The organism is Thalassospira marina (genome assembly GCF_002844375.1).
In the GTDB taxonomy this organism is placed as follows: domain Bacteria; phylum Pseudomonadota; class Alphaproteobacteria; order Rhodospirillales; family Thalassospiraceae; genus Thalassospira; species Thalassospira marina.
Genome location: NZ_CP024199.1, coordinates 3,291,371 through 3,406,036 on the forward strand (window position 1 = coordinate 3,291,371; position 114,666 = coordinate 3,406,036).

Sequence of the window (114,666 nt, forward strand, 5' to 3'; positions counted from 1 at the left end):
AGCGGGGAATCGCGTGGCTTTGCAATACGATGGGCGGCAAATTACCCAGTGCGGCAGCGGCCATATCGGTATCCATCACACCAGCCTGCACCACATTGACGGTGATGTTACGCGCCCCAAGGTCACGCGCGGCACCACGGCTATAGCCCACAATAGCAGCCTTGCTGGCGGCATAATCGGTGGTGCCCGGAAAGGCAATGCGCGTTCCAAGGCCCGAACCCACCGAAATAATACGCCCGCCATCGGGCAATACCCGCGATGCAGCCCGGATATTGGCAATAACCCCCATGGTGTTGATCATCCATTGCCGGTCCATCGCCCCATTGTCGATTTCCGGGTCATCAATGGTTTTACCCTGCCAGGCGACTGCTGCATTATTGACCAGAATATCAAGCTTCCCAAACGTTCCGACAACCTTTTGCACCAGCGGTTCGGCCGCATTTGTATCCCCCTGATCAGCCTGAAATGCCGCAGCACGAACACCATGTTCCTGCACTTTCTTCACGACGTCTTCGGCCTTTTGGGCGGATGCGACATAACTGATCGCAATGTCTGCGCCCTTTTCGGCCAGGGCAAGTGCTGTTGTCGCGCCCAGCCCGCGTGAACCGCCCGTGATCAGGGCGACCTTGCCCGTTAAAGGTTTGCTCATGTCATTCTCCTGTCTTCAGAAATTTGTTTGGTGATGGGGATGATGGGGGTGATCGGCGATGATTGATTCTGATCGAATTTGATCGTTTCTGATCACATGTGATGGTGTGTGGTGTTTTATAATGGCCTGCGAGGCACCGTGCCCTACCAAGGCAGGCGTTCATCGAGGAAAAAGAAACCACCCGTGGGGCCGGTTTCATCAAGCGTGGCGTATTTTATGGCGGTTTGCGCCCCGTCCTGTGCAGTCATATCCGCCTGATCCCCGCCCATGGCGGTTTTCAGCCAGCCAGGGTGAATAGCGTTGATCTTAACGCTGCTGCCCCGCAATTCTTCGGCCAGAAGGATGGTAAAGGCATTTAATGCGGCCTTGGATGTGTCATATCCAAGGGCACGAATCGGATAAACCGGCGAAGTTGGATCAGACAAATGCGCAAGCGACCCACGGATGCTTGATACATTCACCACCCGCCCCGCTTTTGCCCGCTGCAATAACGGCAGCAAGGTCTGGGTTAAAAATAACGGGGCAAAGAAATTCACCTCGAACGTTGCGCGGATATCAGCAGGCAATGCCTCGCTGGGCTGGCGGGTGGCAGGTGTGCCCCCATCGGGGCTATCAAGCAGGATACCGGCATTGTTGATTAAAATATCAAGCACGCCAAATTCATTACTGATCCATGCAAGGGCGTGGCTGCGATCCTGTTCCAGGATTACATCCAGCTTCAGCGCGGATGCCTGATAACCCAAATTTTTCAATGTGTGCACGGCCGCACGTGCGCGTGCCAGATCACGCGCAGCAACAATAACATGCGCGCCCAAAGCCCCCAATTCGCGCGCAATTTCAACGCCAAGCCCCCGTGCACCCCCGGTAACAAGCGCAACCTGCCCGGCAAGCGACACCAAAGGTGCCGCAGTTTGTGTGGTCATATTCCAAATTCCTGAAAATACTGCCGCGGCCTTAACGCAATTTGCGTATTGCGTATTTCAGGCCCAGCCAAGTGCGGGTTTAGGCCGCCATCAATTGCCATTCCGGCGATGGCCGACATCGACCAGATAGTCCATTTTACCAATCGAAAACCCATTGTGACGCAGGATCGCGTAGGCCGTGGTGACATGGAAAAAGAAATTTGGCAGGGCAAATTCCTGCACATAGGAAAGCCCGTCAAACGTTACCCATTTGCGCCGCAAATTCAGCTTGATCACGCGGGTTTCACTGCCCACCAAATCGGCTGGCGAAACCTGGGCCAGGACATCTTCGGTTTTGGCGATCCGGCCAATCAGGTCTTCAAAACTGGCTTCGTCATCAACCATCGACGGCACCGTGCGCCCGGCAAGGCGCATGGCACATGCCTTCGCCGCGTCGCTGGCATGCTGGATCTGGCGGCGAAACGGGTCCATATCGGCATATAAACGGGCTTCCAGAATGGCCTGTTCGTCGGCCTTGCCTGCTTTGACATGGGTGGCTGCAGTGTCGATCAAACCACGCAGGCAGCGAAAGCCCCCCATTATCGGCATGATCGAAAAATCATACATGTTCAGGGTTTTGAGATCGTCGCTCATGCTGATGCTCCGGTTTTTGCACGGGCAAAAAGCTCCAGCCCGCTAAGCGGTGCGCGCAGTTCCATCTGACGACCGGCCGTGGCAAGTGTCCCCAGGGCAACGGCATGAAAACCAATATCATGGATCAGGGTGGATACGGTTTGAAGGGCTGCGTCATCATCGCCAGCGACAAATAACACCCGTTTCAAACCATCTTCGATTGGGGCAAAGGCAGTTGCAAATGGCAGGGTATTGAATGCCTTTACCACGCGCGCACCCGGCGCAAGGCTGGCGATTAATTCACTGCCCGAATTGCCCTTCAGGTCATCAACAGCAAATTCGGGCGCATAACTTAAAAAGATATTGGTGGTATCCACCAGAATACGGTTGCCCCAGTTGATATCCGAATGCAGCACATCGCGAATTTTCGTCCAGGGCACCGCCAGAAAAACCACATCACATGCCAAAACATCGGCGATGGTCGCAGCACGCGGTGCCGGGTCCATATCGGCAAGGCGCGGTTCTAAATCATCCGGGCCTTTGCTGTTGGCAATCAGAACATCGTGTCCCGCTGCAAGATACCGGCTAGCCAGGGTCCGCCCCACATTTGCCGCGCCGATAATACCTAATTTCATTTCATCCTCCCGGCAGGGCACGCCCCGCCCGTTCCTGATGCTGTCTGCCTGCGCCTGTGCCGCGGGCACATCGCACAACCCGTGAAATGCCTGCGGGCGGGTAACAGCATCAAATTCAATACCAATCATTACTATATCGATCAGTATTGTATTAGACACACAAACGTCAAGCCATTTTCAATACCGATCAGTATTGAATTTTACCCAACCTGATTAAGCGCTTGAAATTGCGTTTCTAAATCATAAAACCTGAAATACATCCGCAATGGCGGGCAACACTCAAAGCTGTTCAGTCCCAGACTTTATCCTGCTGCGATGGATAGTTACTGCCTTGCTTGTGCAGTAGTGCCTTCACCCCACCCAAAACCGCCACCCCGCACCAGCGACGGGATATGCGCATTTTGCAATACAGTAACGATTGGTATTCTATCTGGACTTTTCCCATGTCGATTTTCTATACTGCCCGGTAGCAAAACGAGGTACCCATGGGACGACACAGGGAATTTGACCTGGAAAAAACCCTGGATGCGATGATGGTCGTATTCTGGGAGAAAGGTTACGAAGGCACATCATTTGATGACCTGACCCGCGCCACCGGTGTTGCGCGACCCGGTCTTTATGCGGCCTTTGGCAACAAGGAAACCCTGTTTCGCAAGGCATTGGACCGCTACGAGGCAAAGCACCTTGCCTTCATGAAGGACGCGATGAATGAACCGGAAATCACAACCGTCATTCGCCGGATTCTTGAAGAATCGGTCATTGTGCAAACACTGGGCGGGGCCTGCCTGGGCTGCCTTGGAATCAATGGTGCCATGGCCTGTTCGGCCGATGCCGAACCTGTGCGCCAAGAACTGATCCGCCGCCGATCCATTTCCGAAGAGGCCCTGCGCAACCGGCTGGAACGCGCCAAACAGGATGGTGAATTACCACCTCAGGCGGATTGCGCCCTGCTATCGGGTTACATCATGGCGGTTAACCAGGGGCTTGCTGTGCAGGCCAAGGGTGGCACCCCGCGCGAGGACCTTTTGAAAATCGTGCATCATGTTGTTGCATCCTGGCCGGGGCCGGCACTGGCGCAGGCAGACACACGGGCACAAGCATCCTAAGGTTTCCCTGACCGATGCTTAAACGGCCTCGGCAAACGGGCGGTGATGTGATGGCTGGTTGGGGCTGATAACGGCCGACATCATGGTTGCCGAAACCCCATCATAAAAAGCAAGGTTTCCCAGCCCGCAAATCGCACGGCCCACTATGATCGCCCCGCTGGTTGGAATGATCGGGCGCTGGTCATTGTGAAATACCGACAGATACGGCCCCTTGGGAAAATAGGCGAGATCGCCAATCGACAGATCCTTGGTCAGCGGCCCGGAAACAGCCAAAGGGCGCTGTAAAAAGCCAATCGCTTCGCGCTGGCCAAAATCGGTAATGTGCACATCAAACGGCACCAAAGCCAAAAGGTCCCTGGCTGTTGGATTATCCTGCAGGGCAAATTGCACGATATCGTCATCGAAAAGCAGGCTGACCTTCATTACCGTTGCTCCCATGCTGGCTTGCACGCGTATCGATCCTGAACAAAGGCCACGCATGGCGCCCCCCTGTCATCAGACAGGACACATCCTAGGGCACGGCAGGTAACCAACGGGTGACAAGGATGGGGCATTTGCCCGCTTTTTCACCTGCCAAGCCGATTTCAACCGATCGGCCACATTGGCAAATGTTTCGCCCGCGCGCCGGAATTACAGCTTCAGGGTTACGCGCAATCCCCCATCGGGCAGGCGCACATAATCACAGCCCCAATCGCATTTGGCGCAAATTTTTCGCACCAGTTGCAGGCCAATACCTTCTTCTACCGGTTCGGTCGAAATGGCCTGGGGGTGCCCGGCATCAATATTGTTTTCAACAACCATTTCGCGGGAATGCACATGTACCGCAACCCGGCCCTTTGGCGTATGTTCAAACGCATTGCGAATGACATTGGAAACCACAATGCCCACAGCAGCCATATTGGCGATGATCGGTTCGCAGGCATCATTCACGATCAATGATGCCTCAACATTTTTATCCTCGATGATATAGCCAAGCTCGCCCATCTGATTGCGCGTGATATCGGCAAGCAGGAATTCCTGTTTTTCCTCGACATAGCGCTGGTCATTTTCACGGCCCAGCCACAACAGCGTTTCGATCAACTGGCGCATATTGCGATTGGCACGCCGCACCCGATAGGAAATGCGCGCCTGCTGTTCGGTCAGATCGGTTCGATCAAGCAGGTCCAGATGCCCCTGCATAATGGTAACCGGGGTCCGTAATTCGTGGCTGGCCTGGCGAATAAAATCACGTTCACGTGCGACAAAGGCATCAACCCGGCCCACCGCACTGTGCAGTTCACGGGCAACTTCGTTTAGTTCGGCAAAGCGAAACCGCGGTAGCGGATCGGCAAGGTTTTCGGAATTAAGGTTTTTCGCCCATTCCTGCAAATGGGCGGTTGGTTCGCTCATTTTTTTGCCAATGAACCACAGGAAAACACCAAAAACCGCCATGATGCCCAGTGCAAAGGGCACCGACATATGCATAAGCGACCGCAACCGGTTAAAGAAGATGCTGTTTTTGTCCTGCTGGCGATAGGATTGCACAACAAAAAGCCGCTGCCCGTCGCGCATGTCATAGGGAAAAACATGATAGATGCGCAAATCCGGGTCGTGGTTGCCGACCTTTTCGCCGGTATTGATATAAACCATTTTACCCGACACCAGATCATTCTGGTCCAGATACTGGCGCAAATCATCGGGGATGTCGGAAAAGCTGGTATAGCTGCTAATCCCCAACCCGTTGGGCAGGCGAATATCGGGATTGTTCTGGCGCAGGTCATCATATTGTTCGGCGATTAGCTGAAGCTGAAACGACGCATAAAGCGTTTTGCCGTAGATCAGGTAAAAATTCACCCCAACGGTATAGATCAGGACGATCACCACCAGCCCGGCCAGAACATAGTTCCGGATAAATTTGGGAAATGTCGTTTCAGAAGACATACGGGGGAACATTTCAGCTTTCTCGCAGGGCAAGCCCCTGCCCCGGAACCGTCTGGATCAGGGAAGAGGCAAAAGGTTTGTCAATTCGGCAGCGCAATTTGTAGATATTGGATTTAAGGGCATCGGTGTCGGGCGGTTCACCCTGCCAAAGTGCCATTGAAAGCCGGTCGCGCGAAACAACATTGGGGCTGTTATTGGCCAGAACTTCCAGCAAGATCCAGTTGGTTGGCGAAAGGTCGATCACCTGGCCGCTGCGCTGCACCGTGCGATTGGCAAAATCGATTTGCATATCGGCAATGGTAATGCGGCGCACCTCGCCACTACGACGACGCGACAGGACCCTTGTGCGCAAAACCAGTTCTTCCATTTCAAACGGCTTGATCAGGTAATCATCGGCACCGGCGTTAAAACCTTCAATTTTATCCTGCAGGGTATCGCGCGCGGTTAACATCAGAATGGGCGTATCAACACCGCGATCGCGCAATTCCTGGCAGATGCGAATGCCATCAAGATTGGGCAGCATCAAATCAAGCACGATCACGTCATAACGGCCGGAAAGGGCAAATTCCAGCCCGGAATGCCCTTCATAGGCATGGTCGCATTCAATGCCTTCCAGCTCGAAATAATCGCTGACGATACCGGCTATTTCCATATTGTCCTCGATCAGAAGGACCATGATGGCAGGTTGATCTTTCATTCAGCAGCTTCCGACATAAAACCAATCACATCCGGTGTATAAAGCGCACGGTGAACACCTGCCATCATCGACAGGGCAATACTTTCGGGCATATCCCCGCCAATAGGCACCCCTGCCGGGCCATCAATGGCAAAAGGCAGGGCATTTTCACGTATTTGGGCACGTTTTAAAACCGCATCAAAACGGTGCCGCGGCCCCAGCACCGACACATGCGAAACCGCCGGCCCCGCCTGTGCCAGCAAGCACAGGGCTTTGGCATCAAGTTCCATATTGTGTGTCATCAAGATGGCTGCATCCACCCTGGTATTTTTTACATACTCAATCAGCCGGTCATCCAGGCAGGACATAATGGTATCGGCCATGGTGAAATTTTCGGGCCGAGCATTGGCCGGGCGCGGATCCATCAGGGTAATGCGCCATTCCATCGCACTGGCCAGCCTGACCAATGGCTGTGCATCCATACCACCGCCAACGATCAGAATATGTGGTTCGGGCCGTACCGGTGTTACCAGCCAGTTTTCACCGGCAATGGTTTCAAGGCGCGCGGACTGGGTGCTGACGCCTCCATCTTCACGGAAAAAACCGGCACCGCCACCCGATGAAATCTGCTGATAAAAATAACCACGCTGCCGGGTAGCAAGCGCACGGTAAAGTGCACCCAGGCCAAGGTCGTTTTCCAATGTGACAGGCTGCAGCATCACATGCACCGCCCCGCCGCACCCCACACCAAGGCGAAAGGATAAATCATCCTCGTCATTGCCATCATAAACCAGTTGGATGGCTTCACCGGTATGCATCACCTTGCGGGCATTGCGCGCAATGTCGGCCTCAAGGCAGCCGCCACTTAAAATGCCATGGAGCTGCCCGCTATCACTGATCATCATCATGGCACCCGCCTTGCGATAGGCGGACCCTTCTGTGCGAAAAACCGTACCTAAAACCCAGCAGGCACGATCCCCACTGCCCTGCCAGGCGGCCAGCATACGCGAAAGATGGTTGCTCATATCCGTGATCCTTGCCAAAGGCCCCGGTATCGCGCTTTTGGCAGGCGATACCGGGATGCCGGTTTAAACAAAGTCAAACCCCGAACGGGTCATGGGCAATTGCAAAATGCGGGTGCCGGTTTTGGCAAAAATGGCATTTGCCAGCGCCGGGGCAGTTGCGGGCACGCCGGCCTCGCCAACACCGGTTGCCGGGCCGTCCGATCGCATAATCGCAATGTCGATTTTGGGCATTTCGCCGTTTCGGAACGGTTCGTAATCGGGAAAATTTTGCTGTTCGACCACGCCATCCTGCAGGGTGATTTCATTGCGCATGGCAGCCCCCAAGGCAAAACCAGCGCCACCTTCCAGTTGGGCGCGAATGATATCGGGGTTAACCGCCGTGCCACAATCAATGGCAATGTAAAGGCGGTTTACATGAACCGATGTGCCATCCACCGCAATATCGACAATAACGGCAACACAGGTTTGAAAGGCAAAATGGCAGGCAAAACCGCGTTCATCACCAGCCTGCCAGTTGGCCAGTTCGCGAACCCGTTTGATCACACCGGCCATCCGCGCCCCGTTGGGCGATGCCGCATCAATCAGGGCCAGGCGATAATCAATCGGGTCCTGCCCGGCGTCACGCGCCAGCATATCCATCATGCTTTCCATCACATAACAGGTATGGGAATGGCAAACAGACCGCCAATGCGCCACGGGAATGGCGGTGTGAAAATCCGACAGGCCAATGGCAAATGAAGGCAACTGATATAACGAACCCCACACCCCACCGATGGATGACCGGTCAATGCCACGATCCATCCGCCGGTTAAAGGCCGATCCTTTTAACAGTGATTTGGTAGCAATCCGGTGGTTCCAGGCGGTAATAGCCCCGCTATCATCGGTGCCAATCGCCACACGATGGGCCACCATCGGGCGATAATACCCGCCGGTGATATCGTCTTCGCGGCTCCACATCAATTTGACGGGGCGGTTGCGCCCGGCCGCATCAAAGGCATGGGCGGCTTCAACATTATAATCGGACGTGCCCGACGCCCTGCGCCCAAACGACCCGCCCGCATAAAGGGTTTCAACCCGGACTTGTTCATGTTCAAGCCCCAATGCCTTTGCCACCGCCGGATGCGACACCGATGGAAACTGGCAGCCATCATACATCACAACGCCATTTTCGCTGGGCGCAATGGTGCAATTAACGGCTTCTAACGGGGCATGGGCCAGAAAGGGAAAAACAAAATCAGCCTGTAACTGCGTTGCAGAACCCGCGATTTTGGCGCTTGTTTCACCGGCATCAATGTCGGGTGTTACGTCAAATTCGGCTGGCTGGTCCAAAAGCGCAATATGATCGGCCACAAGCTGATCGCTGTCGCGTGTTTCGGCATTGGTAAAATCCCAGCTAACATCAAGCGCATCGCGCGCCTGAAATGCCGCCCAGGTATTTTGGGCCAGCACGATAATGCCGCTTTGATCGGGCAATGGTTTGGCGTCAATGAAGCCGGTTATATCTGTCGCCGTACCTTGGGAAAAACGGGCAACCTTGGCCCCAAATTTTGGCGCACGTCGAATGACGGCAACAATCATATCAGGCAGGTGCAAATCCATGGCAAAGGGGGTGGTGCCATTGGTTTTGCCAATATTATCGCGGCGATGCAGGGTTTCCTTGCCAATCAGGCGGTAATCCTGCGGCGTTTTAAGCGATATGTCGCCTTCTGGTTCCAGGGTGCTGGCAAGGGCGACAAAGTCGCCAAAATGGCCGCTTTTGCCCTGGGCATATAACATGCCGTTTTCAACCGTGATGCTGCGCGGATCAACCATCCATTCGCGGGCAGCGGCCTTCACCAGCAACTGGCGGGCCATGGCACCCGCCTGGCGATATTGCATAAAGGAATTGCGGATCGAACTGGACCCGGCCGTGCCCTGAAATTCCGAATTGGTCTGGGCATAGCGGGTGATATCGGATGGGGCAAATTCGGTAACGATCCGGTCCCAATTGGCATCGAGTTCTTCGGCAATCAGGGTGGTAAGCCCCGTTGTCGTGCCCTGCCCCATTTCAAAATGCTTCAGCACGATGGTCACAACGCCATCGGCATCAATTTTTACAAACGGGTTGAATTCATGACTGTTGATAGCCGCATCACCCTTGGCGGCCAATGCCCCGGTTGCAGTAAAGCCGATACATAAAATGGCCGCACTGCTGCCCACGCCTTTTAAAAAACCACGCCGCGATAAAAGATGGTTCATAATCATGCCTCCAGCTTTTCTGCGGCCAGGCGAATGGCGGCATTGATGCGTAAATAGGTCACGCAACGGCAGGCATTACCGGCCATATAATCGCTGATTTCGTTATCGCTGGGATTGGGCGTTTCGCTTAGCAGACCAATCGCCGACATGATCTGCCCGGACTGACACCAGCCACATTGCACCACATCCTTTTCACGCCAGGCATCCTGCACGGCACTGGCAATTGGGCCGGACAGCCCTTCAATCGTCGTGATTTCCGAAGAACCGACATCTTCGATAAATGTCTGGCAGGAACGAACCGGCACCCCATCAAGGTGAACCGTGCACGCCCCGCAGGAGGCAACACCGCAACCAAATTTGGTGCCGGTCAGTTTCAATTCATCGCGCAGCACCCATAAAAGCGGCGTGCCTGATGCCGCGTCAATGGTGTGGGTCGTTCCATTCAGCTTCAATTCGTATGACATGGCGGTTTTTCGTTTCTGATTGAAGATCAGGCGAAACTACGCCAGCGCGGGTGACCGCCCCGTAACCGCACATGATGGTGTTTGAACTCGCCACAAATATTCCTAATAGGAATAAATATAGTTCCCACTGGCCGCCTAGCTGCACAAACAGCAATGGCACATTTTGATCGCATCACATGAACATATTTTCAGGAGAGACAAAATGTCGCTGCAAGCCAAGCTTGATGCCTTCAAGGCCGATTTTGAAGCCGGCAAACCGCCCTATAATGTACCCTATAGCGTGATTGAAACCATGCACCGCGCCACCGCCGAATTAAAGGCATCGGGGCTGGCCAATACGGCGAAAAAGGCCGGCGATATCGCACCGGAATTTTCGTTGAAAGACCCGGATGGAAATCTGGTTTCATCAAAAGAACTTCTGGCAAAGGGGCCATTGATTATCAGCTTTTATCGCGGTGTCTGGTGCCCCTATTGCAATATGGAATTACAGGCCCTGCAGGAAACTTTGCCTGCCTTTAACCAGGCCGGGGCCAGCCTTGTTGCCATTTCGCCGCAAACACCGGTCAATAGCCGCAAATCGGTCCGCCAGAACAAACTGGATTTCCCCATTCTGTCAGACCCGCATAACGATGTTGCCAATGCCTTTGGCCTGCGTTTTGCAATGCCCGATTATCTGATCGAACTTTATAAAAACCTTAAAAACGACCTGCCGAACTTCAACGGTGATGATAGCTGGACCCTGCCGATGCCTGCCCGCTATGTCATCGCGCAAGATGGCCGCATTGTTTACAGCGAAATCAACCCGGATTACACCCAGCGCCCCGACCCGCAGGAATTACTGCCAGCCCTTCAGGCGATTGGTGCGGCAAACGCATAACAGGGCGTAAACCGGCAAATTTCACATCCCATCCCCGGGCAATTGGCACATGATCCGGGGATGGGGTTATGCTTAATGCTCCGGGCCAGGTGCGATCATCTTGCTACTCGAGCATTCATAATTTCCTCGACAAAACTGGCAAAGATGCGGGCCTTGGTGCTAACGGCGCGCCCGGCAGGGAACACTGCCCACAGGTCGATTGGCGGCAATTGCCAGTCGGGCAACAGGATACGTACATCGCCTGATGCAATTTCAGGCGCAAACATCCAGTCAGTGGCAATCGCAAGCCCGGCATGGGCCATAACGGCAGCACGCACACCTTCTGCCGCACTTAATTTAAGCCGCCCCTGTAACCGGACGGGGACTTCCCGGCCGCCATTTTCAAACACCCAAAACCGACCGCGATCCTGCTGTGAATAAATAACGGCGTCACGGGCCTCAAGATCGGCCGGGGTTTGTGGCGCACCATGATGTGCCAGATAATCCGGCGTTGCCAAAACCACTTGCCGGCCAGAGGCAATACGCCGTGCTGTCAGCGCGGAATCTTCAAGGATGCCCATGCGCAGACCAACATCAATGCCTTCCTGCACCACATCGATATGCCGGTCATCCAGAATCACGTCCATTTCAATGTCGGGATGGCGCGCCAAAAATGCCGGAAGATGCGGCACCAGATGCAAGCGCGCAAAGGTCACAGCCGCGCAAATGCGCAGCCTGCCCGAAAGCCCCTTTCCCGCACCGCGCGCGGCAATATCCGCCTCGTCGGCCTCGGCAATCGAACGATGCGCACGGTCATAAAACCGAATCCCGGCCTCGGTCGCGGCAAGCCCGCGGGTGGAACGCGCCAAAAGCTTCACCCCCAACCGGTTTTCAAGCTGGGCAATGGTTTTGGAAACAGCGGGTTGCCCTACATTAAGCCGTCGCGCCGCCGCCGAAAACGAACCGGCATCAACCACCAGCACAAATGTTTCCATCGCCGCCAAACGGTCCATGTCTTACTTCCCAGCTTTTGTAAAAAGGGCGATCAGGATAAACCTGTTTATTCTTCGTGGGAATAAAATCAGCATATTTTTTAGGCGGCCATCACCCTGCAAAAGGCAAAGTCCAAACACCCCCTTTACGCCAAAGAACCATGTTGCAGGCAAAAAGATCGATGCTGTTGGACATTTTCGTAACCGTCAGGCGTCGAACGCCGGACACGGGATGCCGCGTGCCCCCTGCCTGCATCACTGGCTAATCTCCCCTCTTTCTTGTTGCAAATAATTATTAATAACCTTATGGCTATCTGCCTTGCTGTGATGTGGCTGGTATATCCGGCAAGAAGGCCCCGGGTTTCGGGCGGGTGTAAGGCGGGTTTCAGGCAGGAACAGATATGAGTTTTTCCCTTATTGAAGAACTGCATCGCAAAGAGGAAGGACGGCTTCGTCGTTTTTTCATGCGCCGCCTGCGCAATGATGCGGACGCCCAGGATGCCACCCAGGAAACATTTGCCCGCCTGTTGGGCGTAGCCCCCAAAACACAGATCGAAAACCCGCAAGCTTACCTGTTCCAGATTGCGAAAACCGTTGCCGCCCGCAACATCACCCTGACGCAGGCCGAGCGCAGCGTTTTTGAAACCGTGCCCGATATTGAAAATATCGCCGAAGACCAGCCCACACCGGACCGGATCGTTACTGCCCGCCAGTATCTGACCATCATGGCCCGCGCGATCGAGGGGCTGCCATCGCGCTGCCAGGAAGTGTTTATTTTAAGCCGGTTGCACGGCCTGCCCAATGGCGAGATTGCCCGGCAGCTTGGCATCAGCCGCAATATGGTTGAAAAACACATTATGCGCGCCCTGATCACATGTCGCGATGTACGCGCCCGCCTGAATGGCGATCCTTCCACGATTAGCACACCGGGAGCAGAAAAATGAGCATTCAGGCCCAAACGATGCCCCGCGATCATGACAAACTGAGCAAGGAAGCCGCCCGCTGGGCTGCGCGCCTGCAATCATCGGACGCAACAGCGGCAGATAAAGCCGCGTTTCGTGAATGGCGCGACAAAAACCCGGCCCATGAAGCAGCCTATAACGAATTTGCCAGCCTGTGGGGGGATCTGGGCGGGGTTCGGTTGCCGGAAAACCGTCTGCAACAGATCCGACGGGGACGAACCCTGAAACGGACCGGTATTGGCGGGTCATTATTGGCGTGCCTAGTTGCCTTTGGTTTGTACCAGAACGGATATTATGACCGTTACCGTGCTGATTATTATACAAAAACTGGCGAAATTGCCCATATCACCCTAAGCGATGGCAGCAAAATTGCCCTTAACAGCGACAGCGCCATTCGTGTGCGTTATGCGCCGGATCATCGTGATATTGATCTGTTGCGCGGTGAAGCCTTTTTCACTGTGGCACATAATGCCGACCGGCCCTTTACCGTGCACGAAAATAACCTATCGGCACGTGCGGTTGGCACGCGCTACGGCGTTAGCACGGCCCACGGCGATATGCCCGCCGATGTGCAGGTCGAAGAAGGTATTGTCGAAGTTACCAGTGCCAGCGACCATCAGTTGCTAACCGCAGGTCAGGCCGCCGAACTGGACCGGGATGGCATGTTAAACATTGAAAAAACCGACATTGGTAATGAAACTGCCTGGCGGGATGGCAAACTTGTTTTCTCGCAAAAGCCGTTGCGTGATGTGCTGGCATCGCTTGAGCAATACCGCACCGGGCGGATCATTTTGCTTGATGATGATATCGGCAATTTGCAGCTAAGCGGCATTTTCGACATTGCCGATACAGACCAGGCCCTGCGCAGTATCGCGCAACGCCTGCCAATCACTTTTAGCTATGCCACACCGCTTCTGGTTATCGCCCATAAAAAATAATTTCAAAATCGACGTCAGGAGATCGCGAATTCCCCGCTCTTAGATAACAGGCGAGTTGCGAATGCGAATGCGCCGCATTTAAAAATAAATCCGTGGGGAATATCATGTATCGCTTCAATGTGGGCAATCCGGCCAGGTCCGGTCTGGTGGCAATTGTTCTGGCTGGGGTTTCCACCCTGGCACTGACAACCGCGCTGGCAACACAGCCGGCAGCAGCCCAAACCACTGCACCGCAATCGGTTAACATCACCATTCCGGAAGGGCCGCTTGAAACGGCACTGCTAAGCCTGGGGCGGCAGGCAGGCCTGCATATCCTGTATCCCAGTGCGCTAACGGCAGGAAAGCAGGCAAAGGGCCTGTCCGGCACCATGACTGTGCAAAACGCCCTGTCACAATTGCTGGCGGGAAGTGGCCTTGCATTCAGCATTGGTGATGATGGGTCCGTCACCATATTTGACCCGGCAGAAAATGCACAAAATGGTGAAACCGTTTTGGACCCGATCACCATTACCGCCAGCCGCAATGCCCTGCAAAACCCCGGTTTTGTCCCTGCCACCAGCAGCACCGGCATGAAGGGCAACGCATCGATCCTTGAAATTCCACAATCGCTAAGCGTCGTCACCCGCGAGGAACTTGACCAGCGCGGGGTGAACAATTTTAACGAGGCCGTTGCCTATTCACCGGGTATTCACGCCATTGACTATCCCGGTGGGCAAGGCATGCCACGCCTGTTCATGCGCGGTTTTCGCAGCCAGAGCCAGCGCGCCTATTACCGCGATGGTTTGCGCAACGGCTTTAACCCCTATGACAGCGATGTTGAACCCTATGCGCTTGAACAGTTTGATGTCCTGAAGGGGCCATCATCGGTTTTGTATGGCGATGCGATGCCGGGCGGCCTGGTCAATACCCGCACCAAACGCCCGACCGAAGACCCGCTTCACCAGGTTCAGGTCCAGTATGGCAGCTATGACCGCAAACAGACGGCGGTTGATTTCAGCGGCCCGGTCACCAGTGACGACAGCCTGCTTTATCGCTTTACCGGCCTTTACCGCAACAGCGACACCCAGATCAATTATGCCCCCGATGATGCGCTTTATCTGGCACCGTCCTTTACCTGGCAGCCCGATGACGACACCAGCCTGACCCTGATGATGAACTATCACAAGGTCACCAAGGGCGGTTCGGAACAAAGCTTGCCGGTTGTCAATTCGGTCTATTCCAACGGCACCAAAATCCCCGATGATTTCTTTATCGGCGCACCGGGGCTTAGCGAATGGGAATCAGAAAGCGCGTCATTCGGGTATGAATTTAACCAGGCCCTGTCATCCGACTGGGATTTCCAGCAGAACCTGCGTTACACCTATACCGACCTTGATTACATCACCGCCTTTGATGCCAATAATGCCGCGGTAAATGCCGATAACACCATTTCGGTCATGCTGCAAAAACGGCCACGCGTTTCGCATTCGGTAATGCTTGATAACAATGTATCAACCGATTTTGAAACCGGCGCGCTCAAGCACGACATGCTGATGGGCCTGAATTACGGTTATTACCGCTTCCGCGAAACCCGCGCGAACAGCAATATCAACCGTATCAACATTTATAATCCGAATTACGATGTTGGTTACACCTTCAACGGCCCGCATTCCAACGACCTTGACACCATCAACCAGGTCGGCCTTTATGCACAGGACCAGATCGGCCTTGATAACTGGTTGCTGACCCTGGGCGGACGGCAGGACTGGGTACAAACCAAAACCAACGATTATTATTCACGCACCATCGCTGCCGGTCTGCTGGCGGACCGCCACAGCACCCGCAACGATGCCGAATTCAGCGGCCGTGCCGGCCTGTCCTATCTGTTTGAAAATGGCATTTCGCCCTATGTCAGCTATTCAACATCGTTTGAACCCAATCTGGGCACCCTTGCCAGCGGCAGCCCCGCCGAACCGACAACAGGCGAACAATATGAAGTCGGCATCAAATACGAACCGACATCCTGGAACGCCCTGTTCACGGCATCGCTCTATCAGCTGACCGAACAGAATGTGACATCCACCAACCCGTCAAACACGGCAACGGTTTTGCAAACCGGCGAAGTCCGTTCGCGCGGGCTGGAGCTGGAGGCAAAAACCGCCATCACCCCGCAGCTTAACCTGGCGGCCAGCTATACTTACACCAATGCCGAAGTCACCAAGGATGCCAACAATCAGAACGGCGTTAACCGTACCGGCCTCAAAGCCGATGGCGTGCCGACCCATTCGGCATCGGCCTGGCTGAATTATGAATTCGATAATGATCTAAAGGGGCTCAGCACCGGTGCAGGTGTACGTTATGTGGGCACCTCCTATCTGGTCTGGAACCAGACCAATGGCAGCCAGATGAACATTCCCGCCTATACGCTGGTGGATGCGGCTGTGTCGTATGATTTCTCGGCACTCAGTTCCGATTACGCCGGTATTTCCCTGCAAATCAGCGGCACAAACCTGCTTGATAAAGAATATTATTCACCGGGTTTCTATTCCAATTCGGTGCTGGCAGGAACACGGCGCACGGTGATGGCAACGCTGACCTATAACTGGTAAGCACGATGACCCTGCCGGTTTTCAAAGCCCCGCCCCTTAACCGCCGCACATTTTTAACCGGTATTGCCAGCCTTGCGCTGGCAATACCGGCACGTGCCTATGCCCAACCCATGCCCAAACGCGTTCTGGCACTTGATTGGGCAAGTGCGGCCAATATCCTGGCACTGGGCATAACACCCCTTGCCATGCCTGAAATCAACCGCTACCGCCAGCTTATGGTCGAACCGGCTATCCCTGCCAGCGTTGCTGAACTTGGCCTGCGGTCCGAACCAAACCTGGAGCGCATCGCCAGCCTTGCCCCCGATATTCTGGTGATAAACCCGCAACTAGCCGCACTGAAATCACGCCTGGAAAAAGTGGGCGAGGTTGTCTTTTTTGAACCCCATCTGCTTGATCGCGCCAACCCGCATCCTGACCATATCGCGCATGGCAAAGAACAGCTTGCCCAACTGGCATCCCAAATTGGCGCAACGCCCCAATGCCGCGATTATATTGCAAATTTCGACCGTGACCTTGCGGCGGGGAAAGCAAAAATCACGCAATATGATGGCCGGCCGCTTTATATTATCAGCATTGTTGATGCCAACCGGGCGCTGGTTTTCGGGCAAAACAGCCTTTTCCAAAATGTTCTGGATCATTGGAACATCCAAAATGCCTGGCACGAACGAACATCAATTTTCGGCCATACCACCATCACCCTTGACCAGCTAACCGCCAACCCGGACGCACGCATCATCAATATTGGTGCGCAGGCCCGCATGGCAATCGCGATCAAATTTGGCATTCCGGTATTTACCAGCCTGCCTGCCGTTCGGGCCGGTCGAATACGGCTGTTACCCGATACGCTGTTTTACGGTGGCCTTCCCTGTGCCCATCGTTTTGCCCGGCTGCTGGCCGATGCCCTGACCCTGCAAGATACCCCATCATGACATTTAACCGAATTTCCCTTTCTGCCGGTACGCTGCTGGTGGGGCTAACCATCGGCGCGGTTCTGCTGGTATGCATCAATGCCCAGCAGCTTCTGCCCATTCAGGACTGGTCGCAAATCCTGCAGGTACAAACGGCGCGCACAACACAGGCTTCGCTGTTTGTGTTTTCCTTTCTGCCCCGCACGATCATGGCCTTTCTAGTGGGCGGCGCGCTTGCCCTTTCAGGGGCAATATTGCAACAAACCCTGCGCAACCAGTTGGCGGAACCCTCGACACTGGGCATATCGGCTGGTGCACATCTTGCCCTGTCAGCCGCCATCATCTGGTTTCCGGGGTTGCTGGTTTTGGGCCGCGAATGGGTTGCGCTGGCGGGTGCCTGCGGTGCGGCAGCGGCGGTATTTGCCCTTGGCTGGCGGCAGGCATTATCACCCGTAACGGTTATTCTCGCGGGTCTTATGGTCAGCCTTTATTGCGGGGCAATGGCTGCGACCATCACCCTTTTTAACCATGATTTGCTGATTGGCCTGTTTTTCTGGGGGGCTGGGCATCTTGACCAGCAAAACTGGAACCAGGTTGTTTTCCTTGGCCCGCGTATCTTGATTGTGCTTTTGGTAGCACTGGTACTGGTGCGCCCCCTTAACCTGCTGGTTCAGGATGATGCCACGGCAAAAAGCCTGGGCCTGTCGGTTGTCACCATGCGGCTGCTCACGCTGGGCATTGCCATATTGGCAACGGCCCTTGCCACATCGGCCGCCGGGGTATTTGGCTTTGTCGGGCTGGCCGGGCCAGCCATTATCCGCGCGCTCAATATCCGGCGGATGACACATTATCTTCTGCTTTCAACCCTTGCCGGCGGGATATTGCTGCTGATCACCGATCAGTTGATCCTGCTGTTGCCCACCACCTATCGGCTGTTTCCAACCGGTGCGGCCACCGCATTGCTGGGCGCGCCACTATTGCTTTATCTATTGCCACGCCTTAAGGCATCGGCCAGCCCCAACCCGCAGATATCGCATATTGGCAAACGCATCCGTCATCCGGCCACGATGCTGGTTCTGGCATTTCTGGCGGTTCTGGTCCTGTTTTCCATCAGCCTTATGGTGGACAAAACCGGCGATCAATGGCAATTCGCATCCTCTTTTCCCGTTGCCAATATCATGGAATGGCGCCTGCCGCGTGCGATTGGTGCATTGGCTGCCGGGGCCATTTTGGCCATTACCGGCTGCATCCTGCAACGCACCACCGGCAACCCGATTGCCAGCCCCGAAGTGCTGGGTATTTCATCGGGTGCGATTGCCGGAGTGGTTATTTTAATGTTCTGCGTCGAAACCGTGACCCGTGGCATGCAAATCACTGCCGGTGGCATTGGTGCCATACTGGTTTTATTGCTACTGATTACACTGTCGCGGCGGGGTGGTTTTTCGGGTGACAGGCTGCTTCTGGCCGGTGTCGCGCTTAGTTCGGTAACCGGGCTGATGATGGCAGTGTTAATGACGGCACAGGACCCCCGGCTGGGGCAGTTATTATCCTGGCTGTCAGGATCAACCTATTATCTGACCCTGCCCGAAGCCCTTTTAACCGCTGGCTTTGCCGCCATTGCCCTTGCAATCAGCATGATGACACTACGCTGGCTTGATATGGTGCCGCTCGGCACCACCGCCATTTTCAGCCTGGGTGTGCCCATTGCCCGAATGCGGTATATCCTGTTTGTCAGCACCGCAATTTTAACCGCAGGCGCCACACTGATTATCGGCCCGCTAAGCTTTGTTGGCCTGATGGGGCCGCATATGGCCAATATGGCCGGTTTTCATCGGGCGCGGCATCAAATCCCGGCGGCGGCCCTGTTTGGTGGCGGCATTTTGCTTCTGGCCGACTGGCTCGGCCGTAATCTGATTTTTCCGTTTCAAATTCCCGCAGGCCTCGCCACCAATCTGATTGGTGTGCCCTTCCTGTTATGGCTGCTTGCGCGCAAACGGGCGCAATAATGCCATCTGCGCCGATGCTTAGGACCCTTAAATGACCCAGAACCAGGATCTGTTCACCCTTAACGATGTTTCCTATGCCATTGACGGACGGGAATTACTATCGGGTATCACTACCCGGTTCCCCGCCGGGCAGTTTTCCGCCCTTGTCGGGCATAATGGATCGGGCAAATCCACCCTGCTCAAAATCCTTGCGCGCCAGCAACAGGCAAGCCGTGGCACCATCACCTTTGACGGGCAAAATCTTGCAGGCTGGCCAGGGCGGAACTTTGCCCGGAAACTGGCCTATCTTCCGCAAAATACATCAGCAGCCACCGGCACCCTGGTTGAGGAACTGGTTGCCTTTGGCCGCTATCCCTGGCACGGGGCGCTGGGCCGTTTTGGCCACAAAGACCAGAAAAAAGTGGCCGAAGCAATCGAGCTTACCGGCATTGGCGACCTTGCCAAACGAAGTGTCGGCACCCTTTCGGGGGGTGAAAGGCAACGGGCATGGCTTGCCATGCTGGTTGCGCAGGATGCCCCATGCCTGCTGCTTGATGAACCAACATCGGCCCTTGATATCGCCCATCAGATCGATGTTCTCAGCCTGGTCAGACGGCTTGTTGATGAACGCAAAACCAGTGTCATCATTGTTTTGCATGACATCAATCTTGCCGCGCGCTATTGCGACCAGATATTTGCCCTGCGCCAGGGCAAAATCATAGACCATGGCCCTGCCCACGATTTGATGACGCCAGAAAGGCTGTTTGATATTTATGGGGTCCGGATGGATGTTATTCCCCATCCGGTTTTACGAACGCCCACCGCACTGATATAGTTTGCAAACGGTTCTCAATCGCTTTATTTCCTGAAAGCTGCCCGTCACCGCTTTTTTTGCCCCGCTGGAACCTACCGATGCTCAAAGAATTCTTTTCCTATTATGCGCCGCATAAACGGCTGTTCATCCTTGATTTCGGATGTGCCGTGCTTTCGGGTGTTCTGGCATTGGGCTTTCCCATTGCGGTTGCTGGCTTTGTCGATGTGCTGCTGCCCCGTCAGGACTGGCTTTTGATCTGCCTGGCTGCTGCCGGGCTGCTGGTGGTGTATCTGGTCAATACCGGATTGATGGCGATTGTTACCTATTGGGGGCATGTGCTAGGCATTACCATTGAAACGGAAATGCGCCGCCGCGCCTTTGACCATCTGCAAAAACTCTCGTTCCGGTTTTACGACAATCAGAAAACCGGCCACCTGGTGGCGCGGATCACCAAGGATCTGGAAGAAATTGGCGAAGTGGCCCATCACGGCCCCGAAGACCTTTTTGTCGCCATCATGACCTTTGTTGGCGCCCTGATCCTGATGTTTACCGTCCATGTGCCCCTGGCCCTGATTGCAGCAACCATTGCGCCGCTTATTTTCTGGCTGGTGGTGCGGTTTGGCGGTGAAATGACACGCAACTGGCAAAGCCAGTTTGGCCGGGTGCGGGCCTTTAACGCCCGGATCGAGGAGAATGTTGGTGGTGTGCGCGTTGTTCGCGCCTTTGCCAACGAGGACCACGAACGCACCCTGTTTCACAAGGATAACGAACTTTACCGCAGCGTGAAGCTGCAGGCCTATGCCATCATGGCGGTAAGCCTTGCCATCAATTACCTTGGCATGCGCATGGTGCAGGTCGTCATCCTGCTGGCGGGGACCTATTATGTCGTGACCGGAGATCTCAGTGTTGGCGGGTTTGTCGGCTTTTTGCTGCTGGTAAATGTGTTTTACCAACCGCTGGAAAAAATCGCCGCCGTTGTTGAAACCTATCCCAAGGGCATTGCCGGTTTTAAAAACTATCAAAACCTGATGGCAACCGAACCCGACATTATCGACAGCCCCGATGCCAGGGACGTTACCGGCGTTCATGGCGATATCCGGTTTGACGATGTCAGCTTTGGTTATGGCCCGGACCGCAATGTGCTTGAACGTATCAACCTTACGATCCCGGCCGGGGAAACCGTGGCCTTTGTTGGCCCTTCGGGCGCAGGCAAAACCACGCTTTGTTCGCTTGTCCCGCGGTTTTACGATGTTTCAGCGGGCAAAATCACCATCGATGGCATGGATATTCGCGATATCACGATGAAATCGCTGCGCCGCCAAATCGGTATCGTCCAGCAGGATGTTTTTCTGTTTGCTGGCACATTGCGTGACAACATCGCCTATGGCCGCCTGGATGCCAGCGATGATGATATCCGCGATGCTGCCCGCCGCGCCCGACTGGATGATCTGCTGGCAACCCTGCCGGACGGGCTTGATACGATCATTGGCGAACGTGGCGTCAAACTTTCGGGCGGACAAAAACAGCGCGTTTCAATTGCCCGCATCTTCCTTAAAAACCCGCCGATCCTTATTCTGGACGAGGCCACCTCTGCCCTCGATACAGAAACCGAACGCGCCATTCAGCTGTCGCTGGAAGAACTGGCCGAAGGGCGCACCACCCTTGTAATTGCACATCGCATCAGTACCGTGCGCAATGCAGACCGTATCGTGGTCATCACCCCTGACGGCATCGCCGAACAGGGCACCCATGACGCCCTGATCACCGCCAACGGCCCATATTGCCGCCTGCACGAGGCACAAACGCATATGAGCACAATAACGCAGCAACGCAGCGCTATTTGATCATCGGTAAGAGATTAAGGGCGGAGGTCTCGTAATACGACCTCCGCCCCTTTGCAATTTCATTAAAGCCTATTCAAACCGGCCTTCTGCCAATGCGGTAAAATAGGATGCGCCATATGGCAGGGCAGCGTCGTTGAAATCAAACCAGGCGCTATGAAGGATACGGCCATTGTCATCTGGCCCATTGCCAATCCAGCCATAACATCCCGGCCGATCTTCCAGCATGAAGGCGAAGTCTTCGACGATCATGGTTTGCGGTGGGTTGGTGTCCACCTTACCAAAAATGGTTTTCGCCGCCTGCTCTGCGGTTTGTGCCGCATCTTCGTTATTGATCAGGGTTGGATATTGCTGTTCGTAATGCACAGCGCAGTGCGCCCCGGTTGACTGGGCAATACCCGCAGCAATGCGGCGAATGGCTGGTTCCGCATTGGCCCGGGCGGCGGGGGAAAAGGCCCGAACTGTGCCACGGATGGTTACGCAATTGGGCAGCACATTATAGGCATCACCACCATGAATTTGCGTTGCGCTCACCACCAGCGCGTCTAGCGGGTCCGTATTGCGTGATGAAATCTGCTGCAGGGCCACCAGCATATGACCTGCCGTCAATACGACATCTGCACCCTTTTGCGGCTGTGCGGCATGCATCCCGGTTGATGTGATTTCAATTTCAAAGCTATCACCCGATGCCATCATTGGCCCGGCCTTAACCGCAAAGGTCCCAACATCCATACCCGGCCAGTTATGGATGCCATAAATTTCATCGCAGCGGAAACTCTCGAACAGGCCCTCACGGATCATACGAGCAGCACCGCCATCTTCACCGCCCATTTCTTCGGCCGGCTGAAATATGAAAACAATACGCCCGGCAAAATTCCGCGTTTCCGAAAGGTATCGCGCTGCGCCTAGCAACATCGTGGTATGGCCATCATGCCCGCAGGCATGCATCACCCCTTTGCGGGTGGATCGATGAGAAAATTCATTTCGTTCTTCAATTGCCAGCGCATCCATATCGGCGCGAAGACCGATTGAACGTCCGCTTTCTTCCTGCCCATAAAGCACCGCAACCACACCGGTACCGCCAATTCCTTCGTGAACTTCCAGGCCGTAGGAACGCAGTTTTTCGGCAACGAATTTTGCCGTTTCCACTTCCTGATAGGATAATTCCGGATGGGCATGCAAATGATGCCGCCAGGCGATCATGTCATCCTGAAATTCGGCGATGCGGTTGATGATAGGCATTTGGTCACTCTTTCCTGTTACAAATATCCTGATAGGCAAGCGTTAGATGATTTTGCAAAATCCCGACGGCGCCGGTCCGGTCCCCCTTGCGGCAGGCATCGAGAAGCGCCTGATGTTCCGCTGCCGATTTTTCCGGCCGCACAGTGATGGAGCTGGCAATAACCTCAGCCAGGGCTGAGGCGCGGTTTAGCTGCTCGATGGTCTTTAAAAGCGTGCCCCGGCCTGACGGCGCATAAAGGGCGTGATGAAAGTCCCAGTTCAAATCCGACAGCCGCGCTGGCGCGCCTTCCGTGGATGCAGCATCCAGCGCCATTTCCGCCCTGGCAAAATCCATTTTGGTATAGCGATCAAAGGCGGATGCCAGCGCAACCGGCTCCAGCAGCAGGCGCATTTCAAACAGATCAGCCACCATACCGGGATCAAGCTGCGCCACACGCGCCCCCTTGAACCCGGTCGCCTCAACCAGGCCATCATCCGCCAATGCCTGCAGCGCATGGCGCAACGGTGTCCGACTGACATTTAACTGTTCCGACAGGGCTTCCTGCCGCAAAGGCTGCCCCGGTTGATAGGTCCCATTCAAAATCAGATCCCTGATTTTGTCGGCAATGGATTCTGACTGGGTTTTGTTTGTATCCGAAATCATAATTGTATCCAATATTGATTTATGCATACGATGTCAACGCATATTCACCCCTCACCCACCGCCGGTAAAGCGCCAGATGCAGCAATGCTGAAGTTTTGTTGTGATCGAAAAGTGGGGAAAGATTGATAAGCCATGCACGCCGTCCAAAGGCAAATCCGGCAAAGGACGCCTTCATAGCGGATCAGCTATATCACGCTGCGACGCTGTCGGGACTTTGTGAACATTTCTAGCCGTTCAAAACTGCAACGTCCTGCCCGACTTACCGACTGCGGCACCGGAGGCACGATAGAGATTCGTATCGGAGAGGGGGGAATAAGGAGCGCCAATGGATACGCAGGCGGTGCCACCAAGGGCTTTCCCAGGAGCTTGCGACATCTTCTGTGGCGAAAATGTCATCTTTTGTGGCACGGGACAAAGAGGAAAGTGGTAGGCCCGGAGGGACTTGAACCCCCAACCAGACCGTTATGAGCGGTCGGCTCTAACCAATTGAGCTACGGGCCCCCAAGACAAAAGTCCGGGAATAAAAAAGGACCGCACCCCGTAAGGTGCGGTCCCGAAAACTAGCGATTTTGGCGCAAAGGTCAAGCCCCGTATCGCAGTGTTTCTGGTTTAATAATCAAGGAATGACCGCAGCTTGCGCGAGCGTGACGGATGCTTGAGCTTGCGCAGGGCCTTGGCTTCGATCTGGCGAATACGTTCGCGCGTCACCGAGAACTGCTGGCCGACTTCTTCAAGCGTATGGTCGGTATTCATACCAATACCAAAACGCATGCGCAGAACACGTTCTTCACGCGGCGTCAGCGATGCCAGAACCCGTGTAGTGGTCTCACGCAGGTTGGCCTGGATCGCAGCATCAAGCGGCTGAACAGCGTTCTTGTCCTCGATGAAGTCACCAAGATGGCTGTCTTCCTCGTCCCCGATCGGGGTTTCAAGGGAGATTGGCTCCTTGGCGATTTTGAGAACCTTGCGCACTTTTTCAAGCGGCATCTGCAGTTTTTCGGCCAGTTCTTCCGGGGTCGGTTCCCGACCGATTTCATGCAGCATCTGGCGCGAGGTACGAACCAGCTTGTTGATGGTTTCGATCATGTGAACCGGAATACGGATGGTCCGGGCCTGGTCGGCGATAGAACGGGTAATCGCCTGGCGAATCCACCAAGTCGCATAGGTCGAGAATTTATAACCGCGGCGATATTCAAACTTATCAACGGCCTTCATCAGGCCGATATTGCCTTCCTGAATAAGATCAAGGAACTGCAAACCACGGTTGGTATATTTCTTGGCAATGGAAATCACGAGACGCAGGTTGGCCTCGATCATTTCCTTTTTCGCACGTGCCGCTTCGCGTTCGCCCTTGTTGACCACGCCATAAACACGGCGGAATTCGCCGATCGGCAGGCCAACTTCGGCCGAAACACCGCCCACGCCTTCGCGCAACTGGGCGATTTCGTCGGCATAACGTTCGATGAACAGTTTCCAGCCTTTACCCGGCAACGCGCCAACACGTTCCATCCAGTTCGGGTCAAGTTCGTTGCCCTGATACTGTTTGACGAAATCCGGACGCTTGATCTTGCAACGGTCAGCAAAACGCAGAAGCTTGCCTTCCAGGCCGAGAAGACGGTTGTTAAGACCCGTCAGATGATCGAGCAGTTCTTCGATGCGGAAGTTGTTCAGGTGAACATCTTCCATCAGATCAACCATTTCCTGCTTGAGCTTGCCATAACGCTTTTCGGTGGCCGCCGGAACGGTTTCACCCTTGTTCATGGCCGCAAGGCGCTGCTCCTGCGCCTTGTGCAGCTTCTCATAGGTCTTGGCGATTTTTTCGAATTTTTCGAGAACCTGCTCGGTCAGTTCCTCTTCCATTTTGGAAAGAGAGACGTTGACCTGTTCGTTCTCGTCATCTTCGTCTTCATCATCATCTTCGGAACGGCCTTCGCCATCTTCGTCTTCGTCGCCTTCTTCATCCTCGTCGTCTTCGTCATCGCGCGCAGAAACCTTGCGTTCGCGCGCAGGCGTTGCCGACACAGGCTGTTCGGGTGCTTCGACTTCCTTGTCGTCATCCTCGTCTTCGTCATCAGACGTAACAAGTGGCGACAGATCGTCTTCGACTTCTTCCTCGCCCTCACCCTCGACTTCTTCGCCGATTGCAGCCGCATCAGGGCCGCCGCCATAGGTAGTTTCAAGGTCGATAACGTCACGAAGCAGAAGTTTGCCTTCCTGCAACTGGTCATGCCAGTTGACAATAGCCTGAATGGTCAGCGGACTTTCGCAGATCCCGCCAATCATCATTTCACGGCCAGCCTCGATACGCTTGGCAATGGCAATTTCGCCTTCGCGCGACAGCAGCTCGACACTGCCCATTTCGCGAAGATACATGCGTACCGGGTCGTCGGTACGGCCAACATCATCTTCGGAAATGTTGCCTTTTGCATCAGCATCGGCGTCATCATCATTCGAATCGCTGTCATCCCCTTCTTCATTCTCGACAACATTGATGCCCATCTCATTGAGATTGGTCATAACGTCTTCGATCTGTTCAGAGGAGAAATGCTCAGACGGCAGTGCCGCATTAAGCTCGTCAACGGTGATGTGACCCTGCTCCTTGCCCTTGGCAATGAGCTTCTTGATCGCTGTTTTATAAGTATCGAGAAGAGGTCCGTCTGCGTTATCAGAAGAGGTCTTTTTCTCTTCAGCGCTCGAAGTCTTAGACGACATCTATTCCCCGTTTCCCGCTTTGGCACAAAAGCGCCACGTTATCCCGCACGTTGCCCAAGGCAACGCAAATCACAAATAGCCCGAACACTGATCCCGCGAAACCGCAATGATCAGTCGTCGAGCTTGAACACATTTTCCCGGCGCCGGGCCAGATCATCGCGGCGATGCGAAAATCTTTCCCATTCTTCATCGCTGACATCTGCTGCCAACTGTCGGACGGCATATTTCGCCTCTTCGTCCGCCAGGGAGCTTACAGCCATCGAAAAAACCTGTTCCCAACCCGCAAGGGCTCGCGTAAGCGGCGTTTCGGGCCTGGCGAAAGCAGCATGAGCCATAACTTCGCTCTCCGCCGCCCGCAAAACTGTCTCCGACAGCCCGTCGCGCTTCAAGTGGCCCTTAAGTGTTTCAGAGTCAAGTCCAGGATCACCATCAAGCAGCTTTAAGACTGCACGCCGCAGAATGTCAAGGTCGGAGTCTACGCAAACGTAAACTCCGAGCCGTTCACCGATATGATCAAGCAATGCCGGATGGTTGATCAGGGTTGCCACCAGGATGCGATCCTGAACAAGGCGACGGTTTCCCGTTGCTGGCCGCGCCATTCCCGGCACTGCTTTACCGGCTGGTTCCCAGACATAGTTTTTATTTCCGCGTTTGCCATAGCTGGCGGATTTTTTATTTCCAGCCCGGCGTGGCGGCGGTGCACTGTCCCGAGTCCCTCGAAACATTTTAAACGTCCGGTCGCGAAACATGGTCTGATATTGATGACGGACCGCTTCATCGCCAATCGCGGCAATACGTGTGCCAATGGCCGCCTCAAGGGCGGCGCGACGTTCGGGCGTATCAATCGGTTTGCCTGCGGTATCAAGCCGCCAAACCAGCTCTGCCAGCGGCACCGCCTGATCAAGGATCTTGCGAAACCGCGTCATGCCATCACCTGCACCCATAAGGCTATCCGGGTCTTCCCCTTCCGGCAGAATGGAAAACAGCAATGATTTCCCCGGCCGCAAAATTGGCAGCGCCCGTTCAGCCGCGCGCACAGCGGCACGCTTGCCCGCCGCATCCCCGTCCAGACACAGGATTGGCTCGTTGGTCATTTTCCAAAGCTCGCCAATCTGTTCCTCGGTTACGGCGGTGCCCAATGGCGCCACTGCCCCCCGATAGCCTGCCCGATGCAGGGCGATCACATCCATATAGCCTTCGGTAACGATAATTTCCGCACCATGCTGCGATGCCTCACGCGCCTGCGGCAGGCCATAAAGAAGCTGTCCTTTGTGAAATAGCGGCGTATCGGGGCTGTTAAGATATTTGGGCTTGGCATCGCCCATCACGCGCCCGCCAAAGGCCACCACCCGCCCCCGCCGGTCGAGAATCGGAAACATCACCCGCCCGCGAAACCGGTCATAGCTTTGCCGGTTACGATCTTCAGGCTCGATCAAAAGTCCGGCCTCGATCATCGCGCGTTCATCAATTTCTTCACGCTTAAGGGCAGCTTTCAGCGCGGCACGATTATCGGGTGCATAACCCAGGCGAAAATCGCTGATGGTTTTGTCATCAAGGCCGCGCCTGTGAAAATAATCCAGCCCCTCGCGCCCTTCAGGCATGCGCAGGTTACGCTCGAAAAAGGCGCAGGCGGCTTCCATCACTTCATAAAGGGTTTTGGCCTTTTTCTCACGCTCCTGTGCCTCGCGCGAGGGTTTGGGCACATCCATGCCCACCTGGTTGGCCAGAACTTCAACCGCCTCGACAAAGGTCAAACCACGGGTATTCATCACAAAGCTGATGACATCACCATGCGCGCCACAGCCAAAGCAGTGATAGAATCCCTTTTGTTCATTCACCGTAAAGGATGGGGATTTTTCGTTATGAAACGGGCACAGCCCGGAATATTCCCGGCCGCGTTTGATCAGCTTTACCGATGACCCGACAATATCTGCCAGCCCAACGCGCGCCCGCAGATCGTCAAGAAACGACTGGGGAAAGCTCATAGCGTGCCCATCCGTGAAAGGTTACAACCGATTGATTGCGATTACAGGTGAAGTTTAAGCATGAGAAAAGCCGGACGCAAGGCATCCGGCTTTTCATCGCAAATTGAACGGGTTTTAACCCAGAAGTCTTTTGGCTACCACGCCGGCTTTGCCGAAATCCATGCAGCCATTATATTTTTCGCGAAGGGCGGCCATGGTGCGCCCCATATCCTTCAGGCAGGTCGCACCCATATCCGAAACCGTGTCCTTAACGGCCACTTCAATTTCCGAATCATCCATCTGGCGCGGCAGGAAACGTTCAATCACCACGATTTCGGATGCTTCCTGGGCAGCCAGTTCCGGACGGTTGCCCTTGGTATACATCTCGATGCTTTCACGGCGCTGCTTGACCATCGACATCAGCAGGCTCTGAATATCATCGTCCGAAATGCCATCGGTATTGCCTTCGCCGCGCGCGGCGATATCGCGCTCTTTCAAAGCAGCAAGAATAAGGCGGATCGTGGTTACCGAAACGGCATCCTTCGAAAGGACGGCTTTTTTCAAAGCATCATTAAGCTGCGCTCGCAGCATGGCGTATCTCTGATTCTGTGGAAGAAAGGAGTGAACATACCCCAAAAGTACAGTTAGCGCAAAGAAAACGTATCCCCGCAAACTATTGAAAACAAAAGACAAATAAAAGTTTTGATCGGTTCTTGACAGCGCCAGTCGCATCCCGTAGACATCCGCCAATTTGCCCGACGGGATAAGTGCCCGACCCGCTTTCAGTATAAAATGCCGATACCGCAATGGTGGCTGCAGTTTTATGCTGGGTTTTTGCACGTATCTGCATGGCTGCCATGACGGCAGTTTGGGCTGTTTTTATCGGCTTGCCGATCAGTTTATATAATATAAAGACTCCGTGTCTCACCGTGGATAGATCGAAAGGACATTCGCCAATGTCAGCGCCCACGCACACCCCGCCTCCTGGTGCCACTGCCGTTCTGGTTCTCGCCGATGGTTCAGTTTTCTGGGGACGCGGTATCGGCGCCCGAGGCGAGGTTGTTGGTGAAGTTTGCTTCAACACCTCGATCACCGGTTACCAGGAAATCATGACCGATCCCTCCTATGCCGGTCAGATGATCACCTTCACCTTCCCGCATATCGGCAATGTCGGCGTCAATGACGAAGACATTGAAAATGCCAGCCCCGTCGCCCTTGGCTGCATCCTGCGCCAGGACATTACCGAGCCGTCAAACTACCGCGCCAGCGCCCATTTCAACGACTGGCTGGCCAGCAATGGCCGTGTTGGCATCTCCGGGGTGGATACCCGCCGCCTGACCAAACGCATCCGTAACGAAGGCGCGCCGAACGGTGTGATCTGCCACAACCCCGATGGCACCTTCGACATCGACGCCCTGGTTGCCAAGGCAAATGACTGGCCCGGCCTTGAAGGCATGGACCTTGCCAAGGAAAACAGCTGCACCGAAGGCTATGAATGGGAAGATACCCTGTGGTCGCGCACCGGTGGCTACGGCAAGGTTGGCAATGCCAAGCACCATGTTGTTGCCATTGATTACGGCATCAAACGCAACATTCTGCGCAACCTGGCATCCCAGGAATGCAAGGTTTCCGTCGTGCCGGCAACAACCAGCGCTGATGAAATCCTGGCAATGGAACCTGACGGAATTTTCCTGTCAAACGGCCCTGGCGACCCCGCGGCAACCGGCGAATATGCCGTACCGACCATCAAAAAGCTGATCGATAGCGGCAAACCGGTTTTCGGCATTTGCCTGGGTCATCAGATGATGGCACTAGCCCTGGGTGCCAAGACCAAGAAAATGGAAGTCGGCCATCGCGGTGCGAACCATCCGGTCAAGGATACGACAACCGGTGTTGTCGAAATCACCAGCCAGAACCACGGCTTTGTTGTCGACAAGGATACCCTGCCCGACAATGTCGAAGCCACGCACTTTTCGCTGTTTGACGGATCGCTTGCCGGTCTGCGCGTAAAAGACAAACCTGCCTTTGCCGTGCAGTACCACCCCGAAGCATCCCCTGGCCCGCATGACAGCCACTATTTGTTCAAACGTTTCGTCAGTCTGATTGAAGACGCGAAATCCTGATCATTGCTGAAAACAGCGACCTAACGGACATTCATGATGCGGCCTGCGCCTGATGCGCGGCCGCAACGCCAAAAGCGGAAAAAGACATGCCGAAACGTACAGACATCAAATCAATTCTTATTATCGGTGCCGGCCCGATCGTGATTGGCCAGGCTTGCGAGTTCGACTATTCCGGGGCACAGGCCTGTAAGGCGCTCAAGGAAGAAGGCTATCGCGTCATTCTGGTCAACTCGAACCCTGCGACCATCATGACCGACCCGAACCTGGCCGATGCCACCTATATCGAGCCGATCACCCCGGAAATGGTCGCCAAGATCATTGAAAAAGAACGCCCCGACGTGCTGCTGCCCACCATGGGCGGCCAGACGGCGCTGAACACCGCGCTGAAGCTTTCAGACGACGGCACGCTTGAAAAATACGGCGTTGAAATGATCGGCGCGAAAAAGGACGTGATCCGCAAAGCTGAAGACCGGCTTCTGTTCCGTGATGCCATGGACAAAATCGGCCTTGAAAGCGCGCGTTCCGCCCTGGTGCGCACCTTCGAAGAAGCCCTTGATGCGCTTGAGCATACCGGCCTTCCTGCCATCATCCGCCCGAGCTACACACTTGGCGGTGAAGGCGGCGGTATCGCCTATAACCGCGAAGAATTTGAACAGATCGTTCGTAACGGCCTGGCGATTTCGCCCAGCCACGAAGTTCTGATCGAAGAATCGATCCTGGGCTGGAAAGAATATGAAATGGAAGTTGTTCGCGACCACGCGGATAACTGCATCATCATCTGCTCTATCGAAAACGTCGACCCGATGGGCATCCATACCGGTGACTCGATCACCGTTGCCCCGGCCCTGACGCTGACCGACAAAGAATACCAGATCATGCGTGACGCCTCCCTGGCGGTTCTGCGCGAAATCGGTGTTGATACCGGCGGGTCGAACGTCCAGTTCGCCGTTAACCCGGAAGATGGCCGCCTGATCGTCATTGAAATGAACCCGCGTGTGTCGCGTTCATCAGCACTGGCATCAAAGGCAACCGGTTTCCCGATTGCCAAAATCGCTGCCAAGCTTGCGGTTGGTTACACGCTTGACGAACTTGATAACGACATTACCGGTGTTACCCCGGCCTCGTTCGAGCCGACCATCGACTATGTTGTTACCAAAATCCCGCGCTTCACCTTTGAAAAGTTCCCCGGTGCACAGGCACTGCTGGGCACCGCAATGAAATCGGTTGGCGAAGCCATGTCGATTGGCGGCTGCTTTGCCGAAAGCCTGCAGAAGGGCCTGCGTTCGATGGAAACGGGCCTTACCGGCCTGAACGAAGTCAAAATCGAAGGCGCACCGGACAAAGCCGCCATTCGCGCCAAACTGACCCAGCCGATCCCCTTCCGCATTCTTTATGCAGCACAGGCGTTCCGTCATGGCCTGACGCTGGACGAAATCCAGTCTGCAACCAAGTTTGACCCGTGGTATCTGCGCCAGCTTGAAATGCTGGTCAATGAAGAAGAACAGGTTCGCGCCAACGGCCTGCCGGAAAGCAAAAACGAACTTCTGCGCCTCAAGAAGCTTGGCTTCTCGGATGCGCGCCTGGCCGAACTTGCCGGCAAGGAAGAAGAAGACGTTCGTGCGATCCGTCAGGGTCACGGCCTGCGCCCGGTTTACAAACGCATCGATACCTGTGCGGCTGAATTCCCCTCGCGTACTTCCTACATGTACTCGATCTACGAGGGTGACAGTTTCAACGAACCGGAAAACGAAGCCGAAGTCACCGACCGCAAGAAGGTGATTATTCTTGGCGGCGGCCCGAACCGTATCGGTCAGGGTATCGAGTTCGATTACTGCTGTGTCCATGCGGCCTATGCCCTGCGTGAAGTCGGCATCGAAGCCATCATGGTCAACTGCAACCCGGAAACAGTTTCAACCGACTATGACACTTCTGACCGCCTGTATTTTGAACCGCTGACCGCCGAAGACGTGATCGAGCTTTGCCAGCTTGAACAGTCCAATGGCGAGCTTCTCGGTGTGATCGTGCAGTATGGCGGCCAGACCCCGCTGAAACTTTCGGCAGCCCTTGAACAGGCAGGCATTCCGATCCTGGGCACCAGCCCGGACAGCATCGACCTTGCCGAAGACCGCGACCGTTTCCAGGAACTCGTCAACAAACTGGGCCTCAAACAGCCCGCCAACGGCATTGCCCGTTCGGTTGACCAGGCTGTTGCCATTGCCGAAAACATTGGTTACCCGGTTGTGATCCGCCCCAGCTATGTTCTGGGTGGCCGGGCAATGGAAATTGTCCACACCACCGAAGACCTGCTGCGCTACATGGCAGAAGCCGTTCAGGTTTCGGGCAAAAGCCCGGTTCTGATCGACAGCTTCCTGCAGGATGCCATTGAAATTGACGCCGATGCCGTTTCCGACGGTGAAAACGTCTTTGTCGCCGGCATCATGCAGCATATCGAGGAAGCTGGTGTTCACTCTGGTGACTCTGCCTGTTCGCTGCCGCCTTACTCGCTGGGTCAGGATGTGATTGACCGCCTGAAGGCCCAGACCATTCAGCTTGCCAAAGCCCTGAATGTTGTTGGCCTGATGAACGTTCAATATGCGATCAAGGGTGATGTGATTTACCTGATCGAAGTCAACCCGCGCGCATCCCGTACGGTTCCGTTTGTTGCCAAGGCGACCGGCAACCCGATTGCCAAAATCGGCGCCCGTGTCATGGCTGGCGAAAAGCTGGGCGACTTCAAGATCAATCACGGCCCGTTCAAACACATCGCGGTCAAGGAAGCCGTCCTTCCGTTCAACCGCTTCCCGGGCGTTGACACGCTGCTTGGCCCGGAAATGCGTTCGACCGGCGAAGTCATGGGGCTTGATACCGATTTCGGTCGTGCATTTGCAAAGGCACAGATGGCTGCTGGCCAGAAACTGCCGCGCGAAGGCAAGATCTTCATCTCGGTCAAGAACTACGACAAGCCTGCTGCAATCGAACTGGCCCGCGAAGCCATTGCTCTTGGCTTCTCGATTGTTGCAACCCGCGGTACTGCCGAGACCCTGAAAAAAGAAGGGCTGGACGTTACCCCGGTCAATAAGGTACAGGAAGGTCGTCCCCATATTGTGGATATGATGAAGAACGGCGATATCAACCTGGTGTTTAACACCACGGAAAGCAAACAGGCTGTGGTCGATAGTTTCTCGATCCGCCGCACGGCGCTGACCAATGATATCCCCTACTACACCACCATTGCCGGTGCCCGTGCAACCTTGCGGGCGATCGACAACCTGAAACGCGGAGCGCTTGCAGTGCAGCCCGTTCAGGCATATCTTGGGGATGAATACTAAGGTTATCGGCTTTTACCGTAACCAGTAGTAAACGAGTTTAAACCGCCCGGCGGTCCAGGCCGGGCGGTTGATTTTGTAATGTCGACTTGTAACGAATAGGCTGTGAGCGCGATGGAAAAAGTACCAATGACCCCGCAAGGGCATCAGCGCCTCGAAGAAGAACTGAAGCACCGTAAATCGGTTGAACGCCTTGAAATCATCAAAGCGATTGCCGAAGCACGCGAGCATGGTGATTTGTCGGAAAACGCCGAATATCATGCGGCCCGCGAACGCCAGAGCTTCTCTGAAGGGCGCATTGCCGAGCTTGAAGATGTTCTGAGCCGCGCCGAAGTCATCGACGTGCCGTCGCTGGCCGGGTCGATTGTCAAATTCGGGGCCACTGTTGGCCTGGTCGATGAAGACACCGATGAAGAAACGACCTATCAGATTGTTGGCCCGATCGAAGCCGACATCAACAAAGGCCGTATCTCGACCACCTCGCCGATCGGCCGTGCGCTAATTGGTAAGGCAGTTGGTGATTCTGTCGAAGTCAGCGTCCCTGGTGGCACCAAAGCCTATGAAATCCTGTCGGTGAACTTCGTCTGATCAGGTATCTTTTGGTTGATTAAAAAGGCCCGGTGCAGTCATTGCATCGGGCCTTTTTTGTTGCTGCACGATGAATGCGAATATCGCCTTGATGCCACGCCCCGCATCACACCAAATTGCAAGACGCCTCGCCACATAACGCGACAGACAAAACAAACCCCGCCACTTGCATGACGGGGTTTTGCAAATTCACAAGGCCGGATGTGATCAGGCAAAGACGGTCAATCGTCTTCGACATCCACATCAATCGGCACGCCGGGCTGGCTTTTGGCGGTACGAATCGACAGGGCCGATTTAACGTGGTTCACGTTCTCCGCAACGGTCAGCTCGGTGGTCAGGAATTTCTGATATTCGTCCCAGCTATGCGATACGATTTTGAGCAGGAAGTCCATATCGCCAGCAACCATGTGGCATTCGCGCACTTCGGGCCATTCGGCAGCACGTTTTTCAAAGGCGCGCAAATCATGTTCCGCCTGGCTGGCCAGACCGACCAGCGCAAAAACCGTCACATTGTAACCCAGTGCCTGTGCATCAACATCGGCATGATAGCCCTGGATGAACCCGGCTTCCTCAAGTGCACGAACACGGCGCAGACAGGGCGGTGCCGAAATACCGGCACGACGTGCCAGTTCGACATTGGTCATCCGGCCATCTTCCTGTAGATCGCGCAAAATTCTGCGGTCGATCTTGTCGAGTTTGACCCGTTGCATCTATTCCTCGATTCTGTGCGCTGATACACCCCGAACGAAACAATATTACAGCGGGGCCAAAGGCTGGCAATAATATATTCGGGCCGATTTTGCAACTTTCCGCAAACGTAAAGCAGGTGCCACGCACGAAAATAATAAACTTTTGGTGCAAAAACGACCCAAAACACAAGCAACGGGCGCGGCAATGGCGCAGGCGCATATCAGCCATCCTTCCCTGCAGGCAAAAAAGGCCGATTGTCGCGTTCGCGCTGTTGCACAACCCCGCCTTCATCCATATGTTCGTTTCCCAATTCCAAATATTGTTTCACAACATCTGGCAATGGCGAATTTCATATGGCCCAGGAACACCACGTAAACGTCCTTATCATCGGGTCCGGCCCGGCCGGTTATACCGCAGCAATCTATGCCGCCCGCGCAAACCTTGCGCCCATGATGGTGATGGGGTTGCAACCCGGTGGCCAGCTCACGATTACCACCGATGTTGAAAACTATCCCGGTTTTGCCGATGTCATCCAGGGTCCGTGGCTGATGGATCAGATGAAGGCACAGGCCGAACATGTCGGCACCACCATGGTCCATGACCTGATCATCGATGTCGATTTCTCCAAACGTCCCTTTGTCTGCAAAGGGGATTCGGGTGCGACCTATATCGCAGATAGCGTGATCATCTCGACCGGAGCACAGGCACGCTGGCTTGGCCTGCCGGGTGAAGAAAAATTCAACGGGCGCGGTGTTTCGGCATGTGCGACCTGCGATGGTTTCTTCTATCGCAACAAACCGGTCACTGTTGTTGGCGGCGGCAATACCGCAGTTGAAGAAGCCCTTTATCTGGCTGGTATCTGCAGCAAGGTCACCCTGATCCACCGTCGCGGTGAATTGCGCGCCGAAAAAATGCTGCAGGAACGCCTGTTCAAACACGAAAAGATCGACGTGGTCTGGGACAGCGTGATCGAGGACATCCTTGGCGGTGACGGCCCGATGGACGGCGTTGAAGCCGTTAAGGTCCGCAATGTCAAATCGGGCGAAACCCTTGATATTCCGTGCGACGGTTTCTTTGTTGCCATCGGTCACGACCCGGCAACCAAAGTATTCCAGGGCCAGGTCAATATGGATGACGAAAACTATGTTCTGGTCGAACCGGGCACCACGCGCACCAATATCCCCGGTGTGTTTGCCGCCGGTGACGTGACCGACAAAATTTATCGCCAGGCGGTGACGGCTGCGGGTATGGGTTGCATGGCCGCCCTTGAAGCCGAAAAATTCCTGGCCGAACAGGCAGACTGAGAAACGTTTCACATGGCATAAGCCCAGACATGCCGGGAAGGTTGCCAACAAAGATGTGAATTTGGGAAAAGACCAAAGACAGCGATATGTCTTTGGTCTTTTTCGCATTTTAAGGCACGATCAGGGAACGGGCTGTTGAAATCAGTCGGGGGCGGACGGGGAAATGGCAATGTTTCAGGCTGCGGGGGATGTGAAAATTGCCCGAAACGTGAATGCTTGCTTGCACAACCGCTACAAGCCCTCATATTACTTTGATGACGGCCTTGTAAAAGCGGCAATGGCATTCAGTTAACCAGCTGGAAACCAAATGCTTTTAAAAACGGGACATAATCAGGGGGCCATCGTGCCGACCAAACGGTGGTGACAAAGGAGCAGGTCAATGGATTGGGACAAACTGCGTGTCTTTCACGCTGTGGCCGAAGCAGGAAGTTTTACACACGCGGGTGAAAACCTGAATCTTAGCCAGTCTGCGGTAAGCCGCCAGATCAGTGCACTTGAAGAAAGTGTGAAAGTACCTCTTTTTCACCGTCATGCACGCGGGCTGATCCTTACCGAACAGGGTGAATTGCTCTATCGCACGGCCCATGATGTGTTTGCCAAGCTTTCCATGGCCGAAGCCCGCATTCGCGAATCGAAAGAGCGCCCGTCCGGCCCGCTGAAAATTACCACCACGGTTGCCTTTGGCTCGATCTGGCTGACGCCGCGCATTAACGAGTTTCTGGAACGTTACCCGGAAATCGAACTTTCCATGGTTCTCAATGATGAGGAACTCGACCTTGCCATGCGCGAGGCCGATGTTGCCATCCGTATGCAGCCGCCGCGTCAGGCCGACCTGGTCCAACGGCAGTTGATGACGCTGCGCTATCATATTTTTGCCTCGCCCGAATATATCAAGGCGCATGGCATGCCCAAAAAACCGGAAGACCTGAAGGACCACCGCCTGATCATTTATGGCGAAGATGCCCGCCCGCCGGTTTCCAACGTCAACTGGATGATGAATGCGGCCCTGCAATACAAACCCGATATGCGGCCGATTCTGAAGCTGAACAATATTTACGGTATCTACCGCGCCACCGAATCCGGCCTTGGCATTTCCGCCCTGCCCGATTACCTGGTGCCGGCCGACAGCAAACTGGTGCGAATCCTGCCGGAACTCGAAGGCCCCAGCTTTGATGCCTATTTCGTCTATCCCGAAGAATTGCGTCATAGCAAACGAATCGGTGTGTTCCGCGACTTCCTGATCGACAAAATCAGCGAAGTAAAGGCACGTCTGGCGGCAACCGCCTGATTTGTAAGACCTTTTAATACCGCAAATTCAAACCCCGGCAGGATCATCCTTCTGCCGGGGTTTTTATTATCTGCAAACCGGTAAATACCGGCACAATGCACCAGCAATTGCCGCCAACTGACCGGATAACCATAAAACGGTTATTAATGTTCTTGGCGCACCGTTAGCACCCTCTGCGTTACATCAATGACGGCGCATGGCCCCGATGGGCAAACTAACGGCAGATTCATCATAACCGTTGAACGCTTGGCAAAGGCATAGAGGTTACAGCAACGCGCAAACGCACACCGCAACGCACAATGGAAACCCCGCCTGCGTCATAATAGCTTCATTTTACTGACACTTTTCTGCCATGCGCCCTGCGCATGATTGAATTGTTCTTTTTCTATTTTTAAACGAAAAAACACAGACATATATTTGCACCTGTGGTTGTTACAGTGCGTAGCACCAAAGGTTTTTTCCATCTTTTTCGTCCCCGTTTCGGGGCGTCCGGTCAAAACGTTATTTGGCCTGGAGTCCTAGTGATTCCGCGTCTCCCAGACGTTAAAGCCTCCCTGTTGAGACTCACGGCAGCCCGAAACGGCTGCCGTTTTTTTTGCTCAAGCGCAGCGCACTTTTCCGTGAGGACCATGGAACATCCTGAAACCTGCGGAACTGAGAAACATTAATCACGATTAAATCGTTTATTTTCAATAACTTGTATTATTTTGGGAACTTATACAAGAAACATGCGTTTTACGCATGGCAGAAAAAGCAATTTGACAGTGGTATTCGCCCGTTAAATCGCTATTTTCTCAATCGAACCGCAGCGGTGAACGCCGCACCGCGGTAAAGAGTTTTCTCCCTGACCGTTTTTTCGGTCTTAGCCGGGCGCCCTGCCCGGCTTACCCAGGGCCCCGAGAGGGGTCCTACGTCTCCCAGACGTGAAGCCTCCCTGATAAACTTGCCGGGCACTTTGATGCCCGGCTTTTTTTTGTCCAAAATTCAGGCGGGCCCCGCTTCATGACCCGCGGCCATTTGCAATGCCCGCCCATCTCACCAATCAATCTTGTCCATTTGCCATGCGCACAGCCCCAATGTGGTTTCGCGGCTTTATTAACCAATTTACCGTTTCGCCTTGCTGACAGGCGCGAACGGCAGAACGGGGACATAGCGACACATAAAGGTGAAGGTCCGTGTGCAGGACTGACTTGGCAGCACCGCCAAGAACGATCAGTATGGTTGCGCAACGCGACAGGGCACATACATGAAAAATAACATCGCCGAATTTCTGTTTGGCAGGGCACCGGAAAGCAGCCTTCCGGAACGGGTAAATAACGCCATCCGGGATCAACAGCGCGAAAGCGAACAGCTTATCGGCTGGGTGCAGTTGTTATTGGTGACCATCTTTGGCACCCTTTATGCCGTATCGCCCAAAACCGCCATGAGCGATGGTTTCCACCCTGTCCCCTGGGCGCTCAGCCTTTATTTCCTTGTCACGTTTGCCAGGCTGGCTCTGTCCTATCGCATTCACCTGCCATCCTGGGTTCTGACCCTGTCTGTCATTGCCGATATCAGCCTGTTGATGGTGCTGATCTGGAGCTTCCATATCCAGTATATGCAGCCCGCCAGCTTTTATCTGAAAGCGCCGACAATGATGTATGTTTACATCTTCATTTCCCTGCGCGCTTTGCGGTTTGATCCACGCTATATCCTTCTGGCCGGGGCCAGTGCGGCACTTGGCTGGCTGGTGCTGGTGTTTTACGTCCTCTGGAGCGAGGGCGGACACAGCATGATCACACGTGACTATGTCACCTATCTAACCTCGAACTCGATTCTGATCGGGGCAGAGATCGACAAGATCATTTCCATTGCCATGGTTTCGGGCGTATTGGCGATTGCCGTTCTGCGTGCCCAGAGGTCGTTCAAGCGCGCGGTAAGCGAGGAAATCGCCGTGCGTGACCTGTCGCGTTTTGTTTCGCGCGAGGTGGCAGACCGCATCACCCACGCCGATCAGCAGATTCGCCCCGGCGATGGCGAAGCCGTAAACGCAACCATCATGTTTACCGATATTGAAGGTTTTTCCACCATTTCGGAAAATCTGCGTCCGGCCGAACTGGCCCATATGCTCAATGAATATTTTGCCGCCACCAGTGCGGTGATCGAAAAGTTTGGCGGCGTTATCACCCAGTTTCAGGGCGACGCAATGCTGATTACCTTTAACGCCCTGAAACCCGATACCAACCATGCCGAAAGTGCGGTTAAAACCGCAATTGAAATCCAGCGCCTGTGCGAGACATTTACGTTCTGCCACGGCGGCAAACTGAAAACCCGTTGCGGCATCAATACCGGCGACATCATTGTTGGTGCCATTGGCAGTGAAAACCGGCTGACCTTCACGGTACATGGCGACACGGTCAATATCGCGGCCCGCCTGGAACCGCTAAACAAGCAATATGGCACCTATATTCTGGCATCCGAGGCCACGGTTGCCAGTTGCCAGGAACTTTCCGGTAATGGCAACTGGACCCGGCGCGGCGAAGTCACCGTGCGCGGCCGCACCCAGCCCACCCCCATTTTCAGCACCGATTACCAGACCTATCTGCAAACAAGCTTTCTACCAGCTTGACGCACACTGCACGACGGGGACAGACGCCAAAGACGGCCAAGGCGTGGGCTGGCATTCGTCATGCCGGTTATCGGCATGGCATTTAAGCACGCATACGAGCCCACACATCGCGCCCTGACACCTGCTGGTGCAAACACAGCTTACTGGTACCTGAACGGCTGGAGGCGACTCCAGCGCTCTATCCCCCCTATCCTCCCCTGCCCTCAGATCGGCGTGTGCGCCAATCAAACAAATCAGCAGCCACAGGCGTGTCACACACGCTTCCCAATTCGCGCACATTGTAGCGCGAGCTGGCGGCCGTCTGGGTGCGCCTTAATCCAACGCTGCGCGATACGATCTTGCAATCAGGCAAAAGAAAACGGGGTGGGTCGGGGGAACCCACCCCGTTTGGGGGACAGATGGTCTTGGGGAGACCGGTCAGCGATGGATGTTCTGCCAGAAGGACTGCCGTTGGGGGGAACGGCCTTTTGGGGCAGTTACCGATAACTGGCGAGGGAGGGGCGCCTGATCGGTTTGCATCGCTGACAGTTATGAAGATGCCCTGTAAATCGGGCAGGAAAATTATCAGGAAAAGGCCATTTAACGGCTTTTTATCGCAAGTTTGCGCCACATTCCGCCCGGTCTGGAAATACCGGATTCACGCAAAGAAAAACGGGTGTTAACCGACACTAGAACCTAGAGAGAGGCGGGATATGGTGGGATGAGGCGGGACGTTGCGGGATAGATGGCGGGAAAACGGGGATTTTGGTGCGACGTGCGGGAATGTGCGGCGCGTCTCTTTGTTTTTGGAGGCAGACCCGTTCGGGGGTGTTTCGCCAAATGATTTTGTAGTCAGGCCTGCTTTAACAATTGGCTATCAAAAGTCGGGGATTAGCCTCTGAACGGGTTCTTAAAATGCTTTTACGGTTTGATGTTGCAGGCCTTGAGTGGGAGGGAAATCTGCTCTGCGGCCCCTTTTAAGGGCACGGTCGATGTGATGTCCTGAACGCGAAACACTAGCTTGTCGCCGCCTTTTAAAATCGAAAAAGCAAAATTGGTGGCGTCAAGCGAGGCTAGGGCAGCATCCTTTCCCAAGGTGATCCATGTCTCCGTTACCGCAGGCTCTTTGTCAATGCGCCAGGCGACTGGCAAAGTGTCCTCCATTGACAAAAGTTTCAGTTTCACGCTCTGCAGGTAGCCGACAATCACAGCAACAAAATGGCCTTGTGAACACTGGAACAGCAATTGAACCCCTTCGGGGGCTGCGATACCGGCGGTAACAAGAAGTTCGTCCGTTATGGCATCCTTTGATTCAGAGGCACTCCACTGGTTGATGCCTGACTGTTTGGCAAAAGCCGGTGCGGCAAAAAGACAGCAAGTGGCTGTTAATACGGCATATTTAAGAAATTTCACCGCTGATTTCCCCCGATCTATCGGACAAGAAAACGCCCCACCCAAAGGGCGCGACCGATGATTTTTACATTTGACATCTGTTCGCGCGTTACCTGCTGCGACGGGTAGAGGGAGCGATTGTCGCTAATCACTTCCAGCCCGTCAAAAAAGAGGCGCAGACGTTTTATGTGCGCGGTCTCGCCCAGTATGAAGGCCATGATGCCGTCTGTCAGTTCCTTTTGTTTGGTGTCGATCAACACCTGATCGCCGTCGCTTACGGTTGGCTCCATCGAATCGCCCGCAACATCAAGGATAATCAGCCTGTCCGGGTTGATTCCCGCGAGTTTCTTGTGGAAAAAATCCCGTGAAAACGGAACGTACCCAATGATGTTTGACCGGCCATTTAACGCCCCGTCCCCCGCCGCAAGTCGGGCATCATAGTGCGGTACGAGCACTGTGTCGGTGTCTTTGCGGCTCTGCGTCGTCTGTTCTGGAAGTGTCTCAATGCCGGATGCCAGCCAGTCCAGACTAACACCTGCTGCAACAGCCAGCTTTTGCAAACCGATAAATTTCGGTTCTGTTTTGCCGTCCCTCCATGCCGCCAGAGTTTCATCGGTCACTCCGGCGTGAGATGCGGCTTCTTTTAAACTTTTAAATTGTCTTATGACCGAGGAAATCCGGGTTCCAAGCTCTATGTTATAGGCTGGAACCTGTTTTCCATCTTTTTTCTCGTGTTCCATCTTTGGCATATTCTTTTTTATTTCAATAACTTGACCGAATTAACCGAGATATTCCGTTACAAATCAGGATGGAACGATATTTTTCGGTTGAAAGACGATAAAACTCGGCCTATGTTTTTCCTGTTCCTGAAATTAAACACTCAAAACAAACCAGCCTGGCGGGGCTGGTCGGAGCGAGGAAAGACAAATGGCGCGTCTGCGCGACAAGCAACCAGAGGAAATCAGGTTTCTACTGAACCGTAAGGGGATGACCTTCGCCTATATTGACCGGAAGTACCAACTCCCGACCGATACAGCCTGCAAAGCAGCACGGGTGCCGCATGCAGAAGGCGAAGCGGCCATTGCAGACGCATTGGGCCTTTCTGCCTGCAAAATCTGGCCCTCACGGTTTGACAGTCGCACAGGTGAGCGCCTCAAGCCTCAACCTGCCGAGAACTATAATGCCCGGCCCCGCCTGCGTCACTGTCTAAAAGGAGAAGCAGCGTGAACGGTGGTGATTTGCCTGACTATTTCATGAATTCCCCTGTGAGCGGTTTGTCTGGTCGCTGCCGAGCATAGGGGAAACGGCGGCAGCGTGAAATCCCCCTCTCATCCCCCGCGCCGCCGCCGGTCTCTTAATTTGTTTTTTAAGTCTCTTAAGGGGTTCTGAATGTCGCAAATGATTGAAATATCGGCAATTGAGGTTGGAGAACGGTTACGTGCCGTTGATGCTGATTACGTAACCGTATTGGCGGAAAGCATGCGCCAAAGCGGAAAGGTTTTGCAGGCCATTGCGGTTCGCAAGTTTTTCAAAAAGGGAGACTTGCACCCGAGCTATTCGCTGATGGCCGGTGCACACCGGCTGGAGGCAGCCAAACTGGCTGGCATGACGGAAATTCCCGCCGAGGTGCACGACAATCTGTCAGACCTGCAGGCGCGTCTTTTTGAGATTGATGAGAACCTTTTAAGACATGAATTGAACCCGCTTGATCGCGCGGTTTTCCTTGCAGAGCGCAAATCGGTTTACGAGGCGCTGCACCCTGAAACAAAGAATGGTGGTGATAAGGGTAATCAGCATACCGGCGGAAAAAAGAGGCAGAGCGACACGATGTCGTTTAGCCAGGATGCAGCGGAAAAGACCGGTCTTAATCCGCGCACCATCGAACGTGCGGTGGCGATTGCGCGCAAAATTTCGCCGGAAATTCGCAAGTCTTTAGCCGGAACGGCATTTTCCAAAAACCAGAATGAGCTTTTGCTGCTGGCCAAACAGGAACCGGCACAACAGGCGAAAATTGTTGATTTGATCCTGCGCGAGGATGCGGGGGTGAAGTCAGTCAAGGCCGCGATTGCGCGGGTTGGTGGCAGGCCTACAGAAGTGCCGGACCCGGCCCTGCAGCAATTAAAGAAACTGATGGATGCCTGGCGGCACGCCGGTGCACCGGTCAGGCGTGATTTTGTCGCCAGCCTGTCACAAGGCGACCGGGCGGTTTTGAGCGCCCTTCTTGCCGGGCCTGATATGGCGGAGGTCGCGTAATGGTTAAGCGTAGGGAAGATGGCGGAACGCTGGACCTTTTCACAGACTGGGAGCCGCCCAAAGTTGGGGTGCAGTTTGAGGATAAAAGCCGTATTCGAGCCAGTAATGTTGCTGCGCGTATCAGCCGTATGGTGGCGGAGGTCATGCGGGAGTCCGGGGTGAGCCGCGAAGAGCTGGCATCGGCCATGAGCGCGTTTTTGGGGCATCCGGTATCCAAGGCGATGTTGGACGCCTATGCCACACAGGCACGTGGCGACCACAATATCAGCCTGGCACGCGCCATTGCGCTGGTTGCCGTGACGAAAGACGCGCGTGTGATTGGTACCGAGCTTGACCCGCTGGGACTGGCTGTGGTGCCCAAGCGCGACCTGCACGGGTTGCGCCATCTGGCATGGCAGGAGCGGACCCGCAAGGCCCAGGCAATGGCAGATGCTGAATATCAGATGTGGAAGGGGTTGGCGTGATGCAGGAATGGTACTCGCCAGCCGAAATCGCATCGTTGAACCTTCCGGGCATCCCCGAGACCGTGCGCGGAGTGAACATACTTGTTCAAAAACATGGCTGGCGGGACGCGATTACGGTCAATGGATCGGAATTGGCTCGTAAACGAAAGGCTAGCGGTGGCGGCTGGGAATACTATTGGACGCTGTTTCCGATTTCTGCCCAAAAAGAGCTGCAAAGGCGCGAGATTGCGCGGAAGAAAAAAGAGAACATGGCGCGCGGCGAACGTGGCGTCACGGAAAATCGTGTTGACTGGGAATGGTTCGAGAGCCTTCCCGAAGAACGTCGCAAGAAAGCGCGGGACCGGTTTGCGATCCTTGAGGCGGTCTGTGCGCTGCAACGCGGTGCATTATCAAAAGACCAGGCGGTTTACATCGTTGCCGCCCAGCAAAATGTTGGCGTTTCCACCGTCTATAATTGGTTCAAAATGGTGGAGGGGCTTGATCGGAAAGACTGGCTGCCTGCCCTTTGCCCGCGCCATACCGGGCGCACGAAAACAGTGCCCTGTGACCCGATGGCATGGGAGTTTTTGAAAGCTGACTTCCTGCGCCTGTCGAAGCCCCCCTTTACGGCCTGTTATTTGCGCCTTGAAAGGGCAGCGAAAGAGCATGGCTGGTCGATCCCCGCTGCCCGCACCCTTGAACGCCGGTTAATGAGTGAAATTCCCGAGCCGGTGCGTGTTTTGCTGCGCGAGGGGAGCGAAAAACTCAAAATGATGTATCCGCCGCAGGTGCGGGATCGTACCGAGTTCCATGCGATGGAGGCGGTCAATATCGACGGTCACAACTGGGATGTGTTTGTGAAATTCCCGGATGGGGAAGTCACCCGCCCGATGATGATTGCGATACAGGATTTGTATTCCAACAAATGCGTGGCATGGCGGGTCGATAAATCGGAAAATTCCGATCTGGTGCGCCTGGCCTTTGGCGATTTGTTCCGCGATTACGGCATTCCTGACCATTGCTGGTTGGATAACGGTCGCGGCTTTGCCGCCAAGTGCATTACCGGCGGAACACCGAACCGGTTTCGCTTCAAGGTCAAGCCCGAGGAACCAAGCGGCATTTTGACCGCGCTGGGCGTGAATATTCATTGGACGACCCCGTATTCAGGGCAATCCAAGCCTATTGAACGCATGTTCAGGGATTTTTGCGATCACATTGCAAAGCACCCGGCCTTTCAGGGGGCCTATACCGGCAATAGCCCAATGGCAAAACCGGAAGATTATGCCAGCCGGGCGATCCCGCTTGATGAATTCCTCAAGGTGGTGGGTGAAGGCATTCGCCAGCACAATGCCAGACCAAAACGCAATACGCGCGTTTGCGGGCGTATCCGGTCGTTTGACCAGGCATTTGAAGAAAGCTACGCCAACTCGGTCATCCGCAAGGCCGCCCCCGAGCAGCTGCGCATGTGCCTGCTGGCTGCCGAACAGATCCGTACGGACAAGCGCAGTGGCCGCATCGAACTGATGGGGAATACCTATTGGTCCGACTGTCTGCATGAGCATATCGGCAAGCCGATCATGGTGCGGTTTGACCCGGATTTCCTGCATGAGAGCGTTTTTGCCTATCGCCTTGATGGCAGCTTTATTGGCGAGGTCGAGCTTTGGGAGGCCAGCGGTTTTGCTGACCGCAATGCAGCGCGGGCGCATAACCGCAAGCGTCGGGCCTTTATCAATTTGACGCGCAAGGCTGCCGAGATCGAACGCACCTTGTCGATCGACGAATACATGCAGCTTCTGCCTGACCTTGAGGAAACAACCCCGTCACCGCAACCGGCAGCGGTGCGAATGGTAACGGGTAATCTGGCCAGACAGGCCGAAGCCGCGCCAGTTTCAAATCAGGATTTACAGGAAGAGTTTTCAAGGAATTTCCGCGCTGGCCTGCAGATTTTGCAGGGTGGTCGGGAAGAGTGAGAGCGCGCCGCCGCCAAGCATAGCGCGCCCTCGTGATCAACAAGGACCAAAAGGAAAATAGCATGAACACATCTGCTGGAACAGATCAGACATTTAGTGATGCGGAGATTGAAGAAATCCGCGCATCCTGCCAGGCGGTGATGGAGGCCGAAGGATATAGCCAGGCTGATGTCTCGCGCCTGGCGGGGATCAAATACGGCACCTTTACTGGCTGGTTCAAGGGCACTTATGCGGGCAACAACTCCCGTGTGGCGGGCGAAGTGCAGATATGGCTTTCGAGCCTTGGTGAGAAAAAGGAAGCTGCGACACGCACGCCGCGTTTGCCCGACTATATCGAAACGCCGTCAACGCGCGAATTTATCGATGCGCTGCGATTTGGACACATTTTGCCGGAGATCGTGATTATCGCCGGGGGTGCCGGGATCAGTAAAACGACCGCCTGCGAGCATTATGCCCGAACCAATCGCAATGTATGGCTGGCAACGATGGACCCAAGTTCCAAGGGGACACACGGCCTGCTGGTCGAGCTGGCCGAGGTCATGGATGTGACCGAAAAGCATGCTGCGAGGCTGGCAAAGGCGATTTGCCGCCGGGTGGAGGGCACCAAGGGCCTGATCATTATTGATGAAGCGCAGCATCTGACAACAGAAGCCCTTGACCAGGTGCGGTCAATTTATGACCGGGCGCACGGGACGGTCGGTGTGGCTTTGGTCGGTAACGAACAGGTTTATGCGCGGTTGGAAGGCAATGGCCGCAAGGCGGGCTTTGCCCAGCTTTTCTCCCGTGTCGGGGTTCGTATTACCCAGTCGCAACCGCGTGCGGAAGATATGTGCGCACTGGTGAAAGCATGGGGCATTACCGACAAGGAAGAAATCAGGGTGTTGAAGGCCATCGCCCGCAAACCGGGTGCGCTGCGCGGGATGATGAAAACCTTGCAACTGGCCACCATGCTGGCAGTGGGTGCCGGGGTACCGCGCACCATTGAGCATATCAAGATGGCCTACGACAAGCATTCATCCTCTTTCGTTTCCAGCGGTTCGTAAGGGGGCACGTCATGCTTAGTCAAAAACTCGCAAATGTGACTGCGGCGCTCCGCAAGATGGCGCACCAGACCGGGGGCAAGTTGAGCCTTGATGCGGCGACCACCGACATTCTGCTGACCAACCTGCAGGAGCTCGCTGACCGGTTTGAAACCTATGAGAAAACGAACGGGCCGCTGATTGTGGGCGAGGCCAGCCTGCTTGCGATTGAGCGCGGTGTGGCGCGGGGACAGGTGGTCAATCTTGCGGATCGCCGCACAAGCCGGGCGCTGCGCCATGACCTGACGCCTGGTCCCGGAGGTGCCGCATGAAACGGTCGCGCATTCCCTTCATTCGCCTCCTCATTCAACAGGTGCGCTTTTTGCGGACCCTGCAAAGGAAGACCCAATGACCACCATGATGACTACGATGGCAGAGATTGAACTTAAAACGCAGGGCTATGCCGCCGCGCGTGCAGAGCTTGAGGAAGCTGTCAAGGCCCTGCAGGAAGACCTCGATAAGGTTAAGGCCCGCTATATGGGCATGATCCGCAAACAGATTGAGAGTGTGCGCGAGCATGAGCACGAACTTTCAGCCCTGATCACGAAAGCGCCAGGTCTGTTTGAAAAACCCAAATCGCGCACTTTTGCGGGCATCAAGGTTGGTTATGCCAAGCAGCCGGGCCGTCTTGAATGCCCCGATGATGACCAGCTGATCAGTGCGATCCGCAAGCTGTTTCCCGACAGCGCCAAAACGCTGATCAAAACCACCGAAAAGCCGGTCAAATCCGCCCTTTCCAACATGAATGCAAAAGACCTGAAGCGCCTTGGCGTTTCGGTGGTCGATGCCACCGATGTCGTCATTGTCAAGCCGCAGGACAGTGACGTTGACAAGCTGGTTGCGGCGCTGATCGAGGAGGATTGAAGGATGTCTTTCGAAGAGATTGCCCCGCCGCCCAAATATGCACCTGTGTCGATCGAGCCGGATGAGATCGTGATTTCGACCCGCAGCATGCGCAAATGCCAGATGGTGGTGCTGCGCTTTGGTGAGGGTGCCGTCAAGCGCCTGAAGCTGCGCGTTGGTCATCACTATCTGGCGCGCTGGGGGTCGGCGGAGCATCAGGGAAAGTTGCGGTTAAGCGAGGTTTCTCGCGGGTGGGAATTGAAACAGCCCAAACGCAGCAAAATTGCCCAGATTACCTTTTCGCGCCTGCCCGCCAGTTACCAGGGCAAGCAGTTCTCGGGCAAGCGTATTACCGCCGAACAGATCGACGGGGTGCCGGGGCGTTCGGAACCGTTTGTTCAACTGGTCCTGCCGGTGGATTTCTTTGCGGAGCCTGATCATGAGCAAGTCTAAAGCGCGGGATGTGTTTTGTGTCGAACTGGTTGATCAGGCGCTGGTTTACGTGATCGCCCGGTCGGCCAAAGGTGCGGTGAGCGTTGCAGCGCAAAGCGGTTTTGCCCCGGATCGCAGCAAGAAAGCCCGTTTGGTTGATACGCTGTTCGCCGAACGGGCGATCAATCGGAAACCGGCAAAAACGGAGGCTGCGTGATGTATGCCTATTGCTATGGCAGCGGGGATATTCACATCGCGCCCGAGATGCCGGTTGAGGCAACGCTGTTGATGTCAGGGCCGGAAGCGATCCTGCGCTGGCGCATCGGTAACATTCGGCGGGTGCCTGGCATCCCCGCCGAAGTTTATGCCGGTGAAAAGCAGGCCATCACCCAGTTCAAAAGGTTTCTTCGGGTACCGCGCCGCAAAGTGCGGGGGGCCTGAAGGCGAAAACCGGGGCCACCCAAACCTGTTACGAGCTTTTGGTTTGGCCCCGGTTCACCGCCTTAGCAACGAGCAGGTGGAAGCCTGTTCCTTGGTGCGGCGGCGAGCGGAGATGAGGGCGTTATTGCCGAAACCGTCAAGGCCGAAAGGCTGGCCGGAATGGCCCGCCGCACCACCCCGCAAAATCAGGAGCGAATGATGAAGAAATTCAAGGGCTATTTGAACCATACACAGGTGCTGGCCGCCTGTACCAAAGCCGGTTTCGAAGTCGATACCTCGCGTTATGACGATGGTGGAGACTGGATCACTATTTTTGGCCGGTTCGCCGATGAACATATGTTCATCACCTATTCAAGCTGGAACGGCAAGTTCATAGGCAAGTCACCCGATGGCTCGTTTTTTAACGAGTCTAGCGAAGAGCTTGAGGGAACCGACTGGTACGACGCCATCCTCGACTTTCTCTATATCCCGGAAGAAGACAAAGCCGCCTGAAATGACCAAAACCCCACGCACAAACCCGGATGCACGCGCTGCTCTTGCCGATCTGGCGATGGTTGCTGCCGGGTTTGTGCGCGGGGATCGACCGCGTGGAGCAGCCGCGCGGGGCCGTCTTTTAACAGCCCTGCATCATGCGAATGAAGTGTTGAGTGCCGGTAAGGAAGAGGCTTTTAGCGCCGAAGCCTTTGCCGACCCTGAACAGTTGATTCGGGCTTACATCGAGGCCGGTGGGAACTGGCAGAAACTCGTTGCCACTGTGAGCCGCCTATCCCTTGAAGGAGCGACCCGTCGTCATGAATAACCAGTTGATCAAAGAGTTTGTCAATTTGCGACCAACGGGGGGATTTCGTGTGATCCTTGCGGACCCGGCGGTGAGCTTTGATAACTGGTCAGCCAAGGGAGAAGCGAAAAACGCCAAGGCGCATTATGACTGCATGAGCTTTGAGCAGATTGCCAAAATGCCGGTCAGTGCCCTGTGTGCCGATGATTGCGTGCTGTTTTTGTGGGTCACATGGCCAACCATGCCGCATTGGCAGGAAATGATTACCGGCTGGGGCTTTACCTTTGCCGGGCTCGCCTGGGAATGGCGCAAATACAACCCTGAAACCGGCAAATATGCTTTTGGTCCCGGTTATGGCACGCGCAAGAACCTTGAGCCCTGCCTGATGTGCGCCAAGGGCAATCCATCGCTTAAATCAGCCTTGCCCGATGATCTGTTCGGGATGGGGCGTGTGCCTGTCGGGGTTCATTCCGTGCGCGACTGGATTGATTGGTGGCCCGACGATGAAATTCGAGCGCCACGCCGTGAACATTCCCGCAAACCCGACGAACAGTATGACCGCATCGAAACGATGTTTGACGGGCCGTATCTGGAACTTTTCGCCCGTCAGAAACGCAAGGGCTGGGCTGCATGGGGCAACCAGACCGACAAGTTTGGAGAGGTGGCATGAAAAACCATTTTCCCAATTGCGCACTTTCGATCCGGCAGCCGTGGGCGCATCACATTCTGTTTGACGGAAAGAGGGTCGAAAACCGTTCCTGGCTTACCCGGTTTCGCGGGCCGTTTCTGATTCATGCTAGCGCCACCTTTGACGGCACAACGGCAGAAAGACGGGCCTTCATTGCGGATCATCCTCACAGCCCCCTAGGTGGTATTGTTGGTATGGTCACGCTGACCGATCTGGTCACATCGTTGGATAGCCCGTGGTTTTACGGTCCCTACGGCTTTGTTCTGACCGATCCAAAACCGCTGGATTTTGTGCCCTGCAAGGGAAAGCTCGGCTTTTTCACACCCGACATTGATTTTGCGCTGCTGAAAGCGAGGGCATTATGAGCGGCTCTTGGTACGACGATGCGCGAGCGGTGATTGCAGAGCTTCATGTGGCCCTTCCTGCGGATTTGCCCTTTCCCGAACGGGTTAAGGCAGTGCGCGAGGCCTATCCCTACGGCGAGCGACGGCGTTGGCCTTACAAGGCATGGTGCCGGGCGCAAAGGGAGTATCTCTCCCGTTTTGTGACCACGAAACAGCGCCCCAAAAACCTGCCTTTGAAGCCGCTTGAGCAATTCATTGAAACATCAACCAAGTCCGAAAAACCGGGAGGTACGAATGACCAGGCATGAAGATATTCTGCGCAAGATCAGTGCCTGTCTGGCGCTGGCGCAATCTGACAACCCGCACGAGGCGGCAGCCGCGTTGGCCCGTGCCCAGGAGTTGATGGAAAAATATGGTGTCAGCCATGATGATGTCGCCATTAGCGATGTGAGCATCTGCACAGCGGATAGCCGCGCAGGCCGGGTGCCGCCGAAGCATATTGTTATGCTTGCACGCATGGTTGCGTTGGCGTTCGGTGTGGCAGCTGTGTATCGGCCCTATTATCTTGGCGATAAATGGCGAGCACGCTTTGAATTTTATGGAACTGATGCCAGCCCCAAGGTAGCGGCTTATACCTACGAAGTGCTTGAGCGGCAGCTGACAAAAAGCCGCACGGCCTATATTGGCAGCCTGAATAAACGCCTGAAACGCAACACCAAAGTGCGCCGGGGTGATATGTATGCCAGTGGCTGGGTACAGGCCGTCTCTGACAAAATAACACCGCGTTCCAGAACAGAGACGGAAGCCAAAGCCATTAAAGCCTATGAGGCAAAGCAATTTGGTGATGGCTTGCGGAGCATGAAAGGCAGGGATCTTAGCACCAAGGCACGTAACCATGATTACGGGGCTTTGGTCGATGGGATGGCTGATGGCAGCAATGTTGAATTCCGTCAGGGTGTTGCGGGAGAGCGCCAGAAAGTACTGGCCGGTGGAGGTGCCGGGTCATGACCGCCCTTCGCAAAACCACAGCAAAACCGAAAAAGCCGGTTGATGCCTATCGCCGCCGTTTGTATGGCAAGATCGAAGTGGCGAAGAAGGCGCTGGGCCTTGATGACGATGCCTATCGTGACATTATCGCCCGGCAATTCGCTGGCAAAACCAGCCGGACCCAGCTTGGCACAGCACAACTGATCGAACTGATCGAGCATTTCAAATCGCTGGGTTTCAAGCCGAAACGCAAAGCCCCGGCACGGGCCGGTCGCGCCCAGCTGGCCGACGGCGACAGCGCACGCAAAATCCGTGCGCTATGGATTTCCCTTTACCATCTTGCGGTGGTTTCAGACCCCTCTGAAAGGGCTCTCGCAGCCTTTATCAAACGACAGGCCGGTGTCGATGATGCGCGGTTCTTGTCTGATGACGGGGCCTTTAAGGTGATTGAGGCTTTGAAAGCCTGGGCTGCGCGGGCGGCGGGTGTCGATTGGTCGTCCTATCCGATCGAGTTTGGCAGGCTTGTTGAACGTCCCCGGTGCCGGGTGATCGAGGCGCAGTGGCGCATTGTTGCCCCGAATGGTGCACAAAGCTCCCTTGCCTGGTGGGTGCAGGATTTTGTCCGCAGTCCCGTCGCGATGTCGCATTGGACTTTGAGCGATGCGCAGGCAGATCAGGTTATTGAGGCGCTTGGCAAACAGGTGCGCGAGATCAAAGGACGGGGAAAATGACCATGCAAACCGTTCCCGCTGCGCCTGTTGATGCGGTTCTGATTCACCGCAAGAACTGCTTTTTGCATGCGCTCAAGCGTGCGCGTGCCCGAAGAATCGCCCTGTCACCGGCAGAGGCGGAAAGCCTTCAGGACAGTCTGCGCCGGATGGAGCCGGTGTTTGCGTCCGGGCGCAGTCGGTATCGCATTCCCGTGCGTCATCGTGGTGTATGGCTGATCGCGATTTACGATGTGCGCCTGCATGTGCTGGTCACGGTCTGGCGCGACACCAGGAGGGTGCGGTAATGACAAAACGCATCTGTCCGGCTTGCGAGGGAACAGGGCTGCTATGGATATGGCCGTGTCATATTTGTGGGGGGAGTGGAAATTTCACGGATAAGTCTCGTCCTGGCAATGAAACATCACTTCTCGTCGATGTCTGTTTTGATGTCGTCGATTGGACATTCTGTAAGGATAAATTTCTTCCAGTCTTCATAGTCGGGCATAAAGTCTTGGATTTCGGCAATTTTATCCGTGATCAACAAACCTGTTTTCACGATCACGGCAAGGGCGTGTCCATGTTCTTTTGCAAATTCCTTGGACAGTTCTATAGCTTGCCCAGGGGCCAATCGTGCGGTGTCTTCTTGGATAGCGATTTTTTGTGTGTCTACTATGTTGTAGAAACGTACGACCATGTGAGCACATTCGTTTGGGAAGAAAGCTACTCCGTCCGGCTTGTGATTGAAGATAATTGGGTTTTGAAGCAATCGCGCATGTCGGCGGGACACTTTTGCATCTTGTACGATACTACGCCTAATCGAGACTATTCGTGTGATGATATCAGTGATTTCAACAGAAATTGCTATTACATAAGACGTTTCCTGTTCTCTGCGACGCTCCGCATGTTGACGTTCTTGCGACTTCGTATGTTCTTCGGTGGCGTTGGCCTGAGCGCGGGCTCCAAAATACGCAAGTGCACCACCGCCAATAGCTGCCAGCCCCACCAACAAAGAGGCTGTAGCACCAACAAAAGTCGGGTGCGATTCTATCCAGCAAAAAAACATAATTTTCCCCAAAGTACGAACGTTGTAACGATGCCACCAGAATGCGAAGCACGGCAACTGTTCGTTTGGGGAGGCGACCTTGGTTAGCGCACCTCTTCCTCACGGGCTAAGCCAGATCGCAGAGGCGGCTGGTACCGAGGCCGCCCTTATGATTGCGCTTGAACGGGGAGGATCGCGTTTGCGAATTCCGCAGAAAGCCGAGGGTTCGGTCCTACAGGAAATTGTGGGGATTGACGCCGCCGAAAAGATCGTGAAGGATCTGGCGGACGAGCGGATTGAAATCCCGTTGGCCAAGAAGATTGTTGCCGCGTGGTTGCGCGAACAGGGGTGGAGTCAGGAACGGATTGCGATGCGCCTGAAGGTCAGTCGGCGCAGCGTGCAATACTGGCAGTCGGGCACGACGCCAACGCGGCAGAGCGACCTTTTTTCCTCCTTTTAACACCGGTACATATGATAGGGCGCAATGATTGCGCCCTAATCTGATTGAGGTCGATCCCGCATCCTGCTTCGAGCAATTTGGAGCGGGATTTCATGTATTCCAGAACCTTTTTACAGGCTGCAGAGACCGTCCTTTTACATGAGGGCGGTTTTGTTAATGATGCCACCGATCCCGGTGGGGCGACCCGTTACGGGATTTCGCTGCGCTATCTGATTTCGCTGGGCGAGATCGATCTGGATCATGACGGTTTTAACGATTTCGATTTTGACCGTGATGGCGATGTGGATGCCGACGATATTCGCCAGATGCCGCGTGAAACCGCGATCAGGATCTACCATGACAATTGGTGGGTGAAGTTTGGCTATGAGAACCTGCCGGGCGGCATTGCGCCGAAGGTGTTTGATCTTGCGGTCAATATGGGGGCCAGGCAGGCGCATAAGCTGCTGCAACGTGCCTGTCGTGCATGCGGCGAGAATATCCTGGACGATGGCATTATTGGTCCGCTGACCCGTCGGGTTTTGTTCGGTCTTGATCAGTGGGGGGCGATGACGGCGTTTCGGTCTGAAACTGCCGGGTTTTACCGCGGGCTGATTATTGCCAAGCCGAAATTTGAAAAATATCGCAGCGGGTGGCTACACCGCGCTTATGCGTAAGGAGGTGTTATGGGAGCTTTGCTTGCGGCCCTTTCTGCTGCCCCTGCGCTGTTTGACGGGGCACGGGCGGTTTATAATGCCGTTACCGGCGATGAGGCGGCCACCACGCCTGATGCGCTGGTCAAACAGGTTGACGCGCTTTCGCCCGAGCAGCGCGACCGCATCATTGCCAGCATCATTCAGCTTCAGCAGCTCGATACCCAGCGGTTTATGAACCTGACCGCAGGCGATGCCGACCATGTCCGCGCTACGGCGCGCCCGCAGATTGCTTTGCAGGCGATGGGGGTTATTCGCCTGTTTGGTTATGCTATCTCGGCGCTGTTTTTCCTCGCCGTTGCCGATTGGGCGTTAAAAATTGGCGGGTTTTATTTTGGCTATCAGCTACCGGGCTTTTCGGTGTGGGCCAGCATTGCCGAGGCCAAGCCAGTCGCCGAAATGATCTGGGCACCGGCGCTGGGCGCCTTTTGGGCCTGCGTAAGCGTGATTAAAAAGTATATGGCCTGTCGCGAGCGCGACAAGGCGATTGAGGCGGAAATTCGTGCCGGGCGGCCACTGGATGCGACATCGGCCACGGTGGCCGCTGCCAGCGAAGGTGTGGCCAGCGTGATCAAGGCGTGGAGAAAGTGATGGGGGACATCATTGACGCCGCACAGGAGCTTGAATACCGGCTGCGCACACAATCACTCGCCTGCCACCGGGTGCGGTTTGCCGAACTGGTATTGGAAAACTGTGTGGAATGCGGTGAGCCGATACCGGATGCGCGGCGCAAGGCTTTAAGTGGGGCGTTACGCTGTATTGATTGTCAAAATGAATTGGAAACGGGGAGCCGGTTGTGACGCTGGAAATGCTATCGAATTATGGCTGGTTGTGCGTGCTGGTGTTGCAGGGTTTTTTCGCCTGGACGGGCTGGTCGCTTAAAAAGCGGTTCGTCACACGCGAGGATTTTGAAGCCGACATGAAGAAGCTATCCGATGTGTTTTCCCGTGATATCGGGGAAATGAGAAATCATGTCGATGCGGCGACCCTTAAAATAGATCGCTGTGAAGCCCGCCTTGAAGACATGCCGTCACAAACGGAAATTCACGAATTGAGCGTGGCGCTGGAAAAACTGTCCGGGCGGCTTGGCGGGCTTGTCGAGCGTGTTGAGGCGGCTGGGCACAACCAGGACCGGTTTGAACGTGTCCTCAACCGGATTGAGGATTACCTGCTAAATGGAGCAAAAAAGTGAGCTTTCCCGATTTCATCAGCGAAAAACGCCGCCTGACGATCCTGCGCTATCTTACCGAAGAAAACGGTTATTCGGCCAATGACAGTGTCATGCACTCGGTGGTGGCCCATTTCGGGTTTAGTGCTTCGCGCGACGTGGTGCGCGGGGATTTTGCATGGCTTCGTGATCTTGGCCTGGTCACGGTAGAAGAGATTTCGAGCGACGTTCATTCCGCAAAGATTACCCAGCGCGGTATTGATGTGGCCAAGGGTAATACGCGTGTTGCCGGTGTCGCCCGCCCCGGTCCGGGGAACTGACATGGCCTCGAAATCCAAGATCGAAACCGAGCTTTCCGAAGATGATCTGAAGGACTTTCGTCATTTGATGGCGACGGGTCGTTGTTCGATTGATGGCCTTGTCGACTGGCTGGGTAAGCGCGGTTACGAGATTTCCAGATCATCGGTCGGACGTTATAGCCAGAACTTTGAGCGGGTGGCTGCACGGCTGCGTGAATCGCGCAAGATCACGGAAGCCGTCACGACCGAACTTGGCGAGGCAGCGGTTCAGGGGCAGCAAGGTCGGTTGCTGGTCGAGATGACCCGGACCCTCGTGTTTGATCTTCTGATCAAGCTTCAGGAAGCCCAGGACAGTGAAGACGGAGACGGTGCCGAGATTTCGGCCAAGGATGTCATGATGCTGGGCAAGGGCCTTGCCGATCTGGGCAAGGCGCTTCGCCAGGATCAGGATTTTGAAACCAAGGTCCGTGAACAGATCGCAGCGGAAGAACGGAAGAAAGCGGCAGACATTGTCGAACAAGCCGCATCCAAGGCTGGCAAGGGTTTGTCGCGTGCGGCTGTTGACTCGATCAAGGCCGAAATTTTGGGCGTAGGCTAAGCATCATGGAACAGGCTGAAATCAATCCGACACCCCTGGATTTTAACCCGTCGCAGTTTGACGCGGACGAGGTTTTGCTGAAATACCAGCGCGACTGGATTGCAGATACATCCGATATCAAACTGGCCGAGAAATCCCGACGCACAGGCCTGACCTGGGCAGAAGCCGCTGATGCTGTTTTGACGGCGGGCGCATCGAAGTCTGCCGGTGGTGGTAATCATTTCTATGTCGGATCGAACCGGGAAATGGCGGTTGAATTTATCGACGCATGTGCGATGTGGGCGCGCGCCTTTGACCAGGCGGCAGGTGAGATCGAGGAAGAGATCCTTAAAGATGGTGACAAGGATATTCTAACCTTCAATATCCGGTTCTCAAGCGGGTTTAAAATTCAGGCACTGTCCTCACGACCAAGCAACCTGCGTGGTCGCCAGGGCAACGTGACGATAGATGAGGCTGCGTTCCACGATCATCTTGATGAAGTCCTGAAGGCGGCGATGGCGCTGACCATGTGGGGATCAAAGATCCGGATTATCTCCACTCACAATGGTGTCGAGCATCTGTTCAACGAGCTGATTGAAGATACCCGTGCCGGAAAGAAGCCCTATAGCATTCACCGGATCACGCTCGATGATGCCTGTGCGCAAGGGCTTTACCAGCGCATCTGCCAGATTCGGGGTATTGAATGGAGTGAGCAAGCCGAAAAAGCCTGGAAGGAAAAACTGCTTGCCGGTACCGCGTCCAAGGAAGATGCGTTGGAGGAATATTACTGCGTTCCCAAATCCGGTGGTGGCGCCTATCTGTCGCGGTCGCTGATCGAAGCGCGAATGTATGACGCGCCGGTCATCCGGTTTGAATGTGATGACGCGTTCCGCAAGCTGAACGACCAGCAACGCAAGGAAGAGATCGACGCATTTTGCGAAATCCAGATGGCACCTTTGCTGAAGTTGCTGGACCGGACCGATGAACATGCGTTTGGCGAGGATTTCGGACGCAGTGCCGATTTGACAGTGATTGCGCCAATGGCGATCAAGCCGAACCTGAAGCGCGTTGTGCCGTTCCTGGTCGAACTGCGGAATATTCCGTTCCGGTCGCAAGAACAGATCCTGTTTTACATTGTTGATCGTCTGCCGCGTTTGCGCGCCGGACGACTGGATGCACGGGGAAATGGCCAGTATCTGGCCGAGCGAGCGGTCGACCGGTACGGCGCGTCGATCATTGAAGCCGTCATGATCTCGCAATCCTGGTATCTCGATGTGATGCCAAAATTCAAGGCGCGGTTCGAGGATGATCTGATTGCGATCCCACGTGATCGCGATGTGGTTGATGATTTGCGCGCACTTCAGGTCATCAAAGGTATTCCAAAAATTCCCGACGGTAAAACCGGCGAAGATCAGAACCGGCATGGAGACGCGGCTATTGCACTGGCAATGGCGGACAATGCCGCCGATGGCGAGAATGCGCCGATTGAATTCACCGCAGCCGCCAAGGCCGGGCCGTTCGGTCGCTCATTGGATATCGATGACGACGATGACGGATTTGATCTTGGCTTTGGCGCGTCGGGTGGCTGGTAAGGAGTAAGCGTTGTGAAATTGAAATCAATGGTCAAGAAAATCTGGGGCGGAAACCAGCGGGCGCTTGAAGAAACCCAGTCTGAAAGCGAGGCTCGTGTTGGTCAGCTCAAACGCGAGTTTGCCAACCATCCGTCCAAGGGGCTGACACCGGAAAAACTGCACCGCATTCTTGAAGCGGCTGAACAGGGCGATCTTTCTGCCCAGTCCGAGCTGTTTGAGGATATGGAAGAGAAAGACCCACAGATCGGGGCTGATATGGCGAAGCGCCGTCAGGCCGCAGCCGAACTCGAATGGCAGATATCGGCCCCGGATGGTGCAAGTGCCCTTGAACGCAAGGCGGCGGATTTCTGTTCCGAGGTTTTCTCCTCGATCGAGGTTGAGAATCTGGTCGTCGATATGGGATCAGCGTTCGGACATGGTTGGGCGCAGCTCGAACTGCCCTGGGATCGTGACGGCCAGGAGCGCCGGATTTGTCAGCCGATCTTGCGCCCGCATAGCTGGTTCGCGCTTGACCAGCATGATCAGAACAAGATTGTGATTAAAGGTCTGCAAGGCGAGGAAGCGGAGCTTTGGCGGCTTGGCTGGGTGTCGCACCGGCATAAGGCGAAGCCCGGTTATGTGGCGCGTTCGGGCCTGCACCGCATGTTGGTATGGCCCTATCTGTTTCAGAATTATGCGCTGGGCGATCTGGCCCAGTTGCTTGAGGTTTATGGTCTGCCTGCGCGGATTGGCACCTATCCGCGTGGCGCATCAAGTGCCGAAAAAGCGGCATTGCTGCGTGCGGTCGTATCGCTTGGTCAGTCTGCTGCGGGCATTATTCCGGAAGGCATGAAGATTGATTTTCTGACTGCAGCCGAAGGCCGGGCAGATGTCTATCAGGCGATGATGAACTGGTGTGAGCGGGCCAAGGCCAAAGTCATCCTGGGCGGAACACTGACCAGCGGTACTGGTGAAGGCACAAACACCAACGCGCTTGGAAATGTGCATGAGCGCGGCCTTAACAGTCTGATCCGGTCGGACGTGCGTCAACTGGCCGGGACGATCCGGCGCGATATCCTGTGGCCGATGGCGGTACTTAATTTCGGGATCGAGGATATCAACCGCGCGCCGAAATTCTGGCTCGATACCGACGAGACCGAGGATTACAAAACCCTTTCTGACACGCTGCCGACCTTTGTTGATATGGGCATGAAAATCCCGATGTGGTGGGTGCATGAAAAAACGGGCATTCCGACCGCAACGGATGTGGATGAGGTTTTGCAGGCGAAAGCCAGGCCCGCGCCATTTGCCCCGGGAGAAGCAGCTCCGGGAGAAAGCGCCCCCGCTGATCAGACCAGCGTCGCGGCAACGCGGATCGCGGCCCTGAAATCCGGTACGGCTCTTGCCAGTGATGCGGTGCCCGCCCAGATCGAGGCGGCGATGAAGGCCGACCCGACGGTGGGATGGATCGAACAAATCCGCAAGGCTGTGGACGAGGCCGAGAGCCTTGAGGTGCTGCGCGACAGGCTGGTGGAAATGACCGCCGAACTTGATACAGGAAGCCTTGCCGATGCGCTCTCCGAGGCAATGGCGGCGGCCCATTTGGCTGGACGCTATGATCTGATGGAAGGGCTCTGACATGGCGTCATCGGCGCAATATGGCAGTGTATCTTTCAAACAGCAGATCGATTTTTTTCGATCCAAGCTGGCCATGCCAACCAGAGCATGGACCGACCTTTACGGCGGAGAGCACGACCACGGCTTTATGGTGGCCGGGGCAAGCAAGATGGTGCTGATCGAGGATCTGCAGGCATCGATCACGAAGATGATTGATGAAGGTCTGACGATTGCGCAATTTCGCAAGGAATTTGACGAGATCGTCGCCCGACATGGCTGGGATTACAAAGGCGGTCGCAACTGGCGAACGCGGGTGATTTACGAGACCAATCTGCGCCAGTCCTATCATGCGGGGCGCGAAGCGCAGATGGCGGACCCGGCCTTGCGCAAAAGGCGACCATACGGGCTTTACCGGCACGGGGGATCGTCTGATCCGCGACCGCATCATCTGGCAAAGGATGGCTGGGTTATTCCGCTTGATGATCCGTTCTGGGATACCTGGTCGCCGCAAAATGGCTGGGGCTGCACCTGCAAAAAATTCGCGATTTCCGCCCGTGATGTGGAACGCATGGGGCTGACCGTGATGGAGCAGGCCCCCGATATTCCGATGGTGACAAAAACCGTTGGCGTGAACGGTCCCAGTCCGCGCGAGGTGACGTTGCCGGAAGGGATTGATCCGGGGTTTGAACATCGGCCTGGCGGGAGCCGGATTAGGCCCATGTCACCGCCCGAGATCGAACAGCCGATCAAATCGGTGCCGGGTCGGCACTTCCCGGACCGGCCCGCAACGGATGGCTTGCCGGATGCGCGGGATTTTGCCGGTAGCCTGCTGGCAGAGGGGTTGGCACCCGAAATCTATATCGACAGCTTTTTGAAGGAATTTGGCGCAAGCCTAGATGCGCCGAAAGTGTTTGTCGATGCGGCAGGCGAACCGCTGGCGATTTCGGATGCGCTGTTTCGCCATCCTGGTACCGGCAAGCTGAAGGTTGGTAAACAGGACCGGGCGCGGTTTTTGCCGCTTTTGGCCAGAGCCATCAAGGAGCCTGATGAGATATGGATTGCCGGCGAATTTCACGGGGCGACAAACAGGCCGGTTTTGCGGCGGCGCTATATTGCCCGTTTTTTGATTGAAGGCGAAGCCCAGCCCGGCATTGCGGTATTTGAATGGGGGCGTGATGGCTGGGCGGGTGTGACGACATTTCCCTCAAGCGAAGATTATATAAGGGAATTTCGCAACGGCGTTTTGCTGTATCGGAGAGATTAGGTTCGGTCGTCGCCGCGACCGAACCGGTTTGCACATGAGGGAGCTCGGCGAAACAGTCTTCTCGTGCAATAACCCTGATGAGAATTATAGGAGAAAGCAGTGGCCGGAGCAAGTTTGCACATTGATCTTGACGACCGGGTGGTTCAGCGGCGTCTTGCGGAGATGCTTCGGCGCGGGCAGAATCTTGAACCGGTATTCGCCGATATTGGTGAATATCTGGATCTTGCCCACCGGGAACGGTTTGATCGCGAAATTGATCCCCAGGGTAAAGCCTGGGAACCGCTGGCCGAGAAAACGATTGAGCAGAAGCGCAAAAAAGGCCGTGATGGTGGCATCCTTGTTGAAACCGGTGATTTGCGCGATTTGCTGCGTTACCAGATTTCTGATGACGCACTGGAATTCGGGACAGACCGGATTTATGGCGCGACCCAGCAATTTGGCGATGAGGATCGTGGGATCCCTGCGCGTGAATGGCTGGGCTTTTCGCGAGAGGATATGAAAGAGATTTCCGATATTATCGGTGACTGGCTGGTTGGCGAGTAATCGCTTTTGATTTTTCGCCGCAGGTGCGTTTTTACCTGCTTCCGGGCATGGTTGTGGCATGCAAGGGGGTTAAATGGCCTCTGACGCCTCTTAAACGCTCTTAAAGGCCTCTGAATATTGATGGCATACCCCGCTTTGCAGACTTGTACCTGATGATGTTTCGGGTTAGCGTTCGTCGCATCGGATAAATCCCCCCTGAAATTGAAGAAATCACCCCGAGGGCGCAATGCTTGCGTCCTTATTGCGTTTTGAGCCATCGGCAATACTGCCGGTCATGAAAACGCACCCGTCTTCCAAAACACATATGCCAAAGATTGCTGTTTGTGCCGTGTCCCTTGACCGCGCGCAGGGCGATTTGAAGCGCCTGATGCCTGCTGGCACATTCTCCGCGCCACGCGGGGCAATGTCGGGTCAGGGGCCGTGGCATCTTGACCAGCAATCGGCGACAGCCCTGATTGCGAGTGCGCGCAATCGCTCAACCAATATCGTGATCGATTATGAACACCAGACCCTGATGGCCGCCGAGAATGGAAAACCTGCCCCGGCATCAGGCTGGGTTGATCCGAAAACGCTGGAATGGCGCGAGGACGGCCTGTACGGCGTGATCAAATGGACGGCTGCGGCCAAGGCGATGATTGATGCTGAAGAGTATCAATATCTGTCGCCAGTCTTTCCCTATGACGCAAACGGCACCCCGCTTGATCTGTTGCAGATTGCGCTGACCAACACCCCGGCCATTCACGGGCTGGATCAGCGTGCGCTGGCCGCAGCGCGTGCGGCCCTTCCTTCTGATAGCGAACATTCCCAACCGGAGACCGATGAGATGGACCTCAAGATCCTGCTCGAAGCCCTTGGGCTTCCCGATGACACGACGGAAACCAATGCCCTCAAGACGGTTGCCGCCCTGAAAGCTGGCAATGACCAGCTTGCCGCCCTGCGGGCCGAGCTTGGCCTTAAGGATGGCGATGACGCCAAACCTGCCATTGCCGCCCTTAAAGCAACCCCGGCTGGTTCTGTGCCGCAACCGGTTTATGACGAGCTGAAAACCCAGCTTGCCGCGCTTAAGGCCAGTGGTGAGGAAAGTGAACGCAATCGCCTGATCGAGGACGGCATGGCCGATGGCCGCATTGCGGGCAAGGCAACAGCAGACTGGCTGCGTACCCAGCCGATTGCGGTTCTGAAGTCCCATCTTGCCGATGCGACCCCGCTCGCCGCGCTTAAAGGTATGCAAAGTGCCGGTAAGGAGCCCGACAAAAAAGCGGGTGCTGCCGGTCTGTCGGATAACGATCTGGCTGTTTGCAAGCAGATGGGGATCAGCCCCGAAGAATACGCGAAAGCGAACGCCTGATCGGGCGATCCTGGTCTTAACAGCTAGAGCGGAAAGGATGAGATCATGACCGCCGCATCGAAGAATACCAATACCCCCAGCCGCGCAAGCCATTCACGCGGATATGGCATGACCGCTGCGAAGCACGCTTATGCCGGTACAATGGCCGTTTTGAATGGCGGGTTTGTTGAACCGGCGACCACAGCGACCGGTCTGATCGCGGTCGGCGTGTTTCAGGCCGAGTATGACAACAGCAATGGCGGGGATGGCGATCTGCTCGCCACTGTCGAGCGTGGCATTTTCCGCTTTGCCAACTCGACCTCGACCGATGCGATTACGACGGCCGAGATCGGCAAGGCCTGCTACGCGGTGGATGACCTGACCGTTGCCAAGACCGATGGGTCGAGCGCACGCAGTGTCGCGGGCATTGTCGATGATGTCGATGACAGTGGCGTGTGGGTCCTGGTCGATCCGACCAGCGGCGTTCTGGCCTAACCGTATATCCCCGAAAGGACTGTAATTATGGATTTGACAACCTCCAATCTTGAAGCCCTTTTCAAGGGTTATAAAACTTCGTTTCAGCAGGGTTTTTCGTCACTGGGCGCTGAAGATGACGTTGCAGGCATGATCGCAACCCCGGTGCCCAGCACGACGGCGGTTGAAGTCTATCCCTGGCTGAAATCGCTGCCGGACTTGCGTGAATGGATCGGCGACCGGGTTGTTCATTCACTGGAAAGCGCTGACTTTTCGATCAAAAACCGCAAGTTCGAACTGACCGAAGGTGTTTTGCGCGACAAGATCGACGATGACACCTATGGGATGTACGGACCGCTGTTTCAGGAAATGGGGCGCTCGGCCCGTGCGCATCCCAACAAGCTGCTGGTTGAACTGATCGAAAGCAACCCGCTTTGCTATGACGGGCAGAACCTGTTCGATACCGATCATCCGGTTCTGGACGCAGATGGCAAGGAAACCAGCATTTCAAACGATATGGGTGGTGCCGGTTCTGCCTGGTACGTGATGGATCTGTCACGCTTCATCAAGCCGTTCATTTTTCAAAAACGCCGCGACTATGATTTCCGGTCGATCACGAACCTGAATGATTCAAACGTCTTTATGACCGACAAATTCATGTATGGCGTTGATGCCCGCGTGAATGTTGGCCCCGGCCTGTGGCAGCTCGTCGTGCGCAGCAAACAGACGCTGAATGCGGAAAATTATGAAGCCGCCCGTCTGCGCCTGCAGGGCCTGCTGGGGGATTATGGTCGCCCGCTCGGCCTTGCGCACACTCACACGATGGTGCCAAGCACGCTTGAAGGTGCAGCGCGCAAGGTGATCGGTAATTCGTTGGCCGCCGGTGGCGAAACCAACGAATGGTTCAACACATCCAAAATCATTCTCAACCGCCGTCTTGCTGCGGTCTGATCCGGCGTCCTTTCAGGATGGCGAAGCCCAATAGGAGAGTAGCATGGCAGCGCGCAAAAGCGGGAATGCAGCACCGAAGGCATCTGCATCTTCGGCGAAAAAGAAAGATCAGGAGGAAGCTGAAAAACCAGCTTCCTCCGGCCCGGTGGCGGTGAAAACCGACGCCGACACCGGTGATAGCCAGGACAAGACGGCGGGCGACGCTACTGCCGAAAACGTCGTCGATCAGGCCGACGGGCAGACGGGTGGCGAAGAAGAACAGGACACGGACAGCCAGGATGACCAGGACTTCCTGTTGCCCGAGGCGATCATGGTCAAAACCCGGCGGGGTCTTGTGACATTTCGCCGGGCTGGCCTGCGCTTTGGCCGGGAGCCGGTGACGCTGAAAACTTGCGACCTGACCGATGATCAGATCGGGGTCATTTTTGCTGAACCCAATCTCGTGGTTAAGGAAGCCTGACATGCCCTATGTCAGCGCAACCGACCTTGGCAATCGCATCGGGGCGGATCAGCTGACCCGGCTGGCCGACCGCGATGGCGACGGGGTGGCGGATACCGGCGTGATTGAGGCAGCTATTGCCGAAGCCGACGGGGTGATCGATGGCTATTTGACAGGTCGTTATGAGCTGCCGCTTTCAAACCCGCCCGCTCTTTTGACCTCTATTGCCTGCGATTTGATCCTGTATGCGCTGCATCCGTGGGGTGCACCCGAGGAGGTTCGTAATCGCCGTAATGACGCGATCAAAATGCTGCAATCGATTGCCGATGGCAAAGTTGTCCTCGATGGCCGTATCCCCAGCGACGATGAGCCGCAATGGGGGGATGCGCTGCCGGTGATGACCGATCCGCGCAGGATGGGGTTTTGAGATTATGGCGAATCCCGCACCACTGATCCGTGATCGTCTGAAGGCCGAAATACCCGAGCTTCGTGAAGTGCGCGGCGCGCTTGATCTCGCTGCGATCAGGGGCAGTCTGGTGCGGTTTCCTGCCGCCTTCGTTTTTTTGGCGGCTGATAGTGCCACACCCAATACCCGTGCGGTCGGCGCATTTGTACAGAATGTAACTGCGGATGTTGCCGTGGTCCTGTGTGTGAAGGGAGCGAATGACCCCACCGGCGAAAAGACATCGGACGAGTTGGAGGATTTGCAGGCCCAAGTCCGCACTGCCCTGATCGGCTGGGAACCGGGCAATGGTTTTGAACCGCTTGGTCTGCGACAGGGCAAAATGCTGGGTTTTAAAGAGGGCGTCGCCTTCTGGCAGGACACGTACCAGGCACGCGATGAATTTCGCGCCTGATTTTTAGGGAAAGGAGCCGGTCATGAAGGGCGGGCGGTATCAGAAAGACAGCAAGACCGGTGATGTGACGCGCATCGAGCATATGGGCAAGCCGGTCAAAAGCGAGAAACCAAAGCCGGTTGCAAAGCCTGCAAAGGACAAGGAGTAACACCCCATGAGCCTCAAATGGCGCAAGACGGTCATTCTGGCCAAGCTGGAAACGACTTACGGCACGGACGCCAGCCCGACCGGGGCGGCCAATGCGATTCAGGTTTCGGAAGCAACCGTCACCCCGCTGGCGGGCGAGGAACTGGATCGCGGGCTGATGCGTGAGACCCTGGGCTCCAGCCCGTCAATCCCGGTTGGGTCGCACGTTACCTGTGAATTTACGGTCGAGATTGCCGGTTCCGGGGTGGCGGGCACGGCCCCCGCCTTTGGGCCGTTGCTCCGCGCCTGCGCGATGGCCGAGGTTGTCGATGCTGGCGTATCTGTTGCTTACAACCCGATTTCCGAGGATGAAGAGTCGGCATCGATCTATTTCCATCGCGACGGCAATCTGTTCAAGCTGATCGGCGCGCGGGGCAATGTCACCGCTGAAATGAACGCTGACAGCCTGCCGGTGTTCAAGTTCAGCTTTACCGGGCTTTGGACGGAGCCGTCATCGGCAGCCCTGCCAACCAGTGATTTTTCGGCCTTCATTCCGGCCCTGCCGGTCAACAACGCCAACACCCCGACCTTCAATCTGCATGGCTATGCGGCGGTGATGACCGCCTTTACCTTCAATCTTGGCAATACCATCAATCATCGGGATCGCGTCAATTCCGAGGAAGTGAAGTTTTCCGACCGCAAGATGAGCGGATCGGCCACCTTTGAAGAACCGGCAATTGCCACCAAGAACTTTTATGCGTTGGCCAAGAACGCAACGCTTGATGCGCTGCAACTGGTTCATGGCACCAATGCGGGCAATATCGTGACCATCGACATGCCCAAGGTGCAGCTTAAAACGCCAAGCCAGAGCAACGAGGACGGTACCGTTCTGCTGGCTGTGGCTCTGACGCCTACACCCGATGCAGGTGATGACGAAATCACGCTCACATTCACCTGACCGCACCTGATCATTGATCTCTCAAAGCCCATTAAGAGGGCTTTCAGACCGCTTTTAATGGAGTTTCCAAAATGACTTTTGTTCTTCGCGAGAACCATACCTTCAAACGCAAAATCGAGGTGAAGGTACCAAACGACAATGGTGGTTTCACCGCACAGAGCTTTATGGCGACCTTCGATGCAATTGATAGCGAGGAAGCCGAACAGCTTTACGAAGACGCGGATACGCACAAAGACCGGGTGTTGCTGCGTCGCGTGTTTATCGACTGCGACGGTATCAAAGATGAAGAGGGCAATGTCGAAACCTTTAGCGACGATTTGCGCGAAACGTTGATCAAAATCCCCTATGTCGCCCTGCCTTTGATTACCGAATTCTGGAAAGGGTTATCGGGGCAGAAAACAAAAAACTGATTGGGGCTGCTCGCCAGTGGGCGGCAGGCGAGCAGCATTCCAGCATCGATACCGACACCCTGATTGACGATATGCGTGCCTGGGGCGCGTCAGAGGACCAGATTTCGCAATGGCTTTCACAGCAGCAAAAACAGAACAGCGAATTCGCCGTGCGGCCCGAAAACTGGCCTGCGGTGGAACTGTTTTTGGTGGCTGCAACCCAATGGCGGCTCGCGACCAATGGTGCGCCCTATGGGCTGGATTATGCCGGGGTCGAACTGGCGGCCCGGTGGGCGGAATTGAAAATCACGCCCGAGCTGTTCGCCGATTTGCGAATTATGGAACAGGCGGCAATCGCCAAATTTGCCGAGTTGCGTGCGAGGTAGGTCATGAGTGATCTGATCATCACCGCACGTTTGCGCGCCGATTCCAGGGGGTTTGTGGGTGATCTGCGCCTGTCGCGTGCGGAGCTTGACCGTTTGAGGGACAGTTCCGGTCGCGCCGGGCGGGGCTTTGACCATTTGTCAGCGCAGACCAGCAATGTGACGGGCATGTTTTTGAACATGCGCAATGCGGTTGCAACGCTGGGTCTTGGCCTTTTGGTGCGCCAAATTTACCAGACCGGCAACGCCTTTGAGGGCTATGAAAGCACCCTGCTATCGGTTGCAGGCACACATGAAAAAGCCGCTGCCGAGATGAATTATGTGCGAACCCAGGCTGACCGGCTGGGTCTCGCGCTTCAATCCACCACCGACCAATATAGCCAGGTTGCAGCAGCGGCCAAAGGCACTGTGCTGCAGGGCCAACCGGCGCGGGATATTTTTGAAGCGGTGTCGGAAGCGATGGTGGTGCTTAATAAATCATCTGCCGATACCCAGGGCGCGCTAACCGCAATCACGCAGGTCATGAGTAAAGGCACCGTTCAGGCCGAAGAGTTGCGCGGCCAACTGGGCGAGCGCATTCCCGGAGCGTTTCAGATTGCCGCGCGGGCGATGAATGTCTCGACGCAGGAACTGGGCAAGATGCTGGAACTCGGTCAGGTGACGGCGGAAGACTTCCTGCCGAAATTTGCTGCCGAGTTGCGCAAGACCTATGGCGAGGCTTTGCCATCAGCGACACGACGTGCGAGCTCCGAATGGAACCGCATGATGAATGTCATCACGGACAGCGCCAATACCGCCTACACATCGGGTTTTGGGGAGACACTCGCAACCGAAATCCGCGAGATTACGGATCTTCTGAAAAGCCCGGAGATCGAGCAGGCTGCTGTCAGTTTTGGTGAACTGCTGGCACAGGGCACCGCGCTGGCCAGCGATGGTTTGCAGTTCGTAATTCAAAACGGGCATGAGGTTTTATCCGTTCTGGCCGGTATCGCAGCTGTCAAAACCGCATCAACCCTGATCAGCATTGGGGGTGCGGCTTTACGGGCAGCGGCAGGGCTGGCCGCGTTTGCTTTTACGCCGGTCGGGGCGATCGCGATTGCGCTGGGGGTTGCAACGGCGGCTGTTGTCGCCTTTGGCGATGAGACGGTCAAGATTAACGGCAAGACCGCCACCGTGACCGATTACGTAGTTGCTGCGTGGGAGATGACGCGCGATGCCGTGGTGGCCGGTTATGGCTGGATGGCCGACGCCAGCGCGACCGCCTGGCAGGCGGCGGAGGACTATGCCAGTGGCGGCTGGTCACAAAAACTTGGCAATCTGTGGATTAAAATTGCCGAAATTGCCAAGAGCAATATCAACGCCATGATCGGGGCCTTTGTCAGTGTCGGCGACATTGGCAGCCTGCTGGTTGACGACCTGTATCTGAATTTCAAATGGCTGTTTGACGCCATTGGCAAATATTACACATGGCTGGTGGAAACCGCTGGTCAGGTCGCCGACAAGATTGGCGAATTTTTTGGCAAGACAACCGAATTTGCCAAGGAAGCCCTTAAGGAAATCGGTGTTGCCGCTGCCGAGGAGCTGGGACGCGCAGACCTTGGCGAGAAGATCAACAGGGCCGTTGAGGGCAATTTCAACCGCGACTGGCTGGCAGATGCCTGGAAAGCGAGCGCCGATCTGGCAACACCCGTGATCGATGACGTAGCGAGCCGTGCTGCCCAGCGTTATCAGAAACGCATTGCTGAAACAAAACCTGCCCCCGTTACCAAGCCAGAGCCCGGTGCCGGCATTGAGAACAATCCGGGAGGCGGGAACACCGCGCCGGTCATCACCGCCCAGCAGCAAACCGCGCACGCCAATGCGATCAAGCGTATCAAGCAGGGTTATCTGGATTTGTTGTCGCCCCAGGAGCGCAACATTGAAGCTGCGAAGCAGTGGTACGAAGAAGCCCTCAAGGGGCTTGATGCCAACCAGAAAGGCTATGCCGAATTCAAGGCGGAAGCCGACGAGGTTTACCAGTACCTGATCGAACAGGGCTCGACCGACTGGCAGGCGGGGTTAAAGCGGGGCCTGCGCGAGATCGGCGAAGAAGCCAGCGATATGGCCAGCCAGACCGAACGCGCTTTGACAAATTTCAACCGGGCGGGAGAAAACGCCTTTGTCGGCCTGACGCGCGGCACCAAAACCTTCTCGCAGGCCTTTGGCGACATGGCTGACAGCATTATCAATGACATTTTGCGCATGATCTACCAGCAGCAAATTGCCAAGCCGATTGCCGGTTTTGCCAGTGATTTTCTGACCAGTTTTATTGGTGGTTTCAGCTTTGGCGGTACGACGAATTTCGACAGCACATCTGCACATTACAATGGTGGTCGCACCGGGGTGAATACATCGGCGATCGGGTCTTTCCATTCCGGCGGCATGGCACGTAATGGCGGGGAAAACCCGCGTATGCTGCCCCATAGCCTGTTTGACAATGCCCCGCGTTTTCATACTGGCCGTATTCCCGGCCTGAAACCGGGCGAGCTTGCAGCGGTGCTTAAAGACGACGAGGAAGTCCTGACTGCGGACAATCCGCGGCACATTTTCAATGCTGGCCGGAGCGGCTCAATCGGCGGAAATACCGGCATGATTATGCTGGAACCGAAATTCGAGGTCACGCTTGAAAACCAGACCGGGCAGGAGATGGCGCAGCCGACGGTGGAAAGCCGAGGCACGAAGAATGGTGCGCAGCAGCTTTATATCCTGCTGAAACCGATGATCGCCAATGACATTGCCAATGGCTCGCTCGGCAAGCAAATCGGCTCGCAATTCAATACCTCTCAATCATTGATCAACAGGTGAGACATGGTTGAAAGCTATCCCGCATCTCTTCCATCCGACCCGCTGATCAATGGCTATCGCGAAAGCTGGGTTTCCAACTTTTTTGAAAGCAGTACGGATAGCGGTAAGCCGCGCCGCATGAAGCGGTACACAAAACCGCCTCGCCAGTCTTTGACCGTGACGGTACCGATGAAACGCAGCGAGGTTGCGATTTTTGAGACGTGGTTTTGGGAGACGCTGGAGGGTGGGCTGTTGCCGTTTTCTTTCCTTCATCCGCGCCGCAACACGCTGCTGACCTTCTGGTTTCGCAAGGATGCCAACCCTGATCCCAAACCGGTCAAAAACGGCCAGGAATGGGAAGTGACATATGAGCTGGAGTTTGAACGTGGTTGAGAAAATTGGTCGTTTAAGCCCGGAAGCCACCAAGGCCGTGCAACAGCAGGAGATTGACGAGGTTTTCCTGACCGCGCTTGACATTTCGCATCCCGAAATGGCCGAGACCCTGCATGTGATCAACAACACCGAGGATCTCGAACGTCTTGGCAAAACCTATGTTGCCTTGCCGTTTGATTTGAACCTGCCCGATGAAACGGCGGATGAAATGCCGCGCATCGATCTGGCGATGTCAAATTTTCCCGATGATAACGGGCAAACCCCGATTGCGGACGCGATTGAAACCATGTCGGTTTCACCCCTGTTTTCCCTGTCGGTCTTTTCGGCTGCACGCCCCGATGTGACCGAATATGGCCCCATCACGCTGGAGCTTGAGCAAGCCAGTTATGACCAGGGCGAGATCAAGGGCACCCTTGTGATGGACCCGCATATGACCCGCGAACCGCATCCCAAAGACAGTTGGGATGCCTCGATTGCACCCAACATTTTCACGAGAAAGGTCTGATCATGATTGTCGGGATCAGCCCCTGGGCAAGGAAATATGTCGGCATTCCCTTTGCCAAACGCGGACGGGGTTTTGACGGGGTGGATTGTTATGGGTTGCACTGGTTGATTGAAAAAACCGAGGCTGGGAATGAATTGCCCCTGCTTGATTACGCCTTCGAGCCGCGCGATGTGCGCGGCATTTCCCGGTTGTTTGCCGGGGAAATGCCGCTCTGGCACAAGCTCGATGCGCCGAAAGATCGCTGTGTGGTGATGTTGTTGACCGGCGGTGTGCCTTCGCATGTCGCGGTGGTTTGCGGCGACGGCCTGATCATTCATGCCGATGATGACGCCGGTAGGGTCATTTGTGAGCGTCTGGCCGCCCCGGCATGGCCGGAAAGCCGCATTGAGGGGTTTTATGCCTTTGAAGGAGGGGCGTGATGGGGTCAGGACTTTTGTGCGCAGCCTACTGCCCAAGCATAATCACGATCAATGATGCTCTCAATTTTGTGCCACATCTCGATTTTGGTGCTATTTGGCGTGACCTGCGTAAATTGAGCAACTCCATACCAAGTGCCGTTAGTCGCGTAAACGTGCTCCGCAACCTTGCGTTCTGTGTAAATGTGGCCACGGCCACCATACATGTACGGCGTATAACACCTGAAAACATCCTGGTAGTTACCATCGACAATTGTTGTTCGGTGATAAGAGCTTGCCTTCAAATCTTGAAGGCTATTTGCCCCGCAGGCCGTCAACATCAAAAGGCACATAACAGTAATCAAACTTCGCATTTCAACGCCCCTTTTTTGAATTTGTTGTCAAAGACTATTCAGGGTTGCGAGGGCTGTCATGTCTAAAATCCCCGAGCAGATGAACAACCTGCAAAATCAGACTATTCGCGTTCTTGCGAGCAAATCTGTTTTTAATCCGATGCCAGTCGAGCATGTCTTGCCAGCACAGGGCAAAACCATTGCCGAGATGCTGTGCGAGATGCGCCAACGTGGTGAGATTGATGAACTCTTAATCGATGACCAGGCACGTCCGCTCGGTGGGCTTGACGTGCAGGTCTGGCTCGGCGACTGGAATATTTCATCGGCGCAAATGCTGATCCCCGCCGAGCTGTGGTATCGTGTGCGGGTTAAGCCGGGCATGTCGCTGGCTGTGACCTTGCGGCCCGGCAAAGGCGGTGGTGGCAAGAGTCCGGTACGCATCTTACTAACCATCGTCGTGATCGCGGTTTCGATTTACACAGGTGGCGCAACTGCTGGATGGGCCGCAGGAGCAGGTTATGGCCCTGCTGCCTCTGCCGCCATTGGTGCTGCTGCCGGTGCCGCCGTCACAGCTGTTGGCAATATCCTGATCAATTCGATTGCACCACCCCCGACCGCCAATATTTCGGCGGCACGCGGTGATTTCAGCCGCAATACGGAAAGTCCCACATGGTCGCTGGATGGCGTTGCCAACGACCCCGATCCCTATGGCCCGATCCCGCAGCTTTTTGGCATCAAGCGCATCACGCCGCCGCGCGTGACGGAGTTTTTTACCGAAAATGTCGGCGATGATGTTTATGCCCGCGTCACGCTGGGCTGCGGCTATGGACCAATGCGGTTTTCCGAGCCGCGTTTTGGCACCACCCCGGTGGCGAATTTTGAAAATGTCGAGCTTGAATATCGTGAAGGCTGGATGGAGGATGCGCCATCAACCCTGTTTGCCGATCAGCCGCAGACCGACAATTATAACATTCGCATCACCAACCAGAGCCCGGTGATTGTCGAGAGCCGCGAGGCCGACGAACTGGTGATTGACTATGCCTGCACCGGGCTGGTCTATTTTGACGACAACGGTAATCGCCAGAACCGCACGGTCGAAGCCAAGATCGACATCAAGCGCCTTGATGTCGATGAGGAATATGTCTCTGCCCCCAGTTCGGCGGCCCCCACGGAAGCGAGCAGCTTTCTCACCCGTGTTTTCGTGCCCGCTGGTGAACGCTGGGCGGTTTACCGCACCGACTACCCGGTGAACGGTCCCGTTACGATCACACTTTTTTCGCGCGCAGGCTCTTATTTCGGCTCTCACCCGTTAGCGGGTTATCAGTATCAGGTCTATGTGCGTACCTACGATCCGGATCGCAATGATCTGGTGGGGGTCATATTTCCCTCAAGTTTTATCATGGTCTGGCAAAGCAGCCAGATTGCCCCCGGCGGGTCGCAGACCCATACGATCACCCCTCCCGTCGGGAAACGTCTCGAAATAGCCGTGCATCTTGGCACCTATTGGGTGACGGTGCCACGGGGCACACCTTCGAAATGGATACCGAACAATTTCCCCGCGTCTGATCCCGACTGGATGATGTATGACGATCCCGAGATCAGCTATATGACGTCGGCGCCCAACATTGAACGCATCAGCCTGTCGATGACGGCGGCCAGTGAGAATTCGGTGCGCCGGTCGGTACGGATACCACTGCCGTCGCACGGGCGGTACGCGATCCGCACAAGGCGGTTAACGGCTGATAGCGACAGCCCGCGTGTCCGCGATGATCTGTATATCACGGCGGTGAAAAACATCCTCCACAAACCGCCAATCAGCAAAAAGGGCATTGCCACCATCAGCTTTCGCGCCAAGGCGGGGGATCAGCTTCAGGGGCTGCTGGATCGTTTCAGTGTCAGGGCGTCGCGCTTGCTCCCGGTTTATGACCGCGACACACAAACATGGGACTGGAAGGAAACCAAAAACCCGGCATGGGCAGCACTCTGGTGCCTGATGGGTGAAGCGGTGGCCCAGCCTTGCGGGGTCGAAAAGATCGACCTGCCGATGTGGCTGGGCCTGGCCGATTTTTGTGCCCGCAAGCCCCCGCATAGCGATCTGCCCGATGCCATCGACCCGGAATCGGAAGACACCGCCTATTTTCGCTATTGCGGCTATTTCCGGGATCGTCGGGCGGCAACAAGGCGCGCCCAGGACATACTGTCGTCGTGTCGGGCACAACTGGTAATGATTGCCGGGAAATATTCCGTGGTGTGGGAAGACCCGGAGCCGGTGCGCGTTTCCTATCTTGGCCCGGAAAACTGCCAATCACTGACCCGCAAACGCACCTTTGTTAATTTGCCGCATGGCTTGCGGGTGCAATGGCGCGACATGGCCGAAAACGACCGTGAACTGATTGTCTATCGCGATGGCTTTGACGCCAATAACTCAACTCTGTTTGAAGTCCTTCAGCTTGAAGGCTGTGACGGCGATGACATGGCCTGGCGCGAAGGCCGTTACTGGTTTGCGGTTGCCCGGTTGCGGCAAAAAACCACCACCGCGATTGTTGGCCACGAGCATTTGCGCTTTGGTCTGGGCAGTATGGTTGGTGTCAGCCACCCGGTGCCCAAAATCGGGGTGGCCAGTGGGCGCATTAAAGCGGTTTCCCATGATGAAATGGGGAACGTGACCTCCGTAACGCTCGATCAGCCCGTACCCTTTGACGGGGAGCATGATTATTGCGTTCGCATGTGGCTGGCCAAGGGCGGCACGGCATATAGCACCGTCACGCATGAAACCGGTGAATATGTCACACTCACGCTCGATAACCCGGTCGCCCCGCGCGATTTTGCAGATCCCGAAAGTGCTCCGGTCGCGGGCAATTACTTTCAGTTCGGCATTGTCGGTTACGAACTGCGCGACATGCTGGTCAAGAATATCGCCCGGCATGATGATTTTCATGCGCTGGTCGAACTGGTGGACGCCGCCCCCGAAATCCACCTTGCCGATCAGGTCGTGATCCCTGACACCGTGCAACCACCGCAATCAGGCGACATTTCGCCCCCGGCGGCGGTGATTGACCTTTCCGTAAGCGAAAAGGTCGTGCGGCTGGGCAATGTCACCCAAAGCAGCCTGGTCGTTTCATGGCGTCCCGCCGAGGGCCGTCTGGTCTCAAGCTATCAGGTTTATTATGCTCTGAAGGATGAAAGCCCGATCTTTTACGCCCCGGTTACGACAGCCAAAATAACCATCCCGGTCGAGCTTCAGGGCAAACAATATCAGGTTTGGGTGGTGGCGGTGTCACCATCCGGCAACCGGCTGTCGATCAATGAGAGTGCCAGCGAAACCCTGTTTGTCTCGGGCCAGCTTCCCAAACCGGCAACGCCATCGAATGTGCGGCTGGCCTTTGCCAATGGCTCGGCCACGATCAGCGTCGATCCGCAAAATGATGCCGATCTGTTTGAGTTGACGATTGCCACACCGGTTTCCGCCGGGGCCTCGCTGGGCGGTAGCCTTGCCGCCTCGCAAACCGTGCAATTTGCCGGTACGACAGCGACCGTGCCAGTGCCGCTGGCAGGCACGTATCATTTCACCCTGCGCGCGGTGAATTTTCAGGGCACTGCATCGGATGCCATTGATCGCAGCCTGACGCAAAACCGTGCCTGGGCACGCAATGCGGTGGCCAGCTTCCCGGTTTCAACCGACGGCGGAGCCTTCACCGGCTCGATTGGCCGTACCGATAGCAACCAAATCCGCCGCCCGTCGATTGTTGGCACCGCCTGGTCAATCCCGGATGGCTCCAACGACATCGAGGTCTTTAACGGCATGTGGGATTTAAAGGAAGTTTCCCCTTCTGATCTCGCCAGTCTGCCCCCGGCATGGTTTGTCGGCCCGCGCCTGACGGAAGCCGCCGAATGGCAATCCGACATTATCGATTTCGGCGAGGATTTGACGGGCGTCTGGTGGTCTGATCAAAAAGCGGAGATCGTTGATTTTAGCGGGGTCATCAACTGGGCCGACGTACCGCCCGCCGTCCTGGCCACCCGCAGCCCGTCCGTGCTCAAACCTGACAACGCCACCATTGGTGTGGTGCTGGAACTGGGCATGGAGCCGGATTTAAGCGATGCCCGGCCCGTCATCGGTCATTTTGAAGGCACGGCGCGCTATGGCCACATTCGGGTCTCAACCCGCTCTCAAAGCTGGGTGGTCGAGGCCTATGCCTCTGACATGACCATCCATTGTGATGCACCCGACGAGGTTGATGCAGGCAGCGGTATCATCGCCCTCGATGACATGCCCCAGGACGTCAGTTTTGCCCGCAAATTCGCCGTCGTGCCCACCGTTGTGGTGGTGGCCGAAGAAGACGGCACGGCAAAACTGATCAGTAATTCAGTCACCAAAACAGGTTTTCAGGTCAGCGGTGTAACCGGCACCCGCTTTACCTGGCATGCGCAAGGAGTGGTTTAACAATGGCATTTGATCCCAACCTACCGAACACGCAGCAGCAGGATCTCGAGAGTGTCCTTGGCGCTATTCGGGGCAATGAAAACAATCTGAATGACCGCATCAAGGCACAGGAAGACCTGTCGCTGGCCACGACCAAAAACGAGGTCACGGCCGCACGCGGATCGCGCGCGACCCTGAATGAGCGCCTGAATGTCGCGCTTGATGCGCAAGGCAATGTCAAATTTGACAGCCTGAAAAACATGACATGGATCGCCTCGGGTGACGTGCCGACTTACGTCAACGCCCAGAGCTTCACCGTACCGGGCGATCAGACGACCAAATACCTGTCGGGCCTTGTCCTGCGCCTGATGCACGGCACCACCCAAATCCATAGCGTGGTGTCGGTGGCGTCCTACGTGGCCGGGACCGATAAAACCACGGTCAGCCTTCAGCAAACATTGCTGACACCGGCCCTGTCCTCAATCCTGATCGGTTTAGCGTCACTTGGGGAGGTGCTTTATGAGGAAGCATTGCTCAAAGCCATTCCGACCGAACCGGCATGGCGGAGCGAAACGCCTCCCTGCCTGTTTGATCTGGCTGTTCCGGGACAACCGCTGGACGCGCCTTTTGAATTTTCGCGGCCCGGTAAAGGCATTGGATTCAATGCACGCGGCCAATACACAATGGTCGAAAATGGCACGCAGCGTGATTGGTTCGACCCGGAAACCCAAGAGTATAAGGGGAAATTGACCTTACCGGCTTACCGCAGTTCATGCGCGAACTGGAACGCTACCCCGACAGATTTAACCGGCATTCAAGGGCCTTATGGTGATGCAAACGCCATTGTGAGTGTTCAGGATGATGCCGAAGAACTGGGCAAAATTCACATTCTGAAACAGTTGCTGCGCGAAGGCACCTTAAACGGGAATGTTTTCAAGGTGGATAACAGCTTGGGAAGCTCGTCTGTTTTCGTGTTGGTTGATGGGAACACGGGTTCCCCCGGCGCAGTAACGACAATCTCCGCATGGTGCCGTACCACCAATGGCGGCAGAGTTGATATGGCCGGTGGTTTTGGCGCTCAAAACTTCACAAACACTGGGTACGAACGTATTCACAAAACTGTGGATTTGCCTGACAATAAATCAGGTAAGTGCGCAATTATCGCGGAGGCGGGATCGACTGTTTGGTTCATCCTTAATCAGTGCGAAGTCAGTGCGGCTCCGTCATTTGTCCCTGTTATTACGCAGGGCGCGGCTGCTGTAACCACTGCGGATGTTTTGACCATAGGCCCTGTCGAAAGCACTATCGTATTTGACCAGGATTTCACTGCATCGATTAATGGCGTTTTTCCTGTAAACGACTGTGTAATTTCCCAAGATGAGACGCGCGGGCTGGTTGTTTTCAGTCCTACGACCGGGGCAGTCATCGCGGGTATCGACGTGCCTGCTTCATGGCAGGGCAAGCGTTTTCGTCTGCTATTTAATGCAGATAATGGCTATTCCCGATCATTTCATTTCATCGGTGCGGGTGGCGTCAAATTGGGACACAGGCAAATCAATCCCGGTTATGCAGGTGACATCACCATTCCATACGGCACGCTTGAACTGCATCTGCGTGCTGACAGCGTGGCGTCAAATACCGATATTCATTGGGCAGACCTAAAGTTGACCGAGCTGATCCCTTTTGAAGGATGGGATAGCAACGCGAAGGGCCATACATTTTTAATCGACGCGTTCAGTCCGCTTGGAACTGACAGTGCGACCAATCTAATGCAGGTCTACGACGACACAAACACAAACACGATTGAAATATACGAGTTTCGACACGGGGACGTCAAAGATATCCGGTCGAGCTACCGCGTCGGTACAGACCGTCTTTTTTGTGACACGACCGCTGATGCCAGCGATGAACTGACAGTATTGCGCACCGAACATGAAACACTTTCGGTAAAAAGTGCGAGCTCACCTTTGCAAACTACTTCCGCTGAAAATAGATATCCGCCAGGTCTATGTCGGATTTTATTCGGCAAGCTGTGGTGGGGGCCGCAGAGCGAACTCACCATCAAAAGGTTCGCGGTATACAATCTTCCCCTTTCTGACAGTGACCTAAACGCAATGGTGACGAAATGATTTCTCCACTGAACCTTGACCTGTGCCTTATTGCCGCAAGCGAGGCCGCAATGATTGCCGCCCTGTCCACCACCGTAACCAATGAACAGACCGGCGAAACCCAATCAGACAGCCTGTTTCACGACGGGCAGAACTGGATCGCCGCCACCCACGAATGGCAGTTGGTGCCGATTGGCCGGTTGCAAATCACCCAGCCGGAAATGGATGAAGCCGGGAACATCGTGACACCCGCGCAAATCGATAATCGCTTTCACATGAATGTGCTCTGCAATGACCGCATTCACGCGATTATCACCGCCTTTGATCAGGCGCATTTCGATGCGACCGGCGAACACCTGTTGATTACCCCTAACAACCAGCTTGTGAGGTGGGCGTGAAAATGAAACACGATCTCCGACAGACGCTTGAGCTGTGCTTTAAAAAATTCGCGACAAAAGCACAGGGGACAAAGGCAGATGGTGCGGTTCAGTCTGAACCGGGTCAGGTTCTGGCGACAGTCAATGACACTGCGCCAACCTCTCCCGGTACATGGGAGTTGATCGGCACCACCACGGTAACTGCGGCAGACACTACCGAAACCACCGTCTATCACTGGAAACGCACGGCGTAGGGGGGAGAAATGACAGACAAAGCGTTTGGCCGCTGTTTTGCCCCGTATGCCCTGCTTTGCGGCCTGATGGCCGGGCTGCTTGCCCTTGCGGGCTGCGACCCGGAACTGCCACCACCCGGCGGACGGCCTATCACATCGGGCAGCCACGCGCCGCTGCATGGCGCGACCGAGTTTTGCGCCCGCAACCCGGAGGCCGATCAATGCAGCTAAAACTCACCCGACCGCTATGGGGCATTATTAAAGATGTTCACTGGCAGGCCCGCACCGGCTTTGACTACCGCGCGGACATCGACAAGTACCACAAGCAGGAATATTGGAGCATTCCCGATAACAAACGACCTGAAGGGGATTGCGAGGATTTCGCCCTGTGGTGCTCGCAAAACCTGATCAAAAAAGGGATCGCCTGGCAACACCAGGCGGTGGCGTACTGCCAAACCGAAACCGGCACCGGCCACCTTGTTCTCATGATCAACACGGATCGCGGGGTTTATGTGCTTGATAACCGCCAGGACAGCGTTATGGGCTATGCCGACCTCGCCAGCACCTATCACTTCATCGCCCAAAGCCAGTGGGGCAAGTCGATGGATCAGGCGTGGGTGAGGATTGAGGATAAAATTACCCCTGTCTAAAAAGGCGGGGGTCAGGGTGTTGACGCACCCTGAACCGGGAGGGTCAAGCTCCCACGACAAAAATCGCCCCGCCCACCGTTGCAACGGCGCGGCCAGATTAAAGCCTGTAAAACCAATGTCTACACAAACAGTTAAACCCGTGCTTCCGGTTGCCCCCTATCTTGGGGGCAAACGCAACCTCGCCAAGCGTTTGGTGGCAATGATCGATCAGATCGATCACACCACGTATGCAGAGCCTTTTGTGGGTATGGGCGGCGTATTTTTGCGCCGAATCCGGCAACCAAAGGCTGAAGTCATCAATGACATAAACCGCGAACTGGCCACCTTTTATCGCATCCTCCAGCGCCACTACGTGCCGTTTATGGAGATGATGCGCTTTCAGATTACGACCAGGGCGGAGTTTGAACGCCTAGTCAAAACCGATCCGACCACATTAACCGACCTCGAACGCGCCGCCCGTTTCCTTTATCTTCAGCGCACAGCGTTTGGTGGCAAGGTTTCGGGCCGCAATTTCGGGGTGTCGGTCGAACGACCGGGACGGTTCGACATCACCAAGCTGGGGCCAATGCTCGATGATCTGCATTCGCGCTTGTCGGGTGTGGTGATTGAATGTTTGCCTTATGGTGATTTCATCACGCGCTACGACCGTGCAGAGACGCTGTTTTATCTCGACCCGCCCTATTTCGGGGGCGAGAACGATTACGGGAAAAACGTCTTTGAACGGGCTGATTTTGAGAGACTGTCAGAGCTTCTAAGAGGCCTCTCGGGGCGCTTTATTCTGTCTCTTAACGACGTGCCAGAGATCCGTGAAATCTTTGCCGGGTTCTCAATTGAGGCCACCGAGGTCAATTATTCAATTGCCAGACGGGCTGAAAGCCGTCGTGCGTTTGGTGAGCTGATCATTTCCAACATCTGACACAAAAAAGCCGGGGCGATGATGCCCCGGCGGTTCTTTTGCATTGTAAATCGGGTTATTTGCCTTTGGCCGTGCTCTGCGCCCCTGCTTCATAGGCGCGGCGCAAGGCGGCTTTTAAGCCCCATACAGCAACATCATGAAAATCTTTGCTGTCATGCCCTTTGGTTTCGAGCGTGTTGATAAACAACTCGTCGCGGGCGATCTGTTCAAAAAGCTGGTTCAAATCATTCATCTTTATGCTCCTGGTCGCTGGTCTTTATCATTTGCGGTAATGACAGTACCGCTCCGTTCGCGATGGATTGCCAGTCCAAAGAGAGCAAAGATTTTGCGAAGTTGGCTTATCCTATGAATGAGTGGATAAGCGACGAAAAAGCCGGGGCAATGCCCCGGCCAGGCTCAAAGAAACGGGTTTATTTTGGCTGTCTGTGCAGGGCGAGAACCGTGCCATGAATGCTTTGGGCGGCGCTGATCAGCCCTTCAAAATCCGCCAGCGCCCCGACCGCGCCGTTTTGGTTGTCGTTTTTGATCGCGCTTTCGGCCTCCGCCGCTGCGGCAGCGAGCTGTGCGAGTATGTCATTCATTGCGCTGATATTGGCGGCGATTGCGGTTTTGTATGAAGCAGTCATCTTTCTGTCCTTGGCTGGGTTGCGTTAAGGACAGTACCGCTCTCTTCGCGCACGATTGCCAGTCGAAAGAGAGCAACAATTTTGCGAAGTGCGGCTGGCTAAAAAATCAGGTAAAAAAGAGAGCACAGCAGTGGAAACCGCTATGCTCCAATTTTAAACGGCGAACGCTCCAAATCCAAATGGCGCGCTACAACGGGGTGGGTCAGGGGAACCCACCCCGTTTGGGGACAGATGGTCTTGGGGAGACCGACCGAACACGGAAAAGACCGTGGGGGATGTGAATACCATCAGGGGGATGGTGGTATTCCGGTCCCGGTGGTTGGTGAGGGAGGGCACCGCACCGGTACATCGCGTTCGGTAAGGATCAATATGCCCCGTGAATACGGCAAGAAAACCGGGTGCTTTGGGCCATTTCATGCCGTTTTGGGGCAATTTTGTGCCGCAAACAGCATTTGCCCGCGCGCAACTATTCCCATGGATAAAGCCCTATCAACTCTGCGCGATTCTTGAGGATACCAACGCCTTTGAAGGCACCCAGAATCGCCCAAACGGGCTGATCACGAATCATACCGGAATTTACATGCCCATCCGCTGCCTGGAAGCATCACTACGCCCCGTATCCACCCGATCACCACAGATACCATTTTCATCCATCATCAGGTGATGGCAAAGCAGCTCTTTGCATTGGTTGTCCTGCCCCGCACACACAAAAAAGAAAAGCGAAGCAGGTTGGGGTTCCTGCTTCGCCATTTCTTGGGGACAGATGGTCTTGGGGAGACCATGCGAACGCGGAATTTGTGACCCTGGGAGCGATGGCTTTCTTGGGGGACTTGCCATCGGGTCGCCGGCAATGGTGAGGGAGGCACCAAGCCGAATGTCATCGCGTCCGACAAGTAGGAATATGCCCCGCGATTGCGGCAGGAAACACGGCCAGTCAGGGCCATTTCGTGTCAATTTAAGTCAGAATTGTGTCAAACCCACCTGCCCGGCACGTATTTGCTTCAAGCATTAAAAAAAACGAGACAGGTCGGGGGAACCTGGCTCGCTTTTTTTGGGGACAGATGGTCTTGGGGAGACCAGTCGAACCTGGGAGCACATAGCCTGTGGGGTGCAGAGCGTTGTTGGGGACAACGATATCAGGCTTGGCGATTAACGAGGGAGGGGCGCATCGCCATCTGGTGCTGTGTTCGACAGTTATAACTATGGCGAATGATTACGGCACGAAAACCAGCCACTTAAGGCATTTTCGGGGCAAATTATGGCAGTATGAACAAAATTGTTTTCGGTATGAATCCCCCTGCTTTGCCCAACATCACCGAAAAAAAAGAGGGCGGGGAATGCCCGCCCCCATTTTGGGGTCTAACGGTCTTGGGGAGACCTGTCAGCTTTCGGCATATATTGGCTCTCGCACGGGGGGACGAAGAGAGCGAGCCGGAGACGATTGAGGGGGGACAGAATGTTCCGACTGTGTGCCGCTGACAGGATTGAACCTGACAGATGAATAAGGCTGGAAAACAGGCCGGTTGTGGCAATTTCAGGGCAAATTGCGTCGCCAATATGGCGAAATGCTTATTAAGCTAAAAATGGAACTACCTAACTAATTGTACTATCATAGCATATCAAAACAGGCATTCAATTATCTATTGCTGCCCTGCCCGTTTACCGCCCATTGGTCGTAACGGTGCCAGGCAGGATAATACAAAATAGCCTGATCCATATTTTGCCAGATACCCGATAAAATCATCCGCCACCGCTAACTTATGGCAGACCGCATATTTGGAATTTGGGCATCTGACACCGGCATGACTTTGAAATCACCTGATGCGTCCTCGCAAAAAGGAGAAAACCGTGCCTCCCTCATCCGCTATTTCCCAAACCGGTTCCGCAACTTCCCAATCTGGCCTGTCAGGCCATTCTACGCAGCCACCGCGCTGTGCAGCACTTGTTGGCCCCTATTCATCGGGCAAAAGCAGCCTGCTTGAAAGCCTGCTGGCCTTTTCTGGCACCCTGCACCGAAAAGGATCCATCCGCGAGGGCACGACCATCGCCGATAGCAATGCCGAAGCCCGCAGCCGACAAATGAGCATTGAGCCGACGATTGCCAGAACCACCTATCTTGACGAAGAATGGCATTTCATTGATTGCCCCGGTTCGGTCGATTTCGCGCAGGACAGCCGCGACGCCGTGATGGTGTGTGACGTTGCCATTGTCGTTGTCGAAGCAGACAGTGAAAAAATGGTCACGGCCGCACCGATCCTGCAATTTCTGGATCACAACCGTATTCCGCATCTGGTTTTCATCAACAAAACCGATAATTCAGGCTGCCGTATCCGCAACAGCCTTGCCGCCCTGCAGGAACTGACAAGCCGCCCGCTGGTTTTGCGCGAAATCCCCCTGCGTGACAAAGGCGAAAACGAAGCCATTACCGGCTTTGTCGATCTGGTATCCGAGCGGGCCTATGAATATTGCGAAGATGGCAGCCCGTCGCGCCTGATCGCCCTGCCCACCCAAAACCGGACTGACGAAACCAGCGCCCGCGACACCCTGCTTGAACAGCTTGCCGATTTTGACGACAGCCTGCTTGAACAAATCCTCGATGACCACACTCCGGCAAATAACGATATTTACGCAAGCCTTGGCCGCGATCTTGCCGATGATCTGATCGTGCCGGTCTTTTTTGGTTCTGGCGAACATGATCATGGCATTCGCCGCCTGTTCAAAGCACTGCGCCACGAGGCCCCGGGGCCGGAAGTTGCTGCCTACCGCCTGGGCATTGACCCGTCATCAGGCAATTGCGCCACCCAGATTTTCAAAACATTTCACCTGCCCCACGAGGGCCGGTTTTGCATTGGCCGTGTTCTGGCCGGTACATTGCGCCAGGGCGATGCATTGGGGCAGGACCACGCAACGGGCCTTTGCACCCTGTTTGGCAACCGTCATGATAAAATCGACCAGGCGCAAACAGGCTGTGTCATTGGCCTGCCACGCATGAACCATGCCCGCACCGGTATGCTTCTGGGCGCACAGGGGCAATCATCGCTGGACCTATGGCCAGCCCCGTTACCCCCGCTTTATCAATTGGCACTGGTGGTCAACAAACCGGGCGATGATGTCAAACTCAACGAAGCCCTGCGCCACTTATGCGAACAGGACCGATCCCTTTCCGTTATGCATCATGACCAAAGCGGCCAACTGGTTTTGCAGGGCCAGGGCGATATCCACCTGCAACTGGTATTGGCCCAGCTTGCCGAACGCTATCATCTTGATATCGGCACAATGGCGGTTGCCACCGGTTTTCAGGAAACCATCCGCACCGCGTTCGAGGCCCATGGCCGCTATAAAAAACAAAGTGGCGGCCACGGCCAGTTTGGCGATGTCAAATTAACTGCCCGCCCGCTTGCCCGCGGTAGCGGGTTTGAATTTGTCGATGCCATAGTGGGCGGTGCTATCCCCCGGCAATATATTGGCGCGGTTCAAAAAGGCATCGTCGATGCCCTGCGCACCGGCCCGCTGGGTTTTCCTGTTATTGATTTGCAGGTCACCCTGACCGATGGCGCCTTTCACGCCGTTGACAGTTCCGACCAGGCCTTTCAAATGGCCGGGCGCCTTGCAATTGCCGACGGGCTGAAAAATGCGGGCACAACCCTTTTGGAACCGGTTGATAGCGTAACCTTTATTGTGCCGGTCAGTTGCACATCCAGGGCACAACGCCTGATCAGTTCACGCCGTGGTCAGATCCTGGGTTTCAATGCCCGTGAAGGCTGGCCGGGATGGGATGAAATCCAGGCGAACATGCCCGGCAGCGAAACCCGCGACATGATCCTGGAATTACGTTCCATTACACTGGGCACCGGGTTTTTCACCCGCGAATTTTCCCATATGCAGGAAATTTCAGGCAAGGCCGCCGATGCCGCCCTGAAACGCGAAGCATGAAACGCGGCTTTGCCGCCCAGTAATAGATTTGATCTATCTTCAAACATTAAAGTACTGATTGGCATTATCTTTTGTCGTGCAACATAATGTCGTCATCACACAGAAACATGTGGCGCAAGCCCGAACGAAAGCCAGGAGAACATCATGCAGATTGATATTGGTATTAACGAACAGAACCGTACCGAAATTGCATCGGGTCTTGGCCGGGTGCTGGCGGATTCCTATGCCCTGTATCTGAAAACACACAATTTCCACTGGAACGTGACGGGGCCGATGTTCCAGACCCTGCACACCATGTTTGAACAGCAATATACCGAACTTGCCACCGCTGTTGACGAACTGGCCGAACGTATCCGTTCCCTTGGCGCCTATGCACCGGGCAGCTTTTCCGCCTATTCCGAGCTTAGCTCGATCACCGAGGAAAAAGGTGTTCCCGCCGCCAAGGAAATGATCAAGCAGCTGGTTGAAGGCCACGAAACCGTGATCAAAACCGCCCGCGCACTTTATCCGCTATGTGATGAAGCCGACGATGATGCCACGGCCGACCTTCTGACCCAGCGCATCCAGACCCATGAAAAAACCGCCTGGATGCTGCGTTCGCTTCTTGAAGGCTAAGCAAACCTGCAATTCACACCCTGATATTGGCTTTAACAGGCCGAATGAACGGTCCCGCCAGATGGCGGGGCCGTTTTTTATTCATCCCATCTGGGACATTTTACGTATCAGGTAGAGCAGGCTCCGACCAAAACCTCACCCGCCCCTCACCGAGGCGTGACTTGCCCAAATCGCTTTTTGGCGGAATTCTAGAAAGCAACGGCGTACGCCAATTGTAGTGAACAGGAGAAGACCAATGCTGATCAAACGCAAGCGCGGCTGGGAATTGCCAGAAAGCGCGGTGACGCCGGAAGCGATTTATCGCAATCGCCGCAATTTCATCAAGGGCATTGCGGCAGGCACCCTTGGCGCGGCAGCAACGGCCCTTCCTGTTGGCCGTGCCTTTGCCCAGGCCGCCATGCCCGATGGTGACCTTTACCCTGCCAAACGCAACGATGCCTATAAGGTTGACCGCGACATAACCCCCAAGGCCAAGGCAACCGGCTATAACAATTTCTATGAATTTGGCTCGCACAAATTCATTGCCGAGGCCGCACAGGCCCTCAAGACATCGCCCTGGACGGTCAAAATTGATGGCATGGTTGAAAAACCAATGGAAATCGATTTCGAAGACCTCGTGCGCAAAATGCCGCTGGAAGAACGTGTCTATCGTTTCCGCTGCGTTGAGGCCTGGGCCATGACCGTGCCCTGGACCGGTTTCCCGCTGAAGGCACTGGTTGATTTTGCCAAACCGATGTCAGGCGCAAAATATATCGAAATGGAAACCGCCTCGCAGGAAGATACCATGCCGGGCCTTAAACAGTTCTGGTATCCGTGGCCCTATGTCGAAGGCCTGACGATGGCCGAGGCCACCAATGAACTGACCATGATCGCCACCGGCCTTTATGGCGAACCCATTCCCAAACAGAACGGCGCGCCGCTGCGTTTGGTAACACCCTGGAAATACGGCTTTAAAAACATCAAATCGATTGTGCGCTTTACCTTCACCGACAAACGCCCGGTCGGTTACTGGGAACGCATCGCCGACAACGAATATGGTTTCTGGGCCAATGTGAACCCCAAGGTTCCCCATCCGCGCTGGAGCCAGGCGCAGGAACGCCTGCTGTCCAATGGCGAGGAAGTCCCGACCCAGCTTTATAACGGTTATGCCGATTATGTTGCCGATATCTATAAAGGCATGGATGACGAAAAACTGTTCATGTAATCGCCATTTCGCGTTTTAAACGCATGGCTGCTTTGTAAGGGTCGGCTTTGTGCCGGCCCTTCGTTCTGGTTTATGTTGCGCGCAATCCCCACAACCGGAACGGAGGGTTCCTTCATGCCCGACGCATCACTGGCAAATCTTTTTGCCGCACTTCCCGACGCCAAAAACAGCGAAATCTTTGACGAAATCCTGCGCTCGCCCTGCCTGCGCATCGAACGGATCGTTTCACACGGCCAATCCTCGCCCGCAACCGGCTGGTATGACCAACAACCTGCCGAATGGGTCATTTTACTCAGCGGCAGTGCCGAAATCCTGTTTGAAGGCGAACCAAAGGGCCATGTCCTGAAACCGGGTGACCACCTTTATATCCCGCCGGGATGCCGGCATCGCGTGGTCTGGACGGAAAAAGACACCGACACCGTCTGGCTGGCTGTTTTCTTTGACGGGCGCGGCGTGCATTACAACGCTGCCTGATCCCGATCCGGCAATTTCGCCGCTCAGTCACAAAAAGGGCCGCACCCTCAAACAGGCGCAGCCCTTTTTAAATACCAAGCATCACGCCGGCCTTAAACCGGCGGTACACTTTACGGCCCCTTGCGACGACGGCCCTTATATTTCGGCTTGTTTGCCGATTTGGAACCCGGCCCCGCCGCACCATCCTTTAACGAAATGTCGCGTGCCATCGGCCCGGCTTCTGCAAGGCCCAGTTCCTGGTTTTCAAGGCGTTTCACCTCGTCACGCAGGCGGGCGGCTTCTTCAAATTCAAGGTCGGCTGCCGCCGCACGCATGCGTTTTTCAAGTTCATCGATATGGGCCCGCAAATTGTGCCCGATCATCACATCGCCCGAAACGCCGGTATCGACGGTGACATAATCCTGCTCGGCGACACTTTCGATCACATCATGGATACGGCTGCGGATCGATGCCGGGGTAATGCCGTGCTCCTCGTTATAGGCAATCTGCTTTTCGCGGCGGCGGTTGGTTTCGCCAATCGCATAATCCAGGCTGTCGGTCATTTTATCGGCATATAAAATAACCCGGCCTTCAAGGTTACGCGCGGCACGGCCAATCGTCTGTACCAGCGATGTTTTGGACCGCAAAAAACCTTCCTTGTCCGCATCCAAAATTGCCACCAGCGCACATTCGGGGATATCCAGCCCCTCACGCAACAGGTTGATGCCAACCAGGACATCAAACACGCCCAGTCGCAAATCACGGATGATCTCGATACGCTCCAGCGTATCAATATCGGAATGCAGGTAACGCACCCGCACGCCATTTTCGTGCAGATATTCGGTCAAATCCTCGGCCATGCGCTTGGTCAGGGTGGTTACCAGCACGCGCTGGCTTTTCTGGGCGCAATCCTTGGCTTCGGCCAGCAGATCATCCACCTGGGTTTCAACCGGGCGAATGATGCAAACCGGGTCAATCAGGCCGGTGGGGCGAATAACCTGTTCGGCAAAAACGCCGCCCGTCTGGTTAATTTCCCATGGCCCCGGTGTTGCCGAAACAAACACGCTTTGCGGGCGCATGGCATCCCATTCTTCAAATTTCAGCGGCCGGTTATCCACGCAGCTTGGCAGGCGGAAGCCATGTTCGGCCAATGTAAATTTGCGATTATAGTCGCCCTTGAACATGCCGCCGATCTGCGGCACGGCAACGTGGCTTTCATCGACAAATAACAGCGCGTTTTCGGGCAGATATTCAAACAGGGTGGGTGGCGGTTCGCCGGGGTTACGGCCCGAAAGCCAGCGGGAATAGTTTTCAATCCCCTTGCAGTGGCCCACCGTTTCCATCATTTCCAGATCAAACGTGGTGCGCTGCTCAATCCGTTCGGCTGCCAGCAATTTGCCTTCATTCTGAAATTGCGCCAGCCGGTCCTTCAATTCCTGCTTAATGCCATGCATCGCCTGCACCAGGGTCGGGCGCGGCGTCACATGGTGCGAATTTGCATAAACCGTGACGGAATCCATGCTGGCATATTTATGCCCCGTCAGGGGGTCAAATTCGGTCAGTTCCTCGATCTCGTCGCCAAACATCGAAATCCGCCAGCCGCGATCTTCCGAGTGGGCCGGGAAAATTTCCAGAACGTCGCCTCGCACCCGGAATGTGCCGCGCGTAAAGGCCGCGTCATTGCGGGTATATTGCAATTCGACCAGGCGCTTCATGATGTCGTTGCGGTCAACTTCGTCCCCTACCGAAATGCGCTGCGTCATTTCCAAATAGGTTTCAACCGCACCAATACCGTAAATGCAGGAAACGGATGCCACGATGATACAGTCGTTACGCTCCAGAATGGCGCGGGTGGCGGCGTGGCGCATCCGGTCGATCTGTTCGTTAATCGAACTGTCTTTTTCAATATAGGTATCGGTGCGCGGCACATAGGCTTCGGGCTGGTAATAGTCGTAATAGGAAACGAAATATTCCACCGCATTTTCCGGGAAGAAACTTTTCATCTCGGAATAAAGCTGTGCGGCCAGCGTTTTGTTCGGGGCCAGCACAAGGGCCGGACGCTGGGTTTTGGCAATGATATTGGCAATGGTGAATGTCTTGCCCGAACCGGTCACACCCAGCAGAACCTGGTCGCGCTCGCCCTGTCCGATGCCGTCATAAAGCTCGGAAATTGCCTGTGGCTGGTCGCCCGACGGTTCATATTCCGTCACCAGTTTAAACGCGCGCGATCCTTCGACCGGCGGGCGGCGTTTGGTCAAAAATTCCGGGAGTGCATTCATCAAAAACCTGCCTTCGTTTCTGTCCCTAGTTATAAGCCGGAATAAACACTTCGCAAGCCCCGCCCCTGACACATCCCGTCAGGAACTGTCAGCAGAACGGCAGGAGGAACATTTCGTCGCCAAAGGACTCGCCCACACTTTGTTTCGCTAGCGGCAAACAGGTAAAAGCGGATGCGCGTGAACCCGCCAAAAATGGCACAAAACCCGTTTAAAACCGGAACCAACTGCGGGTTAATGCGTTGAAATACCCATTGTAACCCTGTGTCTTGCGACATTTTACATTTACGCATGGCGGCATCACCGCAAAGAACGCGCAAAAGCGCCAATTGGCCTTGAATTGAAATTGTGGCGGGCGTAGGGTCCGAACCGGAAGAACAAGAGTCTTTCCATTTCTCATTTCATTCCAGGGAAACAGACCAATGGCGTTTATTGCCGACCGTTTGAGCCGTATCAAACCATCTCCTACCATTGCTGTCACCACCAAGGCTGCAGAACTCAAAGCTGCTGGCGTTGATGTCATCGGCCTTGGCGCAGGCGAGCCGGATTTCGATACCCCCGACAACATCAAAAATGCTGCGAAAGCCGCCCTTGACGCTGGCCAGACCAAATACACTCCGGTCGCTGGTACTCCGGCCCTTCGCAAAGCAATTGTTGCCAAGTTCAAACGCGAAAACGACCTGGAATACACTATCGACGAAATCACCGTTGGCTGTGGCGGCAAGCAGACGCTGTTTAATGCGCTGTTTGCAACGCTGAACCCGGGTGACGAAGTTATCATTCCGGCACCTTACTGGGTATCCTACCCGGACATGACCCTGATGGCCGAAGGCGTGCCCGTCGTTGTTGAATGCCAGGAAGAAAACGACTTCAAAATCACCGCTGCCGAACTTGAAGCCGCAATTACGCCGAACACCAAATGGCTGGTTCTGAACTCGCCGTCCAACCCGACGGGTGCGGCCTATTCGCGCGCCGAACTGCGCGCGCTGGCTGATGTTCTGCTGAAACACGAACATGTTTATATCATGTCTGACGACATGTATGAGCACCTCGTCTATGACGGCTTTGAATTCACCACCATCGCCCAGGTCGAGCCGAAACTGAAGGCCCGCACCCTGACCTGCAATGGTGTATCGAAATCCTATGCCATGACCGGCTGGCGTCTTGGCTATGCTGCTGGCCCGGTTGAGCTGATTAAAGCAATCAACAAGGTTCAGTCGCAAAGCAGCACGCATACGTCTTCGATCAGCCAGGCTGCATCGATCGAAGCACTGAATGGCCCGCAGGACTTCCTCAAAGAACGCGCCGAAGTGTTCAAAGCCCGCCGCGACATGGTTGTGGAAAAGCTCAATGAATGCGAAGGCCTGAGCTGCAAAAAGCCGGAAGGCGCATTCTATGTGTATCCGTCCTGTGCAGGTGCCATTGGCAAAACCACGCCGGATGGCAAAAAAATCGAAACCGACACCGATTTCGTAACCTACCTTCTCGAAGCTGAAGGCGTTGCTGCGGTTCAGGGTTCGGCTTTTGGTCTCGCACCTTATTTCCGTATTTCCTATGCCACCTCGACCGAGGCACTGGAAGAAGCCTGCAAGCGTATCAATCGCGCTTGCGCTGCTTTGAAATAAGCATCGCTTTTTACGAATTGCACGACAAAGCCCGGCAAACTTGCCGGGCTTTGTTTTTTGGCGCATGATAAAACCCATAAATCAGTACGGAATAACCGATAATTCAGGAAAGCCATGCCGGTTCAGGATTTTATCGCTGCCATCGACGGTGTCCGCCTTGCCTGCCAGACCGTAACACCAGATACGGACACAGCAGAAATTGCGCCCGCCTTCCCGCACAATGCAGGTTCAGATGGCGATGCCCCCACCATCATCATGCTGCACGAGGCCCTGGGCACCATTCGCATGTGGCGCGATTTTCCACAAAGGCTGGCAAACGCAACCGGGCTTTCCTGCCTGGTCTATGAACGGCGCGGTCACGGCAAATCAGACCCGCAAACGGTGGTTCCGCGCCCGGTTGATTTCCATAACGAAGAAACCGACCGTTTCCTGCATGGCCTTATCACCAGCCTGAACCTGAAAAATCCCATCCTGTTTGGCCACAGCGACGGGGCAACCATTGCCCTTAAATATGCCGCCCGTTTCCCTGCCGTTCCCCGCGCCGTCATCAGCCTGGCCGCCCATGTTTTTGTCGAGGATGTCACCATCGATGGCATCGAAATGGCCGCGCAAACCTATGCCAATACAGACTGGAAATCACGGCTGGAACGCCACCATTTCAGCCAGACCGATACCGTCTTTCGTGCCTGGGTCGATACCTGGCGCCAACCCGCCTTTCGCACCTGGCAAATGATCGACGAACTCCCCGCCATCACCTGCCCCGCATTAATCCTGCAAGGCGATGACGACCAGTTTGGCAGCAATGACCAGGTCACCACCATCGCAAACCATGTCAGCGGCCCCATCACCAGTCACATCATCCTCAATTGCGGGCACATCCCGCACCTGGAATCACCCGATAAAGTCCTCGAGTCGGTTCGTCACTTTCTGGACACCAATTGATAATATTTTCAAACCATTAGCCAGATTTTCTCCGGACTGCCCCTAAATGCAACTGTCAACTATCAAAGTTTCTGGTCCCGGATAACCGCAGTCAAATCACACCTGCCTACCTGATAACAACTCTGGAAATAGTTTTTGCAAAATTTGCTTTGGTACGTTTTTGGCACGATCATACAGACGATCTTTTTTTCCAATGCGACCAACACTAAATCCCTGTTTCCGCCGATATAGTGCAGCATGAGGCAAAAACTGATCGTAGGATTGCTTCAATATGCCCTTCAAATCTCCATTACAGTACCTAATTTCTTCGGGAATAGACCAAGCAGCCGAAATCATCTTCTTGCTCAAAAAAGGAACCCGTGTCTCCAATGCTACGGCCATACTCGCTCGATCCACCTTTGTCAGAACGGAATCGTGCATATATGTATGAAAATCAATAAATTGCGCACGTGTTCGTGCCCCTAAATCCGGCCGGTCAAATTTACGATAGTACCAAAAGTCATCATAGTCGGCGGGTATATTATGCGCCTTTGCCCAACGTCGCTTTAACGGGTCGGAACATACCAGCCCGCCCTTTGCTGCTGCCCATTTCTCCATTGGATCAGAAAGAGTTTTAACTTCAAAACGTTGTGCTTTTTTGACGATCGACCTGTGCGGAGCATAAGTTTTCACCGCAACGCATAGCGGCCTTATCCATGATTTTGGATTTTTTTCTGATGAAAAAATATTCTCTGCATTCGCGTAGGGAACATAGCCGCCAAACAGTTCATCCCCTCCGTCACCGGTAAGAACAACCGTAACGTGCTCCCGCGCCAGACGACATACTTCATTTGTTGGCAATGCCGATACATCACCAAAAGGCTCATCATATAATTGACGCAACAACTCGAAATTATTATTTGCAACGTCAGTACTGAAAAAACGCTCTAAGTGAGTTGACCCAATAGCCTTGGCAACCATTCTTGCAAACGGCGACTCATCGGACTCTTTGTCCATATGTCCAATCGAAAATGTCTGCAATTTTTCAAGTGTCTTAGAGGCTTCAAAACAAACGACACTTGAATCGACGCCCCCACTTAAAAAAAATCCTACGGGAACATCAGAAACCAGCTGAGATTTGACCGATATTGACATTGCCTCCCGAATATAATCCCCCCAGTCAACCACGTCATGGCGCGGGCAGACCTCAAGTTCCCAATATCGAGTTTTACACAACTCTCCAGACAAGGCGTCAAATTCAACATAGTGCCCTGGCTCTAACTTAAAAACATTCTGATAGACTGTTTTAGGGCAAGGCACATACAGATACGTCATAAAGTCATAAACAGCCGTACTATCTATACTAAGCTTGGTCTTGCCAACATAAGACTCGATAGCCTTAAGTTCAGACGCCCACGCAAATTTCTTGTCTTCATGCCAATAATAAATCGGCTTGATACCCACATGGTCCCGCGCCAAAATGATGGTATTTGTAGATACATCATATATTGAAAGTGCAAACATACCATCGACTAGCTGAAGCAGACGATTAATTCCCCAGTGAATATATCCATGCAGGAGAACTTCACTATCACTCTCACTGGTAAAAGTTACGTCAAATTCGTCAATCAGATTCCGACGCAACTCCTTGTAATTGTAAATCTCGCCATTAACCGTCAAATAGACGTTCTGGGCGAGCATCGGCTGACGGCCCTTTTCAGACAGATCAAGGATACTTAAACGACGATGCCCAAGATAAATGCCATTACAAAGTTCATATCCCCAATTATCGGGGCCCCGATGCGTTAAAGTGTTAAGCGCGGCATGAGAATTCTCGATTGAGGCAATCTCTGCTTGATTATGACCGAAAATTCCGCACATGTACTGCATGCTCGCTGGTAAAATTAACAATCCTGACGAGAATCAAGGTGACATCCCCATCAACCAATTAGGTCTAAATGAATATTTCGTATGTCATTACTGTATTTAATAAAGCACCTTATATCACCGATGTGATTGATGCCTTAGCCACAGAATACGAACAACTGCCCGAAAAGCTCGAATACATTTTCATCGATGATGGTTCATCAGACGATTCAGTCGAACAAATCCGCAAGAATCAAGATAGACTTCCTGGCCAAGTTATTATCATAAAACAGGAAAATCAAGGAGCAGCGGTCGCAACCAACGTTGGTGTAGACCGCGCGCAACATGAGTGGATTCGCCTGCTTGATGGCGATGACATTCCTTCTCGACAGTCAACATACGCCATGTATCAGTTGGCAAAACAGTATGACGTAAGTTTTGTTATTGGCAGCTATGGATATTTCCGACAAGGAGAAGATCTGGCACCACAGATTCCAACGGTCCAGCCTAAAGATCACGTTGTCATGTCTCAAAATGAATGCCTTAAGCGATTTATTAAGAATTTCAACCACAATTCAAGCTGTATTCTCGTCAAAAAATCTCTCTTTATGGCGTTCAAAGGGGCCGACACAAGACTGGTCTCCCCAGACTATACTCTAGCGTTGCGCGCAGTTGCTTCAACAGACCGAATTGTGCGTGTGACCAGCAACGTGTCGCTTATGGTTGAAGCCGCACCGGGCAGACTTTCTGCTCAAATCGCACGCAGCAGATACGATTCAATCCTCGCAATTTACTATCTCGCACATGAGCTGTTACCAAATCGCAGGGATGTCGCTCTTGCGGTATATAAGCGCGCGTGTTCACGCTCATATAGATATGCAAAAACCCTTAAAAATCGTCCACTTTGGCATTTCCTCAGATATATACGCTCTCGCCTTTTTCCGCCTGAAAATCTCAAAAAAGCAACATTTGACTGCCTAACGGCCTACACCCCCGATAGAACAACAAACCGGCCCGTTGAATGGACACCTGGCAGAAAGAAAAGGTAGATAGTTCTAAATGAGCAGACGTGAACAAAAAACCCGATGGCCGGGGGCGACCATCGGGTTAGGCGCAAGAATGACAGCACTTTTTTCTTCTGCCATTCTTCCTGTCCTCTTGAGGGAGAAGGACAGGCTATGAATTAGCCTTCCAGCGCGTCCTCGGCATCCAGAACCGCCGCAACCGCGTGGATAACCGATGCGATCCGGACCGCGTTCTGAACGGCTTCCTTGTTCAGGCCGGCCTGTTTGAGAACTTTTTCGTGGCTATCAATACACATGCCACAACCATTGATCACAGATACAGCCAAAGAAAACAACTCGAAATCCGCTTTGTCGATACCTGGCTTGCCAATAATGTTCATGCGCAGGCGGGCGGGCATGGTCGAATATTCTTTTTCCGACACCAGGTGCGTGAAACGATAATAGATATTGTTCATGCCCATGATGGCAGCAGCCCCCTTGGAAGCTTCAAGTGCTTCGTCAGACAGCTTGCCTGCGGCTTCGGCGGCCACAGCACGCAGCAATTTTGCATTGCGCGAAGCATAGGCACAGGCCAGGGCCGTTCCATAAATCTGCTGGTCAGTCATACCCGGGTTGGAAAACAGGGTTCCCAGGTTCAGCTTCAAGTCCTTGGCATAGGCCGGCAAGGAGTCTTTAATTTCAGCGATAGACATCGAAAACATCCTGAATTTTGTGAAGAAATTAACGCTACTTCCGGCACGCTTTGGCGAACCGGCGCACCCATTTGCGGCTGCGCGTGACCCGAATGGCACGGCAAATTCCGTGCGGGTCATTGTGGACCGGGCATTACCTGCCCGGTCCCGATTTCAAGCCAGTTCCAAGCCGATGGCTTAGAGGGTGGCTTCACCCTTGTTCCAGTTGCACGGGCAGAGTTCGTCGGTCTGCAGTGCATCAAGAATACGAAGGGTTTCCTGCGGGTTACGACCAACAGAAAGATCGTTCACCTGAACGTGGCGGATGATGCCTTCCGGATCGACGATGAAAGTCGCGCGCAGAGCAACGCCTTCACCCTTTGCGATCACGCCCAGAGCATTTGCCAGTTCTTTCTTTTCGTCAGCCAGCCAAACGAAGGGGCTGTCGCCCAGATCTTCGTGGTGGGTACGCCATGCAGCGTGGACGAAATCGGTGTCGGTCGAGCAGCCGAGCAGAACAGCGTCACGGTCTTCGAAGTCACCGTTCAGTTCGCCATAACCAACGATTTCGGTCGGGCAGACAAAGGTGAAGTCCTTCGGCCAGAAGAACAGGATCTTCCATTTACCGGCATAGGATTTGTCGGTAACCGGGGCAAAGCTGTCTGCGGTTTTGCCCGAAACACCGGTAAGATTGAATTCTGGGAGGGTATCTCCAACGGTGAGCATTGCTGTACTCCTAACGCTTGATGTTTATAATCCCTTAAGGCCCCCGATGGGCCCTCTTAAATTTAGTGTGCATGTGCAAAAAGCAACATCGCTGGTGGCGATTTGTAGTTAATTGCTTTACCTATGACCAATAAAATAAATCTGGTTTTTCGATAGGAAAAATTTATGGCGGCCCAACCCAGCATCAAACAGTTAAAATACCTGGTCGCGCTGGCGGAAACCGGCCATTTTGGCCGCGCTGCCGAGGCATGTTTCATCACCCAACCCAGCCTTTCTGCCGCGATCAGCGAGCTTGAAAACCTGCTGGGCGCGCAACTTGTGGAACGTAACAAACGCCAGGTGCTGATCACGGCACTGGGACAGGAAGTTGTTTCGCGGGCGCGGCATATTTTGCGTGAAGTGGATGAACTGGCCATTGTTGCCCATGCTGCCAACCAGCCGCTGGTCGGGCCGATCAATATCGGTGTGATCCCCACCATCGGCCCCTATCTGCTGCCCGATGTAATGGCGCGCCTGCGCAGCGGTTTCCCCAAAATGCAGCCCTTCCTGCGCGAAGACCAGACAGCCAAGCTCGTTGACCTGCTGCTTGCCGGCAAGCTTGACCTGGCCCTGATCGCCCTGCCGATCGAAGAAAACGGCCTTGAAGAAATGGACCTGTTTGAAGACCGGTTCGTTTTCGCCTGCAGCCCGGATAACCCGCTGACGGCCAAAAAACACATCAATATCGACGATATCAAAGACGAAAAACTGCTGCTTCTTGAAGACGGGCACTGCCTGCGTGACCAGGCACTGGAAATTTGCCAGCGCGCCGGATGGAGCAAATCTGCCGATTTTCAGGCCAATAGCCTTTCTACCCTGGTGCAAATGGTTGTTGCCGGTATCGGATCAACGCTGCTGCCCGAAATGGCGCTTGAGGTCGAAGCCCGCAGGCGGGACTCTATTGCCATTCTGCCCTTTGAAAACCCGGTTCCGGTACGGCGGATTGGCCTGGTCTGGCGCCGCAGTTCGGCCCGCAAGGCAGAATACCGCAAGCTTGGCGCCTATTTGCGCGGCGCACTAAACCCATGCAAGGCCGCCGACGTCGCCTGAAACAATGGGGAACGCGGTATCACCTGCTCGGCCGTGCGTAAAGTGCGGCATGCTACAGGCATTTCACCGCGCGCACCCTATATAGATTTTATCATGGTAACAGGACCCATTACGGAAACAGACGCCCATGCTGCCAATCAAGGATAACAATCCCACCACCCTGACACCCTGGGTCACTTGGGGCCTGATTGCAGTTAATATCGTTGTTTTCGTCATGACGCTGACTTTGGGTCAGCGCGGGATTATCCGCGCCAATATTGAATTTGGCGCCATCCCTGCCGTGCTGTTTGGCCATGTCGAACTGCCGCCCGAATTTGCCGCCTTCCCGCCCGGCTTTGAATTTTTGACCATCTTTACCGCCATGTTCATGCATGGCGGCTGGATGCATGTGGGCGGCAACATGCTTTACCTTTGGGTGTTCGGCAACAATGTCGAAGACGCCATGGGGCACTGGCGCTTTTTGTTTTTCTATCTGCTTTGTGGTGTTGCCGCCGCACTGGGCCATGCCCTGGCCGATACCACATCGCAAATCCCCATGATTGGTGCATCTGGCGCACTGGCAGGGGTGCTTGGTGCCTATTTCCTGTTATTTCCCAAGGCACGGGTGCTGGTGTGGTTTTTCTGGGTGCTTATTTTCTATGTCCCGGCGGTTGTTGTGCTGGGTTTCTGGATTGGCATGCAGGTCATCAATCTTTCAACCGGGGTCAATGACGGGGTGGCATGGGCCGCCCACGTTGCCGGGTTTGCCGCCGGGCTGATATTGATCCCACTATTCAAATACCGCCATATCCCGCTGTGGCAGGGCGGGCCGAAACAGCAACCGGTTTTTGGCGTATATCGCCCCGGTCGCCATCGTGCTGGTGCCAATAGCAACGGCAATGGCCCCGAATTTCGCTTTGACACTCCACCCTGGGCGGCAGCCTATGAACGAGAAAAAGCCGAAAGGCGCAATGCCCGGCGTGGCTTTGGCAAAGGCCCCCATACCACCAATCGCGGCGACAATGGCTACACTAGCGGAAATCAGGAACCCTGGACCTGGCAGCCCGGCAATGTGATTTACGGCGAAGATCAAAGCGGTGGTAACGGCCATTCCAACGCCAGCAGCACCAACCCGCAATCACGCCCGCGTCATCCGCGCCCGTGGGGTGCAGCCCCGCATATTGATGCCGACAAACACGATGCCAGCAGCCCCCCGCAGGCTGCTACACCCAAACGTCACGGCATCGGTGTTCCTGGTGTTTCGCGGCCGACGAACCGGCGCGATAATGATTAATGCCAAGGGTGTTGTTATGGGCACGACCCTGTAATCACGCCGCCACTATGCTATGGCAACTGGCTTGAATTTGGCAGTGCTCGGTTGGCCGGTGTTACACTGTTAACAGGGCAACGAAAAAGTTACTGCTGCGTGGTTTCGGCACCGGGCAAAGCACGTTAGGATATTGATATTCCACTTTTTGCACGGCAAAATTTGTGCAACCCTGCCACGTCCTTTCACCGGAGACACCCGATGCTTGCAGCCTATTTTGAGGAATTTCAGGGCCCTATCGAAGTCCAGAAATTGCCAGCCCCCGAACCGGCTGACGATGGTGTGGTGATCGAGGTTGGCGCGACCGGCCTGTGCCGCAGCGACTGGCACGGCTGGATGGGCCATGATTCCGATGTGCATCTTCCCCATGTGCCGGGCCACGAATTTGCTGGCAGCATTGTTGCCATTGGCAAAAACGTTAAACGGTTTCGCGTTGGTGACCGGGTCACCGTGCCGTTTGTTTCGGGATGCGGGCATTGTTCGCAATGTCGCAGCGGCAACCAGCAGGTTTGCGACCGGCAGTTTCAGCCGGGCTTTACCGCATGGGGCAGTTTTGCCCAGTATGTTGCAATCGATTATGCCGATGGCAACCTTGTCGCCCTGCCCGAAGAACTGGATTACGTCACCGCTGCCAGCCTGGGCTGCCGCTTTGCCACCAGCTTTCGCGGTGTGATCGATCAGGGCCAGGTGCGGGCGGGCCAATGGGTTGCGGTGCATGGCTGTGGCGGTGTGGGCCTTTCGGCGATCATGATTGCCGCAGCAGCGGGCGCAAACGTTATTGCCATTGATATCGACGACGAAAAACTGGCATTCGCCAAAACCATTGGCGCCAATGCCATGCTAAACGCCAAATCAGTTGGCGATGTTGCCAGCGCCATTCGCGACCTTTCGGGGGGCGGGGCGCATGTTTCGGTTGATGGGCTGGGCAGTGCGATAACCTGCTTTAATTCCGTATCCTGCCTGCGCAAACGCGGCAAACATATCCAGATCGGTCTTATGACCGGCGACCACGCGCACGCCAAAATCCCGATGGACAAAGTTGTCGCCCTCGAACTGGAAGTGCTGGGCAGCCACGGCATGCAGACCTTCCGTTACGATGCCATGCTCGACATGATCGCAACGGGCAAAATCGCCCCGCAAAAGCTGATTGGCGATCGCATCACCCTGGCCGAAGGGGCAACCGCCCTGATGAATATGGACAGCTTTGTTGGCACCGGCGTTACCGTGATTGACCGTTTCTAAAACGCTTTAACGCGCACATGAAAATGCCGGATACCGCAAACCGCGATATCCGGCATTTTTAATTATCCCCGGCACCGTCCCAAGCAAATGGGATGGAACGCGCCTTCGCCAGTGATTTAGCTGGCTTTGATCGAGTTAAGCGCAGCGGTAAAGCCCGTCAGCGATGCCTTGATCACCTGGGTCTGGTCATTGCCCCATGCACGGAAGCCAACAAACAGGGTCGCCCCGGCCTTCATTGCCTTGGTCAGGTCATCGGTCATGACCATGGCGGCATCACAGCCCGCATTGGTGCATTTACCGTAAATCACCTTGATTTCCTGGCCGTCATCAACCTTGATCACGATGCCAGGGCGCAGATCAACACCCAGCGGCAACTGCATGTTCAGGACAGTGAATTCTTCTTTGGTTTTCGGGTTGGTGGCCTTTTGCACCGTTACGGCCAGGATACGGCCCACGGTTTCTTTTTTGCCATCCACATCCTTTTGCAGGAAAACCTGTTGGCCAATCTGGCAACGATCAGGATTCTTGTCGTCGCATTCTTTTTTCCAAAGCGGGTCTTTGCCTGCATCCTGTGCCATCGCCGGGCCTGATGCAGCCGAAATGGCCATAAACGCACCAACAGCGGCAAACACACAACGTACCAGCGTCGCCTTGCCAAACAGCATTCCTATTCTCCCGTTAACATGAATTGGCACATCTGATTGGGGGAAAACCTTCCCCTTTGTGCCTTAAAGACTTGTCCATTGGTCTAACCAACTAACGGTCCTGTGTCGAGAAACTTGATACGGCACCTGTCGGTAACAGGACCTTGCCGGCAAAGGCGGCAAACCATTCGCCAAAGGCCGCATCATGTTTGCGCCGGCCGGCACGTTGCTGGTCAGGGTTCTGGGCATTCGGACGGTCGGTTTTATCGGCCGCACGTTCCAGCCAGCTTTCATGGATGTCATCGTCCACTTCGGGATGAAACTGAATCCCCCAGATACGACGATCAACATGATAGGCCTGATTGGGAAAAACATCGCCCGTCATCAGTAATTCACCACCGGCAGGAACCTCGAAACCTTCGCTGTGCCAGTGATAGACCATCATATTGGCGGGAAAAAGGTCACGTCCGGCATCGGTCGCATAAGCCGGATAATAGCCGATTTCGGTTTGCGCCCCGTCATGCGGGCGAACAACCGCGCCCAAATTCCGCGCCATCATCTGCGCGCCCAGGCAAATACCCAGATACCACACATTGGCATCCACAACGCGCGGCAACCATTCCATGATACGGGCAACATTGGGTTCATGGTCGTCATTGGCACTCATCGGGCCGCCAAAAACGATCACGCCCTGATAGGGCGACAGGTCAGATGGCAGGTCTTCGCCTTCACCGGGGCGGCGAATGTCAAATTCATATCCCAGGTCGGCCAGAACCCGGCCAACCCGGCCCGGTCGACCGTGGGCGGAATTAAAAACCAGAAGAACCTTCGCCAAACCCGAAATACAATTCACTGCCGCATCCCTGTATTCATCCTGCAAACCCGCCCAAACCGCCCTGCCCGGCAACAAACTCCGAACAATCCCTATGTGGCCAGCAGGCACGGGCTTCGGGGGAAATTATTCAGGACAGGCCGGTTTGATCAATTTGCATCATTCCAGTTACCGCAAGGGTGACGGTTGCAATGCACAAAGGCAAGGTTCTTGTCATAAAAAATCGCTATTTTGCGCCATTTTTCAGCCGGAAAATGAAAAAGGGCCGTCATGCACAAACATGACGGCCCCCAAATACCGGATCACGCAACGTGATCAGACATTGAATTTGAAGTGGAAGATATCGCCATCCTTGACGATATAGCTTTTGCCTTCCTGGCGCAGTTTGCCTGCTTCGCGTGCGCCAGCTTCGCCATTGCAGGCGATGAAATCATCATAGGCCATGGTTTCAGCCTTGATGAAGCCACGTTCAAAATCGGTGTGGATCACACCGGCCGCATTGGGTGCGGTTGCACCGTCAAACACGGTCCAGGCGCGGGCTTCTTTCGGACCAACGGTAAAGAACGTCAGAAGGTTCAGAAGCTTGTAACCTTCGCGAATAACACGGGCGAGGCCGGTTTCTTCAAGGCCAAGGCTTTCAAGGAATTCTTCTTTTTCTTCGGCACTTTCAAGCAAGGCGACTTCGGATTCAATTGCCGCCGAAACCACAACCGAACGTGCGCCCTGTGCCGCAGCCATTTCCGCAACCTTTGCCGAAAGTTCGTTGCCTTCGGCAGCACTTTCTTCATCAACGTTGCAGGCATACAGAACCGGCTTGCTGGTCAGAAGCTGCAACATACGGAATGCCTTGGCTTCGTCTTCGTTGTTGATTTCAACAACGCGGGCCGGTTTGCCATCACGCAGCACTTCCAGGGTGCGCTCAACCAGTTCAAGGGTCAGCTTGGCATCCTTGTCGTTGCCTTTTGCACGTTTCTGCAGGCCGGTAACGCGCTTTTCCAGGCTTTCCATATCAGCCAGCATCAGTTCGGTTTCGATGGTTTCCGCATCGCGAACCGGGTCGACCGAACCTTCAACATGGGTGATGTCGCCATCTTCAAAGCAGCGCAGCACATGCACAATGGCATCGGTTTCGCGGATATTGGCTAAAAACTGGTTACCCAGTCCTTCACCCTTGGATGCCCCACGCACCAGACCGGCAATATCGACAAATTCCAGCTGGGTCGGAATGATCTGGGCCGACTTGGAAATGGCGACAATTTTGTCCAGGCGATCATCGGGAACGCTAACACGGCCGGTATTCGGTTCGATCGTGCAGAACGGAAAATTGGCCGCTTCGGCGGCTGCCGTCTGTGTCAGGGCGTTAAACAGGGTCGATTTACCAACATTGGGCAAACCAACGATACCACATTTGAATCCCATCTTTTCCGGGCTCCGTCACATCTGAATTTCAATATATCACCAGCAATGCCACCATCTGGCAGGGCTGGGCACTAACTTTTGGTGAACCTATTTCTTCAGGCGAAATGCCTTGGCAAGGGCGGCGGCCATTGATGTCGACGCGTCATCCTTCGGCTCGCTTCCGGCATTCTTTGGTGCTGTCTTATCCTGTGCCGGCTTTTCACTTACCGGGCTGGCATTGTCCTTGGCGCCATTGGCCTCACCAGCGGCCTTTTGCGGCTTTGCCGGTTTTTCCGCCTTTGGTTTGGGCGGCGAAACAAGGTTGGCAACCTTGCTCATGAATGCACTTTCATCCCCCTTGATCAGGCGCGGCATTTCCTGCGCGACTCCTTCAAGAAGGGCCATCAGCCAATTGTTCTGTTCGGATTTGGAAAAATCCCCCAAAACATGGCCATGCACCCGTGCCTTGTCACCAGGATGGCCAATACCCAACCTTACCCGGCGGTATTCCTTGCCACAATGGGCATCAATCGATCGCAGGCCGTTATGCCCGCCATGCCCGCCTGCCCGTTTGACCCGCAATTTGCCCGGTGGCAAATCCAGCTCGTCATGCAGGACGATCACATCTTCGATCGGAATTTTATAAAACCGCAGCACTTCCCCGACCGATTGCCCGGACAGGTTCATAAAGGTTTCCGGCTTCAGCACCAAAACTTTGCTACCGCCAATGTCGCCTTCGGCCACTTGCCCCTGAAACTTGCGCCGCCAGGGGCCAAAAGAATAGCGGCGGACGATTTCGTCCGCCGCCATAAAGCCGATATTGTGACGATTGCCGGCATATCCCGAACCCGGGTTTCCCAGTCCAACCACCAAAAACATCGTAAGTCCCCGATTTATTCTTCGGTTGCGTCTTCGTCATCGCCAGCAGCGTTATCTTCGGATTTCAAAGATGACGGTGCAGCAATGGTAGCAACGGTGAAGTCACGGTCGGTAATGGTCGGCTCGGCACCTTTCGGCAGGGTCGTTGCCGAAATGTGGATCGAGTCGCCAACTTCGAAGCCGGCCAGATCGAAGACCAGTTCTTCCGGAATTGCCTTCGGATCGCAGTTCAGTTCAACATCGTGACGAACGATGTTGAGAACGCCACCGCGTTTCAGGCCCGGAGATTTTTCTTCGTTGATAAAGCGAACCGGAACTTCAACCGTCAGCTTGTGATCTTTTGCAAAGCGCAGAAGGTCAACGTGGATCGGTTCGTCGGTCACTTTGTCGAACTGAACGTCGCGCGGCAGAACGTCATAGGACGTGCCAGCAACATCAATGGTCAGAACGTGCGAGAAGAAACCCGGCTTGTGCAGCAGTTTCACGAGCGGACGCGGGTCAATCTGGAACATAACAGGATCCTGTTTTGCACCATAGATGACACCAGGGACCATACCGGCACGACGCACGGCACGGGCGGCCCCCTTTCCGGCCCGTTCACGGATTTCCGCAGTAAGATTGGCATTTGCCATCGGAAAAGCTCCTTGAACTAAGACAGTATCATTTCCGCAGGTCGGTGTGATTCACCGCTGAAAGCCCACGAAAACAAGCGCGCTGGCCTCCAGGGGTGCCAGCTCAGCGAGGGCGTTATACCCTCAATCGAAAAGAACGGAAACAGATTTTTCTTCCGAAATGCGGCGAATTGCCTCTGCCATCAGCGGTGCCACCGGCAACTGACGGATTTTCGGGCAACCCCGCACAGCTTCCGATGCTTTGATCGAATCCGTGGTGACAACTTCGCTCATCGGGGAATTGGCAATACGTTCAACCGCCGGGCCCGACAGGACACCATGGCTGACATAGGCCGCAACCGACGAAGCACCGCGTTCTTTAAGGGCGGTTGCCGCATTGCAAAGGGTCCCTGCCGAATCAACAATATCATCAACCAGAATGCAGGCTGCATCCTTCACATCGCCGATAACATGCATGACTTCGGAAATACCGGCTTTCGGGCGGCGTTTGTCGATGATCGCCAGTTCGGCATCAAGACGTTTTGCCACCGAACGGGCACGGGCAACACCACCAACGTCCGGGCTGACGATGACCAGTTTCTGGCCTTCGAATTTTGCACGGATGTCGCTGGTCAAAACCGGGGAAGCAAACAGGTTATCAAGCGGAATATCGAAAAAGCCCTGAATCTGACCGGCATGGAGGTCCATGGTCAGAACACGGTCAGCACCGGCAACCGTGATCAGGTTGGCAACCAGCTTGGCCGAGATCGGCGTACGGGGGCCAGATTTACGGTCCTGGCGGGCATAGCCAAAATAGGGCATGACAGCCGTGATGCGGCGCGCGGAACCACGACGCAGCGCATCGAGCATCACCAGCAGTTCCATCAGGTTGTCATTTGCCGGGAAAGACGTGCTCTGAATCACAAAAACGTCCTCACCGCGGACGTTTTCCTGAATTTCACACCAGATTTCCTGATCGGAGAATCGTTTCACATCTGCACGGGTAAGCGGCAGATTCAGATGATCAGCAATGGATTCGGCCAAAGGCAGATTGCTGTTACAGGCGAGGATTTTCATTGTGGGGCCTCGGTTTATGGGTGCCGGGAAAGCGAAAAAAATGCCTACGCAGCCCCCCATAGGGACCGCGGCGGCTTTATAACCAGACCTTAACAGTCTGTAAATGGTCGCTATGGCTAACGGGCCGGTCTTTTAGCGCATGAAAGATATGCAAAAGCCCCCCACAGGCCATACGCACATCTTATTGGCTCTTTCTGGCGCAATCACAATACCCAAGATGGTAATTTAACAAACCCATTTCGCCCGCAAAGCGCCACCAGCCCGCAAAATGGCGACTCCCAACCAGGCAAAGCACCTGAAAAGGCCTGCCTGCCCGGATGCGGTTTTATTTGTCCGGACGCAATAACAGGCCGCGATCACGCGCAATCTGGGCCAGCGCACCTTCCAGGGCATCCACAGCCGCCTGTGCCGCAAGCGAAGCCACACTGCCCCACTTTTCATCAAGCTTGCCATGGGGCACGGCGTTATTTTGCGTCATCTGGCCCAGTTCATGGCCGCTATCGTCCAGCAACACCCATTCAATCGACACCCGGTCAATATCGGGTGTGCCGTTATCCTTTGCCACCGGCGCCACATTGATCGATGCCGACAGCACAATGCTTTGCGATCCGATTTCATTATCAACCGTGATGCCCTTTGCCAGCAAAAAGGCACGGGCGGAGCGTTGCAGGGCTTCATTGCCATCACCCGGTGCGCCTTCAAAATCAACCAGCGCCACCTTCAGCGGCTTTGCCATCACCATGGACTTGCGATCACCGCTTAGTTTCGCCACCACCCAACTGGCCGGGGCTATTACAAGCTGGTCAAATTCAATCGCTGCCGGGCTTTCGGGTCTTTCGCCGCTATCGGAAAGCTTTTCAATCTTGCGCGCAATATCAGGCGGAACATTCATGGCGCTGTCTTCGGGGCCGGTCGGGGCCTCGGCAAACCAGCTTTGCGCACTGATCTGGCCGGTATTGGCGGTCGAATCAATGGCCAGACCCTGATTGTTATATAAAAGCCAGGTCACATCGACATGGGCCTGCCCGCTATTATCAAGCTGCGCAATCACGTTGGGGTGCAGCACATATTTCCCCGCCGAAGGGTCTTCGGAATAGGCGGCAATGTCGCTGGCGCGCAACGCACGCACCATTGCGCGCGCCAGATGGCGGGCTGCCCCTTCGGGCAAATCATCGGCGATATCGACCTTCACGGTCTGGGCATCGGGCACATCAAGCAGGGCCGGGTCGCCTTCGCGCCCTGCCCCTTCAAACGGACGCGGCAATTTACCGCAGGCACCCAGGACCACAACCACCATCATGACGCTTAAAATACGCAAAGCCATTGTCATATCTGCACTCACATCATCGCCACACAGCCCACCATCGACGCAATGATGATAAAGGCAAATAACATGATCATATGGGGCACTGGCAAAAACCTTCCGTCATCGCAATTGCGCCTAGGCTAGCATGATCGCCGAAAGCTGGCGTCCATAATCGGGCTCGCCGCGCAATGTGGTGCGGCGATAGCTAAAGAACAACTCTTCTTCGGCCAAAGTATCGCGGGCCAGAAGGGAAACATTGGCAATGCCGGTATCGCAGGTGCGGCGATAAACATATTCCGGTAAATCAAACATGAAATGCCCCTCACGCACCGACGGATCAAACAAATCCTCATCCCCGCGCGGCCCCGTAAGGATACGGTCGCGAAAACCGCCATCCACCTCGTAGGATGCCCGGCCAATACAGGGGCCAATCGCCGCAACGATATTGGCACGTTTCGCCCCCAGATTTTCCATCGCCTGAACCGTGCTTTCGGAAATACCGGCAAAGGACCCGCGCCAGCCCGAATGGCACGCACCGATAACGCCCGCCACCGCATCACAAAAAAGAACCGGCGTACAATCCGCCGTCAAAATACCCAGCATGACATTTTTGCGATCTGTCACCATGGCGTCGGCCTTGGGCAATTCATCGCGCGTTAATGGGCGTTCCAGAACGGCAACATCCGTGCCATGCACCTGATAAACCGTCGTCAGGCGGTCGGATGTTGTATCAAATGCCGCAGCCGCAAGGGATCGGTTACGCGCAACAATGTCCTTGTCGTCGTCCGATCCAAAACCAACATTCAACCCGGCATGGATGCCATTGCTAACCCCGCCTTCGCGGGTAAAAAAGCCATGCTTCAACCCGGCAATATTGCCCAGGATATCGGCACTTAGAAACGAAACACCGTTATCGGCTTTAATCAGTTTTTCAGTCACCGGCGTCCTCCATCGGGCAAGGTATTGTGGCATCAGGGCATAAAGGCATTTCGCAATCGGTTTCGGGTGCCTTACCCCTCAGCCCCGCTAACACAGGGCGGCGGGGCAGTTTCACGACCATAGGCGATCAACACTTTAAAAAGCGTTCCCATCTGGTCAGCATCGATCAGGCGGTTTAACGCCGCATCAATCGCCGCTGCCTGGTCGGTGGTGGCTGACTGTTTTAAAAGTTCCGCGCGCTGTTCAATGCCCAGCATTTTCAAAAATGTGCCCTGCCCCAATACGGCCCCCGTGCGGGCATCGGCCTGGGAAAAGGTACGGGCAAGGGCGCCAAAATCGACATGGGTGGTCAAATCGGCATCGCCCGGCTGTGACAGAACCGGATGAAATTTATGATTGCGCAGGGCCTGTAGCGTGTCGCCAAAGGCACTGTGCGGATGCCCATAATCAATCATCAATGCCGCCCCGCCATCGCGGTTCAGGCGATGTGCAATCTGGTTGGCAATGGCAACACCAACGGGCGATGCTTCAAACACATCGCCAACCTTTGCCGTGGGCCGCAATTTAACCGGCACCAGCGCATCGGTCATCGGGGCCAATGCCCCATTGGTAAAGCACAGTTCGCCGGTTTCGGCCGAAATCGCCACCAGCCTTTCGCGCCAGCCATCCTTGCAAAACTGAAACTGGCGTACCGGCAGGGCATCGAAAAACTCGTTGGCAATCACCACCATCGGGGCATTTTGCGCTTCGGGAATTTCATCAAAGCTGTCGTGCCACACGGCAGGAATACCATAAGGCATGATCGCGGTTTGCTGGCGCGCGCGCAAAACCGGGCTGGTTTCAACAAACCGTACCGTCAGGGCGTCCGACAGGCCCGGCACATTGCGCACCGCCCGCAGGGCATCGGCCATCAATGTGCCACGCCCCGGCCCCAGCTCAACCAGCTGCAAACGTGATGGGCTTCCCATCTGTTGCCAGGTAACTGCGGCCCACAGGCCAATCAGTTCGCCAAACATCTGGCTTATTTCGGGCGCGGTAACAAAATCGCCTGCCTGCCCGAACGGGTCCTGTTTGCGGTAATATCCCCATTGCGGGTGGGCCAGTGCCTCTGTCATGTAATCGGCAACCGAAATGGGCCCGGCAATGGAAATGCGGCGCTTCAAATGATCAAGCAACGCTGGGGTCTGGTTATCTTTATCCGACATATTTTTCAGGATTTCGCCGTTTTGGTTTTGCCTTCATCAACCGGCTTCTGGCCAACAAGGGCCGGGCGGCTCAGGCCATACAGGGCAACACCGGCCCCCACCAGTACCATCGGCACCGAAAGAAGCTGCCCCATCGTCGCACCAAACACCAGATAGCCCAGCTGCTGGTCGGGCTGGCGGAAAAATTCGACGATGATCCGGCTGATGCCATACCCCGCCAGGAACACACCACCCACAACACCGGGATGCGAACGCATTTTTTCACTGCGTGAAAGGACAAACAGAATGCAAAACAGCGCAACACCTTCCAGCCCGGCTTCATAAAGCTGGCTGGGATGGCGCGGTTCGGGGCCACCCCGCGGAAAAACCATGCCCCAGGGCACATCCGTCGTGCGGCCAAACAGTTCGCCATTGATGAAATTGGCGATACGGCCAAAAAACAGGCCAATTGGTGCCGCCGATGCCACCGCATCCACCACACCCAAAAACGAAATGCCGCGCATCCGTGCAAAGCAGAACACGGCAATGATCACACCCAGCATCCCGCCATGGAACGACATGCCGCCTTCCCACACCCGAATGATATGGGACGGGTTCGCAAGGTAGAATTCCAGGTTGTAAAACAGCACATAGCCGGTACGCCCGCCCAAAATAACCCCAAGCGTCGCCCAGAACAGCAGGTCATCAACCTGGTTGCGTGTCATCACATAGGGCGGCTTGTTGATATAGGCCAGAACATACCGCCACCCGATGATCAGCCCGGCAATGTAGGCCAGCGCATACCAGCGAATAGCCAGCGGGCCAATGGCAATGGCGATGGGATCAATTGCCGGAAAGGCAAGACTGAGCATCTCGATGCACTCCGTTCGGATGGCTTGAGCGTTTACCTGCCCCCTGAACAATCAGGACAAGGCGGCAGGATCATGGCACTGGCGCAAAGACCGCCCGAATAATACGGACCCGCTTCACACCAGCATCTTCAGGCGGATTTAACGAAACGGATCATCCGTCGCAAGGAAGTCCTGCACATACTGGCGCACACCGTCTTCAAGCGGGGTCATCGGCGCGTCATAGCCGCTGGCGCGCAGCTTGGACATGTCAGCCTCGGTGAAATACTGGTACTTGTCGCGGATGGCTTCGGGGGTCGGCACAAATTTGATGTCGGGTTCCTTGCCCATGGCGGCAAACACCGCCAGCGCCAGGTCCTTGAAACTACGCGCCTTGCCGGTTCCGACATTGAAAAGGTCGGAGACTTCCGGGTGTTCATAAAGCCACATGATGATATTGACCACATCACCCACCCAGACAAAATCGCGCAACTGCCCGCCATCTTCATAATCGGGATGGTGCGATTTAAACAGCGTTGCCTGTTCCCCGGCAGATAGCTTGTCATACATCTGCGACACCACAGAACGCATGCCGCCCTTATGGTATTCGTTCGGGCCGTAAACATTGAAAAACTTCAGCCCGGCCCACTGTTTCGGGCGAAAACCGTTTTGATCCAGGATCCGGCGAAACCGGCGATCGGTTGCATGCTTGGACCAGCCATAGGCATTCAGGGGCTGCAATTTTGCCAGTTCATCCTGTTCAAACAGGTCGGTAAAACCCTGTTTGCCATCGCCATAGGTCGCGGCCGAGGATGCATAAATCAGCCGGGCCGAATGGCGCGAACACCATTCCCACAAAAAGGTCGTCAGTTTGAAATTGTTGGCAACGATCTTGTCTGCATCGCGTTCGGTCGTGGCCGAAATCGCGCCCATATGGAAAATCGCATCCACATCATTGGGGTGCGCTTCAAGAAAGGCCGGCAATTCATCAGGATGGATAATATCGCGCAATTCGCGTTTGGCGATGTTGCGCCATTTAATGCCGTCACGCAGGCGATCGACAATCACGATATCGGTTTTCCCGCGATCCTGAAGGGCGGCGACAATATTGGACCCGATAAATCCGGCCCCACCGGTAACGATAAGCATCGTTTTCTCCTGCTTTTGCTGCGGCCAGCCATTGTCATGGTGCGCAGGCGATTAGGGGTCATGCATGCATGACAAAAATGTCTGGCGCATTTATAGGCACGCCAGCGCGCCACGGCAAGGTAAGTGCATATCACAAAACGGCTATACGTGTTCATCGCTTGCCCGAAGGCGGTGTAAAACCATATTATGGCAAACAGGAATTAAAACCGTTCATTAGCCGGAGCCTGAAATGCAGATCAATAACCGCCTTCTTGATGACCTTACCCGCGTAACCAACAGCGCGCTGGGCACCATGACCGGGGTCAAGGGCGAGGTTGATGCACTTGTGCGCCAGCAGTTTGAAAAAATCCTGGTGAATATGGATCTGGTCACGCGCGAAGAATTTGACGTGATGCGCGACATTGCCACCAAATCCGCCCAGCGTGCCGATGCCCTTGAAGCACAGGTTGCCACCCTGGAAGACCGCCTGGCCAAACTTGAAAACGCTGGCAAATCCAGCGCGAAACCCGCCAGCAAAGCGGCAAAGACCAAGGCAGAAGGCGACGAATAAGGGCCAGCCATGCGCCAGAAACGGGCCAGTAACGGCCCGATTGGCAAATTGCCTGCCATTTTATTGATGCGCCACCATAACCGGCGCATCACACCATATCAGACAAAACACCCAATCCCCTTCGGGGGTTAAGGGCGATGATACGCGGATCAACCTTGGCGTCTGGTCCGCGTAATATGCTGTGCGCCTGGCGGCATCCTTCTACAGTGGTTGCAAGCAGGCAAGGACGGCCCTATAGTGCGCGCCCTTTGGCGATACAAACTGATTGATTTTACATGAACGACCTGATGCAGGATAACGGCGAAATCGACGACGACAATCCGCTGTTGCTTGTCGAGGATATCGCCCAGACCAACCAGTGGAACCTTGAACGTCGCAGCGCCGATGAAATCGTTGTCGAGATTCCGGGGCACTGGTGCACCTATCTTGTGTATTTCACCTGGCGCGATGACGCCGAAGCGCTGCATATCGCCTGCTGCTTTGACCTGTTCGTACCAGACCCGGTCCGCCCGCGCATTTATGAACTGCTTGCCAAATGCAATGAACAGCTTTGGATCGGGCATTTTGGCCTGTGGCTGGATGAAAACATGCCGCTGTTTCGCCATACGCTGCTGTTCGGCGGGGATGTACCGCCCGCAACCGAACAGTTTGAAGAACTGATCGAAATTGCCATTTCCGAATGCGAACGGTTTTTCCCGGCCTTCAATTTTGTGCTGGGTCAGGGCAAAAGCCCGGACGAGGCCCTGGCCAGTTCCATGCTTGAACCGGTGGGACAGGCCTAGGCTTCCTTCCAATTTGATCGCGAATCACACACCCTGCCCCGGCAGGGTGTTTTGCTTTTTCGGGCCCAAAACCGCAGAGAACGGCCATTTCCTCCTGTGGCAAGGACATTATTTTCCCAACCGCCAGATCATGATGAAATCACGTCGCAGCACCTGTTTGCAGGATAATGTCCACCCTGCCCCGCGCAGCACAAACAATTATCGGGTGGATTTGATAAGTGCGGGGTGTAACTGCACTCCCATGCTGCGCTTGCCATTCCGGCAGCTTGACCCACCTTCAGAACAAGGCTACGGCTTTTTATCCGCGAAATGGGCGGGTCTTTTATAAAATGCGCCAGACAGGCGGTATCGTACTGAAACAGGGGAAGTCATGAAAACACGGTTGTTGCTGGTAGGCTGCGGTAAAATGGGCGGCGCCATGCTTGAAGGCTGGCTGGCACGTGGCCTGAATGCCAACAATGTTTATGTCATTGAACAGGCCGAAACCGCCGAAAACCTCGAAACCCGTCTGGGTGTTCATGGCATTACCGAACTTTCCGAAATGCCCGATACCTTTGTGCCCCAGGTTGTTCTGTTTGCCGTCAAGCCGCAGGTCCTGCCCGATATCCTTGATCTTTACAAACCACTGGTGCGCGCGGAAACCGTGTTTCTTTCGGTTGCGGCTGGTCGCACCAGCGAATTTTTCGCAAGCCGCCTTGGCGAAACCGCGCGCATCGTTCGCGCCATGCCCAACACACCGGCTGCCGTTTCGCGCGGCATGACCGTGATGTTCCCGACCGACTATGTCAGTGCTGCCCAGCGTGACATGTGCGAAACCCTTCTCAGGGCTGTGGGCGAGGTTTCCTGGATCACCGATGAAAGCCTGATGGATGCGGTCACCGCCGTTTCCGGCAGCGGCCCGGCCTATATCTTTCATATGGTCGAGGCACTGGCACAGGCTGGCGTAACGGCTGGCCTGCCCGAAGAACAGGCAATGCTGCTTGCCCGCCAGACCGTTGTTGGCGCAGGCTTCCTGCTTGATGAAAGCCCGGAAACTGCCGAAACCCTGCGCAAAAATGTCACCAGCCCCGGTGGCACCACTGCTGCTGCCCTGAATGTCCTGATGGACCCGCAGGACGGCCTGCCGGCCCTTCTGACCCGCGCGGTCGAGGCGGCACGTAAACGTTCGGTCGAACTGGCAGGTTAAGCCCTATCCACCATCCAATGATCCCGGCGGGGATTGCGTTTTTACCATTCCCCGCCACATCATAAGGTATGATATCGGCCAGATTCGGTCTGCGTTTTTTCATCCTTTGTGCGAAAGGAACCAGCCATGCCAGCGAAAAAAGACCCCCGTGACACCCTCATTGCTGCGGCAATGGAACTGGCCGCGGAACGAAGCTGGCATTCGGTCACCCTGATTGATATCTCACAAAAGGCAGGCCTGTCGCTGGCCGATATTTACCCGTTATTTAAAAACAAAAGCGACATCCTGCGCGCCTTTGTCCGCAAAATGGATATGCGGGTGCTTGCCGATCTTGATAGTGCCGATTTTGACCAACCCCGCCACGACCGGTTGATGGACGTGATCATGGCGCGCTTTGATGCGCTTGCCCCGTACCGGCCGGCACTAAAATCGAT

General features: G+C 55.0%; 117 protein-coding genes and 1 tRNA gene (2 of these 118 only partly in view). 79 read left to right on the top strand and 39 right to left on the bottom strand.

The annotated features are described in order from the left end of the window. The 4 genes from CSC3H3_RS14980 to CSC3H3_RS14995 form a co-directional block, all read right to left on the bottom strand. Positions 1-649, bottom strand: the 5' portion of a protein-coding gene (locus CSC3H3_RS14980; protein WP_101285339.1) for an SDR family NAD(P)-dependent oxidoreductase. Its footprint begins 107 nt before the window's first position; the window shows 649 of its 756 coding nt (coding positions 1-649); its start codon is at positions 647-649; its stop codon lies beyond the left edge, outside the window. Positions 650-792: 143 nt separating this feature from the next. Then, complete coding sequence (locus CSC3H3_RS14985; RefSeq protein WP_101285340.1) at positions 793-1,572, bottom strand: SDR family NAD(P)-dependent oxidoreductase; 780 nt, start codon at positions 1,570-1,572, stop codon at positions 793-795. Positions 1,573-1,662: 90 nt separating this feature from the next. Continuing rightward, positions 1,663-2,205, bottom strand: coding sequence for a DUF1993 domain-containing protein (locus CSC3H3_RS14990; RefSeq protein WP_215907511.1), 543 nt, complete (start codon positions 2,203-2,205; stop codon positions 1,663-1,665). Then, entirely contained in the window at positions 2,202-2,819 is a 618-nt protein-coding gene (locus CSC3H3_RS14995) for an NADPH-dependent F420 reductase (RefSeq protein ID WP_157831913.1), read from the bottom strand. The genes CSC3H3_RS14990 and CSC3H3_RS14995 overlap by 4 nt, the downstream gene beginning before the upstream one ends. A gap of 485 nt (positions 2,820-3,304) precedes the next feature. Between CSC3H3_RS14995 and CSC3H3_RS15000 the strand changes: the two genes are divergently transcribed. Then, positions 3,305-3,925, top strand: a complete 621-nt coding sequence (locus CSC3H3_RS15000; RefSeq protein ID WP_101285342.1) for a TetR/AcrR family transcriptional regulator — start codon at positions 3,305-3,307, stop codon at positions 3,923-3,925. An 18-nt stretch (positions 3,926-3,943) separates the two neighbouring features. Here the strand turns inward: CSC3H3_RS15000 and CSC3H3_RS15005 are convergent, their stop codons facing one another. The 6 genes from CSC3H3_RS15005 to CSC3H3_RS15030 form a co-directional block, all read right to left on the bottom strand. After that, entirely contained in the window at positions 3,944-4,375 is a 432-nt protein-coding gene (locus tag CSC3H3_RS15005) for a cyclophilin-like fold protein (protein WP_157831914.1), read from the bottom strand. A 180-nt stretch (positions 4,376-4,555) separates the two neighbouring features. Further along, entirely contained in the window at positions 4,556-5,857 is a 1,302-nt protein-coding gene (locus tag CSC3H3_RS15010) for a sensor histidine kinase (RefSeq protein WP_101285344.1), read from the bottom strand. Position 5,858: 1 nt separating this feature from the next. Then, on the bottom strand, positions 5,859-6,542 hold the full coding sequence (locus tag CSC3H3_RS15015; RefSeq protein ID WP_101285345.1) for a response regulator transcription factor: 684 nt from the start codon (positions 6,540-6,542) through the stop codon (positions 5,859-5,861). Then, entirely contained in the window at positions 6,539-7,546 is a 1,008-nt protein-coding gene (locus CSC3H3_RS15020; RefSeq protein ID WP_101285346.1) for an XdhC family protein, read from the bottom strand. Before CSC3H3_RS15020 ends, CSC3H3_RS15015 begins: the two co-directional genes overlap by 4 nt. 63 nt (positions 7,547-7,609) lie before the next feature. Then, the gene (locus tag CSC3H3_RS15025; protein ID WP_101285347.1) at positions 7,610-9,784 is read right to left on the bottom strand and encodes a xanthine dehydrogenase family protein molybdopterin-binding subunit; all 2,175 of its coding nucleotides are present in this window, start codon (positions 9,782-9,784) and stop codon (positions 7,610-7,612) included. A 2-nt stretch (positions 9,785-9,786) separates the two neighbouring features. Then, positions 9,787-10,248 carry a (2Fe-2S)-binding protein gene (locus CSC3H3_RS15030; RefSeq protein ID WP_101285348.1) on the bottom strand — a complete coding sequence of 154 codons (462 nt, stop codon included), beginning with the start codon at positions 10,246-10,248 and terminating at the stop codon, positions 9,787-9,789. Between the two features lie 202 nt (positions 10,249-10,450). Here CSC3H3_RS15030 and CSC3H3_RS15035 point away from each other — a divergent pair, with 202 nt between their 5' ends. Continuing rightward, positions 10,451-11,125: a peroxiredoxin-like family protein gene (locus CSC3H3_RS15035; RefSeq protein WP_101285349.1), complete on the top strand. Its 675-nt coding sequence runs from the start codon at positions 10,451-10,453 to the stop codon at positions 11,123-11,125. Between the two features lie 95 nt (positions 11,126-11,220). On the opposite strand, the gene CSC3H3_RS15040 is transcribed toward CSC3H3_RS15035, so the two are convergent. Next, on the bottom strand, positions 11,221-12,117 hold the full coding sequence (locus CSC3H3_RS15040) for a LysR family transcriptional regulator (protein WP_101285350.1): 897 nt from the start codon (positions 12,115-12,117) through the stop codon (positions 11,221-11,223). A gap of 380 nt (positions 12,118-12,497) precedes the next feature. Between CSC3H3_RS15040 and CSC3H3_RS15045 the strand changes: the two genes are divergently transcribed. The 7 genes from CSC3H3_RS15045 (at position 12,498) to CSC3H3_RS15075 (ending at position 22,135) form a co-directional block, all read left to right on the top strand. Next, a complete protein-coding gene (locus CSC3H3_RS15045; protein ID WP_101285351.1) occupies positions 12,498-13,040 on the top strand; it encodes an RNA polymerase sigma factor in 543 nt (180 codons plus the stop codon). Next, on the top strand, positions 13,037-13,996 hold the full coding sequence (locus tag CSC3H3_RS15050; protein ID WP_101285352.1) for a FecR family protein: 960 nt from the start codon (positions 13,037-13,039) through the stop codon (positions 13,994-13,996). The genes CSC3H3_RS15045 and CSC3H3_RS15050 overlap by 4 nt, the downstream gene beginning before the upstream one ends. Before the next feature lie 104 nt (positions 13,997-14,100). Beyond that, the gene (locus tag CSC3H3_RS15055) at positions 14,101-16,584 is read left to right on the top strand and encodes a TonB-dependent siderophore receptor (protein WP_101285353.1); all 2,484 of its coding nucleotides are present in this window, start codon (positions 14,101-14,103) and stop codon (positions 16,582-16,584) included. Positions 16,585-16,589: 5 nt separating this feature from the next. Beyond that, complete coding sequence (locus CSC3H3_RS15060) at positions 16,590-17,513, top strand: ABC transporter substrate-binding protein (RefSeq protein ID WP_101285354.1); 924 nt, start codon at positions 16,590-16,592, stop codon at positions 17,511-17,513. Next, a complete protein-coding gene (fhuB, locus tag CSC3H3_RS15065; protein ID WP_101285355.1) occupies positions 17,510-19,498 on the top strand; it encodes a Fe(3+)-hydroxamate ABC transporter permease FhuB in 1,989 nt (662 codons plus the stop codon). Before CSC3H3_RS15060 ends, fhuB begins: the two co-directional genes overlap by 4 nt. A gap of 31 nt (positions 19,499-19,529) precedes the next feature. After that, a complete protein-coding gene (locus CSC3H3_RS15070; protein WP_101285356.1) occupies positions 19,530-20,312 on the top strand; it encodes an ABC transporter ATP-binding protein in 783 nt (260 codons plus the stop codon). A gap of 77 nt (positions 20,313-20,389) precedes the next feature. Continuing rightward, positions 20,390-22,135, top strand: a complete 1,746-nt coding sequence (locus CSC3H3_RS15075; RefSeq protein WP_101285357.1) for an ABC transporter ATP-binding protein — start codon at positions 20,390-20,392, stop codon at positions 22,133-22,135. Between the two features lie 69 nt (positions 22,136-22,204). Here the strand turns inward: CSC3H3_RS15075 and CSC3H3_RS15080 are convergent, their stop codons facing one another. The 6 genes from CSC3H3_RS15080 to CSC3H3_RS15105 all read right to left on the bottom strand — a co-directional run bounded on the left by CSC3H3_RS15080 (position 22,205) and on the right by CSC3H3_RS15105 (position 29,284). Next, complete coding sequence (locus CSC3H3_RS15080) at positions 22,205-23,374, bottom strand: M20 aminoacylase family protein (RefSeq protein ID WP_101285358.1); 1,170 nt, start codon at positions 23,372-23,374, stop codon at positions 22,205-22,207. Between the two features lie 4 nt (positions 23,375-23,378). Next, a complete protein-coding gene (locus CSC3H3_RS15085) occupies positions 23,379-24,017 on the bottom strand; it encodes a GntR family transcriptional regulator (protein ID WP_172963434.1) in 639 nt (212 codons plus the stop codon). Between the two features lie 424 nt (positions 24,018-24,441). Then, positions 24,442-24,518, bottom strand: a tRNA-Ile gene (locus CSC3H3_RS15090). Positions 24,519-24,626: 108 nt separating this feature from the next. Then, on the bottom strand, positions 24,627-26,729 hold the full coding sequence (gene rpoD, locus CSC3H3_RS15095) for an RNA polymerase sigma factor RpoD (RefSeq protein ID WP_101285360.1): 2,103 nt from the start codon (positions 26,727-26,729) through the stop codon (positions 24,627-24,629). 110 nt (positions 26,730-26,839) lie between these two features. Then, positions 26,840-28,714 (bottom strand): DNA primase, encoded by a 1,875-nt coding sequence (gene dnaG / locus CSC3H3_RS15100; RefSeq protein WP_101285361.1) that lies wholly within the window; start codon positions 28,712-28,714, stop codon positions 26,840-26,842. A 114-nt stretch (positions 28,715-28,828) separates the two neighbouring features. Continuing rightward, positions 28,829-29,284, bottom strand: coding sequence for a GatB/YqeY domain-containing protein (locus tag CSC3H3_RS15105; RefSeq protein WP_101264921.1), 456 nt, complete (start codon positions 29,282-29,284; stop codon positions 28,829-28,831). A 365-nt stretch (positions 29,285-29,649) separates the two neighbouring features. On the opposite strand from CSC3H3_RS15105, the gene carA reads away from it, so the two are divergent. From carA to greA, 3 genes are all read left to right on the top strand, one after another. Further along, positions 29,650-30,816: a glutamine-hydrolyzing carbamoyl-phosphate synthase small subunit gene (gene carA, locus CSC3H3_RS15115; RefSeq protein WP_101285363.1), complete on the top strand. Its 1,167-nt coding sequence runs from the start codon at positions 29,650-29,652 to the stop codon at positions 30,814-30,816. A gap of 86 nt (positions 30,817-30,902) precedes the next feature. Next, entirely contained in the window at positions 30,903-34,145 is a 3,243-nt protein-coding gene (gene carB / locus CSC3H3_RS15120) for a carbamoyl-phosphate synthase large subunit (protein WP_101285364.1), read from the top strand. Positions 34,146-34,256: 111 nt separating this feature from the next. Next, entirely contained in the window at positions 34,257-34,730 is a 474-nt protein-coding gene (gene greA, locus CSC3H3_RS15125; protein WP_101264924.1) for a transcription elongation factor GreA, read from the top strand. 221 nt (positions 34,731-34,951) lie between these two features. Here the strand turns inward: greA and CSC3H3_RS15130 are convergent, their stop codons facing one another. Beyond that, positions 34,952-35,440, bottom strand: a complete 489-nt coding sequence (locus CSC3H3_RS15130; protein WP_101264925.1) for an Lrp/AsnC family transcriptional regulator — start codon at positions 35,438-35,440, stop codon at positions 34,952-34,954. A 333-nt stretch (positions 35,441-35,773) separates the two neighbouring features. Between CSC3H3_RS15130 and trxB the strand changes: the two genes are divergently transcribed. From trxB to CSC3H3_RS15145, 3 genes are all read left to right on the top strand, one after another. Beyond that, positions 35,774-36,724 carry a thioredoxin-disulfide reductase gene (gene trxB, locus CSC3H3_RS15135; RefSeq protein ID WP_101285365.1) on the top strand — a complete coding sequence of 317 codons (951 nt, stop codon included), beginning with the start codon at positions 35,774-35,776 and terminating at the stop codon, positions 36,722-36,724. A gap of 379 nt (positions 36,725-37,103) precedes the next feature. Continuing rightward, complete coding sequence (locus CSC3H3_RS15140) at positions 37,104-38,012, top strand: LysR family transcriptional regulator (protein WP_101264927.1); 909 nt, start codon at positions 37,104-37,106, stop codon at positions 38,010-38,012. A gap of 1,246 nt (positions 38,013-39,258) precedes the next feature. Next, positions 39,259-40,620, top strand: coding sequence for an adenylate/guanylate cyclase domain-containing protein (locus CSC3H3_RS15145; protein WP_101285366.1), 1,362 nt, complete (start codon positions 39,259-39,261; stop codon positions 40,618-40,620). A 900-nt stretch (positions 40,621-41,520) separates the two neighbouring features. Here CSC3H3_RS15145 and CSC3H3_RS15150 read toward each other — a convergent pair. Next, positions 41,521-42,012, bottom strand: coding sequence for a hypothetical protein (locus tag CSC3H3_RS15150; protein ID WP_101285367.1), 492 nt, complete (start codon positions 42,010-42,012; stop codon positions 41,521-41,523). A 17-nt stretch (positions 42,013-42,029) separates the two neighbouring features. Continuing rightward, positions 42,030-42,731 carry an XRE family transcriptional regulator gene (locus CSC3H3_RS15155; protein ID WP_157831915.1) on the bottom strand — a complete coding sequence of 234 codons (702 nt, stop codon included), beginning with the start codon at positions 42,729-42,731 and terminating at the stop codon, positions 42,030-42,032. Positions 42,732-42,918: 187 nt separating this feature from the next. Here CSC3H3_RS15155 and CSC3H3_RS15160 point away from each other — a divergent pair, with 187 nt between their 5' ends. The 18 genes from CSC3H3_RS15160 (at position 42,919) to CSC3H3_RS15245 (ending at position 53,264) form a co-directional block, all read left to right on the top strand. Further along, a complete protein-coding gene (locus CSC3H3_RS15160; RefSeq protein WP_101285369.1) occupies positions 42,919-43,218 on the top strand; it encodes a helix-turn-helix domain-containing protein in 300 nt (99 codons plus the stop codon). Positions 43,219-43,380: 162 nt separating this feature from the next. Next, entirely contained in the window at positions 43,381-44,244 is an 864-nt protein-coding gene (locus CSC3H3_RS15165; RefSeq protein WP_101285370.1) for a ParB/RepB/Spo0J family partition protein, read from the top strand. Next, positions 44,244-44,708 (top strand): hypothetical protein, encoded by a 465-nt coding sequence (locus CSC3H3_RS15170; RefSeq protein ID WP_101285371.1) that lies wholly within the window; start codon positions 44,244-44,246, stop codon positions 44,706-44,708. Before CSC3H3_RS15165 ends, CSC3H3_RS15170 begins: the two co-directional genes overlap by 1 nt. Beyond that, complete coding sequence (locus CSC3H3_RS15175; protein ID WP_101285372.1) at positions 44,708-46,657, top strand: transposase domain-containing protein; 1,950 nt, start codon at positions 44,708-44,710, stop codon at positions 46,655-46,657. Before CSC3H3_RS15170 ends, CSC3H3_RS15175 begins: the two co-directional genes overlap by 1 nt. A gap of 62 nt (positions 46,658-46,719) precedes the next feature. After that, positions 46,720-47,700: an AAA family ATPase gene (locus CSC3H3_RS15180; RefSeq protein ID WP_101285373.1), complete on the top strand. Its 981-nt coding sequence runs from the start codon at positions 46,720-46,722 to the stop codon at positions 47,698-47,700. An 11-nt stretch (positions 47,701-47,711) separates the two neighbouring features. Next, positions 47,712-48,008 (top strand): hypothetical protein, encoded by a 297-nt coding sequence (locus CSC3H3_RS15185; protein WP_101285374.1) that lies wholly within the window; start codon positions 47,712-47,714, stop codon positions 48,006-48,008. A gap of 76 nt (positions 48,009-48,084) precedes the next feature. After that, positions 48,085-48,600, top strand: coding sequence for a host-nuclease inhibitor Gam family protein (locus tag CSC3H3_RS15190; RefSeq protein WP_101285375.1), 516 nt, complete (start codon positions 48,085-48,087; stop codon positions 48,598-48,600). A 3-nt stretch (positions 48,601-48,603) separates the two neighbouring features. Next, the gene (locus tag CSC3H3_RS15195) at positions 48,604-49,032 is read left to right on the top strand and encodes a hypothetical protein (RefSeq protein WP_101285376.1); all 429 of its coding nucleotides are present in this window, start codon (positions 48,604-48,606) and stop codon (positions 49,030-49,032) included. Further along, positions 49,019-49,228 carry a hypothetical protein gene (locus tag CSC3H3_RS15200; protein ID WP_101285377.1) on the top strand — a complete coding sequence of 70 codons (210 nt, stop codon included), beginning with the start codon at positions 49,019-49,021 and terminating at the stop codon, positions 49,226-49,228. The genes CSC3H3_RS15195 and CSC3H3_RS15200 overlap by 14 nt, the downstream gene beginning before the upstream one ends. Next, positions 49,228-49,452, top strand: a complete 225-nt coding sequence (locus CSC3H3_RS15205) for a hypothetical protein (protein ID WP_101285378.1) — start codon at positions 49,228-49,230, stop codon at positions 49,450-49,452. The genes CSC3H3_RS15200 and CSC3H3_RS15205 overlap by 1 nt, the downstream gene beginning before the upstream one ends. Before the next feature lie 195 nt (positions 49,453-49,647). Continuing rightward, the gene (locus CSC3H3_RS15210; RefSeq protein WP_157831916.1) at positions 49,648-49,944 is read left to right on the top strand and encodes a hypothetical protein; all 297 of its coding nucleotides are present in this window, start codon (positions 49,648-49,650) and stop codon (positions 49,942-49,944) included. A gap of 1 nt (position 49,945) precedes the next feature. Next, positions 49,946-50,251, top strand: a complete 306-nt coding sequence (locus CSC3H3_RS15215) for a hypothetical protein (protein WP_101285380.1) — start codon at positions 49,946-49,948, stop codon at positions 50,249-50,251. Beyond that, positions 50,244-50,900 carry an MT-A70 family methyltransferase gene (locus CSC3H3_RS15220; protein ID WP_101285381.1) on the top strand — a complete coding sequence of 219 codons (657 nt, stop codon included), beginning with the start codon at positions 50,244-50,246 and terminating at the stop codon, positions 50,898-50,900. Before CSC3H3_RS15215 ends, CSC3H3_RS15220 begins: the two co-directional genes overlap by 8 nt. Then, positions 50,897-51,283, top strand: a complete 387-nt coding sequence (locus tag CSC3H3_RS15225; RefSeq protein ID WP_101285382.1) for an ASCH domain-containing protein — start codon at positions 50,897-50,899, stop codon at positions 51,281-51,283. Before CSC3H3_RS15220 ends, CSC3H3_RS15225 begins: the two co-directional genes overlap by 4 nt. Beyond that, positions 51,280-51,570 carry a hypothetical protein gene (locus tag CSC3H3_RS15230; RefSeq protein WP_101285383.1) on the top strand — a complete coding sequence of 97 codons (291 nt, stop codon included), beginning with the start codon at positions 51,280-51,282 and terminating at the stop codon, positions 51,568-51,570. The genes CSC3H3_RS15225 and CSC3H3_RS15230 overlap by 4 nt, the downstream gene beginning before the upstream one ends. After that, complete coding sequence (locus tag CSC3H3_RS15235) at positions 51,557-52,270, top strand: DUF2786 domain-containing protein (protein ID WP_101285384.1); 714 nt, start codon at positions 51,557-51,559, stop codon at positions 52,268-52,270. The genes CSC3H3_RS15230 and CSC3H3_RS15235 overlap by 14 nt, the downstream gene beginning before the upstream one ends. Next, positions 52,267-52,980: a regulatory protein GemA gene (locus CSC3H3_RS15240; RefSeq protein WP_101285385.1), complete on the top strand. Its 714-nt coding sequence runs from the start codon at positions 52,267-52,269 to the stop codon at positions 52,978-52,980. The genes CSC3H3_RS15235 and CSC3H3_RS15240 overlap by 4 nt, the downstream gene beginning before the upstream one ends. Continuing rightward, positions 52,977-53,264, top strand: a complete 288-nt coding sequence (locus tag CSC3H3_RS15245) for a hypothetical protein (RefSeq protein ID WP_101285386.1) — start codon at positions 52,977-52,979, stop codon at positions 53,262-53,264. The genes CSC3H3_RS15240 and CSC3H3_RS15245 overlap by 4 nt, the downstream gene beginning before the upstream one ends. Before the next feature lie 116 nt (positions 53,265-53,380). On the opposite strand, the gene CSC3H3_RS15250 is transcribed toward CSC3H3_RS15245, so the two are convergent. Then, positions 53,381-54,022 carry a hypothetical protein gene (locus CSC3H3_RS15250; protein ID WP_101285387.1) on the bottom strand — a complete coding sequence of 214 codons (642 nt, stop codon included), beginning with the start codon at positions 54,020-54,022 and terminating at the stop codon, positions 53,381-53,383. A gap of 148 nt (positions 54,023-54,170) precedes the next feature. Here CSC3H3_RS15250 and CSC3H3_RS15255 point away from each other — a divergent pair, with 148 nt between their 5' ends. The 25 genes from CSC3H3_RS15255 (at position 54,171) to CSC3H3_RS15370 (ending at position 72,233) form a co-directional block, all read left to right on the top strand. After that, positions 54,171-54,461: a helix-turn-helix domain-containing protein gene (locus tag CSC3H3_RS15255; RefSeq protein ID WP_157831917.1), complete on the top strand. Its 291-nt coding sequence runs from the start codon at positions 54,171-54,173 to the stop codon at positions 54,459-54,461. A gap of 92 nt (positions 54,462-54,553) precedes the next feature. Beyond that, positions 54,554-55,114 (top strand): glycoside hydrolase family 108 protein, encoded by a 561-nt coding sequence (locus CSC3H3_RS15260; RefSeq protein WP_101285389.1) that lies wholly within the window; start codon positions 54,554-54,556, stop codon positions 55,112-55,114. Between the two features lie 9 nt (positions 55,115-55,123). Next, positions 55,124-55,741: a hypothetical protein gene (locus CSC3H3_RS15265; RefSeq protein ID WP_101285390.1), complete on the top strand. Its 618-nt coding sequence runs from the start codon at positions 55,124-55,126 to the stop codon at positions 55,739-55,741. Next, the gene (locus CSC3H3_RS15270) at positions 55,741-55,950 is read left to right on the top strand and encodes a TraR/DksA family transcriptional regulator (protein WP_101285391.1); all 210 of its coding nucleotides are present in this window, start codon (positions 55,741-55,743) and stop codon (positions 55,948-55,950) included. Before CSC3H3_RS15265 ends, CSC3H3_RS15270 begins: the two co-directional genes overlap by 1 nt. Further along, a complete protein-coding gene (locus tag CSC3H3_RS15275) occupies positions 55,947-56,342 on the top strand; it encodes a DUF2730 family protein (RefSeq protein WP_101285392.1) in 396 nt (131 codons plus the stop codon). Before CSC3H3_RS15270 ends, CSC3H3_RS15275 begins: the two co-directional genes overlap by 4 nt. Next, on the top strand, positions 56,339-56,638 hold the full coding sequence (locus CSC3H3_RS15280; protein WP_101285393.1) for a VpaChn25_0724 family phage protein: 300 nt from the start codon (positions 56,339-56,341) through the stop codon (positions 56,636-56,638). Before CSC3H3_RS15275 ends, CSC3H3_RS15280 begins: the two co-directional genes overlap by 4 nt. Before the next feature lies 1 nt (position 56,639). Then, on the top strand, positions 56,640-57,215 hold the full coding sequence (locus CSC3H3_RS15285) for a DUF3486 family protein (RefSeq protein ID WP_157831918.1): 576 nt from the start codon (positions 56,640-56,642) through the stop codon (positions 57,213-57,215). A 5-nt stretch (positions 57,216-57,220) separates the two neighbouring features. After that, on the top strand, positions 57,221-58,786 hold the full coding sequence (locus tag CSC3H3_RS15290) for a terminase large subunit domain-containing protein (RefSeq protein WP_101285395.1): 1,566 nt from the start codon (positions 57,221-57,223) through the stop codon (positions 58,784-58,786). Positions 58,787-58,798: 12 nt separating this feature from the next. Next, positions 58,799-60,403, top strand: a complete 1,605-nt coding sequence (locus tag CSC3H3_RS15295) for a DUF935 domain-containing protein (RefSeq protein WP_101285396.1) — start codon at positions 58,799-58,801, stop codon at positions 60,401-60,403. A 1-nt stretch (position 60,404) separates the two neighbouring features. Continuing rightward, positions 60,405-61,646 carry a PBECR2 nuclease fold domain-containing protein gene (locus CSC3H3_RS15300; RefSeq protein WP_101285397.1) on the top strand — a complete coding sequence of 414 codons (1,242 nt, stop codon included), beginning with the start codon at positions 60,405-60,407 and terminating at the stop codon, positions 61,644-61,646. Positions 61,647-61,745: 99 nt separating this feature from the next. Next, positions 61,746-62,189 (top strand): phage virion morphogenesis protein, encoded by a 444-nt coding sequence (locus CSC3H3_RS15305; protein ID WP_157831919.1) that lies wholly within the window; start codon positions 61,746-61,748, stop codon positions 62,187-62,189. 304 nt (positions 62,190-62,493) lie between these two features. Next, a complete protein-coding gene (locus CSC3H3_RS15310) occupies positions 62,494-63,537 on the top strand; it encodes a phage protease (RefSeq protein ID WP_215907512.1) in 1,044 nt (347 codons plus the stop codon). Positions 63,538-63,582: 45 nt separating this feature from the next. Continuing rightward, on the top strand, positions 63,583-64,011 hold the full coding sequence (locus tag CSC3H3_RS15315; RefSeq protein WP_101285399.1) for a hypothetical protein: 429 nt from the start codon (positions 63,583-63,585) through the stop codon (positions 64,009-64,011). A gap of 27 nt (positions 64,012-64,038) precedes the next feature. Beyond that, positions 64,039-64,941, top strand: coding sequence for a Mu-like prophage major head subunit gpT family protein (locus tag CSC3H3_RS15320; protein WP_101285400.1), 903 nt, complete (start codon positions 64,039-64,041; stop codon positions 64,939-64,941). A 43-nt stretch (positions 64,942-64,984) separates the two neighbouring features. Beyond that, complete coding sequence (locus tag CSC3H3_RS15325; protein ID WP_101285401.1) at positions 64,985-65,401, top strand: HI1506-related protein; 417 nt, start codon at positions 64,985-64,987, stop codon at positions 65,399-65,401. A gap of 1 nt (position 65,402) precedes the next feature. Then, on the top strand, positions 65,403-65,807 hold the full coding sequence (locus CSC3H3_RS15330) for a gp436 family protein (protein ID WP_157831920.1): 405 nt from the start codon (positions 65,403-65,405) through the stop codon (positions 65,805-65,807). 4 nt (positions 65,808-65,811) lie between these two features. Continuing rightward, positions 65,812-66,237: a phage tail terminator protein gene (locus CSC3H3_RS15335; RefSeq protein ID WP_101285403.1), complete on the top strand. Its 426-nt coding sequence runs from the start codon at positions 65,812-65,814 to the stop codon at positions 66,235-66,237. Positions 66,238-66,259: 22 nt separating this feature from the next. Continuing rightward, positions 66,260-66,385, top strand: coding sequence for a hypothetical protein (locus tag CSC3H3_RS25105; protein ID WP_281262531.1), 126 nt, complete (start codon positions 66,260-66,262; stop codon positions 66,383-66,385). Positions 66,386-66,391: 6 nt separating this feature from the next. Next, entirely contained in the window at positions 66,392-67,321 is a 930-nt protein-coding gene (locus tag CSC3H3_RS15340; protein ID WP_101285404.1) for a phage tail tube protein, read from the top strand. 71 nt (positions 67,322-67,392) lie between these two features. Beyond that, entirely contained in the window at positions 67,393-67,731 is a 339-nt protein-coding gene (locus tag CSC3H3_RS15345; RefSeq protein WP_101285405.1) for a hypothetical protein, read from the top strand. 71 nt (positions 67,732-67,802) lie between these two features. Further along, a complete protein-coding gene (locus CSC3H3_RS15350) occupies positions 67,803-68,096 on the top strand; it encodes a DUF1799 domain-containing protein (RefSeq protein WP_101285406.1) in 294 nt (97 codons plus the stop codon). A gap of 3 nt (positions 68,097-68,099) precedes the next feature. After that, complete coding sequence (locus tag CSC3H3_RS15355; RefSeq protein WP_101285407.1) at positions 68,100-70,937, top strand: tape measure protein; 2,838 nt, start codon at positions 68,100-68,102, stop codon at positions 70,935-70,937. A 3-nt stretch (positions 70,938-70,940) separates the two neighbouring features. Continuing rightward, positions 70,941-71,309, top strand: a complete 369-nt coding sequence (locus CSC3H3_RS15360) for a hypothetical protein (RefSeq protein ID WP_101285408.1) — start codon at positions 70,941-70,943, stop codon at positions 71,307-71,309. Next, a complete protein-coding gene (locus CSC3H3_RS15365) occupies positions 71,284-71,814 on the top strand; it encodes a DUF1833 family protein (protein ID WP_101285409.1) in 531 nt (176 codons plus the stop codon). Before CSC3H3_RS15360 ends, CSC3H3_RS15365 begins: the two co-directional genes overlap by 26 nt. Positions 71,815-71,816: 2 nt before the next feature. Then, positions 71,817-72,233, top strand: coding sequence for an NlpC/P60 family protein (locus tag CSC3H3_RS15370; RefSeq protein WP_101285410.1), 417 nt, complete (start codon positions 71,817-71,819; stop codon positions 72,231-72,233). Between the two features lie 5 nt (positions 72,234-72,238). Here CSC3H3_RS15370 and CSC3H3_RS15375 read toward each other — a convergent pair whose 3' ends face one another. Beyond that, positions 72,239-72,583, bottom strand: coding sequence for a hypothetical protein (locus tag CSC3H3_RS15375; protein ID WP_101285411.1), 345 nt, complete (start codon positions 72,581-72,583; stop codon positions 72,239-72,241). A 58-nt stretch (positions 72,584-72,641) separates the two neighbouring features. Between CSC3H3_RS15375 and gpJ the strand changes: the two genes are divergently transcribed. From gpJ to CSC3H3_RS15400, 7 genes are all read left to right on the top strand, one after another. After that, positions 72,642-77,006: a TipJ family phage tail tip protein gene (gene gpJ / locus CSC3H3_RS15380; protein ID WP_101285412.1), complete on the top strand. Its 4,365-nt coding sequence runs from the start codon at positions 72,642-72,644 to the stop codon at positions 77,004-77,006. A gap of 2 nt (positions 77,007-77,008) precedes the next feature. Further along, a complete protein-coding gene (locus tag CSC3H3_RS15385; protein WP_101285413.1) occupies positions 77,009-79,114 on the top strand; it encodes a hypothetical protein in 2,106 nt (701 codons plus the stop codon). Beyond that, positions 79,111-79,491, top strand: coding sequence for a hypothetical protein (locus tag CSC3H3_RS15390; RefSeq protein WP_101285414.1), 381 nt, complete (start codon positions 79,111-79,113; stop codon positions 79,489-79,491). Before CSC3H3_RS15385 ends, CSC3H3_RS15390 begins: the two co-directional genes overlap by 4 nt. 2 nt (positions 79,492-79,493) lie before the next feature. Further along, positions 79,494-79,724: a hypothetical protein gene (locus tag CSC3H3_RS24440; RefSeq protein ID WP_157831921.1), complete on the top strand. Its 231-nt coding sequence runs from the start codon at positions 79,494-79,496 to the stop codon at positions 79,722-79,724. Between the two features lie 9 nt (positions 79,725-79,733). Then, positions 79,734-79,934, top strand: a complete 201-nt coding sequence (locus tag CSC3H3_RS24445; protein ID WP_157831922.1) for a hypothetical protein — start codon at positions 79,734-79,736, stop codon at positions 79,932-79,934. Beyond that, entirely contained in the window at positions 79,925-80,353 is a 429-nt protein-coding gene (locus tag CSC3H3_RS24450; RefSeq protein ID WP_157831923.1) for a transglutaminase-like cysteine peptidase, read from the top strand. The genes CSC3H3_RS24445 and CSC3H3_RS24450 overlap by 10 nt, the downstream gene beginning before the upstream one ends. Positions 80,354-80,468: 115 nt before the next feature. Continuing rightward, positions 80,469-81,269, top strand: coding sequence for a DNA adenine methylase (locus CSC3H3_RS15400; protein ID WP_101285416.1), 801 nt, complete (start codon positions 80,469-80,471; stop codon positions 81,267-81,269). Positions 81,270-81,324: 55 nt separating this feature from the next. Here CSC3H3_RS15400 and CSC3H3_RS24790 read toward each other — a convergent pair whose 3' ends face one another. Together CSC3H3_RS24790 and CSC3H3_RS15405 are read right to left on the bottom strand one after the other, a co-directional pair. Next, complete coding sequence (locus CSC3H3_RS24790) at positions 81,325-81,501, bottom strand: DUF6900 domain-containing protein (protein WP_172963435.1); 177 nt, start codon at positions 81,499-81,501, stop codon at positions 81,325-81,327. 178 nt (positions 81,502-81,679) lie between these two features. Next, on the bottom strand, positions 81,680-81,895 hold the full coding sequence (locus tag CSC3H3_RS15405; RefSeq protein ID WP_101285417.1) for a hypothetical protein: 216 nt from the start codon (positions 81,893-81,895) through the stop codon (positions 81,680-81,682). A 1,848-nt stretch (positions 81,896-83,743) separates the two neighbouring features. Between CSC3H3_RS15405 and CSC3H3_RS15410 the strand changes: the two genes are divergently transcribed. The 4 genes from CSC3H3_RS15410 to CSC3H3_RS15425 all read left to right on the top strand — a co-directional run bounded on the left by CSC3H3_RS15410 (position 83,744) and on the right by CSC3H3_RS15425 (position 88,121). Further along, positions 83,744-85,828 carry an elongation factor G gene (locus tag CSC3H3_RS15410; protein WP_245881138.1) on the top strand — a complete coding sequence of 695 codons (2,085 nt, stop codon included), beginning with the start codon at positions 83,744-83,746 and terminating at the stop codon, positions 85,826-85,828. A gap of 144 nt (positions 85,829-85,972) precedes the next feature. Then, positions 85,973-86,443: a Dps family protein gene (locus CSC3H3_RS15415; RefSeq protein ID WP_101285419.1), complete on the top strand. Its 471-nt coding sequence runs from the start codon at positions 85,973-85,975 to the stop codon at positions 86,441-86,443. Positions 86,444-86,678: 235 nt separating this feature from the next. Then, positions 86,679-87,647, top strand: coding sequence for a protein-methionine-sulfoxide reductase catalytic subunit MsrP (gene msrP / locus CSC3H3_RS15420; protein ID WP_101264934.1), 969 nt, complete (start codon positions 86,679-86,681; stop codon positions 87,645-87,647). 114 nt (positions 87,648-87,761) lie between these two features. Continuing rightward, a complete protein-coding gene (locus CSC3H3_RS15425; RefSeq protein WP_101285420.1) occupies positions 87,762-88,121 on the top strand; it encodes a cupin domain-containing protein in 360 nt (119 codons plus the stop codon). A gap of 110 nt (positions 88,122-88,231) precedes the next feature. On the opposite strand, the gene uvrB is transcribed toward CSC3H3_RS15425, so the two are convergent. Beyond that, the gene (uvrB, locus tag CSC3H3_RS15430) at positions 88,232-90,379 is read right to left on the bottom strand and encodes an excinuclease ABC subunit UvrB (RefSeq protein ID WP_101264936.1); all 2,148 of its coding nucleotides are present in this window, start codon (positions 90,377-90,379) and stop codon (positions 88,232-88,234) included. A 419-nt stretch (positions 90,380-90,798) separates the two neighbouring features. On the opposite strand from uvrB, the gene CSC3H3_RS15435 reads away from it, so the two are divergent. After that, positions 90,799-92,001 (top strand): aspartate transaminase, encoded by a 1,203-nt coding sequence (locus CSC3H3_RS15435; protein WP_101264937.1) that lies wholly within the window; start codon positions 90,799-90,801, stop codon positions 91,999-92,001. Positions 92,002-92,115: 114 nt separating this feature from the next. Continuing rightward, positions 92,116-92,943: an alpha/beta fold hydrolase gene (locus CSC3H3_RS15440; protein ID WP_101285421.1), complete on the top strand. Its 828-nt coding sequence runs from the start codon at positions 92,116-92,118 to the stop codon at positions 92,941-92,943. 96 nt (positions 92,944-93,039) lie between these two features. On the opposite strand, the gene asnB is transcribed toward CSC3H3_RS15440, so the two are convergent. Further along, complete coding sequence (gene asnB / locus CSC3H3_RS15445; protein WP_157831924.1) at positions 93,040-94,803, bottom strand: asparagine synthase (glutamine-hydrolyzing); 1,764 nt, start codon at positions 94,801-94,803, stop codon at positions 93,040-93,042. 77 nt (positions 94,804-94,880) lie between these two features. Here asnB and CSC3H3_RS15450 point away from each other — a divergent pair, with 77 nt between their 5' ends. Further along, positions 94,881-95,837: a glycosyltransferase family 2 protein gene (locus tag CSC3H3_RS15450; RefSeq protein WP_101285423.1), complete on the top strand. Its 957-nt coding sequence runs from the start codon at positions 94,881-94,883 to the stop codon at positions 95,835-95,837. A gap of 134 nt (positions 95,838-95,971) precedes the next feature. Here the strand turns inward: CSC3H3_RS15450 and ahpD are convergent, their stop codons facing one another. Then, positions 95,972-96,505, bottom strand: coding sequence for an alkylhydroperoxidase, AhpD family (ahpD, locus tag CSC3H3_RS15455; RefSeq protein WP_101286263.1), 534 nt, complete (start codon positions 96,503-96,505; stop codon positions 95,972-95,974). Positions 96,506-96,682: 177 nt separating this feature from the next. Continuing rightward, positions 96,683-97,210 (bottom strand): peroxiredoxin, encoded by a 528-nt coding sequence (locus tag CSC3H3_RS15460; RefSeq protein WP_101264939.1) that lies wholly within the window; start codon positions 97,208-97,210, stop codon positions 96,683-96,685. A gap of 165 nt (positions 97,211-97,375) precedes the next feature. Between CSC3H3_RS15460 and CSC3H3_RS15465 the strand changes: the two genes are divergently transcribed. The 3 genes from CSC3H3_RS15465 to CSC3H3_RS15475 all read left to right on the top strand — a co-directional run bounded on the left by CSC3H3_RS15465 (position 97,376) and on the right by CSC3H3_RS15475 (position 100,847). Beyond that, complete coding sequence (locus CSC3H3_RS15465; protein ID WP_101264940.1) at positions 97,376-98,299, top strand: LysR substrate-binding domain-containing protein; 924 nt, start codon at positions 97,376-97,378, stop codon at positions 98,297-98,299. Between the two features lie 127 nt (positions 98,300-98,426). After that, positions 98,427-99,572: a rhomboid family intramembrane serine protease gene (locus CSC3H3_RS15470; RefSeq protein WP_101285424.1), complete on the top strand. Its 1,146-nt coding sequence runs from the start codon at positions 98,427-98,429 to the stop codon at positions 99,570-99,572. A 234-nt stretch (positions 99,573-99,806) separates the two neighbouring features. Then, entirely contained in the window at positions 99,807-100,847 is a 1,041-nt protein-coding gene (locus CSC3H3_RS15475) for a zinc-dependent alcohol dehydrogenase family protein (RefSeq protein WP_101285425.1), read from the top strand. A gap of 116 nt (positions 100,848-100,963) precedes the next feature. Here CSC3H3_RS15475 and CSC3H3_RS15480 read toward each other — a convergent pair whose 3' ends face one another. The 11 genes from CSC3H3_RS15480 to rfaD all read right to left on the bottom strand — a co-directional run bounded on the left by CSC3H3_RS15480 (position 100,964) and on the right by rfaD (position 111,714). Continuing rightward, complete coding sequence (locus CSC3H3_RS15480; protein ID WP_101264943.1) at positions 100,964-101,512, bottom strand: invasion associated locus B family protein; 549 nt, start codon at positions 101,510-101,512, stop codon at positions 100,964-100,966. A 91-nt stretch (positions 101,513-101,603) separates the two neighbouring features. Next, positions 101,604-102,344 carry a glutamine amidotransferase-related protein gene (locus tag CSC3H3_RS15485; RefSeq protein ID WP_101285426.1) on the bottom strand — a complete coding sequence of 247 codons (741 nt, stop codon included), beginning with the start codon at positions 102,342-102,344 and terminating at the stop codon, positions 101,604-101,606. A 294-nt stretch (positions 102,345-102,638) separates the two neighbouring features. After that, complete coding sequence (gene ychF / locus CSC3H3_RS15490) at positions 102,639-103,742, bottom strand: redox-regulated ATPase YchF (protein ID WP_101264944.1); 1,104 nt, start codon at positions 103,740-103,742, stop codon at positions 102,639-102,641. 87 nt (positions 103,743-103,829) lie between these two features. After that, positions 103,830-104,600, bottom strand: a complete 771-nt coding sequence (gene pth, locus CSC3H3_RS15495) for an aminoacyl-tRNA hydrolase (protein WP_101285427.1) — start codon at positions 104,598-104,600, stop codon at positions 103,830-103,832. Between the two features lie 14 nt (positions 104,601-104,614). Next, a complete protein-coding gene (locus CSC3H3_RS15500) occupies positions 104,615-105,232 on the bottom strand; it encodes a 50S ribosomal protein L25/general stress protein Ctc (RefSeq protein WP_101264946.1) in 618 nt (205 codons plus the stop codon). A gap of 123 nt (positions 105,233-105,355) precedes the next feature. Then, positions 105,356-106,288 (bottom strand): ribose-phosphate pyrophosphokinase, encoded by a 933-nt coding sequence (locus CSC3H3_RS15505; RefSeq protein ID WP_101264947.1) that lies wholly within the window; start codon positions 106,286-106,288, stop codon positions 105,356-105,358. A gap of 325 nt (positions 106,289-106,613) precedes the next feature. Beyond that, positions 106,614-107,612 (bottom strand): hypothetical protein, encoded by a 999-nt coding sequence (locus CSC3H3_RS15510; RefSeq protein ID WP_101285428.1) that lies wholly within the window; start codon positions 107,610-107,612, stop codon positions 106,614-106,616. Positions 107,613-107,729: 117 nt separating this feature from the next. Next, a complete protein-coding gene (gene pgeF, locus CSC3H3_RS15515) occupies positions 107,730-108,533 on the bottom strand; it encodes a peptidoglycan editing factor PgeF (protein WP_245881139.1) in 804 nt (267 codons plus the stop codon). Positions 108,534-108,604: 71 nt separating this feature from the next. Next, positions 108,605-109,738, bottom strand: coding sequence for a class I SAM-dependent methyltransferase (locus CSC3H3_RS15520; RefSeq protein WP_101285430.1), 1,134 nt, complete (start codon positions 109,736-109,738; stop codon positions 108,605-108,607). A gap of 5 nt (positions 109,739-109,743) precedes the next feature. Continuing rightward, positions 109,744-110,589 carry a prolipoprotein diacylglyceryl transferase gene (gene lgt, locus CSC3H3_RS15525; RefSeq protein WP_101285431.1) on the bottom strand — a complete coding sequence of 282 codons (846 nt, stop codon included), beginning with the start codon at positions 110,587-110,589 and terminating at the stop codon, positions 109,744-109,746. 138 nt (positions 110,590-110,727) lie between these two features. Then, entirely contained in the window at positions 110,728-111,714 is a 987-nt protein-coding gene (gene rfaD / locus CSC3H3_RS15530) for an ADP-glyceromanno-heptose 6-epimerase (RefSeq protein ID WP_101264952.1), read from the bottom strand. Between the two features lie 229 nt (positions 111,715-111,943). On the opposite strand from rfaD, the gene CSC3H3_RS15535 reads away from it, so the two are divergent. The 4 genes from CSC3H3_RS15535 to CSC3H3_RS15550 all read left to right on the top strand — a co-directional run. After that, positions 111,944-112,264: an accessory factor UbiK family protein gene (locus CSC3H3_RS15535; RefSeq protein WP_101264953.1), complete on the top strand. Its 321-nt coding sequence runs from the start codon at positions 111,944-111,946 to the stop codon at positions 112,262-112,264. A 275-nt stretch (positions 112,265-112,539) separates the two neighbouring features. Then, complete coding sequence (locus tag CSC3H3_RS15540; RefSeq protein ID WP_245881140.1) at positions 112,540-113,046, top strand: type III secretion system chaperone family protein; 507 nt, start codon at positions 112,540-112,542, stop codon at positions 113,044-113,046. 370 nt (positions 113,047-113,416) lie between these two features. Further along, on the top strand, positions 113,417-114,232 hold the full coding sequence (proC, locus tag CSC3H3_RS15545) for a pyrroline-5-carboxylate reductase (protein ID WP_101285432.1): 816 nt from the start codon (positions 113,417-113,419) through the stop codon (positions 114,230-114,232). Positions 114,233-114,358: 126 nt separating this feature from the next. Further along, positions 114,359-114,666, top strand: partial view of a TetR/AcrR family transcriptional regulator gene (locus CSC3H3_RS15550; RefSeq protein WP_101285433.1) — the start only. The gene runs 355 nt beyond the window's last position; 308 of the gene's 663 nt are visible here — the first part of the coding sequence; it begins with the start codon at positions 114,359-114,361; its stop codon lies off the right edge, out of view.

Coding starts and splice junctions, on each gene's coding strand:
- CSC3H3_RS14985 (WP_101285340.1), bottom strand. CDS start 1,572: ATGACCACACAAACTGCGGCACCTTTGGTGTCGCTTGCCGGGCAGGTT.
- CSC3H3_RS14990 (WP_215907511.1), bottom strand. CDS start 2,205: ATGAGCGACGATCTCAAAACCCTGAACATGTATGATTTTTCGATCATG.
- CSC3H3_RS14995 (WP_157831913.1), bottom strand. CDS start 2,819: ATGAAATTAGGTATTATCGGCGCGGCAAATGTGGGGCGGACCCTGGCT.
- CSC3H3_RS15000 (WP_101285342.1), top strand. CDS start 3,305: ATGGGACGACACAGGGAATTTGACCTGGAAAAAACCCTGGATGCGATG.
- CSC3H3_RS15010 (WP_101285344.1), bottom strand. CDS start 5,857: ATGTTCCCCCGTATGTCTTCTGAAACGACATTTCCCAAATTTATCCGG.
- CSC3H3_RS15015 (WP_101285345.1), bottom strand. CDS start 6,542: ATGAAAGATCAACCTGCCATCATGGTCCTTCTGATCGAGGACAATATG.
- CSC3H3_RS15020 (WP_101285346.1), bottom strand. CDS start 7,546: ATGAGCAACCATCTTTCGCGTATGCTGGCCGCCTGGCAGGGCAGTGGG.
- CSC3H3_RS15025 (WP_101285347.1), bottom strand. CDS start 9,784: ATGAACCATCTTTTATCGCGGCGTGGTTTTTTAAAAGGCGTGGGCAGC.
- CSC3H3_RS15030 (WP_101285348.1), bottom strand. CDS start 10,248: ATGTCATACGAATTGAAGCTGAATGGAACGACCCACACCATTGACGCG.
- CSC3H3_RS15035 (WP_101285349.1), top strand. CDS start 10,451: ATGTCGCTGCAAGCCAAGCTTGATGCCTTCAAGGCCGATTTTGAAGCC.
- CSC3H3_RS15040 (WP_101285350.1), bottom strand. CDS start 12,117: ATGGACCGTTTGGCGGCGATGGAAACATTTGTGCTGGTGGTTGATGCC.
- CSC3H3_RS15045 (WP_101285351.1), top strand. CDS start 12,498: ATGAGTTTTTCCCTTATTGAAGAACTGCATCGCAAAGAGGAAGGACGG.
- CSC3H3_RS15050 (WP_101285352.1), top strand. CDS start 13,037: ATGAGCATTCAGGCCCAAACGATGCCCCGCGATCATGACAAACTGAGC.
- CSC3H3_RS15055 (WP_101285353.1), top strand. CDS start 14,101: ATGTATCGCTTCAATGTGGGCAATCCGGCCAGGTCCGGTCTGGTGGCA.
- CSC3H3_RS15060 (WP_101285354.1), top strand. CDS start 16,590: ATGACCCTGCCGGTTTTCAAAGCCCCGCCCCTTAACCGCCGCACATTT.
- fhuB (WP_101285355.1), top strand. CDS start 17,510: ATGACATTTAACCGAATTTCCCTTTCTGCCGGTACGCTGCTGGTGGGG.
- CSC3H3_RS15070 (WP_101285356.1), top strand. CDS start 19,530: ATGACCCAGAACCAGGATCTGTTCACCCTTAACGATGTTTCCTATGCC.
- CSC3H3_RS15075 (WP_101285357.1), top strand. CDS start 20,390: ATGCTCAAAGAATTCTTTTCCTATTATGCGCCGCATAAACGGCTGTTC.
- CSC3H3_RS15080 (WP_101285358.1), bottom strand. CDS start 23,374: ATGCCTATCATCAACCGCATCGCCGAATTTCAGGATGACATGATCGCC.
- CSC3H3_RS15085 (WP_172963434.1), bottom strand. CDS start 24,017: ATGATTTCGGATACAAACAAAACCCAGTCAGAATCCATTGCCGACAAA.
- rpoD (WP_101285360.1), bottom strand. CDS start 26,729: ATGTCGTCTAAGACTTCGAGCGCTGAAGAGAAAAAGACCTCTTCTGAT.
- dnaG (WP_101285361.1), bottom strand. CDS start 28,714: ATGAGCTTTCCCCAGTCGTTTCTTGACGATCTGCGGGCGCGCGTTGGG.
- CSC3H3_RS15105 (WP_101264921.1), bottom strand. CDS start 29,284: ATGCTGCGAGCGCAGCTTAATGATGCTTTGAAAAAAGCCGTCCTTTCG.
- carA (WP_101285363.1), top strand. CDS start 29,650: ATGTCAGCGCCCACGCACACCCCGCCTCCTGGTGCCACTGCCGTTCTG.
- carB (WP_101285364.1), top strand. CDS start 30,903: ATGCCGAAACGTACAGACATCAAATCAATTCTTATTATCGGTGCCGGC.
- greA (WP_101264924.1), top strand. CDS start 34,257: ATGGAAAAAGTACCAATGACCCCGCAAGGGCATCAGCGCCTCGAAGAA.
- CSC3H3_RS15130 (WP_101264925.1), bottom strand. CDS start 35,440: ATGCAACGGGTCAAACTCGACAAGATCGACCGCAGAATTTTGCGCGAT.
- trxB (WP_101285365.1), top strand. CDS start 35,774: ATGGCCCAGGAACACCACGTAAACGTCCTTATCATCGGGTCCGGCCCG.
- CSC3H3_RS15140 (WP_101264927.1), top strand. CDS start 37,104: ATGGATTGGGACAAACTGCGTGTCTTTCACGCTGTGGCCGAAGCAGGA.
- CSC3H3_RS15145 (WP_101285366.1), top strand. CDS start 39,259: ATGAAAAATAACATCGCCGAATTTCTGTTTGGCAGGGCACCGGAAAGC.
- CSC3H3_RS15155 (WP_157831915.1), bottom strand. CDS start 42,731: ATGGAACACGAGAAAAAAGATGGAAAACAGGTTCCAGCCTATAACATA.
- CSC3H3_RS15160 (WP_101285369.1), top strand. CDS start 42,919: ATGGCGCGTCTGCGCGACAAGCAACCAGAGGAAATCAGGTTTCTACTG.
- CSC3H3_RS15165 (WP_101285370.1), top strand. CDS start 43,381: ATGTCGCAAATGATTGAAATATCGGCAATTGAGGTTGGAGAACGGTTA.
- CSC3H3_RS15170 (WP_101285371.1), top strand. CDS start 44,244: ATGGTTAAGCGTAGGGAAGATGGCGGAACGCTGGACCTTTTCACAGAC.
- CSC3H3_RS15175 (WP_101285372.1), top strand. CDS start 44,708: ATGCAGGAATGGTACTCGCCAGCCGAAATCGCATCGTTGAACCTTCCG.
- CSC3H3_RS15180 (WP_101285373.1), top strand. CDS start 46,720: ATGAACACATCTGCTGGAACAGATCAGACATTTAGTGATGCGGAGATT.
- CSC3H3_RS15185 (WP_101285374.1), top strand. CDS start 47,712: ATGCTTAGTCAAAAACTCGCAAATGTGACTGCGGCGCTCCGCAAGATG.
- CSC3H3_RS15190 (WP_101285375.1), top strand. CDS start 48,085: ATGACCACCATGATGACTACGATGGCAGAGATTGAACTTAAAACGCAG.
- CSC3H3_RS15195 (WP_101285376.1), top strand. CDS start 48,604: ATGTCTTTCGAAGAGATTGCCCCGCCGCCCAAATATGCACCTGTGTCG.
- CSC3H3_RS15200 (WP_101285377.1), top strand. CDS start 49,019: ATGAGCAAGTCTAAAGCGCGGGATGTGTTTTGTGTCGAACTGGTTGAT.
- CSC3H3_RS15205 (WP_101285378.1), top strand. CDS start 49,228: ATGTATGCCTATTGCTATGGCAGCGGGGATATTCACATCGCGCCCGAG.
- CSC3H3_RS15210 (WP_157831916.1), top strand. CDS start 49,648: ATGATGAAGAAATTCAAGGGCTATTTGAACCATACACAGGTGCTGGCC.
- CSC3H3_RS15215 (WP_101285380.1), top strand. CDS start 49,946: ATGACCAAAACCCCACGCACAAACCCGGATGCACGCGCTGCTCTTGCC.
- CSC3H3_RS15220 (WP_101285381.1), top strand. CDS start 50,244: ATGAATAACCAGTTGATCAAAGAGTTTGTCAATTTGCGACCAACGGGG.
- CSC3H3_RS15225 (WP_101285382.1), top strand. CDS start 50,897: ATGAAAAACCATTTTCCCAATTGCGCACTTTCGATCCGGCAGCCGTGG.
- CSC3H3_RS15230 (WP_101285383.1), top strand. CDS start 51,280: ATGAGCGGCTCTTGGTACGACGATGCGCGAGCGGTGATTGCAGAGCTT.
- CSC3H3_RS15235 (WP_101285384.1), top strand. CDS start 51,557: ATGACCAGGCATGAAGATATTCTGCGCAAGATCAGTGCCTGTCTGGCG.
- CSC3H3_RS15240 (WP_101285385.1), top strand. CDS start 52,267: ATGACCGCCCTTCGCAAAACCACAGCAAAACCGAAAAAGCCGGTTGAT.
- CSC3H3_RS15245 (WP_101285386.1), top strand. CDS start 52,977: ATGACCATGCAAACCGTTCCCGCTGCGCCTGTTGATGCGGTTCTGATT.
- CSC3H3_RS15250 (WP_101285387.1), bottom strand. CDS start 54,022: ATGTTTTTTTGCTGGATAGAATCGCACCCGACTTTTGTTGGTGCTACA.
- CSC3H3_RS15255 (WP_157831917.1), top strand. CDS start 54,171: ATGATTGCGCTTGAACGGGGAGGATCGCGTTTGCGAATTCCGCAGAAA.
- CSC3H3_RS15260 (WP_101285389.1), top strand. CDS start 54,554: ATGTATTCCAGAACCTTTTTACAGGCTGCAGAGACCGTCCTTTTACAT.
- CSC3H3_RS15265 (WP_101285390.1), top strand. CDS start 55,124: ATGGGAGCTTTGCTTGCGGCCCTTTCTGCTGCCCCTGCGCTGTTTGAC.
- CSC3H3_RS15270 (WP_101285391.1), top strand. CDS start 55,741: ATGGGGGACATCATTGACGCCGCACAGGAGCTTGAATACCGGCTGCGC.
- CSC3H3_RS15285 (WP_157831918.1), top strand. CDS start 56,640: ATGGCCTCGAAATCCAAGATCGAAACCGAGCTTTCCGAAGATGATCTG.
- CSC3H3_RS15290 (WP_101285395.1), top strand. CDS start 57,221: ATGGAACAGGCTGAAATCAATCCGACACCCCTGGATTTTAACCCGTCG.
- CSC3H3_RS15300 (WP_101285397.1), top strand. CDS start 60,405: ATGGCGTCATCGGCGCAATATGGCAGTGTATCTTTCAAACAGCAGATC.
- CSC3H3_RS15310 (WP_215907512.1), top strand. CDS start 62,494: ATGCCAAAGATTGCTGTTTGTGCCGTGTCCCTTGACCGCGCGCAGGGC.
- CSC3H3_RS15315 (WP_101285399.1), top strand. CDS start 63,583: ATGACCGCCGCATCGAAGAATACCAATACCCCCAGCCGCGCAAGCCAT.
- CSC3H3_RS15320 (WP_101285400.1), top strand. CDS start 64,039: ATGGATTTGACAACCTCCAATCTTGAAGCCCTTTTCAAGGGTTATAAA.
- CSC3H3_RS15325 (WP_101285401.1), top strand. CDS start 64,985: ATGGCAGCGCGCAAAAGCGGGAATGCAGCACCGAAGGCATCTGCATCT.
- CSC3H3_RS15330 (WP_157831920.1), top strand. CDS start 65,403: ATGCCCTATGTCAGCGCAACCGACCTTGGCAATCGCATCGGGGCGGAT.
- CSC3H3_RS15335 (WP_101285403.1), top strand. CDS start 65,812: ATGGCGAATCCCGCACCACTGATCCGTGATCGTCTGAAGGCCGAAATA.
- CSC3H3_RS25105 (WP_281262531.1), top strand. CDS start 66,260: ATGAAGGGCGGGCGGTATCAGAAAGACAGCAAGACCGGTGATGTGACG.
- CSC3H3_RS15340 (WP_101285404.1), top strand. CDS start 66,392: ATGAGCCTCAAATGGCGCAAGACGGTCATTCTGGCCAAGCTGGAAACG.
- CSC3H3_RS15345 (WP_101285405.1), top strand. CDS start 67,393: ATGACTTTTGTTCTTCGCGAGAACCATACCTTCAAACGCAAAATCGAG.
- CSC3H3_RS15350 (WP_101285406.1), top strand. CDS start 67,803: ATGCGTGCCTGGGGCGCGTCAGAGGACCAGATTTCGCAATGGCTTTCA.
- CSC3H3_RS15355 (WP_101285407.1), top strand. CDS start 68,100: ATGAGTGATCTGATCATCACCGCACGTTTGCGCGCCGATTCCAGGGGG.
- CSC3H3_RS15360 (WP_101285408.1), top strand. CDS start 70,941: ATGGTTGAAAGCTATCCCGCATCTCTTCCATCCGACCCGCTGATCAAT.
- CSC3H3_RS15365 (WP_101285409.1), top strand. CDS start 71,284: ATGAGCTGGAGTTTGAACGTGGTTGAGAAAATTGGTCGTTTAAGCCCG.
- CSC3H3_RS15370 (WP_101285410.1), top strand. CDS start 71,817: ATGATTGTCGGGATCAGCCCCTGGGCAAGGAAATATGTCGGCATTCCC.
- CSC3H3_RS15375 (WP_101285411.1), bottom strand. CDS start 72,583: ATGCGAAGTTTGATTACTGTTATGTGCCTTTTGATGTTGACGGCCTGC.
- gpJ (WP_101285412.1), top strand. CDS start 72,642: ATGTCTAAAATCCCCGAGCAGATGAACAACCTGCAAAATCAGACTATT.
- CSC3H3_RS15385 (WP_101285413.1), top strand. CDS start 77,009: ATGGCATTTGATCCCAACCTACCGAACACGCAGCAGCAGGATCTCGAG.
- CSC3H3_RS15390 (WP_101285414.1), top strand. CDS start 79,111: ATGATTTCTCCACTGAACCTTGACCTGTGCCTTATTGCCGCAAGCGAG.
- CSC3H3_RS24440 (WP_157831921.1), top strand. CDS start 79,494: ATGAAACACGATCTCCGACAGACGCTTGAGCTGTGCTTTAAAAAATTC.
- CSC3H3_RS24445 (WP_157831922.1), top strand. CDS start 79,734: ATGACAGACAAAGCGTTTGGCCGCTGTTTTGCCCCGTATGCCCTGCTT.
- CSC3H3_RS24450 (WP_157831923.1), top strand. CDS start 79,925: ATGCAGCTAAAACTCACCCGACCGCTATGGGGCATTATTAAAGATGTT.
- CSC3H3_RS15400 (WP_101285416.1), top strand. CDS start 80,469: ATGTCTACACAAACAGTTAAACCCGTGCTTCCGGTTGCCCCCTATCTT.
- CSC3H3_RS24790 (WP_172963435.1), bottom strand. CDS start 81,501: ATGAATGATTTGAACCAGCTTTTTGAACAGATCGCCCGCGACGAGTTG.
- CSC3H3_RS15405 (WP_101285417.1), bottom strand. CDS start 81,895: ATGACTGCTTCATACAAAACCGCAATCGCCGCCAATATCAGCGCAATG.
- CSC3H3_RS15415 (WP_101285419.1), top strand. CDS start 85,973: ATGCAGATTGATATTGGTATTAACGAACAGAACCGTACCGAAATTGCA.
- msrP (WP_101264934.1), top strand. CDS start 86,679: ATGCTGATCAAACGCAAGCGCGGCTGGGAATTGCCAGAAAGCGCGGTG.
- CSC3H3_RS15425 (WP_101285420.1), top strand. CDS start 87,762: ATGCCCGACGCATCACTGGCAAATCTTTTTGCCGCACTTCCCGACGCC.
- uvrB (WP_101264936.1), bottom strand. CDS start 90,379: ATGAATGCACTCCCGGAATTTTTGACCAAACGCCGCCCGCCGGTCGAA.
- CSC3H3_RS15435 (WP_101264937.1), top strand. CDS start 90,799: ATGGCGTTTATTGCCGACCGTTTGAGCCGTATCAAACCATCTCCTACC.
- CSC3H3_RS15440 (WP_101285421.1), top strand. CDS start 92,116: ATGCCGGTTCAGGATTTTATCGCTGCCATCGACGGTGTCCGCCTTGCC.
- asnB (WP_157831924.1), bottom strand. CDS start 94,803: ATGTGCGGAATTTTCGGTCATAATCAAGCAGAGATTGCCTCAATCGAG.
- CSC3H3_RS15450 (WP_101285423.1), top strand. CDS start 94,881: ATGAATATTTCGTATGTCATTACTGTATTTAATAAAGCACCTTATATC.
- ahpD (WP_101286263.1), bottom strand. CDS start 96,505: ATGTCTATCGCTGAAATTAAAGACTCCTTGCCGGCCTATGCCAAGGAC.
- CSC3H3_RS15460 (WP_101264939.1), bottom strand. CDS start 97,210: ATGCTCACCGTTGGAGATACCCTCCCAGAATTCAATCTTACCGGTGTT.
- CSC3H3_RS15465 (WP_101264940.1), top strand. CDS start 97,376: ATGGCGGCCCAACCCAGCATCAAACAGTTAAAATACCTGGTCGCGCTG.
- CSC3H3_RS15470 (WP_101285424.1), top strand. CDS start 98,427: ATGCTGCCAATCAAGGATAACAATCCCACCACCCTGACACCCTGGGTC.
- CSC3H3_RS15475 (WP_101285425.1), top strand. CDS start 99,807: ATGCTTGCAGCCTATTTTGAGGAATTTCAGGGCCCTATCGAAGTCCAG.
- CSC3H3_RS15480 (WP_101264943.1), bottom strand. CDS start 101,512: ATGCTGTTTGGCAAGGCGACGCTGGTACGTTGTGTGTTTGCCGCTGTT.
- ychF (WP_101264944.1), bottom strand. CDS start 103,742: ATGGGATTCAAATGTGGTATCGTTGGTTTGCCCAATGTTGGTAAATCG.
- pth (WP_101285427.1), bottom strand. CDS start 104,600: ATGTTTTTGGTGGTTGGACTGGGAAACCCGGGTTCGGGATATGCCGGC.
- CSC3H3_RS15500 (WP_101264946.1), bottom strand. CDS start 105,232: ATGGCAAATGCCAATCTTACTGCGGAAATCCGTGAACGGGCCGGAAAG.
- CSC3H3_RS15505 (WP_101264947.1), bottom strand. CDS start 106,288: ATGAAAATCCTCGCCTGTAACAGCAATCTGCCTTTGGCCGAATCCATT.
- CSC3H3_RS15510 (WP_101285428.1), bottom strand. CDS start 107,612: ATGGCTTTGCGTATTTTAAGCGTCATGATGGTGGTTGTGGTCCTGGGT.
- CSC3H3_RS15520 (WP_101285430.1), bottom strand. CDS start 109,738: ATGTCGGATAAAGATAACCAGACCCCAGCGTTGCTTGATCATTTGAAG.
- lgt (WP_101285431.1), bottom strand. CDS start 110,589: ATGCTCAGTCTTGCCTTTCCGGCAATTGATCCCATCGCCATTGCCATT.
- rfaD (WP_101264952.1), bottom strand. CDS start 111,714: ATGCTTATCGTTACCGGTGGGGCCGGATTTATCGGGTCCAATATTGTC.
- CSC3H3_RS15535 (WP_101264953.1), top strand. CDS start 111,944: ATGCAGATCAATAACCGCCTTCTTGATGACCTTACCCGCGTAACCAAC.
- CSC3H3_RS15540 (WP_245881140.1), top strand. CDS start 112,540: ATGAACGACCTGATGCAGGATAACGGCGAAATCGACGACGACAATCCG.
- proC (WP_101285432.1), top strand. CDS start 113,417: ATGAAAACACGGTTGTTGCTGGTAGGCTGCGGTAAAATGGGCGGCGCC.